Raw genomic sequence first — 84,752 nt, forward strand, 5'->3', positions numbered from 1 at the left:
CTTGAAAAAAAGCTGAATCCCTGAGAGCAGAGATTGAGACTCTCAGGGAAGGTGTCAATACAGGTGTACATACAAGTAATGACAGCAGTAATGACACGTATGTACAATGTAATGACAGGTGTAAACACCTAGAGAACTGGCTGGCTGAAACACTCCCCAAACTTAAACGGGAGAGGGGTTACACGTCCAACTCAGCAGGGAAGTTGATCAGGTCAATTGAAAACTTGACCCCCTAAAAAATAAACCCCTAACTGCACAACGGTTAGGGGTAAAACATATCAGAATCTCTATGCACTGAGAAGCGATCAGATAGAACTCAACTTTAGGTTAACAGTTGCGATCACAATTATTCCTCTGGGGATTCTTCATCTTTTTGTTGAGCCTCCTCTTTTTGGCGTTTCCGGATGAGAGATTTATAAACTTCAACCTTGTTAAGGTTTTCAATCTCTCGGTAAACACCATCTTTAATCCAGCCAGCACACATTCCAGATGTGCTTCTGCCTGTCTGTCTTCCTATTAGTCCAATCAACTCCCCAATGTCGTCTGGAACCACTATGGTTATTTGCATCTGTAGTTCATATAGCTTCTATTTAACTTTAATACACTTGCAATTGGAGAGACAATGTATTATCATTCGTAATTACCGGACGTCCAGGGACTGTTGACGCAGTAACCCCTAGACTCCCTCAACAACTGAACCGTTCTCAGGATGAGGTAACTATGACTTTATCAGAATTGAAAGCTCAAGCTCAAGCGCTTGGGCTATCTAAATATTTCATCTCCCAACATGGAGACTTGCGTAAGAAGTCAACATGGCAAGCAGCCGTTAACGCTTGTGAAGTTTCCGAGTCATTGGAAGAACAGGAAACTGAGGAAACCGTCTCAGACGACCTGTTTGAGCCGTTGGTTGAACCGGAAATTATCAACATCACCCCAGAGTCTCACCCGGAAACTTGGGAACTGTTACAACCGCCAATCGAACCCGGCAAGCTTATCAACAAGTCTGTTGACGGTGACTACTGGGTAGTGATTGGTGATTGGGTCAAACTGGATGAAGCCCACACCTGCCAGGTAACTCACGTTTTAGCTGAAAACGATGTTGAGATTCAGATTGAGGAAAGCGGGAAAATCCTCAACGTTACACCTGACAGAATCCGACACCTGACAGAAGCCGAACTGGATGAGGTAGAAGCACCGGAATTTATGATCGCAACTCAACCGGAAACCCCTACAACCTATCAGGTCATAACGGATAACCCAGAAATCCCCTCACGAGTCTTCACCCCCAAATCATTCCTTCACTACAAAAAACCTGAAGAAAGCCTGCATAAACGCACGCCCCCAAAGCTTCCATTGCAGGACTTTTTCGCTGCATTATTTTCGCCACCGAATCACTATCAAACCAGTCAATAGCGTTAAACAAAACACCCAGATTTGGACTGAGATTTCTCATCAATCTGCTAATACTGGGATTGTTCTGCGCTGGTTATATTGCGGGTATTGCCTTCACACCCGTAGAAATTCAGATACTTAGATTGGAATTTTCGGAGCGAAAATGAACGAACAGCAATTAGTTGATCAACTGTTGACTCAACCTTCAGACTTTCTGAGTGAGTTTTTCTTTTCAATCGTAGAGGAAACAGTCTCTCAAGACCCGTTAGTGCAAGCCGTTCAGCAGCTTGACCTCAACGCACAGATTCGGATTATTTCGGCAATCAACAACAGTTTCTAGTCAATTAAATCAGTGGGATTGGGCGGTTTTGTGGGTAGGTGTAACCCTCATCAATTGTCAAATTATCAAGGTAAAAACAATGTCATTATTGAACGCTTTAGGGTTTGTCGCAGAGTCCAGACTTGCACCCGTTGATGGTTCACATAACCTCGACCATGACCGGATTCATGGAGCCAGTAACGCACAGGCAATCACACCGGATAACGTACCCGATGAAGCTTGGGATACCATTCGTCCCTTCCCGGTTTGGGCAGGTCAACATTTGATGACAGAGGAAGAAAGCGGCGCGATTGTAGAGCATTGCAAGGAGTTTAAAAACAACGTCAAGGCAACGGAAAAGGCACTTGATGAAATGATTGACACCCTTGATAAGCCAGCCGCTTCTATTAATCAGAAAAAGCAAAAATACATCCGAGCTGAGGGACGGTTTGAACGTCGGACAGTCGGCTACAAACACACCACCGGGAAGTATTTGCAAGGTCAACGTCCCAGTTACGCCAAGCTCGGAACTGACTACAAAAACGCCGAACTTGCTGCTGATAATGCTATTGCAGCTTTAGCGGCTAGCCTGTAATTTTAATTAGTAAAAGAGGGGTTTGTAGCCCCTCTTGACCCTTACATTAAGTCAAGACAATGATACCAACATTCAGACTTTTTGGATTCTTCTCAATCGGCGTAGCAATCTCAGCAACTTTCAGCCATGCTGCTACACTTTCCTCAGACTTCCTTCCCATTGGAGTGATGTTTATTAGTATTGTTGCCATCTTTTCACTCGCAATCGGACTGGGTGCTTACTTCCTTAGAGAGCGTCTGGGACTGGAGCTGTACTTGGTCTATTTATTCATTGCAACCTGTGTTGCTGCATTAGTTTTGGGAGGTGGTTTGTTATGGTATTAAGCCTTGAGAGAACCTCAAAACTCGCACATTTATCTCATACTCTACTCACCATTGTAGGAAGCGGTGCAGTTGTTTGTTCAATCATAGGATTGACCATTCCAACAATGCACAGAGATAAAGACAATATCTGGCACGTAATGAAGAATTGGGGAGCCATCGGATTGATTGCCTCTAGCGGCTTAACAATGGTCTGGACTTCTAAGCAATTGGAATGGGTAAACCCAGAGGTTAACGCCATAGAAAAAGCACAAATAGCACAAGGTAAACACTCAATTGCCTCATGGTTATTTCAGGCAAATAAACTCAATTCAGACATCGCTCAAAGCTTAATTACTGATAACTCACCCGTACAGCAACGCCAACAAGCGGAAATGCTAGAACAGGCTTATCAAGCGGGGTTACAGGAAGGTTATCAGGAAGGGTTAGAAGTTTCGGATAACGGAAACTCGCAGGTTTCGGGTAACTCGGAAACCGCAATAACCCAGACTAACTCTGATAACTACAACTACATTTCTCAACTCTCACCCGAGTTAATAGAACTCATTCAAACCGAACTGATTGACGGCAAAAGTGAAACCACAATCATTAAAGACACGATGGGAATGAGGGGGAAAAACTACAAGAAAGGCCGTCAGATTTTAGATGAGATTAAGCGATTAATGAGGAGTGAAGATGAATAGACCCAGAGCTAAAACAATCTTTTACAGCGTGATGATAGGCGGTTGTACTATTTGGAGGTTGAATAATGATGACAGATATTAATCAAGCTTCACTCAATGCAGATTGGGATTACCACATCGTCAGTCAAAATGTAATCAGCCTTGTTGAACTAATGGGAGAGTTAAGTAAGATTTTGATTTCAGAGGAAGCCCGTCTGAAGAGTCAGAAAACCAATCAGCAAATACTTGATTATGTCGCCTACATCATAAACAACTGCGTAATCATCCAGAAAGAGTTGATTGAGAAGCCTGAACCGTCGTGTTTTGATGAGTTCTTTGATTATGATGAGGACTTTTACCTTCATCAAACCTTTGAGGAAAAGAAGGAGGAAATTAAACGTCTGCTTCTGCAACTGCCTTCAGATATGCGTGGCGACATTTTAAGGGAATTGCAATCTACCTAACAGAACTGAACAAGATATTGATTCAGGTTAAACGGTTAATGGAGGAAAACCAATGAAAATCAAAGAAATTGAATTCTCAGTAACAGTAAAACTAAGAAATAATGAGTCGTCTCAACTGTCTCTAAGAGCTGAGTTAGAAGACTGGGAAGACGTGGAAGAATCCCTTGCCTACTTGCAACAGAAGGTTGTCGAACTCTCCGGTTCTGAGGCATTTATTCTTGAGTATCTCCCGACTCGTGAGAACAACCAAAAGGTGGTCTATAAGCTTGACAAAACTCAACAGGTTTACCGAAACAATCGGAAGCGGTTAGATGAATTGATTGATGAAATCAAGACACTTGAAAACCGTGTGACTGTGGCTAAAGAGTTGGTTGAGAGACTAGATTCCTATGACTGTCAGAATACGACCATCAAAGAACTCTCAGAAATGATTGAAACGGTTAAAAATCTAAAGGGCTACCAAAACAGGCTCAGAGACCGGATTGACGATAAGGGCGGCTATGGCTCTGATGACTCCTCAATGTTCTAAACAACAATTCATGGACTGGATAGAAAACAATATTGCAGACGCTCTAGGCTATCCAGTCTTTTCTATCGGTCAAGAAGTTCTGTTCAACCGCTTTGGTCAAATTGTTTTAGCTGAGGTTGAATCCTACGTTATTGGCACACACTCAGACGGTGAACTGTACGTTCAATGCTGGCTTTGGATGAATAATGACCTTTGGGGCGACGCTCAGAGCCACAAAGAACTGCTCAAGCTCAATCCAATCGCAAACAACCTACCCCGTTCTAAGAGGCACTATGACCGCCAAAATCCGACTCACGGCAACTCAACAGGAATTAGACAACTGGAAAGCCTTCTTTAACCTCCTAGCCCGTGCTAACGTCATTCAATTGTTACAAGTCTCTGGCAATTACAGTAACCGGGGTAACAGTCAATATCAACGGGTTTACCTAGAAGCCCGTGAGAGGGTGAGAATCTCGCTAGAAAGGTTAACCTTCCTGGTAAAAATTGCACAAATTTGTACAAGCCTGCAAATCGTATTACAAGTTAGGTGAATCTTCTCTTACTGGGAACAGCAAAATTTGTCTATACAAATCCCAGAAATACTTTTGTGTAAGGGTTGCAGCTTACGGAGTGCGTAGTGTAAGGTAGATTCATTAACAGATTTACCTAACTTATTGACAATACTCCACGAAGACAGAAGCAGCCCAAGTTTTGACTTTTGGCGAACGAGCGATTACTATATTCGGCTAAGTAGGAGTGTCGAATCACTTTGCACCAATCACACCTTCTGACAAATGCTTAAGTTCCCTGCTTCACCCCCTAAAGTTTTCAATTTTGCTCACTCCTACTAACAACTAAGAGCTTAGATTGTAATTTTAAATTGACTAGTAACTCAAACTCACGGGGGAGTGAACAGAGGTACAGCATAGGCGGATAGTGTCTTGATGCAGTGTTTCGGCACTCCTATTTTGCACTTCTAGAGGGATTTTTAAAAACAAAAAAAAGCTTGAATCCTTCAATCCCTCATAGAGATTCTGAAAAACCCAAACCAAAAATAACCATATATATTGTGATGTTGACATCCTATACAGGATCTAGTCAACTGCACCGAGGGTCAGAGTCTCTAAAAAGTTAAAGGGTTCAGGTCACAACACGTAAACCCAAACCCCAATCATATCTAGGTATGAATCATAACTCAGAACTATTCCAAAGTAAACATTATTCTAGAATTATTCAATTATGAATCATAACTCAGAACCATTCCAAAGTAAACATTATTCTAGAATTAAAGGAGGTGATCGCTAATGGTAATGATTGCCTCCGAACAGCTTAAGCACGCCACAAAAGACAATCCCTGCCCTCACTGTGGTAAAACCGATTGGTGCTACAGTTTGGGAGATTTGACGGTCTGTAAACGAGGGTTTGACCCCGCTACTGGATGGATAAGAACCTCTAAGACTGATAAAGAAGGTGATCACTTCTACGCCATTGAACGTCCAGACTCATCCTTCACTCGCAACGGTTACTCATCACGTCCCAGTTCACCACCAAAACCACCAACTATTGAACTGGCAAGGCTACCCCAACAACCAAAACCCCTCCAATCCGAAGCAAAAGGGAGTAAAGTCATCACCACTTACCCTTACGGCCCAGAGCATCAGATTAAACGGGTTGAGGCATTTGAGGGAGGTCAGCGAACCGGAAAACAAATCTACCAGTACCATCTGGAAGACGACAAGATGGTACCAGGCAAGGGCGATCTGCCCTGGAATGCCTACCGGATTGATGAGGCTATCCGTTACGGCAAGGGTAAAGGGGTGTTAATCGTAGAGGGTGAGAAATGCGTTGAGGCAGCCCGTCAAAATCAAATAGCTGCTATCACCTGGCAGGGTTCAAACTGGACGGTTGATCAAATGACAGCCGACTTGCTGAAGCTCAAGATAGCGGGAGTTTCATTTGTCGCTCACGAATATGATCACGATGATGCCGGGACTAAGAAAGCAGAAAAAATTGTTGAAGCGGGAAAACGGGCAGACTTTCCAATTTATCTAATTGACCCGGTTGAACTGTGGTCAGAAATGCCAGAAAAGGGTGATATTGCTGACTGGGTTGAACAAGTTGAACTGACACCTGATCAACGAGTTAAACAGTTACAGAAGACAGCTAAACTCCAAACTCCTCAACAGCCAGAGACTCAACCCGTATCGCCGCAAGTAAAACGAGCAAAAGACAATAAAGCAATCAAAATAGAAATGGAACGCGACCGAGCCAGACAAATAATTGGCAACCAATTGCGGTTCAACGAACGCAGTAAAGAACTTGAGCTATTCATTGAAGATTTGGGCGTTCAAGGAGAGCGCTTTGAATTGGACTTTTTGGAAAGCAATCTCTCCAAACACTTCGGAATAACAATTGATACAAAAGACAAAACAGCTGAAGGAATTGTCAGAGGAATAGCCGAAGAAAATGGTTATGACCCCGTAAGGGATTACTTAGAACAATGCGCTCAACAGCACAGCGATACAAGTATTTTGGATAACCTGGCAGAGGTTCTATTTGGGGCTTCCGAACCCATTGCCCAAGCCATGCTTAAAAAGACCCTGATTGCAGGCGTAGCAAGAACTTATGACCCAGGTTGCAAGTGTGACACAGCCACAGTTTTATACAGTCCCAAGCAGGGGATTGGAAAGTCAACGACATGGAAAACCCTGTTTGGTGAAGAACATTACTGCGAGGATGTGGGCGACATTTCCAATAAAGATGAAGTTACAAAAATGAGGAGAGGATGGGGTTGTGAGTTAAGTGAAATTGCCAGAATCACCCGCAAAAAAGACGCTGACAAGGTTAAGCAGTTCTTATCAACCTCAATTGACTGGATGCGTGACCCATACGGACGGAGTTTGCAGAAAAACAAGCGTAGAGGCATCATTGTCGGGACAACAAACTCTGATGATTTTCTACAAGATAGAACCGGGAACCGACGCTTTGAGGTGATAGAAGTTCAAAAACCCGTTGATATTAAATGGCTAGCAAAACACCGCGATCAGATTTGGGCTGCTGCTGTTCATCTCTACAAGCAAGGTAAGACATGGTGGCTCACCCGAGAGGAAGAAGGACAATCAAGAGACATCAATCAAGGTTTCATGGATGCCTTGCCGTTTGAAGATGAGATTTTAGAAATAGTCTCCGGCAAGGACAAGGCTGCAACTCAACAGATTGTAGACAGTCTTGTTCAAAGACATGGAATCAAGGCTGACACTTCCAGAGACCGCAAAGACCTAGAGTTAACCATCAAGAAGGTATTGCAACAGAACGGATGGATAAAGCCCAAGAGTGGCCGGGTAACAATAGACGGGAAACAATACCGGGGTTACGAACGATTAGACAGCCCTCAAGACAACTCTAAAGACAAAAGACAGGAGCCGTCTAGGGGGGTTGTCTACGCTGAAACCACCATCAGTAAAGAGTCTCAGTCATCACTAGACGGCCAGACGGTAAAAACCGACATTTCTCAAGCAAATAAAATCCCAGACACACAACCATCATCCGAACCGATCACCAAGCAGATTAAGGATGACCTCAGAGACTCCCTAACGTTCAGCAAGCGTGTCAGTGAGAAAGAATTTTTCAGTCGCTTTCCCGATCACCCAGATGAAGTAGAAGCAGTAATTAAACAAATTGAGAATCTGGGACGGATTTATCGCAAAGCTGGATACATCTATAGCTTGAGTCCCCGCAAGTTCAAACCTGGCGATGAAGTTTTTGTCACTGAAGGCGATCACAAAAGCTATTGGGGAGTAATTGAGAGACACAACGGATTGAGTCCAGATCAAATGCACTCTTACATCGTTGAGCTTGACATCGGAATCAGCAAAGAGCCTCGGATTTACTACGAAAACCAGTTGAGAAAAGCCTAACAACAGAAAATAAATGAGCAATCAATCCGAGCGCCGCAAAGGTCGGGTTGGAGTTTCGTCCTGCAAGGGAGTTTTGAGGTTATCACTTCCCCGTTTTCTATTTGAGGGTAAACGGAAACATCTCTATTTGGGATTGCAAGACAACCCAGACAACCGAAAACTTGCAGAAGCAAAAGCCCGACAGATTGAAGCGGATATTATCTACGAGCGTTTTGACCCAACCCTAGAACGGTATCGCCCTCAAAATACTGTGGCAATTGAACAGCCAAAGACATCAGAGACACTGGTGCAACTCTACCAACAGTACATAGAAGCCAGACGCTCAAGCGTTCGGCCAGGAACATGGAGAGGTAACTACTTAGTAGCGCTCAACCATATCCGGCGATCTCCTTTTGCAAACGTTGACCCAGACCTAGAGAACACTGGCTACGCTCAAAAGATGCTGGATTGGGCAAGTCAAACCCTCAAACCCGACGCTTGCAGACGGTTAATGGTTCAACTGAACGCCTGCCTGAAGTGGGCTATAGAATCCAAACGAATTAAACTCACCCGTTCACCATTTGAAAGCATGGCAGGGAAAGCCAAAAAGCGGATCAAGAAATCTGAGGATGAGGAGACAGACATCAACCCGTTCACCAAATCCGAGCGAGATGCCATCATAGAAGCTTTTAAAACCCGCTCTCAACACCGTCACTATTACCATTACGTCGCCTTCTGCTTTTATGTGGGCTGTCGTCCGAGTGAAGCGATCGGCCTGACCTGGAATGACATCTCAGACGACTTGAGCAAAATCACATTCAGAAATGCAATAGTAGCGGCTGTTGGAGGAAAAGAAAAATGCAAAGGACTCAAAACCCAGAGCAAACGGATGTTTCCCTGTAATAACCAAGTTCAAGAACTGCTCAGAGAAATCCAGTCAACCCGTCAATCGAGCAACGGCTTGGTGTTGACCTCAACCAAAGGCAAAGTATTTAGTACCAGCTACTTCCGTAAAGTTTGGATTAAGGTACTTGACGAATTGGGGATTGAATACAGAAAGCCCTATCAGACCAGACACACATTTATCACCCTATGCCTTGATGTGGGGAGAGATGCAAAGGATGTCGCCAAGTGGGTAGGTAATAGCGCTGAGATAATCTACAAAAACTACGCGGGTTACAGAACGGAACTATCCGTCCCAGAAATCTGAGCATCTTGGTGTTATATTGCCGTTTTTGGAGTGAATTTGGAGCGAATTCTACCTCTGTGCAGAGGGTGTCAACCTCTAAAGGCAGCGACTAATAAGAACCTCAGAGCAGAGACAGTAACCGACTTGTAATCGGAAGGTTGTGGGTTCAAATCCGACCGCCAGCTTCCTGCCTAAAGGCACAAATGATGACGATTTCATCACAAACCCCAGTCTACAATTAGTACCATTTCCCTGGGATTTCCCACAGATGAGACGATTCTAGCAAGATAGTGAGGGACAAATCCTGTGGAAGATTGGAAAGTTCATGATTAACGGATTAACTCTAAGCACAATTGACGAAAATGATCGCCTCGATGTTCAAAGCTTTCATATTGATCAAAACTCGCACAAGCAGGTGACAATAACACGACTTTTGCCGAGAAATGCCTCGCTAATTCTGCGGCTTTAGGAATGGCTTTTTCCATCGTTTCTACAATTTCTACCGTTTGATAATTGACTTGTTTGAGTCTTTGAAAAAAATGTTCGGCTGCATCCCCAATTAACAAGACTGCTGCGGCTTTTTCTTGAATCGTTTGCAACCATTGAGTATCATCTCCGGCTTTGGCTTCACCTCCAGCAATTAAAATAACCGGGGCTTCTACCGCAGCTAAACCAACTTGTGCGGCATCATAATTTGTTGCTTTACTATCATTAATCCAATTAATGTCTTGCCAACTTCCCACAGCTTCTAAACGGTGAGGAACACCTGGAAAGTTAGAAATAGCCTGTTCAATCGCTGGAGGTTCTATCCCCGCTAAACGGGCGGTTGCTACTGCCATTAATAGGTTTTGGAGGTTATGTTTTCCCACCATTTTTAAGGTTTTCAAGGGAATTATTTTCTGCTGGTTTTGGACTATATAATCATTTTCAATATAAACCCCTAAATCGGGATTGCCCATTAATTCAGCTTTTCCTTGAACACTTGTCCAACAAGCATTATTCCACTGTTGAGCAGCATTTTTCCGCAAGAAAGGATCATCCCCATTAATAACTTGTATTTCCGAGTTGTTGAGTAGTTTGGCTTTAATATTATAGTAATTTTCTAAGGTATAGTGACGGTTTAAATGATCGGGTGTAAAAGTTGTCCAAACTCCAATTTTAGGGGCAAGCGTTGAGGAAGATTCGATTTGATAACTACTCACTTCCGCAATTACCCAATCTACCGATTTACCGATTTTTAAAGCTCTAATTTCTTGCTGTTCTAGGGCTAATTCACAAGCTGCATTTCCAATATTACCACAGGCGGGTGCATTCAAACCTGCGGCTTTAAAAATAGCTGCAATTAAAGCGGTGGTTGTGGTTTTTCCATTCGTTCCTGTAATTCCCACCCAAGGTACGGCGTTAAGATTTCGCCATGCGAGTTCCATTTCTCCTACAATTTCTATTCCTCGATCACGGGCAATTTCTAAAGGAGGAATATCCCACGGTACCCCCGGACTAACAACAACTAAATTCGGGGAAGTCTCAGGATCAAAATTTTCACCTAAATTAACGTTAATTCCTTCTTTGATTAATTCCTCTTGTTGCTGATGCAATTTGGGTGAGGTATTGCCATCAGTAACGGTGACTTGCCAGCCTTGAGATTTCAAGAGTCGGGCGGCTGCATTTCCAGACTTTCCTAAGCCGATAATATGAGCGTTTGGCATAGACAAAATGATAGTTTCCCTGGAAGATTAATCCCTATTTTACCGTGTTTGTTGGAGGTTCGGGATAAATGTATGAGTTGGAGTTTGTCTAGACAACGCCCTCCTCGTCTTATACTTTTGACTTGATTTAACTCTTAACAATTGCCCCAAAATCCGCTAAAACTCTAGCATGATTTCGCAACAGTCCTAACAAATTTAAACGATTGCGTTGAATCTCTGGATTTTCATCCATCACTAATACACTTTCTGGCCCATCAAAAAAGGTACTAACAGTGGGGGCGATTTCCGCTAAAGCATCAACTAACTGTCGGTAATTTCGAGTTGTTTGGGCGGCTTCTGTTTTTGGAACTAACGCAATCAAGGCTTGATAAAATGCTTCTTCTGAAGGTTTTTCAAACCGTTTAGGATTAACAAGTTTTTTGGGTTGTAATTGAACCGTCTCTAAATCACCCTGTTTGGCTAAACGAGTCGAACGGTTGACGGTTTCATAGATTTGATCTAAACTACCATCTTGGCGAATTGTCTTTAAGAAAGTAGCCCGATCACGCACATCCAACAAATCTTTTAACGCTCGTTCTGTATATTCGGGATCATCTTCTCCTAAAACGGCATTGACCAAATCATAATCGATACCTTTCTCATCTTGCAAGAGTGTTCTAATTCTTTGTAAGAAAAATTCATAAAGTTGCGACAACAAATCAGGAATGGCTTTGTCATAGTTTTGAGTAAAATCAGCCGCCAACTGTTCGATAAGTTGATGTAAATTAATCGTTAGATTGGCTTCCCAACTAATATTAACCACTGCATTTGCTGCCCGACGCAACGCAAAGGGATCAGAAGAACCAGACGGAATCATACCCAAGCCAAAAATACTGACTAAAGTATCCAATCTATCAGCTAAACCCACCACTTGACCGACCAAAGTTTGAGGTAAACTATCCGTTGCCCCACGCGGTAAATAATGTTCAAAAATTGCCGTAGCCACAGCTTCCGGTTCTCCTCCTTCACGGGCATATTTTTCACCCATAATCCCTTGTAATTCCGGGAATTCATAGACCATTTGCGTAACTAAATCTGCCTTACAAAGTAACGCCGCCCGTTGAATTTGAGTCTGTTCGGTTTCGCTAACTTCTAGCTGTTGGCTAATCAAATCAGCCGCTTGACAAATGCGGTTAACTTTATCTCGGACTGACCCTAATTTTTCCTGGAATGTTACCGTTTCTAAGTCGGGTAAATAAGCTTCTAAGGGTTGCTTTAAATCGGATTTATAGAAAAACTGACCATCTGCCAATCTCGCCCGAATGACTCGTTCATTTCCCGCTGCAATAATATTAGATTTAGCTGGATCTCCATTGGATATTGTGATAAAATAAGACTTGAGCGGAGATTGAGCAGATTGAGCCGTTTCTAACACGGGGAAATAGCGTTGGTGAGTGACCATTACGGTTTTAATTACTTCTGGCGGTAAATTCAAAAATTCATCTTCAAATTTTCCCACAACTGCCGTCGGCCATTCGACTAGATTAACCACTTCTGCTAACAATTCGTCAGGAATTTCTGCATCTCCACCGATGCTTTTTGCCGCCGTTTTAATTTCGGCTTCAATTGTTGTTTTACGCTGTTCGGGGTCAACTTCAATAAACCCTTGACGTAGAGAGTTTAAATAATCAGTTGCAGTCGAGATTTCTATCGGTTCAGGATGCAAAACTCGATGTCCTTGAGAAATGCGATTACTTTCAACTTTGTCTGAACCACTAACCAAAGTAACGGGTAAAACTTGGTCATCCAACAACACCACTAACCAACGAATCGGGCGAGGAAATCTCAAATCCCCATCTCCCCACCGCATGAACCGTTTTCCTTCTAATTTAGTAATCCATTCGGGGATTAATTCTGTTAAAATATCAGCCGTTGGACGACCTACAATTTTCTTTTGAACAAAAACAAAATCCCCTTTTTCTGTAGGGCGAATTTCCAGGTCATTGAGTTCAACCCCTTGTTTTTTTGCAAACCCAACTGCTGCTTTTGTAGGCTGATCATTCTTAAATGCAGCCGATGCGGGTGGCCCTTTGATTTCTTCCTCACGGTCAGGTTGCTGCTGCGGGAGTCCCTCTATCAATACCGCCAACCGTCGCGGAGTCCCGTAAATCTCGATAGACTCCGACTCAAGAAATTGTTCCTCTAACGTGCTGGGAATGAGGCGTCGCCACTGTTGCAGGGCTTGTTCGACAAAGGGGGCGGGAAGTTCTTCAGTACCGACTTCAAGTAAAAAGCTTGGCATAGGAGCGATCGCAGAGTGGGCAGATTACTAATTTTAGATGACTTAGGTCTACGTTACCACCTTTAGCGGTTATTTATTCAAGCTTTATAGCATAATTAAATCAAAAGATACAAATTCAACCCATGAGTCCAACGATTTATGTTCTAAAATAGATGATCATTTTTACCCAATACTTACAACAAAACACTAACCCAAATATTTATTTTTCCATCCCGTTAACTGCCGAACAACGTTATCGCAGTCGTCAAAAAATTGAGTTGTCATCGAGTCAAACAGTCTATTTACATTTACCGCGAGGAACCGTGTTAAAAGACGGGGATTTATTGCAGTCTGAAACTCTAGATATTGCTAAAATTATCGCTCAACCTGAACCTGTGATTACCGTTAAAGCTAATACAGAACTTGATTTAATTCGAGCGGCTTATCATCTTGGAAATCGTCATGTTCCTTTAGAAATTACCTCAACATATTTAAGATTATCACCGGATTCTGTGTTAGAGTCAATGTTAGTAAAATTGGGCTTAGAAATTCTGGCAGAAGTTGCGCCCTTTTATCCCGAAAAAGGAGCCTATGGACATCATCATTCGCTTTGATTTAGGAGAATAACACCTTGATTCTCAATCTTTTACAACTGGCGAGTCCTGCTTTACCTTTGGGTGCTTATAGTTATTCAGAAGGTTTAGAAACTTTAATTGATCATGAAATAATTACCGATGAAAACAGTTTAGAATCTTGGCTAATTCAAGAGATAAAATATGGATCAATTAGAATAGAAGCTGCTATCATGTTAAGGGCATATCGTTATTTTGTTGTAGATGAATTTATGGGGTTAACTGATTGGAATCAATGGTTAAGTGCTGTCCGAGAAAGTTCTGAATTGCGAAAACAAAGTTGGCAAATGGGTAATAGTTTAATTAAGTTGTTACTAGAGTTGGAAGGCATTCAAAAACCGTCTTCAACTCAATCCGATATTTTTAAACTTGAAACCTGTGCAGCAATTATTGGTAAACCTTGTAATTATGCAATTGCTTTTGGTTTAGGGGCAGGCTATTGGCAAATTGAACAAAAAAATGCGTTAATTGGATATCTGCATAGTTGGGTAACAAATCTGATTAGTGCCGGAGTTAAACTCATTCCGATAGGTCAAACTCATGGACAAAAACTCCTTCTTAAACTTCATCCAGAAATTACTAAAGCCAGCGAAGAAATTTTCATGTTAGAAGATGATGATTTGGTCAGTTGTAGTTGGGGTTTAGGACTAGCAAGTATGCAGCATGAAACTCAATATACTCGTTTGTTTCGTAGCTAGTACAATCAAGATCAATTCTCTAGATAAAACTTAGGAAAACAAACCATGACAGCCTTTAGAATTGGTATAGCAGGGCCGGTAGGTTCGGGGAAAACTGCCCTTCTTGATGCGTTGTGTAAGTCAATGCGAGATCATTATCAAATTGCTGTTGTTACCAACGATATTTACACCCAAGAAGATGCCCAGTTTTTAGTCCGTTCCCAAGCCTTAGAAACCGACCGAATATTAGGCGTAGAAACAGGCGGTTGTCCTCACACCGCTATTCGAGAAGATGCCTCAATTAATTTAGCTGCGATAGAAGATTTAGAATTGAAATTTGAAAATCTTGATCTTGTCTTTCTCGAAAGTGGCGGTGATAATTTAGCCGCAACCTTTAGCCCTGAATTAGTAGATTTAGCGATTTATGTAATTGATGTTGCCGCAGGAGATAAAATTCCCCGAAAAGGTGGCCCAGGAATTACTAAGTCAGATTTATTAGTGATTAATAAAATAGACCTTGCACCGTTTGTTGGGGCAGATTTAAACATTATGGAACGAGACGCTAAAAAAATGCGAGGCGAGAAACCCTTTGTATTTACGAATTTAAAAACTCAGCAAGGTTTAGAAGATGTGCAGGAATTTATTCAAAATAATTTGATTTAATTTTAATTTATATTTTGATTACTCTGTCGGGTTCATTAAACCCTAAAACTTCAGTATTTTCACTGAGGAAATCGTTTAAAAAAGTTCCGTATTTCCACTGTGGCTTTTACAGTTGGCTTCAGCTTAAGCTGGAATCAAATCTACTCAGGCTGAAGAACGCCAAGGACAAACACTCATGTTGAAGCGACTCATTGTAGGGTTAATTAGCGTCACACTTCTGTTTCAGAGTTTAGTATTCAGCAGTCCAGTTTATGCGAGTCCAGTCATTACTACTGAAAACTCTCAAGCAGTCTATGAAATTCCCTTCTCAGATACAATACTCTTTTATAAGAAGCTCAATCAAGCTTTGAATTCAAACGAAGCGATTGTAATTCAAACTGATTTTAAGAGTTATGAAGAGTTTCCACAAAAGTTGAAAAAGATTGTTAAAATTGATGACCCAAGTGATTCTATGGATACAGTTGCTTCTACTCCAGGAGGGACAGCAACTACTCTCTTAATTGGGGGTGCTGCTGTATTCGGAGCTGCTACTGGTTTAATTTTACCTCTTATTGGAGTAACTGGTGCTGCTAGCTTAATTGCATCTGGAGAAGTTGATAACCATGCACTAAACTTTATGATCTCCACAGCTACAGGAGCAGTAGTGGGAGGTGCAATAGGCGCACTTCCAGGCGGTATTCTTGCTCTCCCGGCTGCTGGGGTAGGTGCTGGTGCTGGTGCTATGTTCTCATTAGTATCTCAAGCATTCAGCGACTCTACTCGTCAATTTTTTCTAATAGATGGAGTTGATAGAAAAATCCAAATTGTTATTGCGTAAGCAGACTTTGCTTGCTAAACTTCAATAAATTAGAAATAATATTCTAGAGGTAGGTTAAAGCTTTAATCTACTTTATTTATTTTGGGGTTAAATTTTCAAAACTTATCCAACTTCATCTATAATAACTGGGTCGAACCAGAGTTAAACATTCTAATGACCCCTGAAAAATTAACGGGATGGCAAGGAATTCTGCGGTTAAAATACGCCAAAGATAACAATTCAACAAAACTAATAGAAACCTATAGCCAAACTCCCCTAAAAATTCAACGTTCATTTTATCCCGAAGGAAAAGAGATTTGTCATAACGTAATCTTACATACAGGCGGAGGAATAGTTGGAGGCGATCGCCTGTTACAAGAAATTCATTTACAACCCCAAACCCAAGCCGTCATTACCACTGCATCCGCTAGTAAAATCTATCGCAGTAGCGGAAAACAAGCCAAACAAACGATTAACATTCAAGTAAATTCAGACGCTTTTTGTGAATATTTACCCCGAGAAACTATTGTTTTTAATGGGGCAATTTATCGCCAAGATTTATACGTTGAACTCAGTGAAAATGCGACGTGGTTAGGATGGGAAATAACCCGGTTTGGACGCACCGCCAGAGGCGAACAATTCACCGAAGGAGAATGGCGATCTTGTACCGAAATTTGGCAAAATGAAAAGCCATTATGGATAGATCGTCAGTGGCTACCTGCGAATGCAGAAATTCTCACCAGTCCTCACGGTTTGGCGGGACAAGCGGTGGTTGGAAGTTTGGCTTGGGTTGGACATTCTGTTTCTGAAGAAATGCTAAAAGAAATTCGACAATTGTGGAATCCACAGGACACTTTAGGAGAAGCCGGAGTCACTCAACTTTTATCAGGTTTGTTGTGTCGTTATCGCGGAAATACCACCCAAGAGGTGATAAACTGGTTTACGAATGTTTGGCAATATATCCGCCAAAACCATCAGGGACGAGTCATCACTCAGCCCCGAGTTTGGAAGATTTAACTCAAAATAAGGTGTGCAGAAATTATGCAATTAACGCCTCAAGAAAAAGACAAACTATTGATTTTTACAGCCGGATTACTTGCTGAAAGACGTAAAGATAAAGGCTTGAAACTTAACTATCCCGAAGCCGTTGCCTATCTGTCTGCGGCGATTTTAGAAGGGGCGAGAGAAGGGCGAACTGTTGCCGAATTAATGAGTTATGGTAAAACCTTATTAACCCGTGATGAGGTGATGGAGGGTATACCGGAAATGGTCGAAGAAGTGCAAGTCGAAGCCACTTTTCCAGATGGCACAAAGTTAGTAACCATTCACAATCCGATCATTTAAAATAGTAAGATTATCCCTATATTTTTAGAGAAAAATAGTTATGATTCCAGGTGAAATTTTTGTAAAAGAAGGCGAAATTGAACTGAATTCGGGTCGGACTACCCGAAGAATAAAAGTGTCGAATACAGGAGATCGTCCTATTCAAGTCGGTTCTCATTTTCATTTCTACGAGGTGAACACCGCCCTAGAATTTGAACGAGAACAAACCAAAGGAATGCGATTGAATATTCCGGCTGGAACAGCGGTTCGGTTTGAACCCGGAGATGAACGAGAAATTGAATTAGTTTCTCTGGCTGGAAGTCGTCAGGTCTATGGATTGAATGGGAAAATAAACGGTCAACTTTGAGGTAAAGTTACAACCCAGAAAACTATGTTATTTCGAGAATTACAAAGTCTCAATATAGATTTTTTTCAGACTGCAAAAGGATTCATTAACCTTCTTCGAGATCCGGGTCAGACCGAATCAGTGCATGATATTGAAGATGGTTTGCGTCAAGCCAAATATACTCAAGTTGCGATAGAATATATCCAGTCTCAACCGGGAGTTAAACCCTTAGTTGAAGAACGCTATTTAGCCCCACCTCCCAACTTAGACTCCTTGTTAGAATTACCCTCAAATTCTCTCGGATATACTTATGCTTCCTACCTCACCAAAGAAGGATTTGACCCGAACTTTTATCGCACGCTAAACATCGAAGATGATACAACTTATATCATGTTGAGACTGCGCCAAACTCATGATATTTGGCATCTAATTACTGGATTTAGTACCGATGTTGTGGGAGAATTAGGATTACAAGCTTTTATCCTCGCCCAAACTCGCAGACCGATGGCGATCGTGTTGTTAGCAGGAGGACTGTTAAGGGCGTTAATTAAATCTCCCGAAGAAATGGAAAAATTATTAGATCGGATCGCCGTTGGGTATAGAATGGGAGCAAAAGCTAAACCCTTCCTCGCTCAAAAATGGGAAGAAAATTGGGAAAAACCGATCTCCCAATGGAGAAGGGAATTAGGAGTCGAACTGGCTGAAGTTTATACTCCGTAAACCGCAATTAATTAGGGGAATTCGTGATGAGTTATCGAATGGATCGTCGCGCCTACGCAGAAACTTTTGGCCCAACTGTTGGCGATCGCATTCGCCTCGCCGATACCGAATTAATCATCGAAGTCGAAGAAGATTACACCACCTACGGGGATGAAGTCAAATTTGGGGGCGGAAAAGTCATCCGAGATGGGATGGGACAGTCTCCCATTTCTCGCGAAGAAGGCGCTGTTGATCTCGTCATCACGAATGCCTTAATTTTAGATTATTGGGGCATTATTAAAGCTGATATTGGCATCAAAGACGGCAAAATTTTTAAAATAGGAAAAGCGGGAAATCCCTATATTCAAGACAACGTTAATATTATTATCGGTCCGGCTACCGAAGCCATTGCCGGGGAAGGAATGATCCTCACCGCCGGCGGAATTGATAGCCATATTCACTTTATTTGCCCTCAACAAATCGAAACCGCAATTGCATCAGGAATTACCACGATGATCGGGGGAGGAACTGGCCCCGCGACCGGAACAAATGCCACCACTTGTACACCCGGATCTTGGAATATTTATCGAATGTTACAAGCGGCAGATGCTTTCCCAATCAATTTAGGGTTTTTAGGAAAGGGAAATAGTGCCAAACCGGAAGGATTAATTGAACAAATTGTTGCGGGTGCTTTAGGCTTAAAATTACATGAAGATTGGGGAACAACACCTGCCGCAATTGATACTTGTTTAAATGTTGCCGATGAATATGATGTTCAAGTTGCCATTCATACCGATACTTTAAATGAAGCGGGATTTGTGGAAACGACTATTTCCGCTTTTAAAAATCGAGTTATTCATACTTATCATACCGAAGGCGCTGGGGGAGGACACGCCCCCGATATTATCAAAGTTTGTGGTCAACAAAATGTCTTACCCTCCTCAACAAACCCGACTCGCCCTTATACGGTTAACACCTTAGAAGAACATCTCGATATGTTGATGGTTTGTCATCATTTAGATCGAAATATTCCCGAAGATGTTGCCTTTGCAGAGTCAAGAATTCGCCGTGAAACTATCGCCGCAGAGGATATTTTACACGATTTGGGTGCTTTTAGTATGATTGCCTCTGACTCCCAAGCAATGGGACGAGTGGGAGAAACAATTATTAGAACTTGGCAAACTGCCCATAAAATGAAAGTACAAAGAGGGCTACTTTGTTCGCCTGAAAATACTCAAGAAACCCACGATAATTTTAGGGCTAAACGTTATATTGCTAAGTATACCATTAACCCCGCAATTACTCATGGAATTTCTGATTATGTGGGTTCAGTTGAAGAAGGAAAATTAGCGGATTTATGTTTGTGGAAACCCGCTTTTTTTGGCGTTAAACCGGAGATTGTTATCAAAGGCGGATTCATTGCTTGGTCACAAATGGGCGATGCAAATGCTAGTATTCCCACGCCTCAACCTGTTCATATGCGCCCCATGTTTGGCAGTTTTGGCGGGGCGATGACTGCCACTTCTTTGACCTTTGTTTCTCAGGCGGCTGTAGAAGCTGGAATCAAGGAAAAAATTGGTTTACAAAAACCCACGGTTGCCGTCAAAAATACCCGAAATTTAACTAAAGCAGATATGAAACTTAATAATGCGTTACCCCAAATGGAAGTCGATCCCGAAACCTACGAAGTTCGCGCCGATGGTGAACTTTTAGTCTGTGAACCTGCGGAAAGTTTACCAATGGCACAACGTTATTTTTTATTCTAATCACAAAGTTTAATTACACTCTATCTTTAAGCTTTGACAATAAGCCTGTCGTTGACTCTCACGACCCAGTTCATCGGTCTTCTTTTCCCAACTTGATTCAATTTGCAAGATCGCTTCTGATAACGAAATTTCATTATTTAAGACATCCATTAAAATCGGATGTAAAATTTTCTGTTGATAAACCTCATACTGAGGAATGTATAAATCTAAGACAATATTCGGATTATTTAAAGATAGATAAATCGCATTCAGGTATTGACTCGCAAGCTGCTTGTTCATACCTGCTTCTATCCAGGATTGACGGTCAGTTAACTGAGAGATTCTGTAGGGATTAAAGCCTGTTGATGAAGTGATCACATCCAGATTAGATTGTTCAGGCTGACTCATATAGGACAGAAAAGCATAAGCCGCTGAAAGTGTTTTTGCTGGTAAATCATTATTCACCGTCCCGACCCAACCCCCCAAAGCGGCATAGGGTGCATAATTAATCCCTTCTTCGCTATAGGGACAAATCGACTGATTACAGGTAACAAACTGACCTGTTTCTCGGTCTAAAACTTTAGGACTTCCGGGTAAAATAGCTGTTCCAAATTGGTTTTTTATCGGGGAGTCAGACTTCATTGCTAAAGTCCCTAAATTTCCCCAGTCAATCGTCAAAGCACAACGACCTGAGAGAAAGAGTGACCGTATTTCCATCACCGAAAGCGTTTCATCTTCGGGTTTTTTTGGCCCATAAGTAGCGGTTTCTTTATAAATGGCTAAAGCCTCTATAAAAGCAGGGTTATTAACGAGAGGTTTCATCGTATCCGAATCAAAAAAAGCCCCTTGTTGAGTTCCCTGAGTTTGTAAAAACGAACTCGCCACCGCCCACAACATCCGAGAGTTAGCCTGGGGAGTTCTCGCTAGACAAGAACCGTAGTCTGCTTCTCCATCATTATTGAGATCCTGGCCGTCCATCTTTCGGGCTAAGTCTAAATATTGATCCCAAGTTTGCGGAGGAATAATGCCCTGCTGTTCTAAAATATCACTACGATAGTATAAGCTGAGTACCTCTCCATCGAGGGGAATCGCGTAAACTTCACCCTCGTAAGTGGCATGATATTCTCGAAAAAAGACAGCAATATCTTCCCACTGAATGGCTGAATCGGTTTTAACCCGTTTAGTTAAGTCTTGCAAATACCCATACCGAACGTAGTCTGCTTTCCACTGGGGAGGAATAATCACCACATCATAATTGTGAATACCTCTCCGGAAATCATTCAAAATTTCTTGATACAGTAGGTCAAACGGTGCCGTGATAATTTTAATCTCGACCTCTGTGAGGGCTTCAAATTGAGCCGCGTGATCGATAATGGGTTCTGTGATTCCGTTACCTGGTGTCAGACTCAATACCGTCAGGGTGACTCCCTTCAAATTGGGATGTGGTGTTGTTTTTTTGAGATCCGAAGACGAATCACTCCGGCTTTCATTTGCGGAAATTCCGTGACAAGCAGCGATCGCTAAACTTAAACCAACAGGGAGCCATCGAGTCAATAATTGAGCGATTAGAAATTGTCTAACACTGAGTAGACAATCACTGATCAGCATCATAAACTTTAGTCCTTCTATCTATAATTGAGAACACTGAATTAAGCACCCTTGATTCAGTCTGACTCTAACAAACCATAGTCTTGTCAATTGGTCAATTAGAATCTTCCCAGATTGAAACAAATTTGGCTAATCGAACAGTTTTTATAAATTTGTAAAAACTCTACTTGTAGAATAGCATTTTTATTCAGTTTAGTGTATAAACTCAATATTTTAATTATAGAACCAACCCCAGGATATGGATCATCCATTGAGTCATAATAAATGTGATTTTTTGATAATATTTATTTTTTTATGGGCAACAGGGGTTTCACAGTCTATGACTTCTCCTCTTATGGCTGCATCACCTCTACTAACTCAAAATTCTTATCCTCAACCCGTCCCTCCTGATCCGCCAATTCCTGAACCTCAATTCCCTCCTGCCCTCCCCCCTCCCGAGGAACTTATGCCCTCTCCAACCCCCGATTCTCCCCCCACAGAACCCAATGTAGAACAATCACAAACCCGGGTCATTAAACAATTTATTTTTCAAGGCAATACCGCCTTTTCTAATCAAGAATTAGCCGCAGTCACTCAATCTTTTCTCAATCGTCCGATTACATTTGCTGAACTTTTGCAAGCCCGTTCGGCAGTCACAGATTTATATGTGAGCAACGGTTATATTACTTCTGGAGCATTAATTCCTCCCCAAACCTTAGAAGCAGGAGTTGTCAAAATTCAAATTGTTGAAGGCGAAATTGCAGAATTAAATATTACCGGAACTGGACGCTTAAACTCTAATTATGTTCGCTCTCGACTCGAAAAAGCAATCTCAAAACCACTCAATCAAAATCATCTTTTAGAAGCTCTACAACTGCTGCAATTAAACCCAGTAATTTCCACCATTTCGGCTGAACTATCGGCAGGAATTCGTCCCGGTGAAAGCATTCTCAATGTTGAATTTCAAACCGCCGATACATTTACAGTTAAAGCATTTAGTGATAATAGTCGCCCCCCCAGTGTCGGTACGTTTCGGCGAGGAATAGAAGTGATCGAAGGGAATGTATTCGGGCAAGGAGATCGCTTTAATGTAGTTTATAGTAATACCGACGGCAGTGATATTGTTGATCTTACTTATGATTTTCCGATTAATTCTCGTAATGGAACGCTCGGAGTTTACTTCAACTATACCGATAGTCAAGTCATTGAACAGCCCTTTGAAGATCTCAATATTGAAGCCAATAGTTACACCTATGAATTTCGCTACCGCCAACCGATTATTCAAACCCCTCAACAAGAACTTACTTTAGGTTTAGCCCTAACTCGTCGAGAAACAGATACCTCTATTTTGGGAGTCGGTTTTCCCCTATCACGCGGGGCAGAAAATAACGGAGAAACTCGTTTATCAATCATACGATTTTATCAAGAATATGTTCATCGAGGGGCAAAACAGGTGTTAGCAGCGCGATCGCAATTTAGTTTAGGAGTCGGGGCATTAAATGCCACCATTAATAACAATGACGAACCCGATAGTCGATATTTAGCCTGGCGAGGACAGGCGCAGTGGTTGCGATTATTGGCACCCGATACAGTATTATTAGTCCGATCAGATATTCAACTCTCCAATGAAGAATTAATTCCCCTCGAACAGATCGGGCTAGGGGGATTTGAAACCGTACGAGGATATCGTCAGGATTTTTTACTGCGGGATAATGCCGCATTTGCTTCAGTGGAGTTACGCTACCCTTTGCTGCGAACTTCCAATGGTGAAGGAGTGTTACAATTAACTCCCTTTGTCGATCTGGGTCGGGCTTGGAATGCCAACTCAGACTTAGAGATCGACTCTAGAACATTATTTTCGGTTGGTTTGGGTTTGCGTTGGCAATACAGCGATCGCCTGACCTTAAAGCTTGACTGGGGAATTCCGCTCACCGATATTGATTCAGGGGAACGAACTTTACAAGAAAATGGGATCTACTTTTCTATCGATTGGAATCTATTGTAAACTCCCCCATATCGCTATCCCACCCAACTATTCTAATATTCTGTCGAGCGTCGATCATCATTCGTTTGAGACTGTTCATCTGTTGAACGAGATGAAGATTCTTCTGGGTCAGCTTCAGACTCTTGCAATTCCCAGTCTTCTTCTTCTTCCTCCTGGTCTTGAATTTCCGTTGCCGGAGGTGGAGGCGTAATAATACGATAATCAGCATCATAAACCGATTCCGATTTTCCAACCCCTGTATCTTCTCCTTCGCGATACCCGTAAGAATACACTGAACCTGACCAAGATTGCTGTTTGGGTTTTTGTTCAACTTCGTAGTGATCTCGGCGAGAATATTCAGAGTCTAGGTCATTTGAGGATCTTTGCTCAGAAGCTTCAGAAGTCGGTTCGCTATCATCCAAATCAGAAGACCCTTCCTGCTCTTTCCAGGCAGTTTGAGAAGGTGTAGAATGAATAGATTCTTCTTCATCTAGTCCCCAATCTTCCTCATCCCAAGATTGACGAATGGGTCTGACCTCTGTTTCCCAATCATCAGTAGCCGAAGTTGTTGAACGGGGAGGGGGTGGAGAATAACCCGTAGAAGTTTTGGTTGTATTGGGAGGATTTTGACCCGCAGAATAAGAGGATGTGGGTTCAGGTGTAAAACCTGTTGGGGGTTGAACCGGAGGTTTAGGAGAACGAGACGGCGAACTTCTCGCAACCGTAGAACCCGAACCCGACAACTGAAATAAACCCCAGATCAGCAGCGATAATATTACCCCAACGGAGATCGCCATGACAATCCAAAAAGACAAAGGAAATGCAGGCGACTGAGTACCCAAAAAAACCAGGGATACAGACGGAGAAAGATTCTGCGCGACCAGCAAAGCCAGTCCTGCCACAGCAATCAAAAAGATAACTAAATTCGCGACAGACATGGGTATGATGGGTCAGTTGCTAGGTGTACAGGGTTGGGGCAATTAGGCTTTACTCAGCCGAAAGCGAATCAAATTTCGTCAAATTCAGTCCTCTTTCCAGCGCTTGATCGGTACACAGTCGATCTCTAGTTGATCGAGAGTACGCGCTACCACAAAGTCTACTAAATCTTCGATGGTTTGAGGTTGATGATACCAAGCCGGAATCGCCGGAACGATGCGAACCCCTGATTCAGCCAGAGTAGTCAAATTTCGTAAGTGAATCAAACTAAAGGGAGTTTCTCGCGGCACCACAACCAATTTACGCCCTTCTTTAAGTTGTACATCCGCTGCTCGTTCGAGCAAATCTGAGCTTAATCCATTGGCAAGTTTACTCACGGTACTCATACTACAGGGAATCACAACCATTCCCAACGTGCGGAAAGAACCACTGGCGATATTGGCGCCGACATCTTGCCAAGGATGACAACGCAATTGACCTAACTTCGGGACTCCGGCCTGTTCTCGCCAAAATTCTGTTTGCCCAGACGGATCAGGAGGCATCCGAACATTTTGTTCACTTTGCCAAACAATATAAGCCGATTTGGAAGCGACTAACTCAATGGGCAAGTCAGCCTCTAGTAGATATTTTAACGTTCGGACAGCATAAATCAGTCCAGAGGCGCCGCAGACACCAAGAATTAGGGGTTTTTGATCGCTCATAAGTTCGTTTTGAATTTTGAATTGGAGTCGTAATCAGGCGTTACCTCAAACGACTCCAAACCCATGTTTTAGTAATTGTTGTAGGGATCGTCGTTGTCATCAACAGCTTCACTCCCTCCGCCCACCGCGACCAAATCAATTTGTTGGCGATAGTAGTCTACACTCTTGACTTGTACTTCCACGTTATCACCCAAACGATATTGATTACGGTTTTTGCGACCCACAAGCGTTTGTTGACGGGAGCGGTATTCATACCAATCATCCTTGAGAGAAGACACATGAACTAACCCCTCTACCCGCAGTAGGGAACCGCCAGGAGATTCGACTTCAATTTCCACAAAGAACCCATAAGACTGTACACCCGTAATCAATCCCACAAAGGTTTGACCTGTGCGGGCCTTCATAAATCCAGTTTTCTTCAACCCTTCTAAATCTTCTTCGGCATCAACACCGACACTTTCTCGTTCACTCAAATGCACCACCAATTGAGCAAACTGAGACTCTAATTCAGCTTGTAAATCTGGGGGAAGAACGTTCCAGGCAATTTTACCGTGACAAGAGGAATGACCCAAATTCACCCGATCTTTAGACCGAGTAGAACGTCGATCTCGTCCTTCTTCAAAAATCGCCTTCAGGACTCGGGAAATTTGAATATCAGTATATCGCGATAACGGTGCGGTGCAATGGGTATAACAGTCTAGAGCCAGTCCAAAATGAGGTTTAGGGGTGATGCTATAGACGGCAGGTTTGAGGCTATCTTCGAGCAAATAAGTTAACACTCGTTCTGCTTTTGAACCCGCCAAAGCTTCCACAAAAGACTGAAAATCCGTTGGCTGAACTTCTTCTTCACTTTCGAGTTCTAATTCACAGCCCAAATGGGTGGAGAGTTTGGCCAATTCACTGACATCAGTTGGATCAGGCGCAGGTTGAACCCGATAGATCGCAGGTAAACTCAGGGCTTGTAGATGATTGGCAACCACTTGATTGCCTAAAACATTGAGTTCTGATACCATAGCCTGAGCAATACACAAAGAAGCGACCACAATCGGCCCGAGTTCTCCCTCATCATCAAAATGACAGTGAGTATCGAGCAGGTTGAGTTCAAAGCCGCCCCGCGCCGATCGCATTTGTCGAACCGCTCGACTGACTTCTAAGAGATTTTCTAAAATTGAAAGCACTTCTGGAGAACCCGCTTCGACTCCATCGAGAATAGCCTGAGCCATTTTGTAGTCTACTTGATGATCGACTTGGATCACACTGGGCTGAATTTCAAACTCGATTAGTCTTCCGGTCGGATCAAGTTTAATTAAGATTGAAAGGGTGAGACGTTCTTGTTCCGGTAAAAGGGCGAGGCGATCGCAACTGAGTTCTTTGGGGAGGATGGAGATATATTTATCGGCTAAATAGATCGCCGTTCCGCGTTTACGGGCTTCGCGATCTAGGGCGGTATCAGGGGCGACGTAGTGGCCAACATCGGCAATATGAATTCCTAAGTGCCAATTGCCCGAATCAGTTTTTTCTAAGGTAAAAGCCCGATCAACACAATATTGGGCGGACTCTTTTTCTTCTTCATCTAAAACGGAAAATTCGGAATTCCCTAAATCCGGGTGGAAACTAATCGTGAACAGTTTGCGTAAATCCGCCCGGTTTTTATAGTCAGATTTTTTGATTTGCGTGGGTAAAGATTCAGCTTCTTGTAAGGCGTAGGGGGAAAAAGCCCGAGGTAAATCATGTTTACAACAGACAATATCCAAATCATCTGCAACTTCGGCATCTGATCCCAAAATTTGCACCACCTGACCGACGGGGCGATGTATTCCCAACGGATAACGAACCACCTCAACATGAACTAAATGGTCAATCGCTTCTTGAAGTTCTGGAGATTGATCAATCAAATCTAATTCAAACAGAAGCCGATCATCGAGAGGAACCGCCCGAAAGGTTTTGGGAGTGCGTTTGACTCGTGCCAGTACCGAAGGGTTAGCTCGTTCGAGAATCAGATACACTTCTCCTTCAGGAGAACGACGCCGACTCCCTTCTTTGATAATTTTGACCAGGACGCGATCGCCATTCCAGGCATTACTCAGATGACTTTCACGAATGTAAACATCTTCTGCGCCTTCTGCGTCTTGAATGGCAAAACAGAATCCCTTACTCGAACAGCGAAGTTTGGCTTCAACAACGCTTTCTTGTTCGATTCGGCGATAGCGGCCTTTATCTTTTTCGAGGACTCCAATTCGCTCTAACGCATCTAAGGCGATTTGAAATTTTCGTAAACTGTCGTCATCGGGAGCCAGTTTTTTCTCTAATGCTTTCGGGGCGACCAGTTTATCTTCGGAAAAGTTAGCCAAAAGTGTAGCGATTGAAAATTCCATGTAGCGGTCTTTCCTTGTTATCTCTGCGATCAGTTGACTTGTCTTGACACTTCCTCATCTGTTTGGGTAACGGAGACGCGATTCTCTCAATAATGGAGATACAACGCGAATCATGCAACGAATCTGAAAGAAAACAGCCGCCATTGGAAGAAGGTTCGGCGCGGGATGCAAGGAGATTGCCTAAACCGAGTGGGTGGGGACGCTGATTTTTCCGCGCCTATTCCCTCAAGCATACAGTGATACAATTGAGGGCAACTGCTCCTCTCGGGCTGAGAAGAAGCCCAACAGATTGAGGACTGTCTTCACAATTAATTACCCTAGCTACGGCATAATTTCATCTAAATGAAGTCCACCTGAAAGTAGATTGATTCATCTAGACGGTAGCATGATTGAGTGCTGCGTCAATGACAAATGCTTAAGTTAGTATACCTTAAATTAGGATATCCGATATGTTTGCTCAATTTCGATCTCGCTACCCGACAGGGGGTTTAATCTCTGAGTTACTGGCGATTGATCATGGTCAGTATGTGGTTCGTGTCTTGGTGGAAGTCGATAGTGTGATTATTTCTTCGGGGCTAGCGGCAGCGGAGACGGTTGAACTTGCAGAAGATCAGGCTCGGAAGCGATCGCTTCAAGTTCTCGGGATTGAAACCTCTACGGCTTTACCTAATTTCTCCACAACTCGTTCTTTGGCGGGGACGGAAAATTCGACTCCATTTGAACTCAATTCGGCCCCTGAACCGGCTCAACTTCCGGAAGCTTCTGTACCAGAGTCTAGGGTTGAAACGTCCTCAAGCCCTTCAGAATTGGAAGATTGGTCTTCTGGGGGAACGTCTTCTGATGATTGGCTCTCTGCAACTTATCTTAATCCCAGTTCTTCCTCTCCCTCCCCAACAACAGAAGCCAGTTCGACTTCACCGACGAAGGGACGAAGCGCTTCATTACCCCCTTTACCGGATACGCCTTCAGAGGAGAGTCATGAAGTTCCATCCCCCTCTGAAGATCATTCTCCTCAGTCTTCTACGTCTAAAACCTCAAAAAAGAAAAAGCCACAAGCAACCATTGAGTCTACGGATTTTTCTTCGGAAATTGCGAGAACGGATCTCGAACTCAAACGCTTGGGTTGGACAACTGAACAAGGGGTAGAACATCTTCAAAAAACCTATGGAAAGCGCTCTCGTCATCAGCTCACTGAAGATGAATTGCTGGACTTTCTACACTATCTCGAATCTCTCCCGACTCCCGCACCTCACGCCGACAATTAAATCAGGAAACAGGGAATAGGATTTAGGACTGAGGATTTAGGGGTTTAACCTGCTCATCACCCTATTGCCCTATCTCCCTATCACCTGTTACCTCAATGATCAGCCGCCATTATTAGCAGCAGCACTAGCAGCCATTGCTTTACGATCATAGACCTGATCAATTAAGCCATAATCAACAGCTTCTTGAGCAGACATAAAGAAATCTCGTTCGGTATCTTCTTCAATTCGGGACAGGGGTTGTCCGGTATGATCGGCGAGACTTTGATTGAGGCGTTTCTTCAAGTAAAGGATTTCTTTGGCTTGAATTTCGATATCAGTAGCTTGTCCTTGAGCGCCTCCTAACGGTTGGTGAATCATAATCCGAGAATGGGGTAGACTCATCCGTTTTCCTTTGGCCCCTGCACTCAGCAAGAAGGCGCCCATACTCGCCGCTAACCCAATACAAATGGTACTCACATCGGGGCGAATATGGTTCATGGTGTCGTAAATCCCCAATCCTGCGGACACTGAACCCCCTGGAGAGTTGATGTACAGGTAAATATCTTTTTCGGGATCATCTGCATCGAGAAACAGCATTTGAGCCACGATCAGGTTAGCTAAATCTGCGGTGACTTGTTGTCCCAGAAAAATAATGCGATCGCGTAGCAGTCGGGAATATATATCAAAGGCGCGTTCACCTCGACCCGATTGTTCAATAACGGTTGGAATCATACTAACCCACCAATCAAGTTCACATTCATTGATTGTAGCGACTGTTGTCAGGGTAGGAGTCACGCAATAGGGAAATCACTACCGAGTTTGAGGGAATCAAGATCAGGTCTTTGCCAACTTCTAACCACTCATGCCCATTAAGGGGTTGTCCATTGACTATAGCAATTTATTTCCTCAGCAGACCCATCCAGTTTAAAGTTATCTTCTGCTGGATTGATCAACTTCATCTAATTAATCCGTTTGATTTGTGAAGATTAACTGATTTCTACTGATTACAGATTGAATCGATTTCTCAAATTTTAATAAACCAACGTTTCTGATACATTCCATACAATACTATCCACCAAATTAAAATGTTGGCGATCGCAAAGGCTAGAGATCCATTCATCTCACCCGCCCAAGACACAAACCCATTTTCATAAATCCAAGTTTTTAAACTAATTGATTCGCCATTTTGAGGGATTTTAGTGTAGATTAATACTCGGGCAACAAAACCCGAAGCCACAAACAGAAAAATTGGGTTAAGTCCCATCACTTCCAAAATAAATCCCCATTTTCGGTGGTGACGAACTTCGATGATTTCATAACAAATTGCGAGTAATATTAACGCCCAACCTGCGGTAACGAGAACGTAGGAACTTGTCCATAAAGCTTTATTAATCGGAAATATTAATCCCCAGAAATGACCGATAATAATATTACATAAACCGATAATGACTAAATTTAAACTGGTTTGGTGGGTTATGGGTTGTTTTTTTAGCCAGTCTCCGGTTAAATAGCCAATGAAAACGGTTACAGTAGCCGGAAGTGTACTTAAGAGTCCTTCTGGATCATATTTTCCACCGCTTAATAAATGATGTTCTCCCAAAATTAACCGATCAATATAAGCGGCGAAGTTTCCTTCTGGCGTTAAGTTTCCCACACCATAACCCGGAACAGGAATCAGTTGCATTACCACTGCATATCCGATTAATAGACCAATTGATAAACCCCAAATTTGTTTGCGGGAAAGGTGTAAAATAGTTATTGCAGAGAGTCCATAAGCGAGGCTAATTCGCTGTAAGACTCCCATAATTCTAATATTAGCTAAGTCATAATTTGGATAACCATTAAGAAGGAGTCCGAGTAGAAACAATATCACACAACGACGCAGAATTCGGAGATAAATTTGGGGGGAAATATTGTCCTTTGTGTTCCCGTTTTCTCGGGTATATTTTGAGAGGGAAAAAGCCATCGCCACACCAACAATAAATAGGAAACTGGGAAAAACCAAGTCTGTGGGCGTATAGCCATGCCATTCGGCGTGTTTTAAAATGGGATAAACATGATTCCAACTGCCGGGATTATTAACGAGAATCATGCTAGCGATCGCCATACCTCGGAAGACATCAAGTGAAGTTAAACGCATTGAGTTAAGAGAGTTGAATTCATTTTTTTATTGTAATCTGAATTACGAGCATATTTTCGTGATTATCGCAACTGTTGTCACACAGATAAGTTTTAGTAAATTGGTCACATCTGTTGATATTTTAAAGAGTCATTATTCACTCTCACTCGACTTGCAACTCAAACTCCTCATTAAAAGCAAAAACAAAAAATAAAATCGAGATTTAGCTTCTACTATAATTATCGTTGAACATATATCATTCTCTTAACGTTTTTAAGATTCTATCAGAAAGATACCGGAATCATGGCTGCTATTTATAATTATGAACTTTCTTTGAGTCAAAATTAGTTGGCGTTCGCAAAGTATCCCCGCAGGAGAATCGCTAAGTACCTCTGCAAAATTATTTACACATTGCCATCCTTGCCAGATAGGGATTTCAGCCCTTTGTGATGGGTAATTTATTATGCCTACCTACTTACTTTTGCAAGAGGTCTATTTTAATTTCTGTAACTGTGTACTCGCAATTTTAGAAAAAAGTGCTTAAATTGTAACAGGGACTACCAAAACTTGACCATTAAAGTCTGTATATCCCGTTTCAGGCTTAATTCCCTGGCATTCATCTCAGTTTGAATGACAAAGCACCGCAAAGATTCGACCTGTTAGACAAACCGTTCCCACTTCGCTCTTTTTATAGGTTTATAGAATTTTTTGGTTGACCATGAATAAACTTACATCAACGCTAGAACCCTTGACAGCAGAAGATATCACTCGCTTAACCGGAATTGATACCCCTGTAGTCGAAAAAATGTTTAATGCAATTGCTGACTTTACAACAGGTGAGTATCACAAAATTCGACGCGCTGAACAAGCAGGAGTAAAAGATGAGAAGATTGAACTTCTTAACACTTTTATGAATAAAATGTCAGGCTATCAGGGAGAGATTTATCGAGGACTCTCTTTTGGTGAGAAGTCGATTCAAGCCTTTATTGAAAATCTCAAACAGCCGGAAGGGTATACTTTAGAAGCGATGGCTAGCTTTAGCTATAGTCTAAATGTGGCTGAAAATTATTCCGGTTCTTGCTATTCAGTTGTACTCCGAGTTAAAGGAAATCGTTCAGGTGTGGCTATTTGTGATTTTTCTGCGATGTATGCTGAATGTGAAGTTTTAGTTCCGAAAGGAACTCGATATAAAGTTGTTAATCTCCCAGATAAAATAGAACGAGGAAAAATCAATTATATTGATCTGCAAGAGATTTAAAATTATCAACTCGGTGTTTTGGCATCTACTTAATTTAAAACAATCAACAGAAACAGAAAAAATATCAGAACATAAACGGTAGAAACGAAAAGGTTTAGGAATAGCCGCACCAAACCCGTTGTATGTAATTGGAATTGATGCCGGACGAAATCAAGTGATTGTTGGCGATCGCGAAAATGCAACTCAAACCGAGTGTACCATTAAACGGGTAAATTGGGTATCAATTCCCCGCCCAAATTCTCCGGTTCGCGCCGAAGTGCAAATTCGGTATCGCAGCAAACCCCAACCTGTGACTGTTGTACCGTTAAATTCTTCAGAAGATGATCAAGTTAAACTTATTTTTGATGAACCTATCTTCGGAATTACACCCGGTCAAGCAGCCGTGTGGTACGACGGAGAAATCGTGTTAGGTGGCGGAATTATTTGCGGTTAAAACTATAAAAATACCGCAACTTTAGCCTCTTAAAAATTCCCCAGAAATACCCCCATTTTTCGCCCCCTCGCCCCCAATTCTGGGGGAAATATTCTTAAAATTCCCCCTTTTTTTCCTCCCTAGCCCTCCTTAGAAAGGGGGGTTTCGGATTAATTTTTTGGGATAAAAATTTTAAGCGGGATAACGAGAAATCAATCATCTGCATTAATTAAATTCATCGCTTGATTTAAAATTTTGACTCGATTAACTTTTTGTTCCAATTCGCGAGAATCATAACGTCCTTCTTCAACTTCCAGGGAAGCTTTGTTAACGGCTTGTGGATAGGCTTTCTCCAGAATACCCCGTAATTCTTCAGAATTCAAATAAACCCCTTTTGATTTGGGGCGTTCGTTTAAGTCTTGAATTTCTAAAACCGAGTTCCGAATGGAAACATCCCAGGAACGAGTTGTCCGATTTTCAGCTTGTTGTTTAATTAAATGTAGGAGTAAAATGACCGCATAACTGCGAATATTGTTAATAATATCTTTTCGACCCATTTCTTCTAACTCGTCAACCAGGGTTAACGATCCTTTGATATCACCTTTGAGTAGCAATTCTTTTAACTCTAGAATTTCTTCCATAATCGGAATCTTAATCAAGGATAATTTTATTTTACCATTTCAAGCTCTCCCTAAATACCTCTTTTACGAGATGAGGGACTTTTAAAAACCTCTCTCTAAATCCCTCTCCGACAAGGCGAAGGACTTGGAAACCTAGCGATCGCATTTTAAAGATTTTCAGCAATAGTCAGTTCATAGTAAAGTTTGCCGAACATTCATAATGTCGATGCCACTAATAATGATTGATATAAATATTTTGTTTTATTCCTGTTCAAGCTGAGAAACTAAAGACTGAATGAATTCATCATCACTCAATTCATCGGTTTTATTTTCTTGGATGACTTTGATTAAAAATCCGATTAAGTTTTCCCAAACTGTTTGAGTATTAGAGTGGTTTTCACCTACAGTTTTTACCAACATCAACAAGGCTTGCTGATACAGGGGTTCGGCTTCGCTGTTGCGTCCTTGGGACTTGTAAAGGTAGGCGAGGTTGTTCAGGCTGGATGCAACAGCGTTATGTTCATCTCCGAAACGGGTTTTTGCCATCTCCAAAGCTTTCTTCCGCCAAGGTTCAGCTTCTGAATATAATGTCTTACCTTGATAGAACCAAGCTAAACGAGTAAATGGTGTAAGTAAATCTTCATCAGACAACAACTCAGCAAAAGAGTTAGCAAACTCTTCAATATGTTTAATAGCGGGTTCTATCTGTTGGACTTGTTCGGTTGTGATCTGTAGACGAATTTGACCAACAATTGAAACCATTGTCGTAACAAAAGCTTGTTTTATTGCAGTTGTGTCTTCCCGTTTCTCTAATTTTTTGCGGAAAAACTCTCGCAGAAGTCGATGGAGATAATAGGTTTGCTGTTCGGTTTGTTGGAGAAGATTAAGTTCTACTAACTTGCATCTACCATCCTTAATATTTTCGAGATCAAATTCGTCTCCTTGCCAATCTTGATAAACCTTTTCAACTAAGTTCCAGGAAATTTCATCGGGAGAAAACAGAGACAACAAACAAGCTAACTGTTGAGTTTCTGGCTGTTGTTTCAACTGTTCCCAACTCAATTCAAATGCTGCTACATTGGGTTCTGTTATTGGTGATAAATCTGAATAGTTATCAAGTTCTTGGTTAATTTGTTGGGCGAGGGTTTGAACCTGCTGGCTAAATTCTGGATCTTTACTCATCGCCGTTTCCAGAAATGCAGCAACGGGTTTAACGTCTGACTCTGACTCCGAACCCTGTTCAACTTGTTTGAGGGCGTTTTCTACCTGGGGTTGTCCTCGTACCTTCTGCCAAATCAGTTTACGCAAATCATTGAGTTTCTGTAATCCCCCTTCCGTCAGCTTATCGGTTGCTTTTTCAATGAACTTGTTGGATAGGAGGGTAATAATAGCAGCAGTAGTCAGAGGTTCCATCGGTTGTTATATAAAAAGGTTGATAGATGGTTTTTATTATAGTAGGGTGGGTGAGAATCTGGGCGAAAATGCAGCGATAATAGTTAAAAAAACTCACCCACCCTACCCATGTCAAATTATCGCAGATTGCGCCAACCTGGAGGAACCTATTTTTTTACTCAAGTTACCTACAAAAGAATTCCTTGGCTTTGCAAAGAAAAAGCCCGATTGACGATCCGAAATGGGATTAATCATGTAATGAAATTATATCCTTTTACCTTGGATGCTATTGTTCTTTTGCCCGATCATATTCACTGTATTTGGACTCTGCCAGAAGGGGATGATAATTATTCAATTCGGTGGCGATTAATAAAAACTTATGTTAGCAAGCGTTATGCAAGCTTCTTAAAGATTCCGTTTGAACTCACTGAATCTCGAATCAAAAAACAAGAAACTCACCTCTGGCAAAAGCGATTTTGGGAACATTTAATTAGAAACGAACAGGACTATGAAAATCACTGTAATTATATCCATTATAATCCCGTAAAACATGGTTGATGTCAGTCCCCCGCCGATTGGGAATTTTCGAGTTTTCATCGATTTGTTGCCCGGGGGATTTATCCAACCGATTGGAGTGCAAATACCACTCCTCAAATTCCCAACAATATTGGAAACGAGTAGGGTGGATGAGTTATTTAAAGATTATTGTTGAATTGTTGCCCAAATTCTCACCCACCCTACATTTAATGTCCGTTAAACGATACGTCCTTCAGCAAAACCAAACTGAACATAATGTTGGGTCGCGGCATCTAAATCATTGCCAAAGAAAGCCTGCAAATCAGCATTATTATTGAGATAACTAACCGGATTAAAAGAAGTTGTTGAACGACCTTCTGCTGCACCAAAACGAACAAAATGTTCCGTTGCAAACTCAGGATTAAAACCAAATACCCCAATCAAATCCTGATTAGATGCCAAATATCTCACCTCATCAAATGTATCTACAGGTCGATTTTCATTAATCCCAAACTGTAAATAATGTTGATTCGCCGCAGCCAAATCAAACCCAAATACACCCGCTAAATCCAGATTAGATGCCAAATATTGAGCGGGGTCAAATACAAAATCCCCTGTTAACGGGTCTACAACCGCAAGACCTTGTAAATTTAAGTTAGCATCATCACCAATCATTCCTACGTTTGTTGCAGTACCTGTTGCCAAATCAACGGTGTACAGCATAGAATTAGAAGCAGCAAAAGCGGTATTACTTCCATTCGGAGAAGAAGCAATATCAAATCCACCCAGAGTATCAAAATCAAGCCCTAATTCCCCCACTGTGACTAAAATGCCGTCGTTGGGTGGATTTTGCAAAACGAGGGTATTCAGCAGCGTATCGATGTTATAAAGCTGTGTAGAAGTCGTCCCCGCAAAGGAATTGGTATAAGCAGAAGCGGTCACATTGGGATTAATACCCGCATTCACATCACCGGGGGCAAATGCTAGAGTCCCATCAACGATAACCGCACCCGTATCCACATTTATCCGAAAATCTTGATCATTGTCTCCAACCAACCGCAAACGGTCCGCGGCCGGGTTGAAGTCAAAACCAGAAATAGTACCGCCTTCAAAGGGTTGAGATAGGGTACTCGCCAAGGTAGCAACTCCATCAGAAGTTGTCAGAGAACGAATAATCGGCCCATTTTGACCTGCTACTCCATTATGAATGTGAATGGCGCTACGAGAATTCCCTTCTGCATCTGCGGCCGGGCCTACAGGAAACAACGAGCTAGTCAGATTGTCAAAAGTTCCAGAAATAGTTAAACGATTGGTGGCATCATCGTAGTTGACATCAAAGGAACCTGTCGCTGGACTATCGGGAGGAACAACATTACCGACTTCTTGAGACTCTTGGATAGGAAGTCCCGTAACTGCAATGTTACCGCCTGTCGGAACGTTAATCTGTCCTCGGAGTTCACCCCCGTTGAAGTTTTGCGTGTGCAGGTTAACGTAAAGGTTATTATTCCGCAAGAGTGCTTCTTCTTCGTCGGTGAGGGTAAAGGTGCCTGTAAACGTACCATCATCAAAACTGCTAGGGTCAATGGTGTAAAGATTGTTAGCGGTTGTCAAACCGTAGAGTAAACCGTTGGCGGGTCGGGTATCAACACCCAGTAATGTCCCCTCAATTCCTGTAACAGCTATTGGTGTTGTCTGTCCAGGGTTACTAGAGTCAAAGGACACTAGCCTGTTATCATCCGTTAAAGCAACTAAAACTGTCATTGTTATCCTCTATCTAAAATTTTCATAAATGGTCAAGTTTCAAAGCACCACATTTTTAGGCTTGAGGATTTATACTCACGACTATCCTCTACACATCACCCAAATATTGTTTGAAATAAATGTTCCCAGACGTTTAATTTTGTCGTTGAGACTCAAGTCATAACCCACACAAAAATAGCTCAAAAGCTGATAAAGGCTCGTGAACAAAGGCTTTGCGTCTCGGGACAATGATTGGTTTTTCTAAGTCTTGTATAGTTTAACTTCTTTTTTCATTTTGGGTAAAGGAAATTGTTCAAAAATGGGAAAAATGATCGAGGGCGACTGTAAAATAGACGGAAAAATGCCTTTCAGGAGTCAATCAATACGACTCAAACTCAAATCATTAATGATTTTACCGGGAAATAAGCTCATTATCGGTGATATTAGTTGCCAAGACTTTGAGCAAATTTTAGGAGATTTGGGCGAACATCGTGTCTCCAAACTTGCCTATCATTCTGGGATTTTAGAAATTAGGGTTATTTTACCCGAACATGAGAAAGCCAAGGTTTTTATTAGTAATTTTGTTTAAATTATTTTAGAATAACTTGATATTGAGTTTTGTCCGCTCGGTTCAACACCGTTTAAAATCAAGCAATAATTCAGCGTTTTGGGCTGGGGTAAGAGAACAAATTCAAGTCTTTAAGTCCTAAAAAAAATCCCCCTGTTTATAGGAGGGGGATTCTACAGAATATTCAGACTATTTCTGAGGAATATTCGGTGCTGTGAATGACAACAACTCTTGACTTTGTTGGGCAATCGGAGGATTATCTCCTAAAGTTGGCACCGACTGACGAATCAAAGCCGTTAATTGAGTTGTGGTTGAATCATAGATTTGCGTGACAATCTTCGGATACAACCCAATCCCAATAATGGGTATCAACAAACAAGTAATGACAAACACTTCGCGAGGTTCGGCATCGACCAATTTTTCGTGAGATGTTAACGCTTTGTTTTCAGGGCCATAGAGGAGTTCTCGCAACATTGAAAGTAGATAAATTGGCGTTAAAATCACCCCAACCGCAGCTAAGAACACGACTAATACTTTAAAAGTCGGGCTATAAGCATCACTGGTTGAAATCCCAATAAAGATCATTACTTCCGCCACAAATCCACTCATTCCCGGTAACGCCAACGACGCCATCGAACAAGTCGTCCACATCGCGAAGACTTTCTTCATCTTCGACCCAACACCGCCCATTTCATCTAACATCAATGTATGGGTACGGTCATAAGTACAACCGACGAGAAAGAATAAACTCGCCCCAATTAACCCATGAGAAATCATTTGCAGCATCGCACCACTTAACCCAATTTCGGTAAAGGATGCCATTCCAATTAAAACAAATCCCATGTGAGAAATTGAAGAATAGGCAATCTTCCGCTTGAGGTTTCGTTGGGCAAAAGAAGTTAAGGCGGCGTAGATAATATTAACAACCCCCAAAATAATTAAAATCGGGGCAAAAGTCGCGTGAGCATCCGGTAACATTCCCACGTTCATTCGCAGCAACGCATAACCGCCCATTTTCAGCAAAATACCCGCCAGTAACATATGCGCCGGGGCTGTCGCCTCTCCGTGGGCATCGGGTAGCCAAGTGTGAAGGGGAAAAATCGGCAGTTTCACGCCGTAAGCAATCAGAAAACCACCATACAATAAGAGTTCTAGTTTAATCGGAAAATCCTTCGCTGCGATCGCCGACATATCAAACGTCACTGTATCGCCGTAGAAGGCCATCGTTAAAGCACCAACCAAGATAAACAGCGAACCGCCTGCGGTATACAAAATAAACTTTGTCGCGGCGTACTGGCGCTTTTTACCGCCCCAAATGGCTAAAATCATGTAAACCGGAACCAGTTCTAGTTCCCAAGCCAGGAAGAACAGCAACATATCCTGAACTGCAAATACGGCAATTTGGCCACCGTACATCGCTAACATCAGGAAATAAAACAGCTTGGGTTTGAAAGTGACAGGCCAAGCTGCTAATATCGCTAGGGTGGTAATAAACCCGGTTAGCAGAATCAGAGGCATTGCCAAACCATCCGCCCCCACAGACCAGTTTAAATCCAGTTGCGGTATCCAGGCGTAGCTTTCAAATAGTTGTAAGCCGGGTTTGTTGAAGTCGTACTGGGTACAGAAAGCGTAGACAATAATAGCAAAGTCTATCAGCCCAATGACCAAAGCATACCAGCGTACTGTGCGACCGTCTTTGTCGGGAATAAACGGCAGCAACAACGCGGCGACAATGGGAAATAGAATTGTGGTGGTTAACCAGGGAAAATGTTCGAGATTCATTTCTAGTGATAGAATCAGTGCTTAGTTATTATAGATCCGCAAAATTTGAGTAATACCGCCTATACTTTACCTTTTCTTCAGACTTTAAACCGATTTTGTCCAAAGTCGAGGGATGGGATCTTGTTTGAATACTGATACTCCAGGATGCTGTTTTTCAATAAACGGCCATAACTGCACAATTTCTGTAAATTCTGGATCTTTTAGACACAACATTTCAACTCCCAATAACTTCTGGATTTTAGTTCTTTCTAATACAAATACTAATCCATCGAAAGGTGCAACATCTATGGTGATACCATTGCAACGTGTTTCCCAAAAATTAAATTTAGAGCGAGTGTCATATTTTTTCCACCTTAAGCAAGTTGCTCTATTATCCGATTTGAAAATACTGCTAACTGTTCCTGACAACCCTCGACGACCTAAAACTGGATACTTGAGATAAACTGTTGGCTGAGAAGAATTGTCAGGTGAAGCTATTCCTAAGATGATTACATTGAGTTTAGACAGTTTGATGAGAGTTTTCTGTAAAGCGATTTCTGATGGGATAATTTTTTTCGCTGGGACAGGTGTTTTATTGAGTAGAGGTTGGTACAACTCTATGAAATAACGTTCCGTTTGATCCAGTAACTCTTTATTGTTTTCGCAAACTAACCAAGCTATTTTAATATTACTTTTTCGGTTCAGTTTTTTGAGTTGTTCAAACCGATGATGATCTTTCCATCTCGCACACAAGTTCCTTGCTTTTCCCACATACAAAACTCGATTTTCGCAGTCTAATAGGAAGTAAATAGCCGAACAATGTGGAAGTTGATCTTTGTTTAAAAGAGAGAGAGAAGGGAGAGAAGATAGATTAATTTCAGGATACATTGTGAACTTGTAAGAAGGAATGAAATCCGGTAGGGTGGGTGAGAATCAGGGCAAAAATTTAACGATAAAAGTTAAAAACCTCACCCACCCTACTTTGAAGTTGTTAGCCTAACTCACTCCTGAGAACACCACAAATCCCAATACCGCCCCAAACACAATTAAGGCATAAAATTGGGCGCGACCACTCTCAAAATATTTCAACCCTTCACCGGATAAAAGCGTCATTAAACCCGTAAGGTTAACAGCACCATCAACCACACGGAAATCAACTTCCATCACCTGACGGGCGAGACGACGTAGACCTTGCACAAACAAGAAATCATTCAAGTTGTCAAGATACCATTTATTGAGAGAAAACAGATACAATGGCTTGATTTTCTCAGCGATCGCAGCGGGATCAATTTTATGGCTAAGATACATCAAAGAAGCGAGTGTAATCCCAATTAAAGCAATACCCACCGAATTTCCCGCCATAATCAGAAATTCAGTTAAATCAAATTCTGCCGCTTTTTCGAGAATTTGGGCTTCGGTTTCACTGGGGGCGTGAATAAACTCCTCAAAATAGTTGGCAAAAGGAGTCCCCAACAACCCAATTAACATCGACGGTATCGCCAGCGTCATCAACGGAATCGTCATCGCCCAGGGCGACTCGTGGGGGGAATCACTATGATGACCGTGACCGTGATCCTCGTGGCCATGTTCCTCGGTTTCGGCTACCAACTCTTGAGGATTCATCGCACCAGGGCCAAAAGCGTAATTGGGGCCGTTGGCTTCGGCTAACAGTTGTTGTTTGATGGTGGCGTCATTGCCTCGGAAACCGCCTTCAAAGGTGCTGAAGTACATCCGGAACATATAAAACGCCGTCATCCCCGCAGTTAACCAACCAACAAGCCACAACGCCGGATTTGCCTCAAACGCATTTCCTAAGATTTCGTCTTTGGACCAAAATCCTGCAAAGGGTGGAATTCCACAAATTGCCAGGGTACCAATTAAAAAACAAGCGGACGTAATCGGCATATATTTCCGCAGTCCACCCATTAACCGCATATCCTGGGCTAAAACGGGGTCATGTCCGACGACGACTTCCATGCCGTGAATAACCGAACCCGAACACAGGAACAACATCGCTTTAAAATAAGCGTGAGTCATCAGGTGGAACATTCCAGCGCTGTAGGCACCGACGCCCATCGCCATTACCATATAACCGAGTTGGGAAATGGTGGAATAGGCAAGACCTTTTTTGATGTCGTTTTGGGTTAAAGCAATCGTAGCACCCAGAAACGCCGTAAAACAGCCCGTCCAGGCGATCACATTCATTACAATGGGCAAACCTTCAAACACCGGATACATCCGGGCGATCAGGAATACCCCCGCCGCAACCATGGTCGCCGCGTGAATTAAAGCCGAAATCGGCGTCGGGCCTTCCATGGCGTCGGGTAGCCAGACGTGTAGGGGGAATTGGGCGGATTTGGCAACCGGGCCTAAAAACACCAAAATTGCAAATAGACTGGCTAAGGCAACGCTCAAACCGCCGGTTTCGACGAGGGTTTCTAGGCGTTCACCCATCAACTCAAAATCAAAGGTGTTGGTTGCCCAAAATAACCCTAACATCCCCAGTAACAAGCCAAAGTCACCGACCCGGTTGGTTACAAAGGCTTTTTGGCAAGCATCTGCTGCGGGTTTGCGATCGTACCAAAATCCGATCAGCAGGTAGGAACACATCCCCACCAGTTCCCAGAAAATGTAAACTTGTACCAAGTTCGGGCAGATGACGAGGCCTAGCATTGAGGAGCTAAATAGGCTCAAGTACGCATAAAAACGCACATATCCCGGATCGTGAGCCATGTAACCATCGGTGTAGACCATCACCAAAAAGGCTACAGTGGTCACAATCGCTAACATGACCGAGGCGAGATGGTCAATGGTGTAACCCATACGCAGGGTAAAATCTCCTGCGGCTGCCCATTCGATCATGTGGGTATAGGGTTCGTGGCCGTTGATTTGACTCCAGAGTATGGCAAAGGACAGCACCATTGCGCCTCCGAGTAGGGAGACGATGAACACTGCGCTTGCTTTTCTGAGGCTGTTGGTGGCTCGACTAAATGAAATCAAGCCGATTCCAACAAACATCGCCCCGAGTAAGGGCAATACTGGAATCAACCAGGCGTATTGATAAAGCAGTTCCATAATATCTAGGGACTTAATCGTTCTTCACGAAGTTGTCAAAACTGTTGACAATTTTGACATAGACTTGGGGGTTTGAGGACAAATGATCAACCTTTTTACAGACTTTTTACAGACTGATCGCAACGATTGGGTCAATTTATCGGTGTTTTGAAGTCCCCGTCAACTTTGGCAGCCTCTATGCTACCTGACAATAGATCTGACCAATTTTTTAAGTAGAAAAGGATCTTCTGAGTATTCTGCTGCGATGAAATTTTCAGGAATTCTCAACCCCTCAATTTCTACAAAAATATAAGATTAGCTTGAGTCAAAAGTAGCAATTTCCTCAAGATTTTTCCGAAATTATCAATTTAATAAATAAATTTTTATTTAAACTAAAAAGGGGGGTCAGATGTCTGGACCTTTAAACAGTCCAGATGTAGAGAAAATCTTGAGGGTTGAATTACTACGGTTAAGCGATCGCGAACTTAAAAATCTGAACAGTGGTGAAAAGCACGTTTTTTCAAACTGTTGTAAGATCGGAGAATCTCAGAATAAAGTTAACCGGAGAAACCTTCAATGAAGAAAGAGATTAATCTTGATGTTGAAACCATCGATCGCATTGTCGAAATGGCTTGGGAAGATCGAACTCCCTTTGATGCGATTGAAATCCAATTTGGTTTGCTAGAAAAAGATGTAATTGCGTTAATGCGACGAGAAATGAAACCATCCAGTTTTAGGATGTGGCGAAAACGAGTCAGTGGACGCAGCACTAAACATCGACAAAAACGTGACTTTGAGAAAGGTCGGTTTAAATCATCCAATCAAAAAACATAATAACCGAGAGTTGGGAGTCGGGAGTCGGGAGTTGGGGAAAAACTGATAACTGTAAAAAAAAGCACCCAGAAAGATTTGGGTGCAATGTTAATATTGGAATTAAAATTCAAGCACGCTTAGGCTTCTAGAGAGAGATATTCATGGGTAGACAGGGAAACAGAAGAAGATCGATTTTGGTGATTTTGCATAAACTCATCAAGAGTCCGTCGCAGATCTTCCCGTCCATGAAAATGTTCAAGTCGATGTAATTCTTGACCGTTATCGAATAAGATCAGCGTGGGTAAAGTCTGGAGACGGTAGGTGCTTGCGAGTTTAAGACTTTGATCCGCATTCACCCCAAGCACTTTGACCTGATCTTGCCAGTTGTCTTGAAATTGGTGTAACTGAGGAACAATGATCCGACACAACCCACACCAGGGCGCCCAGAAATGAACAAGGACTGGAGTAGAGGCACCCAAGACCTCTTTTGTAAAATTTTGCTCACGAATTGAAAGCAGCATCATCTTGGAAATTTTTTATTAATGAACGTTTAATATCACTGGGATCATGCTACCAGGCTACGTTACTTGTGGCACCTATCAAAAATGGATGAGCTTGCCACAAGAGAATAATGAAAATAGCAACACCCAGATAAGACCAGCGGACAAACTCCTGCCACTGCAAAGTTTGACGACCCTGAAGTATTGCCAAAAAGGGTATCACAGAAGTGCGATCCCGAACTGCATCAAATGCTTCACCATAACGCGCTCTCATGCGCCTGTCGCCGTGCCAAACCGCAAATAGGTGATGAGCAACCAAACCGATCGAAGTCACCAATGTGAAGCTTGTACCGAGCCAAAGCGTGTGAGCGATGCACCAAATCACTTGTCCCACCATCTGAGGATGACGAGTAATCCGAATGATCCCAGTTTCGTAGAGATGAACTTGCGGTTTTTCAATTGCCGCGATTTCCAGCAGGTTAAACGTTGCCGGATAGAGAAACACAAACGAGACAGCCGATAATCCCCAGACTAGGGGTATAACAAAAGGATACTGTTTAACTTGCCAAAGTTGTACTCCATCATAACGGTGATTGAAAAAGTAAATAATCAACACCACCGCTAACGGTAAACTCACCAGCGCAAATAAAATCCGATAAAGTCGAGGGCCGATAAGTTGTTCCCCCCAAGGGCGCAATGCTGCTAAACCACTATGAGCGATCGCAAAGCCAAACAGCAACCCCAACATCACAATATGGCTCGATGTTAGCCATTGATCCACGATTGTCACCTCTTCAGTCGATAATAAAGTTAACTTCAATACAAATCCGAACCGCAGTATGCTGAAAGAACTTGATCCCTTCTTATTTTCCCTTAAAGCTTCTCTGGCTTGTTGAGGTGAAGTCTTATGTCTGACCTGCCATTCACACTAGACCAATTACGCATTCTCAAAGCGATCGCGGCCGAAGGAAGCTTCAAGCGGGCGGCTGATAGCTTATTTGTCTCACAACCTGCGATCAGTCTTCAAGTCCAAAATTTAGAACGACAGCTAGATGTACCGTTGTTTGACCGGGCCGGACGTCGCGCCCAACTGACCGAAGCGGGCCATCTGCTCCTCAGTTACGGAGAGAAAGTCCTGTCGCTGTGTCAGGAAACCCGCCTCGCCATCGAAGATTTACAAAATCTGAAAGGGGGTACACTCGTTGTCGGGGCATCTCAAACCACGGGGACTTATCTACTCCCGAGAATGATTGGATTATTTCGGCAAAAATACCCCAACGTTGCAGTACAGTTAAACGTTCATTCCACTCGCCGCACTGCTTGGAGTGTGGTCAATGGACAAATTGATTTAGCCATTGTGGGTGGAGAAATTTCTGTCGAACTTGCACAATCTCTGGAAATTGTGCCTTATGCTCGCGATGAATTGGCATTAATTGTCCCCATTTCTCATCCTTTTGCTCAACAGGAGATCATTGCCCAAGAAGATTTATATCACCTTCAATTCATCAGTTTGGATACTCAGTCTACAATTCGTCGCGTTATTGATCAAGTTCTGACTCGTGCGGGTATTGATACGACTCGTCTAAAAATTGAGATGGAGTTAAGTTCTATTGAAGCGATCAAAAATGCCGTTCAGTCGGGTTTGGGTGTCGCATTTGTCTCCACCTCAGCAATTGAAAAGGAATTAAGTATGGGGGTGTTGCAAACCCTCAAGGTTGATCGGGTAATCATTACTCGCATTCTCTCGGCGATCTCTAATCCCCATCGCTATCAATCAAAAGCAGCTGAAGCTTTTGTCAAAGAGATTTTACCTCAGTTTTCTACACCCGGTTTGGGTAAATACGACCTAGATTATCAATCCTCTGAAGCGGTGGAGGTATTATCCGATTCCTCTCGGGTGCAGTCGGAGTTGAGTGAAAAAAAAGTCTAGGTTTCCAACAGTCCGAATTATTGATTCGATCTACAACAGTTAACAAGTGGTTGACATGAAAGGAGAAAAAATTTCATTCTAAATCTAAACTCACCAGGTGCGTGTTTCCTGTTGTGTCGGATCTGTAATTTGGGTATTGTTGAATATTAAACCATTAGCTAGAAAAAGTTATGTCAGATGTTCCGTTCACCTTAGACCAATTACGCATTCTCAAAGCGATCGCGGCTGAGGGAAGCTTTAAGCGGGCGGCTGATAGTTTGTATGTCTCACAACCTGCTATCAGTTTACAAGTTCAAAACCTAGAACGACAGCTTAATGTACCTCTATTTGATCGCGGAGGGCGTCGGGCAAAATTGACAGAAGCCGGACATCTCCTGTTGAGTTATGGTGAAAAAATCCTCAGTTTGTGTCAAGAAACTTGTCGCGCGATTGAGGATCTCCAAAACTTACAAGGGGGAACGCTGATTGTCGGCGCCTCTCAAACGACTGGAACTTACCTCCTTCCCCGCATGATCGGACTGTTTCGCAAGCAATATCCTGATGTTGCGGTACAGTTACACGTTCATTCCACTCGACGCACGGCTTGGAGTGTTGCCAATGGTCAAATTGATTTGGCAATTATTGGGGGTGAAGTCCCTCCAGAACTCCATGAATCAATTACCATTCAGCCTTATATTGAAGATGAATTGGCTTTGATTTTACCTGTTTTTCATCGCTTTGCTAAACAAGAAAGTATTCAAAAAGAAGATCTTTATAAGTTGCAGTTTATCGCCCTCGACTCTCAATCTACCATTCGCAAAGTGATTGATCAAGTTCTTACTCGCTCTAATATTGATCCTCGTCGTCTGCAAATTGAGATGGAACTCAACTCCATTGAAGCGATTAAAAATACAGTTCAAGCCGGCTTAGGAGCCGCGTTTGTCTCGACTTCTGCCATTGAAAAGGAATTGCAAATGGGCGTGCTTCATCAAATGAAAATAGAAGGGGTCACAGTTCAACGAATGCTCTCTGTGATTGTCAATCCTAACCGCTATCAATCAAAAGCCGCTGAAGCCTTTAGTCGAGATGTCTTACCTCGATTTTCAACTCAAAAACTGAACTTAACTCGTGAAGAACCTGTTTCAACTGAGTAAGTCTCCATTCATCCCCCTCAAATTTTTGAGAACATAAATAAAGTTAAATTTTTGTTAAAATGGCTGAGAAATTAACCCGGAAAAGTAGCCGAAAATTCAAGAGTTTAAATCTACAGTTGCCCTTTTTTGGCTCTGATCGACATAAAATGTAGATGTTAGGGTGAGATAATAATAAGAACCAAATGACAAGGAGTGACGCTTGACTAGCCACTGATTATCTCTATGAAAATTCATTGTACTCGTCCAGGGTGTCCCCGTCCCGAAAATCTGTTTGCTGACCTCGATGACAAGACCACTCTCAAAACAGTACAGCAAAAGTATTGTACAACTTGTGGGATGCCTCTAATTTTAGATGGTCGTTATCTACCCTCACGCTTACTCGGTCAAGGTGGGTTTGGAGCCGCTTTTTTGGCTTGCGATCGCCGTTCTCCAACGTTGCGAAAATGTGTGGTGAAACTGTTTCAACCTTCTAGTGATCTCAGTCCTTCTCAGCTAGAAACTGCACAAAAACTGTTTGAAAAAGAAGCGGTGGTTTTGGATGAATTGGGAAATCAACACCCGCAAATTCCCAATCTTCTTGCCTATTTTCCCCTAGAATCTTCCGGCTGGCAATCTTCACAAACTCAGCAATTTTTCTATATCGTTCAAGACTATATTGACGGTCAAGATTTAGAAGCCGAACTCGCTATGGAAGGTCAATTTTCTGAAGAAAAAGTGCGAGAAGTTTTAGAAGAAATTCTCAAGGTTTTGCAATTTGTTCACGATCAAGATGTGATTCATCGGGATATTAAACCATCTAATATTATGCGCGATCGCCAGGGTCGTCTTTATTTACTCGATTTTGGTGCGGTTAAACAGGTGACTCAACAGGCGAATAATTTGGGGAAATCGACCGGAATTTTTTCGATGGGGTACGCTCCCCCTGAACAAATGCGAGGTCATGATGTTTTCCCTTCGACGGACTTATATGCTTTAGCTGTAACTTGTATTGTGCTGTTAACGGGAAAAGACCCTAAAGAACTTTATGATAGTCATAATGGTCGCTGGAATTGGAAAGATAAAACCCAAGTTTCCGATTCTCTCGCTGATATTTTAGACAAAATGCTTCAGTCTACACCGAGCGATCGCTTTGGTTCAGCCGAACAAGTTCTTAAGCTGTTAAATGCTCCTTCTCCCTCTCCTACTCCTTTACCAACACCGATAGCCAATCCTATTTCACCTGTTTTTATTCACCCTCAAACTCAAATTCAGTCTTCACCTTCTTCGGTTTCTTTTTCGACAATAAATCTGTTAAAAGGAGCAGCATTTACGGGTTTTGAAATTGCTTTATTACGAATTGCAGTAAATGGTTTGTTGGGAGGTTCACTTCCGCTTCTGGCTTTAATTATTGGCGGTACATTCGGAGGATTAATTTTTGCTCAATATCGCCGTTGGATCGAAACAAAAGAGCAAGTTATTTTACCGTTAATTTCCCTAGCCGTAGTCATCTTTATTCCCCTATTCGGACAAGGTATTCCGTTATCTGGTGTGATCATTTTTCCCATTTTAGGTGCTTTGGGTTGTGTTGCTATGACTACTTTATTTCGTTTAATTTATTTAATTCTCTATCGTTTTTTGTAAACCGGATTTTGAAAAACTCTATTTTGGTTTTAATTTTATGTCTCATAAAATTGAACAGGCGGGATTTACTCGCATCAGATAGTTAAATTTTTCGTTATACTTTTCGGTCAATATTGCCATAAAAAAGACCCACTCTAGTCCGAACATTATTAATTGCCGGGAGTTGACTCGCAGTTAGATAGTTGTAGCACACTCGTTCTCGATAAACTTTGGTCAATAGAAATTTTTTTGCAACTGTTGTGAAGGATTAATTTGATTCTCCATTTAAACATATAGTTCGCGACGGCATAAGCTTATGCAAGTTGACTTTTAATTTAACAAAAACAGGATTTAATTGAAAAAATAGGATATACTCGAATTAGAACGTTAAAATTTGTCGTTATAGTTTTCAGCCGATGTCGAAAATCTCCAATCAAAAAGAACTAACGACTCTGGCTTTAGCCTTGTTAATTACAGGAAGTTTACTCGGAGTTGGATATTGGTTTTTTACTCGTTCAAACAATATTAATACTTCTCCAACTGCTGTTGAAGGTTCATCTTCCTCTCAAACTTCCAGATCTATTCCCTCAGTTGAGAATGTAATCAGTCAGGGAGAAAAGAGTTTAATTCCTAAGTCTATCCCTCCGGAAAAACAAGCCGGGTTAACTGCTTTAGCGTCTGGAAAATATCAAGAAGCCGTTAGGAATTTAGAAGCTTCACTCCAAAAAAAACCGAACGATCCCGAAGCGTTAGTTTATTTAAACAATGCTCGTATTGGAAAGCAAAAAGCCTATACAATTGCTGTCGCCGTTCCGATAGGAGACCCCAACTCTATGGGAACGGCGGAAGCAGTTTTACGGGGAGTAGCGCAAGCCCAAAATGAAATTAATCAAGCGGGTGGAATTGTGGGGATTCCTCTAAAAGTTGTGATTGCAGACGATAAAAATAACGCAGAACTTGCTCAAACAGTCGCCGAAACTTTAGTAAATAATAATGAGATTTTAGGCGTGGTGGGTCACTATTCCAGCGGTGTTTCTTTGGCGGCTGCACCGATTTATGAAGAGGGAAATTTAGTGGCAATTTCCCCGATCAGTACCTCGGTTAAACTCTCAACTGCGGGAGATTATATATTTCGTACCGTACCGAGCGATCGCTTTGCCGCCAATCAACTCGTAAAATATATGATAGGGGAACTCAACCAACAAAAAGCGGTTATTTTTTATAATAGCCAGAGTGCCTACAGTCAGTCGCTCAAAGATGAATTTATAACGGCTCTTTATGGCGATGGCGGAGAAGTTGTGGATGTGTTTGATCTATCTTATTCTGACTTTAATGCGTTCAAAAGTCTGGATACAGCTTTCCAGCAGGGAGTAGAAGTTATTGTACTCTTTCCCGATTCTTCTACGGTGGAAAAAGCGTTACAAGTCGTGCGAGTCAACCGTAAACAACTGCCAATTTTAGCGGGAGATGATTTTTATGCAGTTGACACCTTGAAAGTTGGGGGCGACAGTACAGGGGTTGTAGTAGCGGTTCCTTGGCATATTCTCGCTGATCCCTATTCTCGATTTACACAAGAAGCAAATCAACTTTGGAGAGGGGATGTCAATTGGCGGACTGTGATGGCTTATGATGCCACCCAAGCGTTAATTACGGGTATCCAAGAACAACCGTCACGCACCGGGGTTCAACAGGCGCTTTCTGCGTCTAATTTTTCGGCTGAGGGAGCGACGAGTGTGATTAAATTTTTACCGTCTGGCGATCGCAATCAAGCCGTACAATTGGTTGAGATTCAACCGGGAAATCGTTCGGGGGTTGGCTATGACTTCGTACCTCTGCCTTAAGGAGTTGGTGAAATTATTCTTTAAGAGGGTTGACAAAACTAAAAAATCGCCCGATAATATAATCTTGTGCAATTAAGTACAGAAAGCGGAACTGGCGGAATTGGTAGACGCGCTAGATTCAGGTTCTAGTGTTCGCAAGGACTTCCGGGTTCAAGTCCCGGGTTCCGCATTGTGCCTAGCGGCAAGAATGGTAAGGGTTTTACTTTCACCCCATTACTACGTTGTTAATCTTTTGTTTCGTATTTCGCTGAGAGGATACTATTCTAATAAGAAAGTTATTGGTTTTATGGAATGATTCAAAATAGGGTCTTAGGGACAGTTATTCTCAGGTTTCCCCTGTTTTAACTAATTCCACAAGACCCCTTTTTTCCCTTTCCCACTAGCTGTTTGCTCCGGTTAATCTACCCTCTAAAAAGTGTTTTGGATAGTGTTGAGAGAGTAGTTGCCAAGGTTTTAAATCCTAAAAGTGTTTCCTAGCCAGAGATACAGACGATATTGTGGGTAGAGGGTTAATGGATCAAAAACTGGGTATCGTGCGGACTGTTTTGTTGAAGTTAATTAAATTTTGACCTCTGAGGCAAAACTTCCCCAACGGACAAACTCAAAGGGTCCGGCGACTGACCCCCAAACGTGTTCATCGGTTTCAGGATGTCGTCCTCGGTCATGGCTAATCATACCATTTTCATGAACTTCAAACCAACTATCGAGATAGGTAAGTTGACCTTTGCGTTCGACCATACATCCTTTTCCGGGTTCAACTTCGCCTTTAAAACTATGACCTGTCCAACGGGTAATAAAGCTACAACAGGGGAGTTTTCGCAGTTGTTCAATTTTCAGGTCTTTAAGCCGTTCCGGTTGACGAGAGGCACCGTAAAACTGTTCTGGGTTCTCTAAGGCGTAGTTTTCGATCTCGATATAATCTTCGCGAGGAATGAATTTGAGAATTCGCACGCGATAGGGTTGATTAATCATGTAATCATAGGCTTGTTCGAGGTAAAGACTAACTCCCTCTAAGAATTCTATCGGTAACGGACGCATACAAACCCGAATGTGGGCGAAAAAGGGGGGATTTTCAAACGCCTGGGGTTGGTTGCTAAAGTCGGAAGCCATCCAGCGGGCTAACGTTTCAATGTCGGTTGAATGAGTCATTTTCTTGTAATTCGTAAATTTTTGATCAGGATAACAGATTCAACTTTGCTTGAGGCTAAAGAGTAAAAATTGGGGGGTTTTGTTGTCATCTTCACTCATTAACACTAAACTTTGACCTCCTGAAGCTAAACGTGGCCCTAATGTCATACTGGTGAGAGAATTGACGGATATATTGAGTGGGTTAAACTCGAATAATAGTTTTTTTCGCATCGGTTGCACTTTCCGCAATTCTCCGCGTAAACTGGCAATTCTGGAGGTATCGGTGGAGTCGCCTGTAAACACTTGATAAATTTGACCTGAGTTTGATGATCGCTCTAAACTAAGAAAGTAGCCACCTTGATTGAGGGCAACAATATCGACTAACTGAGGAGGTGAGGTTTCGTCGGCTTCTAAAGGATAAAGATTTTCAGACACCAGAAAAGAAGAGCGATCGGCGATAACATAGTGTAAGATTCGTAGTTTTGTCGCTCCATCTGTATCAGTATCTTGAACTAATGAGGTTTCAGTTGAGGTAAATAAACGAAAGGGATCTTTTCCACCCGGACTAAAGCCATCGGGTGCAATCGTCATTGATTTAAACCCAGAGTTTGCAGAGATACCCAGTTGTTGTTTTCCGTCTTCAATGGTGGGAATATAATTCGGCGGAATGGGAATGGTATTGCGAAGTTTTCCAGTTTCGAGGTCAAATTCTCCAATCAACGGTAAACTCTGATCCTCGACTCTATTTTCGGTAGCGATAAACAGGGAATTTCGCGGTGAAAAGGTGAGACTTTTGGGATGAGTTGTCGTTAAAGAGAGAGGTTGACCGGATTGATCTTTGAGTTGGGTTTCGTTTTCGATTGTGATCTGATTTAAGGAGGTTTGAGCGGCTGAGGTTAAATCAAATTTGAGGGTATAAAATCGAGCTAAGTTTTCTTTTTGATCATCGGCTAAAGCGTAGAAATAAATTCCTTCTGCTGTACTCTTATTGTAGCCGGGAAGTGCGTAAGTAATGCCGGATAGATGACCGATAGAATAATTGTTAAATTGGGTGGGTTGGGTGAGTGAATATTCTCCTAAAAAGTCGAGAGAAAAGTCGAGAAAGATTCGATCTTCTGCGGAGACTTGAGGTAAGCTACAGGATGTCAGTAGCGTTAACAATATTAAGAGCGATACCACCGACTGAAAAAAGCGTTGATACCCTTTTCGCAGTCTAACTTGACCGGATAGCGAACTTGGTTTGATGGTGTTGTGTTCGTTCACGATGCTTTCCCCAAACTTCTGTGGATTATTATCTCACGCTTTTGCTGGGGAGAGAGAGTTTTTTTGAGGTGAAAAATGGCTTTCTTTAATAGAAACCCTCTCTCGTCACCTCACCCCATCACATTTTAGTCCGACGAACCCTTGCAACCCTAAGCGTTGAGAGAGTTTCTCTCATGCGATCGCATTGAGGATTTTTTGTGGCATTTCCACCTTGTGCTAAGTTCCCGTTTGTGTCAGAATCTATTGCACGCTAGGCGGTTTGGCTTCTGCAATCAGTCGTGAACAAATTTTCCTTCGTCGCCGTCTTAAAATAGGTTAGAGTATGCCCAAACTTTACCATAATGATAGTATAAACCATCAAGTTCCTTTTTTTTGTTAAATTTAAAACAATTTTTAGGCTATCAATCTATTATTTGATGCAATGCTATGACGGATAAATTAACGCGAGTTTTTAGAATTGGATTTGTAACTTTAGTGAGTGTAATTTTAGGGGTAAGTTATGGAAACTTAACTGCTTTTTCTCAAAATGAAAACAATCCCCAAGCCGAAGAAAATCCTCAAGTTCTCGATCAATTTTCACCCAATCCCTTAGAAAGTACCGAACCCGATCCCTTATTACCCAATCCTCCAGTTGTTGGAGATTTACTCAATGAAACACAACAGGAACAACTAGCACCTGAATTAGATAAACTCAACGAAGAAGCATTACTCTTACTCGAACAAAATGATCCATTTGGTGCATTTAATTTATGGACTCGGGAGTTAAGATTACGGCGTTATTTTGGATTATTACCCGAAATTACTGCTTTACAACGAGTTGGTTTAATTGCCTGGAATAATAGTCAACGTCTCTATCTTCAGTTTCTTGTCGAACGTTTAGATGAGATTTTACAACAGATCAAATTAGAAGAAACACTTGATCTGGAAGTTTTAGAAGCATTAGGAACAGCATTTAAAGAAACCCGAGAAAAAGAATTAGCAATTGAAACCTATCAAACTTTGCTTGATTACGCCCGTCAACAAGAAAATCTCATCCAAGAAGAACAGGCGTTGAGTGAAATGGGTCAAGTTTATCTAAGTTGGTTAGATTATCAAGCCGCAGCGCAAGTTTATGAGGAATTATTAGAGACACAACAACAGATTAAATTGTTACGAACTGAGGGAATTTTACCCCCTCCTCCTCCTCCTCAAGTTAACGCAGAAGGTGAGACGATTAATCAACCCAGTGAAGTTAAATCTCTGCAAGATTTATCGTTTATTTATGGACAGTTAGAACAACCCTTAAAGTCTATTGCTGCGAAAGAAAGATTAGTGGGTTATTATTCACAATTACAAAATTTCCAACCCCTTCCCGATTTAAAGTTATCCATTGGTTTAGACTATGAAAAGCTAGGTCAATTACAACAAGCCAGTCAAAACTACCAAGAGGCTTATACGGTTGCGACCACAATTCAACAGCTAGCAAATGCCAGTGATGCTTTAGGAAGATTAGCACGATTATATCGTTCTCAAAATCAAACCCAAACTGCGATTGAATTATATCAAGCTCAGTTATTAATCGAGCAACAATCCTACAATTTTTATGGTATGATGAATGTATATGATAATATGGGTCAAGTTTATTTTGATCAAAAAGCATATCAACGTGCTTTAGCCGCCTATCAGCAAGGGTTACAAGTTGCTCAACAGTTAAAATTTCGAGAAGATCACTTTGTTAAACGGATTGAAATTGTTAATCGACAAATTGCTCCATAAACGTGTCGCTATCGAGATCAAATTGATCGACTCCTAATTGATGTTTGAGAAGATTCGGTAATCCTGAACAATATTCAAACGTGACTCCTTCTAGATTGGCTTGGTTTAAGTGACTTCCAAATAAGTTCGCACCTGTTAAATTTGCATTAGAAAGATTGGCTTGATTTAACTCTGCATGACGAATAGAAGTATAGCTCAAATTTGTATTTGAGAGATTTGCATAAATTAAATTAGCCCGAGTTAAATCAGCATGAGATAAGTTAGCATCACTCAAATTAGCTTGTGTAAAGTTGGTATGACGCAGATAGGTTGAACTCAAGTTTGCCTCTTGTAATTCTGAACTACTGAGGTTCACGCCACTGAGATTAACTTTGATCAAATTTGTTTGTTTGAGACTACTACGACTGATATTCGCACGGTAGAGATTTGCACCTCTGAGGTAGGCACTATCGAGGTTGACTTGAGAAAGATTTACCCGTCTGAGATCAGCATAAGACAAATTGGCACCCCTTAAGTTAACACCACTTAAATTGGCGCCTCGCAAGTTGGCATAACTGAGATTTGCACCCGTTAAATTAGCCCCTTTGAGGTTAGCGCATTCTAAATTAGCATGAGATAAATTGGCATCACTTAAATTCGCTGAATTTAAACTAGCTGCCATCAAGTTAGCGGTACTTAAATTGGCATTTTTTAGGTTAGCATGACCTAATTTTGCACTGGTTAAACTGGCGTGAGTCAGGTTAGCAGATTGAAGATCAGCCCGCCGCAGATCTGTTTTCACTAAGCTTGCATCGCTTAAATCTGTATGGTTTAAATTAGCAATTAAAAGTTTAGCTTCGTTTAACGTAGCACCACTGAGATTGGCACTGCTGAGGTTAGCTAACCGTAAATCGACTTGAATCAAATCCATTCCCTGTAAGTCGGTTTCTCGGAGATTAGCCCCTTTAAGATCGGCATTACTTAAGTTTAGAGATCTCAGATTTGCATGGCGAAGATCAGGGCCTTTAAATTGACAAAATAAACGATAGGTGTCTAACTCTGTGCTAGATTCTTCATTGGATAGATTGTTCTCTAAATTGACTAAGTGATATTGAACGTTGGTGGTAAATAGGGTAAAAACCAGATTGAAAACTTCCAGAAACTTGATAAAGTGCTGACATTCTTTTTCCTCATAGTTTTCATAGTATTGAATGAGATTCGCAATACAGCATTCTAAATAGATTTGAGCAGATTTAGAAATTAAAACTATTTTTAATAAGAGAAAAACTAGAGTGAGGTAGTTTCCCCGTTCAACTAAGAGGAAAAATGGGGTAGAGGGTGATTTGGTGTTTTCAGTTGTCAGGAGTCTGATTAATTGTTTGCAGGTTTTAGAAATATAGGATTTTGTAACGGTTTTGTAATTATGTTGAGAATCAAATTTTTCGAGTTTATTTTGAAGTTTCTCTCGAATTTGATTCGCTGGATATTGAGAGGAGACATGAAGCATTAAGTAGTTGAGAAAACCTTCTTTAAACTCCCGATAATTATAGTTTTGGGTTTGTTCTAAAAAGATATCGGCTTGATGAGCATAACTGAAAACGCGCTCAGTTGAGATGGTTTTTTTGATTAAGTTAATCGCTTCGTCTCCCAACTGAGTTGGGTTACTGAGAGTTTGGAGTTGGGTTCCTGGAGATTGGGAACGAGCCACATACATCGCGAGATCAAAATTATATTTGTCTTTAATTTGTTTGGCTAAGTTAATCGTAACTTGATGTTGTGCTTGAGACTGACTGCGATTAATTTGGGTTGATAGAAGATAGGATTGATAACGGTTTATCCATTGAGATTGCGACTGCAACGCATAGTGACAAATATCTTGATAATCTTGACTTTGCAAAAAGTTATATGTCCATTTTCTCAGGAGATTAACACTCGGAGAAATTCGTTGTTCTTGATAGTTTGCAGAGTCAATTCGTTTAAATAGAGCTTCAACATATTCTTGCTTTTTATTAATTGTCCAGTTATTGATTAAAATATAGAAGGATTGTTTGAGTGTTGCAGAAAAGATAGACTGACTTTGATCAATCAGAATACGATTTAAGGCTTGATTAATAGTTGGATTTTCGGTACAATTCAAATAAACAAAAATTTGTTCAAACTCATCCAGGACTTTCTCGGGAGACCATTGATTAACAATTTGAATCAAAAATTGACAAATTTCAACTTGTCGCTTCTCGAGTTTAGAATGAAAGTCGCAATTGTGTAAATCCGAGTCTGTCGGAGAAGAAAAGCTTTCCGTTTTTACTTGATTAATCATAGTAGAGACACCCTGGTAGATTGAATATTGATAGATTATTAGTCACCCTAACTCATTCTTTGATAATCAGTATAAGCCAAGTTTAGCTTTATCCTCTCAAATTTTTTTAATCTTTAAGTTTATTTACTTCAATTCATAATTTAACCGACTCAAATTTAACAATACTTGTACGGTTAGCAAACTGTTTCTACAATTGTAGAGGAAGTCAACTGTTATCGTAGGCTCATTATGAACATTTGTCTAAGTCGTCTAAAAGAACTTATACTTACTGATATCTATCGCTAAGTGATTCGAGCTTATGCAGGTTAAGCTTCAGACTTTTTCGAGAGAAGACTCCTCAATTGACTAACTTCAAGCTGACAGTTGTCTAAACTTTAGCCCTAAAATCACATCATTCCACTCTGTTCCCAGGTAACTAATCGTATGGGTAATCCTATTAATACAGTAAAAACCATCAAGTTCCCAATAGCTATCTGCTAATATTTTTAACTCATATTCAGTTGCTAGTTGAACATTTAGTTTCAGTTCCCAGTTGATCTCATCAGGATAAACATAAACATCGTCACCTGATTTTTCGATCAGCAATACCCCTTTGACTTTGCGAATTGCAATATCGGGGGGAATACGGCGTGGATTGTATCCTTGAACAATATTCATAGAAGCTTCCTCCTTCTCCAAATGAGGTTAGCCAAAGCTCGTTATTAGAGGTTTACATCTTTGTACGAGTGTTACCTCGTAATTTCCGCAAGTATCATCCCCATTCCTGATTTTGTTGATCAGAAGCTAAAAGCCTCCAGAACAAAAACAGCCTATAACTCAACAGCAGTTAGCGATCAAGCTAGGGGGGTTAAAGGTTAACCTATAGTTTAATGCTTTTGGAAATTGAAAACACTAAACATGATTACACATTAATAAACATGATTTGAGGTATAATCATTGATTAAGAACTCAGTTCACAAGGGTTATCGGAAATCAAAAGCTTTAACGCAAATAGAATAGCACAACTTTAGGTCTTGTCACCAAGCTGAATGACCAACAATCACAACAGCCGTTGTAGGGTAAACCCGAAGGGCAGAGTACCGACGACTTCTATTTCTGTGCTTAAACTATTTTAACAAAACTTTTTATCCATGATCAAACACTTTTCTGGATTTATTTGTCAAGATAGAAAATCTGTAAATTTAACTTTAACCCTCACTCTCTCGATCAACTCTCAGTGACTCAATCGTCTACTGGTATACAGAAATCTGAGAGAACTTTTAGACTGTTATTATTTCTCCTGAGATAAAAATTAGTATCGCTTCAACTGTGATAACAATCATCTGATCATTTCCCGGAAATTAGGCAACAGAGTGACAATAGTATTCAATCGCTAAAAATACTTTCTGTGTTGTCAAAGAAACAATATCGTTTACTTTAATCTACAATCTAATCAAAAATTCTGCGATTCCCCAATTTTATTTTAGCTCTAATCAGGTCAAACTCTACTGGGAAATCGCCCCACGTTTTTGAATTAATCCCCTATCTTTCTAACATTTTCAAAGCTTGAAAAGCCAGAAAGAAAAACCCAACCGATCCCAAAATCGTGAGAACGGGTTCAACGAGACGTGGTGTAAACAGTTCACCCATGTGATTATTTATCCTCAAATGATTATTTTTCAGAAAGGATACAGAATTCCCCCTATCAATAAAATCAAAGGAGTTCTCAACCTAGATTATCCGTCTAAAGGCGGTTATCAGTGTTAATCCTCTCTATTCAATTATTTACGGTAATTCTGGCTTTCGTCAAGCTAGAGGTTCGCCAGGAACTCTCAGACGAGAAGTTAGAGAAAAGATATAAATTTTCTAACAACCACTCCAAAGGTGCTAAAACGAGGTAGAAGTATTCAGAGAAAAAAAATAGATATGAGGTTTGAGACTCTTAAACAAGAAGCTTGCTATGAAAAAGTTGAACGCTGGATGCGGGAACTTTACGGTAAGTTTCCCTGTCCGAAAAATGAAGTTCCGGGACTGACTTTATTTATGGGTTCTGCTCAAGTAGAAGTTTTAGTTTCTCCTTGGGGGAAAGATGATTCTATCATCACCACTCGCTCTTACGTGGTGACAGGCGCAGAACTTACACCCGATTTAATGCGGTTTCTATTACGAGAAAATCACAATATGCGCTTTGGGGCTTTTGGAGTTGATGAACAGGGCGATATCGTATTTGAGCATACCATTGTGGGTTCAACTTGTGATAAACCTGAACTCGAAGCTTCTGTCAATGCAGTGTTAGAAATTGCGGATGATTACGATGATAAAATTGCTGAACGATGGGGAGGAAAACGAGCATTAGATCGCTTAGGTTAGTGACTATTATGGATCAATAATTTAACGGTTTGTATCAATTAACTCCTGAATTGTTGCTAAAGATAATCCGGTGACTTGCATGACTTGTTCTTGAGTCATTCCCTGTTGTAACAGAGTACGAGCAGCTTGATTGAGTTGAGACTCGACTTGTTCTGCTCGTTGGAATTCCTGTTCTGCTCTTTGATGTGCTTGTTCTGCTCTTTGGAATTCTTGTTCTGCAATTTCTTGAGGAAGCAGAAATAACTCTCCGTCTAAATCAGCCCATCGTAACCAAGTCGCTTCAATCCCTTGATATTCACCAAACCAACGAACTAAACTCAATCCTAAAGCTTGACTAACGAGTTGATTTTGGGGATTGAAGTCAATCGGTTGAAAAACGCCTTGTTGTAGAGAAAAACCTGCTAGATCTTCTGGGTTAAATGGATCAAACCAAAAATATTCAGAAACCCGTAAACGATCTTGATAAATGTATTTTTTTTCAGTTTTATCGAGTTCTGCGGTACTCTCAGAAAGTAACTCAATCACAACATCTGGGGCTTTTCCTTCCTCCCACACCACCCAACTCCGACGTTCTTTTTTAGGAACACCTAACACGGCAAAAAAATCAGGCCCGCGAAAGTCTTTATTTCGGACTTGTTCTAAGCTATAATAAACAAACATATTCCCCCCAACAAACCCATCGGAACGCGAAGCCATCCAAGGTTGCAAGGTATTGATCAGGATTTCCATTTGAAATTGATGACGTTGGCTTTCCATCGGTTCTCCATCATCGTAGGGGAGTTCTTCCTGAGTTGGAGGAAGGCTTGTTAGATAGGGAGTTATGGGAGTCGTTTCAGACATAGGAATTTAATTCAGAGTCAGTTTCAACATGATCCTTTGAAAACAACTTAACATCAAAAAAGCGATCACCTAACTCAATTATAATTGATAGCGATCGCGATCAGATCTAGATAAGTTTGATAGTCTAAGGAATGCTAAAATTAGCCATAAGAGGATAGTGATCCGAAAATCCCTCTTTTTCTTTTTGACAAACCTGATTTTGAACGAACAAAATATCAGATTCACAGGGCCACTTCTTTGCCATCTGAGAGACAAAAACATAATCTAAAATACTGGCATATTTAGGATCGCATTGAGTTCCCGTGAGCGGACAAGAATTCGTTTTTAAACAATTCGGCTTAATCCAAGTCATCACATCTTTTCTTACGAAAAGATCAAAAGCCTTATTTCCCTTTTTTTTATCCAAATCAAAATCAAAGTTATAATCTCCAACTGCAATCACAGGCAAAGATTGTGCGGCTGCCCAGTCTCGTAAATTTTCCGCTTGTTGGTTGCGTTTACTCTCACTTCCTCGGTTAAAATGATTAACCGTAAATAAAAACTCTTGACCCGTCGGTAAAAACTTAAAATGAGCCACTAATGGCGATCGCGAACCGCCAATATTATCGAGTTCTTCACGCTCAAGAAGATCAAGTTTATTTTGATTGTAGATAATCTGCAACTTATCGAGGCTTCCTGTCGTTCCAAAGATCGACTTAAAATCCGATCCCGGAACAGCAACCGCCTCCGTAAAAATATCCGCTGCTGCTTGATCAGCAACTTCCGATAGTCCCCACAAATCAGCCCCCACAATTTCACGAATATCCTCAGCCACTAAATGAGGATCAGTATCGTCAAGATCATCAGATTCGACATTATAGCTGATAATAGATAGAGGTTCAGCACTCGCGGGGAAAGCCGGAGCGATCGCCACAAACATGACCAGTAAAATCAGACCGAAGCCCCAGAAAATGGACTGAATTCTAGATTTCATCACAATACCTGTAAATTAGATCAAGTTCTGTCAGCTTGGCAATACTGACACCAATATACGCAATATCGCCGCCCAAGGAGTGACTCATGCCTGTTGAAATCGTACCCGAAACTGACTTCAAATATTATCTCATTGCCTTTGATGAAGAAGGTCGAGAACGCCAGGATGATCCGGATGGACAGATGAGCCAACGAGTCCTTGAAGTGTTGAAAACAGAGCCAATCACTGATGTTTTTCTGATTAGTCATGGATGGCGCAGTGATGTTCCGGCGGCTCGACGTCAGTATAGTCGTTGGATCAAAGTCATGCTCGAACAAGAGGCTGACCTGGATTATATTCGAGAGATTCGACCCGGGTTTTCTCCGTTATTAGTCGGGTTACATTGGCCGAGTTTACCTTGGGGAAATTATGACTTAGCCAATTCTTCGGCGATTTCCTATCACGGTTTGAGTGCGTCTTCTACCGTCACTCCCATGAGTCAGTTAGTTAATGAGTACGCTACCCGTTTGAGTGAGACTTCCGCCGCGCGACAAGCCCTACAAACGATTTTGCTGTCCGCCCAACAAAATATTGCTCCTGAAGAATTACCACCCGAAGTCGGCCAAGCTTATCGGATTTTGAACTATGAAACGACTTTAAGTAGTCAAGGTTTAGGGTCTTCGCCCGCCACTGATAGAGAACCCTTTGATCCCGAGAGTACCTTTCTCGTTGCTCGTCAGGAGGCGTTGAGTTATGGCGGGTTTAGTTGGGGTGGTGTTTTAGCCCCCTTGCGAACCTTGTCTTTTTGGAAAATGAAGGATCGGGCGCGTCAGTTTGGTGAAGCCGCAGGACATGAATTTCTCAAAGACTTACAACGGGTGAAGGAGGAAGTGCGATTTCATTTAGTTGGTCATAGTTTTGGTTGTATTGTGTTGTCGGGAATGTTGGCCGGACAGAAAAATTGGGGTGTGTTGGAACGTCCAGTCAACTCTTTATTTTTGATCCAGGGGGCTTTTTCTCATTGGTCTTATTGTGGGGATATTCCGGTAACACCTGGAGTTGCGGGGTATTTTCACCCGTTGATCACAGAGGGTAAAGTCTCTGGCTCGATTATTACGACTTATTCTAAATTTGATACGGCAGTTTGCAAGTGGTATCCCTTAGCGGCGAGTGCTTCGAGTCTGTTTACGCGATCGGTCAGTTTCTTTGAATTTAATCAATTTCCTATGTATGGCGCTTTGGGGGCTTTTGGAGCCAGGGGAGGAGATGATTTTCAGGCCGTGGAAATGGATATGTTGGATAAAGATTCACCTTATCCTTTTTATCCGGGCCAAATTTATAATCTTGACAGTCAGGAGTTTATTCAAGAAGGTTCCGGCCCAGAAGGCGCTCATAACGACATTGCCCGTCGGGAAGTTGCTCATGCGGTTTGGCAAGCAGCGATCGCCAGTTAAGAAGGAATGGGGAGGTGGGGAGGTTGGGAGGTTGGGAGATTGGGAGGTTGGGAGGTCGGGAGATTGGGAGATTGGGAGATTGGGAGATTGGGAGATCGGGAGATTGGGAGATTGGGAGGTTGGGAGATTGGGAGGTTGGGAGGTTGGGAGGATTTTTATGAATAAAAAGCTATTTTTCATCGGAAAAAAATCTTCTCCCCGTCACCCCCGTCACCCCACCTCCCCGTCACCCCCATCACCTCCGGCAATTTTTAACTCGGGAAGCGAGTCATCCGCACGCACCGTCTTTTCGAGGCAGTGAACGGATGACTGAGAACGAAACAGCCCTGCCCCTGCACCCCACCTCCCCATCTCCCTATCTCTCTTATCCCCCCCCTGGGGATATTAATTTTGTGCTATCATATAGATGCCCCCCAGGGGGATATTTATGAAATCTTCACTTGATATCTTAAATAAGATAAACTTAAGTAACGATTTTTTAAGAAAACCTATTTAAAGTTAGAACGACCTATAGGAGCGAACCTTGACTACTACCCAACCCACTCAACCCCCTGATCAACTTCATATTTATTTAAGAAAAGTTAAACTCTCTCAGAAATGGATGCTGTTTGGAGCGGCTATATTTCTGGTGTGTGTCCCGGTGTTTTTTCAAGCGCCCCTGGTGAGAACCTGGCCAGTCTTGAGCCTATTGATGACAATCGGGTGGTTAGCCCTGAGTCTATTCTTAATGCGATCGCGGACAACGTGGGTTTGGGGAGACTTACTGATTGGGTTTACCTTAAGTTGGTTAACCGGATCGATCTATTGGGGTTGGTTACGAGGAGAACCCCTTCTCCATCTTCCCATTGAAGCTTTAGGTATTCCCTTTGCGGTGTGGTGTTTGCACCAGGGATGGGGAAAAATCGGAAATTGGTTTTATTTAGGCTCTTTGTTCGGAACTGCGGTAACAGATGGATATTTTTACATAACGGGTTTAATTCCCAGTTGGCGACAATTGATGACTGTAGACCCTTCTTTTGCCGTTTCCATCCTGCGAGATGCACTCTCGCTCGTCAGTACCCCTTGGGGGATTAGTTGGGCAATCGTCTTAGTGCTGCTGCTGTTAGGGGTGGGTTTATTACCCTTAAAATCGAAACAATTGCATAAATGGGTGTTCAGTGGAGCAGTTTTGAGTACAATCTTAGTAGACAGCTTGTTCTTGGTAGCAGCCTGTGCCGCCTAAGGACGGACATGGGTGGCATTTGGAGGTTTGAAGTGCATCTAACACTGAAAAAGTGGCAGAACAAAGTTTAGACCACCGCTTAAATCTCAAACTAGAAAGAAAAAAATAGATCTTTCAAGATTTAGAGACTAGAATAGAATCGATCGGGGCGACGCTGAATAATCTCCCAAGTTTAGGTTGGGTGTTATAAACTTTTGTTGGGTGAGATCATAGATCTGGCTCCCACTTTCCAAAAACCCAGTGTCCTTTCTCAATCTGTTGTGAAATTGCAACACACCCCTCATTTATTGATTATCGGTGACGGTGGCAAAAACTATTTGCCACTGGTTGGTAAAAACTATTGGACATTGGGCCGCAGCGACGACAATAATTTTGTGATCCGCGATCGATGGATTTCCCGTAATCATGCGATTTTACAACGTATGGAAAGCGGAGAGTTTTATTTAATTGACCTCGGAAGTCGCAATGGTTCCTTTGTCAATGGTCGTCGGGCGACAATTCCAATCACCTTGGAAAATGGCGATCAAATTATCTTTGGTCAAACCGAAATGGAGTTTCATAGTCCATCGAACCGACCCGAAGTGGACGAACCGGAACCCGAGTCTGAAGATTTCACGGCAACGCTGACTGTGCGCCGTTTAATCTCTGTGATGGTCGTAGACATCCGAGACTTCACGGTATTAACGCGACAGCTAGATGAACGCTTACTCTCAGAAGTGATGGGACGGTGGTTTCGTGAGGCTGGAGAAATTGTCCGCGAACATGGCACCTGGGTCGATAAATATATCGGTGATGCCATTATGGTTGTTTGGTTTCATGGGGCGCAAGGAGTCAGTTCCAAGGAGATGCTGCAAATTTGTAGTGCTTTGAGAGCCTTACACCGGACAACAGAAGCCTTGAGTAATGCCTATCCTTTGCCTTTTCCGTTGCGAGTCGGTGCCGGACTCAATACGGGATATGCGATGGTCGGAAATACAGGAGGTAGCGGGAATTCAGACTATACTGCCTTGGGAGATACCGTGAATGCGGCTTTTCGACTCGAATCTTCAACCAAGCAACTCGGGATGGATATTGCTTTGGGTGAAACCACTTACAAATATCTTTCTCAACTTCATCGAGAGAATAACTTCGAGCAGCATACTGTTGATCTCAAAGGTTATGATACGCCAACAATCACCTATGCCTCGACCTTCGCAGGTCTGAATACATTTCTAGAAACGGTAGAAGGCTTACAACCTGAGTAATATTAATCAAAAATTAAGTTTAAGATCACCCATCGCTCCAAACGCTGACAAAATCGACTGCTACAATATTTAGACAAACACTCAGATCCGATTATTAGGCTATCTAGTTTTGCACAGAAGCTGAAAAAACTTAATGCTAAATCACGCCAAAGCAGAATACTATGCTCATCCTACGGCTCAGGAGCTAGATCTTGACGAAGAACGGACTCGCCAAACCGTTCGGCTAGTTGCTCAAGCCGCTGAAGACCGAAAAGCCGAAGATATTACGGTGCTGAAGGTCTCAGAAGTCTCCTATCTGGCTGACTACTTTATCATCGTGACCGGTTTTTCTCATGTCCAAGTTCGAGCCATTTATCAAGCGATCAGCAAACAGGTCGAACAAGATGCACAACGAGTTCCAATCAGTATTGCCGGACAGCGAGAAGGCTCCTGGATCTTAATCGATTATGGAGATGTCGTCGTCCATATTATGCTTCCTGAAGATCGAGAATTCTACAGTTTAGAAGCCTTTTGGGGTCATGCAGAACGAGTCAATTGGTCAACGCTATAGTCAATTCCCGCTCGATACAAACTGAAAGCGGGTAAAGACAAAGCTTAATCCCTTTTGAGTAGAGATGTTGCTGATCGCGTCTCTACCTATTTTTTATTGAAAGCAACGAAACTGTTGTAGAACACTCCGATTCGATCAATTCGTTATGATTAATTATGATTAATTTTAGATTTTAAAATCCTAGATTGACAACAGTAGTTATGAGAGATGTGTCAGCTTCAGTCTGCCCTGTTCCCCCTGAACAGCGTCCAATCAATGAATATCAAGAATTGCAGGAGTCTTGGTTTTTTAGCTGGGTCACTCTTGAATGGCATCAATATCTGAGAAAATTGGCTTGGGTATGGGCTTGGAGTTGGTTAGTCTTTGGGCCGGTTGCGGCGGCGAGTTTCCCCCCCCAAACAGCAATTGTCCCGTTTTTTGTGAGTGGGGCGGCCGGAGCCAGTCTGATTTTGACCCTTGTTGTGATTCGACTGTACTTAGGATGGTTTTATGTCCGCTCCCGTCTGATCCGTGCCAGTATTTGCTATGAGGAGTCAGGCTGGTATGATGGACAAACTTGGGAAAAAACCCCAGAATTTTTAGCGCAAGATCAGCTCATCCTATCCTATCAGGTGCAACCCCTACTGAAGCGTCTACGACGCACCTTTTATGGTCTAGCATTGTTAGTGGCAGTGGATGGACTGACCTGGATCTGTTTGTGATCGTCGGAAAATTTGCCATTGGCAACCTGCAACCCTAATTCTCAATTTCTTAATTCTCACACTTACTTCAAAACTCACTCTCATATGACAAGGGCAAAACGAACACAGTCGGCGGAACTCGAAGTCAGACTCCTACGGTCTGGGATCTGTGAGTCTATCCACCGGGTTCAAGCTACAGTTTGCGATACTCGCGGACGGGCGCTATCAATAGCTGGAAGTGCAGACCTGGGAACATTCGTGCGTTCGGCTCTCAAACCGTTTCAAGCTTTGGCGACAACCAACACAGGTACACTTGAACGTTATGATTTGACGGATGTTGATCTGGCTATTATTTGCAGTTCTCATCAAGGGACGATTGAACAGGCCCGACGAGCTTTTAATATTCTCTGGCATTGTAATGTTGATCCGGCTTATCTTCAATGTCCGACTCCCAACGGAAAACGCAGTCCGCTACAGCATGGATGTTCGGGGAAACACGCTGGAATGTTGGCGGTTTGTCGGCAACGTCACTGGCCGCTAGAAACCTATTTACAGCCTAAGCATCCGGTACAACAACTGATTCTCTCTAAAGTCGCTGAGATGCTGAAAATGCCCCCTGATGAATTGATTGTCGCCAGAGATGACTGCGGCGCACCGACTTATTATATGGAACTCGGTCAAATTGCGACTCTCTATGCTCAGTTGGCTTCTGGGGATAATCTGGATATGGAACGTATTGTCCGAGCCATGACTCATCACCCGGAAATGGTGGCGGGAGAGGGGCATTTGGATACTGAATTGATGCGGATGACTGAGGGGGAATTAGTCAGTAAATCGGGTGCTGAAGGGATTCAGTGTATTGGTCGAATTGGTGAGGGGATGGGTTTAGCGATTAAAGTGATTGATGGGGCTAAACGCGCTAAATATGCTGTGGCAATTCAGTTATTGAAGCAAATGGGCTGGATCACACCCACACAGTCTGAAACTTTGTCTGATCAATTTCTGACTTTGGATGAATACAGACGTTTAGAAGTGGTTGGGGAATTGTCTCTGGTTTAGTTCTCTAGAATTGGCGATCGCAATCTAGAATGGAAAAGTATGTCGATCTTCGGGATATTCGACGAATTTTAAGCCCTAAAAAACCCGTTCTAATTGTCTAAAATCTCGTTCAACTTCTGTCCAAAGGGCGCGATTATGAGGGTCGGTTTTGAGTGCTTTTTTGAGATAACTCCTGGCTTTTTCCAACTTTTTCTCTTTAATTAAAGCTCGTCCAAAACGTTGATAGGTAATCGCTTGCCATTGACGAACTTCGATATCTTGCGGAATTCGCTGTGCTAAACCTTCAATCAGAGCAATAGCTCTTGGAAAGCGTTTGTATTTCAACAGTTGTTGCAATTCCAAATAAGAATTATGCTTTATTTTCTGCTCAGTTTCTGATAGGTTATTATTGTTTTTAACCGCAGTTTCTTTGCAAGTCACCTTTACTCTTAAAGGTTGAAAAGGAGGTGGAGAAACAACCGTTTGCTGAGATTCAGACTGACTGAAAATTTCAGCTTCGGGTCTAGCAACATCTAGCAAAAACTTGTAAGCTTCTGTGACGGCTATAAATTTTTCTCGGGCTAAGTGATCGGGATTAACATCAGGATGATAAAGTCGAGCCAGTTGTCGATAGGAAGCTTTCACTGCTTCTAAACTTGCACCGGATCGTAATCCCAATCGTCGATAATAATCTGCCGTATCCATTCAGTTTAGATCAACTCCGTTAACCCTAACTCTCTAGTTAACAGTAATAGATTATCCACTGTCAACTGTCTGTATAGTCGTGTAGAGGCGGGTAAGGCCGCAAAGTCGATTAATTAACACGCATTGCTTGAGATCGTTAACCCCACCCGCCAACACTTCAGTGATCAGTCATTAATTTCACCTGATACCTGAACGATAACTGACTATTGATTTAAACAACACGTTCTTCAATCACCTGATCGACCAAACCATATTCTCTGGCTTCTTCAGCAGACAAGAAATAATCGCGATCAGTATCTTTCTCTATTTTTTCGATAGATTGATTGGCGCGTTCAGCGAGGATACTATTTAACAAACTCCGAATTCGTAAAATTTCTCGGGCTTCAATTTCGATATCACTCGCTTGACCCCGAGTTCCACCCATCGGTTGGTGAATCATAATTCGGGCGTGGGGTAGGGCGAGTCGCTTTCCAGGGGTTCCCGAAGCTAGCAGAAAAGCCCCCATAGAAGCTGCTAAACCGACACAAATCGTCACAACATCAGATTTGATGTATTGCATGGTATCGTATATCGCCATACCAGCTGTGACTGAACCTCCGGGAGAATTGATGTAGAGATAGATCGGCTTATTGGGATCATCAGAGTCCAAATAAAGCATTGAGGCAACGATCCGATTGGCCAACCCATCTGTCACTTCTTGACCCAGGAAAATAATTCGTTCTTGGTTGAGACGGGTATAGATATCAACCCACCTCTCATATTGACTACCGGGAAGGCGGTAAGGAACACTGGGAACACCAATAGGCATGACTATGATCTCGCTCTTGCTAATAAAGTTAACTTAAATTAAACGGTGACAGCAGGTTTGGGCAACTCTTTACGACTTTGCAGAACCCGATCAATTAAACCGTATTCTTTCGCGGCTTCAGGGGTCAAATAGAACATCCGATCCGTATCTTTAGCGATTCTCTCTGTCGATTGACCTGTATTCTTAGCCATAATTTCCAAAAATGTTTGTTTATTGGCTAAGACTTCTTTGGCGCGAATTTGAATATCAGTCGCCTGACCCCGGGCGCCAGATTTGGCTTGATTGAGAATCAGGGTTGCATGAGGTAAACTCGCCCGGTATCCTTTGGTTCCGGCTGACAAGATCATTGCCGCAGTCCCCATAGCTTGACCGATACAGATGGTATGAACAGGGGGTTTAATGTAACTGATCGTATCGCAAATGGCAAAGGCTTCGGTTTCAAACCCAATCGCATCTCCTCCATACCAGGAAGTCCCGGTTGAGTTAATGTAAAAGTAGATCGGTTTATCGGGATCGTCAAACTGTAAGTACAGCAGTTGAGCAATAATCAGTTCGGTGACATCAATTCCGACTTGGCGTTTAATGTCATCAGATGAATACAAGGGCAATCCCAAGTAAACAATCCGCTCTTTTAACAAGAGAGATTCCAAATCTGGGGGCGGTGTCCGAACGGGGCTATCGTTGTAGTATGGGCTTTGCACGGTTTATGTTGTATGAACTCTTCAAAAATTGTAGCTTGAACCCAGAAAGCGATTCTGATAAACAAATACTAACGTAAGTTCAGCACAGTCTGTAGAGGGTTAGTTTACACCATTTTTTAGTGATCCTTCGCTACGCGCGATTTCATCGGAACCAGCGACTAACACTCCTTTTCTGCAAGGGTTTTCGTTGATTATAGGATTTTTAATTCTGATGTTAAACGGTTCGGTGATGACGCTGAGGTGTGGATTTCCGATCTCAAAAGTGATTAGGGAAATTTCATCGGACAGCGGATCAGTACCCTTAAACCTGTGAAAACCCCGCTTTAAGAATTAAAAATCAGGTAAAGTAAGCGAGTTTTTGAACAGAAGACTGACTTAGCTTAGGTGATTTTCTAAATATCAGGAACTCCCTACAGAGTTAATGTAGAATTAAACCAATGAGTCTGAGTTCCTCAAAGGCTATTCTGCTCTAAATATACTAGCGCAAGTCCAATTCACTCCTATGAACGTTAGTTTAGAACCTTTTCTCAACGATCAATATCTTGATATCACTCAAGGAAGCAGCCAACGTCAGCTTTCTATATCGGTTTCGGCGATTCCTAATTCTGTTGATCGCCATGTTCCCCTTAACCTCTGTCTGATTTTAGACCACAGTGGTTCGATGAGTGGAAGTCCGTTAGAAACGGTTAAAAAAGCCGCAGGTGAACTGATTGATCGTTTAAACCCTGGCGATCGCATTTCGGTTGTGGTGTTTGATCATCGGGCTAAGGTGTTAATTCCCAATCAAGATATTACTGATCCTGAAAGTATTAAAAAACAAATTAATCGGTTAAGAACTTCGGGGGGAACCTCAATTGATGAGGGGTTAAAGTTGGGGATTGAGGAGTTGGGGAAAGGTAAAGTTGAGCGGATTTCTCAAGCTTTTCTCCTGACTGATGGTGAAAATGAACATGGAGATAATAATCGGTGTTTGAAGTTGGCAAAGCTGGCAACTGATTATAACCTAACTTTAAATTCTTTGGGTTTTGGAGATGATTGGAATCAAGATATTTTAGAAAAAATCGCGGATGAAGGTGGCGGAACACTTGCTTATATTGAATATCCAGAACAGGCAATTGATGAGTTTAGCCGTCTATTTAATCGAATGCAATCTGTAGGGTTAACCAATTCTTATTTACTCTTTTCTCTGATGCCGGCAGTCAGATTTGCAGAGTTAAAACCGATTGCCCAAGTTTCCCCAGATACGATTGAATTACCCTTACAAAAAGAAGGCGATCAATTTGTTGTCCGGTTGGGGGATTTAATGAAAGACATGGAACGAATTGTTCTGGCTAATCTTTATATCGGAAAATTACCGCCAGGAAGACAAAAAATCGCTCAATTACAAGTTCGTTATGATGATCCAGCTTTAGGAAATCAAGGATTATATTCTGAACCCATTTTGGTAGAAGCAGATGTAATTGAAGGGTTTAAACCGACTCCAAACCCTCAAGTTCAAAAACACATTTTAGCTTTAGCGAAATACCGACAAACCCAAATTGCAGAAACAAAACTCCAACAAGGCGATCGCGTGGGGGCGGCGACAATGTTACAAACGGCGGCAAAAACAGCGTTACAAATGGGGGATAATGGTGCCGCTACCGTTTTACAAACTAGCGCAACTCGTTTACAATCGGGTGAAGAACTTTCGGAAGCCGATCGCAAGAAAACCCGTATTGTTTCTAAAACAGTATTGAGAAGTGAATAGTAATGTAGGGGCGAGTTCCAGGAAAATATATGTTTTCCTCTGATCTAAACCCGCCCTTAATTTAAGAATTTATGGGTCACTTTTCAAGGCTTGATTTTGGGCTTCTAATAACTGTTTAATCCCAATTTCTGCATAATCTATAATTTGGTTCAATTGCTGACGAGTAAAACTTTCAGCCTCTGCTGTTCCTTGTAACTCAATCATTCCTAATTGATCATTCATGACAATATTACAATCAACATCGGCGGCAACATCTTCTTCGTAGTTTAAATCTAAATAGGGTTCTCCCTCTAATAATCCTACAGAAATTGCTGCGATTTGATGAGAAATGGGTGATTTTTCTAACTCTCCTTTGTCTACTAACTGATTAAACGCATTGGCTAACGCTACAAACCCACCTGTGATCGAAGCCGTGCGAGTTCCAGCATCAGCTTGAAGCACATCCGCATCAATAATAACCGTTTTTTCACCTAATACTTTTAAGTCTACCGCTGCCCGTAAACTGCGACCAATTAAACGTTGAATTTCTTGAGTTCGTCCCGATAATTTCATCAATTCCCGAGAGTGACGTTGTTGAGTCGCCCCCGGTAACATTCGGTATTCTGCGGTTAGCCAACCCTGTCCACTATCTTGTAAAAATTTAGGAACTCCGGGTTGAATAGTCACGTTACACAACACTTGAGTATTTCCACATTTTGTTAATACAGAAGCCGCTGAATACCGAGTATAATTGAGTTCAAAATGAACGGGGCGAAGTTGATCGGGTTGTCTATTATCCAGACGTTGCCAAGCCATAGTTAAGTTACCTAGATGAGTATTGATAGACGAGTAAACCTTTAAGAATTGGAAGCAGAAGAAGTCGCAGAATCTCTCAACTGACTGATAATTTCTTGTTGCACTTGTTCGGGCGGTTGGTTGCCATTAATATCGAGTAAGCGATCGCGTAGACTGTAGTATTCTAATATGGGAATAGTACGTTGATAAAAGAGTTCGATTCGACGTCGGATAATCAGAGGTTTGTCATCTGATCGCGATCGGTGTATCGTCCGATTAGCTAACACATCTTTGGGTACATTCAAATAAATTGCCCAGTTTAATTGTTGTCCTAAATTTTCTAATAAAAAATCCAATTCTTCGGCTTGAAATGCAGTGCGAGGATAGCCATCGAGTAACCATCCCTGAGTGACATCAGCTTGAAGTAACCGTTGATGAATGAATTTGATCATGATTTCGTCGGGTACCAGTTCCCCTTTTTCCACGTAAGGACGTGCTTTTTGGCCCAGGTTCGTTTGATTGGCGATCGCATTTCGTAAAACTTCACCCGTTGATATTGAGGGGATATCGAGATGCTGAGATATCCCTTCGGCTTGTGTTCCTTTTCCGGCGCCTGGCCCTCCGAGAATCACCAATCTCACTCCATCTCACTCCCTGAATATTGTGTTCAAATTAATTCACCTTTATTGTCTCATGGGTTTAATCATCAGGAAACTGCCAACAGGCGATATGTTCAACGTCTTTACTCCCACAAGTGCGACAGGGTGCATCCTCAAAGGAATCTACCCATTCTGCATCACACTGACGACAATGACAGAAAATATTATTATCGTTGGCTTGTCTGAGGTGAAATTGCCATTGATCGGGTTCGGTTTGGGAGTTTGTAGAGTTGGGGTCTAACATTTTAAACCTGGGGAATGGAAGTCGGTTTTAATAAGAAATTAGCGGCTTTTTGAGTAATAGCTTCGGACAGATGAATTTGTTTGAGTTTAACTAAATCTTCACTCACAAATAAATCTCGAACCATCGCTTTTTCACCTTTGTTAAAAGTCGTTTCATAATAAACCTCTTTGATTCCAGCAGAAATAACCAATTTCAAGCAAGAAACACAGGGTTCTAAGGTTACATAAATACTCGATCCCGCACAGCTAATTCCGTGTTTGGCGGCTTGGGCGATCGCATTGGCTTCAGCGTGAACCGCCCGTGAGGGTAAGGATGAACTGGCGTCACAGCTACTCAAGCCCGGATAGCAATATCCTTGTGTGGTGCAGTGTACTGAACCTGATGGAGAACCATTGTAACCTGTCGCGACGATTTGGCGATCTTTGACAATTACGGCACCAACCGGAAACGCCAAGCAGGTAGATCGAGTGGCGGCGAGTTTGGCTAACATCAGAAAATATTCGTCCCAAGAAGGTCGCAGTGGGGGTTGGTCGTTTTGAATTTCCATCCTGTAAAATTTTTAAAGAGGGAGTATTTTCCCTCTCCATACCTATTTAGAAATTTAGCAGTTCTAACTGCTATGCCTTAGCACTAAGGGTTCGGCTTCACGCTGGCGAATCGCCTGGGCGTAGGGTTATAGGGTATTTTGCAGGTTCCCTAGAAACTTCCCTAACCTGTTATCGTGATATTAGCATAAATCTGGTGTTTTGTTGTCTGGATTTTTTGTTTTTATTTCATCGCTTCGATTGAATTCTAATTAGAGATTGAACTTTTCTATTATGGCAGTGAAAGTTTTTGAATTCAAAATTTATCCCCACAAGGATTTTCAAGAACAGTTTAACCGTTGGGCTTATGGATTGAAAAAATTTTATAACTTTTGTTTGCAACAATTTGAACTTCTAGACGAATACACCTACTGGGATAAACTCAGCAAAACCCGTGTCCCTTGTTGTCCTGTCCCCTGGAGTCTAAAGCTAATTGAAACACTTGATCCTAACCCCTACTTACCGGAATTAAAAAACAAGCATTATGTGAGTTATAGCAATCTGATCGCCCCTCAAGATATTCCTGTAATTCGTAACGCCCCAGAAGCCAGACAATATACTCTCAAGAAAGGTGAAACGGCTAAAGATGTTTTTAAGCGGGTAAAAAATCCCGATCAAATTGTTGTAACAACGGCAAAACCCGAATCAAGCGGACTGGATAAATGGCCGAGAGGTTGGTTGGGTGGTGTTGGGTATTCTCAACCTCCCAAACAAGATTATCAACCTTCTTTGATTAAGAATTTTCCCAACAGTGAAAAAACTAAAGATGCGGGAATTTTAGTAAAAAAGGAAACTCTAGAAAACTCCAACTTACCCGATGAGATTAAAAAAGTGATTTTAGATGTTCCCTACAAATTTCGTTCGGGTACGCTTGCTATGCTTTGTACCAGTTGGCAAGAATATCTGAAATCTCGCTCAGGTCAGAAGGATTTAAAACGGGGTAAACCTAAGTATAAACGATATCGCGATCGCATTGAAACCATTATTCACCCTAACCCAAATGCGGGTTCTAGCAAGCCTGCAAGTAAAGATGCTTGTCGGTTAGAGGGAGATAATATTTTAGTTTTACCCTCATTTGGAAAGGTCAAAATCAAAGGCTTAGACAAACGGTTTCGAGATAATGACGGCAGTATTCCGAGAGTCAAGGTTGTCAAAGTTCTGAAACGTCCGAGCGGTTGGTACATTCAGTTAACGGCTGATATTAACCGCAGTAATAAGTTATTTAAAAAGCCATTGGGAGCGATTGGAATTGATACGGGATTAAAAGAGGATAACTGGATTACTACAGATAGATTTGCTGTTACTAAACCTCGTTGGTATCGAGAGTCAGAAGAAAAATTGGCTCGTTTGCAAAAAGAATTGGATGCAAAAAAATTACAACGTGTTATCCTTTGGCTAAATCATCCTGACAATTCAATAGAACGAATCAAGACGATCTTTCCTTCTATTGCTAAAGAAGCTTTAGAAAAAGTGAAAGCCTGTAAGCGTCCCCAATATTTGCACGAATTAGTCAAAAATAACGAACTGAGTACATCGGGATTAAATCAGCTTAAGCATTTTAATTTTAGAGATTGTGAAAAGGTTGAAAGTTGTTATTTATTTGACAAACTTCTCTCGGCTTCCAATAAAGAGATTGAACTTGCACAGCGTATTCGTAAATTACACGAAAAGCTAAAACGGCGCCGACGTTCACATAACCAAAAACAAAGCACTTGGTTAACGCGAAAATATAGTATAATTCGGATTGAGGATGGTTTACAGAAAAATGTCGGGAAGTCCAAAGCTAAAGTATCTGAAGACAATCGCTCCTTTGAACGCAATGCCCAAAACTCTAGAACAGGAATGAATAAGTCTGTTTTAGATGCGGCTATTGGTGGGTTTATTTCGTTGGTTGAGTCTAAGTCAAAAGAATGGGGACGGGATTTTAAACGCATGAAACCCGGTAAAGGGAAAGCCTACAGCCAGCGTTGTCCGGTCTGTCATCACGAGAATAAAGAACAGAAAGACATTACCAACCATCAAGATTATAATTGCTCAAACTGTGGGTTTACTCATCGCAGTCGGGACGTGATTCCGGGAATTAATATGATTCTTGATGAGTTTGAAGAACAACAACAAAAGAACCTATTAGGGATTGAAACTGAGGAACAGAAAATTATTTGGGATGATTTGAGCAAAGAATGTCGTCAAGCTTGGCGTCTACGGGAGAAGTGGCTTTCTGAAAATGCGCCAGGGGGTGGGTGTCAAGACGAAGTGAATTCGGATAAGCCCTCAAACACCCGTAAATCAAGGCGTAGAAAAAAATGAGCTTGACAATAGGAGGCGCACCTTATATCATGGGGCTTACAGAGATTTTGACGCGCTTGAGCCTCTGTGTTTTGATCAAAATCTGTAAGTCTCGCGCACTGCACCTGGAAAACTCAACGCTATCAATCCTTTCAGAGTCCCGCTCTAGAAATTACCATTAATACCTATTAGGGATTGAAACGCGAAGTTCAACATCATACAGACAAATCGAAAGCTAGAAATTACCATTAATACCTATTAGGGATTGAAACATCACAAATCTCTATGAGCCGATGGGTGAATTTTCTAGAAATTACCATTAATACCTATTAGGGATTGAAACACTTCCGAGAAAAATTTTAAGGCTTCTAGGCTTCTAGAAATTACCATTAATACCTATTAGGGATTGAAACACTTGATGCTTAAACAGCACCATTCGACATAAGGCTAAACTAGAAATTACCATTAATACCTATTAGGGATTGAAACTTAATTAGATCAGGTTTTGGAACTATACCAACACCCTAGAAATTACCATTAATACCTATTAGGGATTGAAACCAGAGGAAAGAGTCGCTTAAATCAAGAAACGCACCTAGAAATTACCATTAATACCTATTAGGGATTGAAACAACGGGGTTTGAACAGGTTACTCTATCGGCTCAATATCTAGAAATTACCATTAATACCTATTAGGGATTGAAACTAAATAAAATCTATCCGTCAATGGTTTTAAAACTAGAAATTACCATTAATACCTATTAGGGATTGAAACTTGACTAATTTTCTTGAGAAACGGGAGATTCTCTCTAGAAATTACCATTAATACCTATTAGGGATTGAAACTCCATCCACCAGGGTTTACAGCGCAATGAATTTCTCCGATACTAGAAATTACCATTAATACCTATTAGGGATTGAAACCAAAGTGACTCTCTAAAGTATATTGCTGAGAAAACTAGAAATTACCATTAATACCTATTAGGGATTGAAACGAGTGGGGAGAAGATGGAGGAGGGGTAAGTCTCTAGAAATTACCATTAATACCTATTAGGGATTGAAACAAGCCAACGATAACTATAGATGAAGCTATCGGAACTAGAAATTACCATTAATACCTATTAGGGATTGAAACTTTGGTTGGTGAGCATTTTGAAAAAGTGGCAAATTCTAGAAATTACCATTAATACCTATTAGGGATTGAAACTATAGCGTTTCACGTACCAGGAGATTGTGGTTGTTATTCTAGAAATTACCATTAATACCTATTAGGGATTGAAACAAGCGAGAGGTTGTTAAACCCTCTCAACCTAGCCTAGACTAGAAATTACCATTAATACCTATTAGGGATTGAAACTGCTAGATGCAGTATAAGCCCCGGTGGAAGGGGCTACTTCCGATGGGTCTAGAAATTACCATTAATACCTATTAGGGATTGAAACTCAGCCTGACTAATTTCCGGGTTAAGATTGCCACTAGAAATTACCATTAATACCTATTAGGGATTGAAACGAAGCAAACGTTAGAGGAAGCAGAACATGAGTATCTACACCACTAGAAATTACCATTAATACCTATTAGGGATTGAAACTCCCCATTGTTCTATAGAAGTTCCCAGCTTGTTGTTACCCTAGAAATTACCATTAATACCTATTAGGGATTGAAACTCGACTGTTTGCCGTACTGTCGAGCGCAATGTTGCTAGAAATTACCATTAATACCTATTAGGGATTGAAACACCGGAACAGATTGATGAATTGCTACAAGGTGACTCTAGAAATTACCATTAATACCTATTAGGGATTGAAACTAACGTACATAATACACAATAATTAAGTTCAAATTCCACTAGAAATTACCATTAATACCTATTAGGGATTGAAACAGTTTTACGTGATGATTATAAATCCCTACGCAAGACGGCTAGAAATTACCATTAATACCTATTAGGGATTGAAACTGAATCATCGGCTTCTTCACCTTCTATTCTCACTATGATTTCAACTAGAAATTACCATTAATACCTATTAGGGATTGAAACATTATCTCCAGGAGATGAGGCAACGAACGAGCTACTAGAAATTACCATTAATACCTATTAGGGATTGAAACTCTTTACGGCCCCGAACGGAGCTAGTGAAACTAACTAGAAATTACCATTAATACCTATTAGGGATTGAAACAGTTGCTTTTCATCTACTCCAACAACTGCTGCTACTGCCATCTAGAAATTACCATTAATACCTATTAGGGATTGAAACTTTGTTAATCTCTTGAATAAGTCTCTCAGAACTAAGTCTGAGTCTAGAAATTACCATTAATACCTATTAGGGATTGAAACTGGGAAAGTTGCAAAAGGATTTTTCTCTAAACTACTAGAAATTACCATTAATACCTATTAGGGATTGAAACCGAAAAACCGGACACCGTTCGGAATTCTGAACACCTAGAAATTACCATTAATACCTATTAGGGATTGAAACATTGATTCGTCTCGTCTCCCAGTTTTTATCAAAGCTTTTAGCCGAAACTAGAAATTACCATTAATACCTATTAGGGATTGAAACTAAAATTAGTATTCTGAAATCATGTAGGGCGCTGCTGTTGCGCCCCAAGGATATTTTTCTCTATGAAACTAGGCAATCAAAAACTGACTAACGCTTAATTGCGGTGCGCCTGCGAGTATTGCCAATTGAACACTCGGTTGAGCGCCTGCACCATCAACGTCAAAGCTCAACTCTCCCGATAAAGTATTGTAGAGGAAGTTAGCATTGTTACCCATAGGAGTCGGTGCGCCACTTGCCACAAGAGTCCCGGTTGGAGAAGCCGTAATACTTAAAGAAGTTCCTGCAACTAAACCTCCCCCAAAATTGGCGACTGCGATACCGATAGCATCACCTTGAGTTGCATCAAAATCAGAAATAATATCAACTCCACTATCGGGTGTACCGTAGGAAAATAAATCTGCACCACCGCCACCCGTGATCACATCATTACCTAAACGACCTTCAATAGTATTATTCGTAGAACTTCCCACCAACACATCATTAAAATCGGTTCCTGTCGCATTATTAGCATCGCTTAGAGGTTCTGCGCTACCGAGTCGTCCGAGAAGTTCATTAAACCAAAACTGAGCAATTTTATCGTACCCTTGAACCGTTGGGTGAAGACCACTATCGTCAGGTGGAGCGGTAATATCGTCTGGGGTCAACCCATTGGGGCCGCTGAACATATCTACAAAAGTAACGGTTTTCCCCTGTTGAACATAGTTATTCACAAGGGTTGGAATCTGAGCGTTATAAGGTGCTACATTGGGAACCCGGTCTTCAAACCGACCATCAGAGCGAATGGGGGGAATAGTCGAAACCAGCAATTCTCCCGTAAAACCATTTTGATTGAGAATTCTGTCGAGTAAAGTATCTAAATCCTCAATCATCCGGTCTGGAGTGCTGCCAGAGTTATTGGTACCGGCCATCAATAAAATGACTTCGGGATTCGCCGCCGGTAGCCATTGATCAACACCAGGTTCATCTCCTTGACCGCGAGCAAGTCCTCTACTGGTAAATCCTGGATGTCCTTCATGATCTTTGTCGAAAAGGTTTTCACTCCCGCTTGATTGACTCCCGACAAAATCGACGGATAAGCCAAAATCAGTCAACCGATTGAACAGTCCCAGGCGATACCCTTCTTCAACTTCCTCGGGTACAGTTCTACTCACTTGACCTCGGGTAATTGAGTCACCGAGGGGCATAATGCGGACGGTTGAATCAAATTTGGGGTCGTAGAGAAATTGTTGGTCAAGTCGGACAATGACACCACTATCGCGAGCAATCGGATCACTTCCGCCATCATTTCCACCATCATTACCCCCGTCGTTACCCCCATCTCCGCCCACAAAATCAGCGAGTGTAATGGCAGATGGCGCAATATCATCAAGAACGGCAATTTCTTCTCCTGCAAATGCAATTACGGTTTCATTGCTACTGCGCGGTAATATTTGTAAATCGTTGAAGGTTATTCCGGTCGGCAGTTGGATTAAATCGATACCATCTTCAAAATCAGAGAAGAAATCTACATCTACTCCTCGACGAGCGAGTACGAATATATCGATGCCTTCACCACCTGTGACGACATCAATCCCTAAGCCACCATCGAGGATATCATTTCCCGCGTCTCCGAATAAGATATCGTTGTTATCTGCGCCGCCAAAGAGTTGATCGTCACCTTTTCCGCCTCGAAGCAAATCGGCGCCTGAGTCACCGAGTAAAAAGTCGTTATCAGCTTGTCCGTCTAAAAGATCATTTTCAGTTCCACCAAGCAGTGTATCACTTCCAACTCCTCCAGAAAGTTGATCGGCTCCCTGACTACCACTAATCAGTTCGTTATCCGTGGCTCCGATGACCGTATCATTACCTCCAAGAGCGATAACGCCCAGAGGAAAACCTGTGAGTTGCCCTGGTGTGAGTGCTATCAACTCAGCAGAATCATCTCCAACTAAAGCACCTAACACGGGGTTCGGTGTTAATGCCATTTTTGTTTTCTCCGTCTCCAAATACTATCTTCAGAGGTGTTCATTTGAAATGTCCCTGAAATCAAAAATAAAGTTTTTCCTTGTATAGAGTTTAACATTGTGACTCAAGCAACTGTCACTATTTTGGGGTTATTGATCTTCATTGATCTCCGCTACCTCTAACCCCTGATTCCAGATTTACTGGCTCTACTCAGTTCTTTTTTGAGGGGTGCATTGAAAATAGTTCTCAGCTTGTCTTTGCCCCAGTTATAGATTCTTCTGGAGATTTGTTAAAATATTTTCAGTTCTATAATCTGGGTGAAAGTTTAAAGTTTAAATCTTAAATAAGGAGGATTAAGTCGATGAATGATCCGAAGCTTGGAAATAGAGAGAAGATTGATATAAAAGTTGCTCTTGATGAGTTTGCAGTGTACAATCAGAACGAGGGTAAGCCACACAGGTAACGGTGTATCCGGCTTCGATCTCAGACGAACTCAAGAAGTTTTGTTCACTTTGATCGACTTGGCCGACAAGCAACTTAGCAACACAAACTGAACAGTTTCCGATTTTACATCCTGAAGGTAAACGAATACCGAGATCCTCTGCCATATCGAGGATGTATTCGTCATCGGGTACTGCGATTGTCTGATCAAGACTTTGAGTTTGATTAATGAATCGGACTTGATCAACTGCCATACTAATAATAATTGTTAAGCTGAAAAGTGTGTTCAGAGAAAGTCAAGCTTTAATTATAGAAAACTCCAAACTTTCTGAAAACTCCGAGTATAGTTGTAGATATCAACCGATGCTGTGTCCACATAAAGACTGAACACTGTGATCTCGAATTTCCCGTTTAGACCCACGATCAAGCGGTTGTATTTGGAAATCAGACGTATCCGGAAAAAATTTGCAGGTGTTTATGGTGTTAAAAATTTTACCCTTATGGTTCTCCGTACAATCGAGTCTCTGTACCGTTTGTTACATATTTTTGCAATATTTTCATTAAAAATTCCAACAAATTACGAAATATATATAGACTAATCAAAGTATTAAATTCTACAATAGGGGGTAATACCCCTCAAGCAGAGGGGGCGTTTGCCCATGACAAACATTCCGAAAACACTATAAATCACCCTGTAATCGATCATGTATCCCTCGATCACTCCCCATTCTCACTGGAAATATCCAATCATTTCAGACATGAGGCCTCCACCCATGACCCCAAAAAACAAGGCAAACCCCACTAACCACGATTCCCCAATCTCACAGTCCTCTCTTGAACCCTCATCCTCCCAACAAAGCAATTATGGTAAATTCATAGAATATATGCCCACAGCTGTCGCCATGTTAGATCGGCAGATGCGATATGTTGTCGTGTCTAAACAGTGGCAAACCCATTTTGGTCAAGAGGGTATCAATTTAGTCGGATACTGTGACGATGAACTCTTTTCCCATTTACCGGATATCTGGAACAAAAATGTTCAGAATTGTTTAGCCGGAAACCTCAAACAGTGGGAAATAGAATGTTTGATCTCATTACCAGAACAAGCCAGTCGATGGGTAAAATTTAATGTTCAATCTTGGCTAACCGATCAGGGAAATATTGGCGGTTTGATTGTTCATCTCGAAGATCTGAGCAAACACAAACAAATAGAACGGGAACAACAACAAGCTCAACTGGCTATTCATCAAGCGGGTGATGCCATTTATTGTCTGACCTCCGAGGGTCAAGTTTGTTATGCAAATCCGGCAACTTGTGATTTACTAGGTTACTCTGAAGCCGAACTTTTACAACTCAACATACACGAGATTGATCCCGATCTCTCCGCAGTCGTCTGGCAAGAATACTACAATAAAATTCAGAAAAAAGGAAATATACGTTTCCAGTCTTGTCATCAGAAAACAAACGGCAACATCATCTCTGTAGAAGTGAGTGCTAGTTATTTAGACACTCAATCTTCGGCAGAAAATAGTCATCTTAAAAATTTAGAAAATTTACCCTTAATTTGTTGGTTAGTTCGTGATATTGGCAATCATAAAGCCGCTCATTCAGCCATTACTGCTTCGCGAGATCAACTGGAAGCTGTTTTAAATGCCGTCCCGGGATTAGTCTCTTGGATTAGTTCAGATTTACGTTACTTAGGGGTGAATAAACATCTCGCTCAAGCTTATAATTTTCCGGCAGAAGAATTTATTGGTCGAGAAGTGGGTTTTTTACAAACAAGCCCCGAATTCAATCAATTTGTTTATCAATTCTTTGCGAATCACAAATGGGTTGATTCTAAAGAAATCACCGCCAATGTTCAAGATTTACCCCGAACTTATCTGATTGTTGCTCAAAAGTATCAACGGGGAAAAGCGGCTGTTTTTGTCGGGTTAGATATTACCCAACGTCAGCAAATGGAGGTAGCACTACGCCAAAGTGAGGAACGAGAAGCCCGTCGCCGAGTTGAGTTAGAAGAAGCATTAGCACAGTTACAGCGAACTCAAGCTCAACTGGTTCAAACGGAGAAAATGTTATCTTTGAGTCAGTTAGTGGCGGGAGTTGCCCATGAGGTGAATAATCCGGTTAACTTTATTTTTGGGAATTTGTCTCATGCTCAGAACTATCTACAAGAAGTGATGGGTTTATTGGAACTTTATCAACAAAATTATCCGCAGCCTACAGCAGAGATTGAAGAAATTTTAGAGGAGATGGATCTGAGCTTTATTAAGCAAGATTTACCTCAGTTGTTGGAATCAATGAAATTAGGGGCAGAACGCATTCGAGATGTGGTGCGATCGCTGCGTTTATTTACTCATGTCAATGAAGCACAAGTGAAAACTGTTGATCTCCATGAAGGACTCAACAGTGCTTTAATGATTTTACAAAATCGCCTACAAGCCAAAGGCGGACGTTCGAGTATTGAATTGGTTAAAGAGTATGGTGATTTACCCCGAGTTCAGTGTTATGCGAGTCAGTTGAATCAAGTCTTTCTAAATTTAATTACCTTTGGTATTGAACGGATAGAAACGGCTATACTTCGAGGACAGGTGATCAAACGTCCCCTGATTCGAGTTCGTACTCAATGCTTAGAAGATGATCTGATTTCAATTTCGATTTCTGATAATAGTCCGGGGATGACAACTGAAGAATGTCGCCAGGTTTTTCAACCGTTATTGAATGTTAAAAATGACCAAGAAACTCGTTTAGGTTTATCGATTGCTTATCATTTAGTGGTTGAGCAACATGGAGGTCAGTTGGAGTGTTTTTCTGATATAGACCGAGGTACTGAATTTATCATTAGAATTCCTTATGTGCTGGTTAAAAGTGATTGATAGGGTGACGGGGGAGATGGGAAGACAGGGAGCGGGATCTCTTGACTTCTGACTTCTGATGACTTCTGATCACTTCTGTAGCGTATTTTTTCGATTTCATATTAAAATAATAAGTTGCTGTGTTTGTCTGAGGGTATGGCTGGACATAGTAAGTGGGCGAATATCAAACGCCAAAAAGCCCGAGTTGATGCGGTAAAAGGTAAAGTTTTTACGAAAGTCTCACGGGAGATCATTGTTGCGGCTCGCACAGGTGGCGCTGATCCGGGGGCTAATTTTCAACTGAGAACTGCGATCGAGAAGGCGAAAGCGGCCGGAATTCCTAACGACAATATTGATCGGGCGATCGCGAAGGGGACAGGTACTTTTGAAGCGGATGGTTCCGAATGGGAGGCTATTCGCTACGAAGGCTATGGAACTGGAGGTGTGGCGATTTTAATTGAAGGACTTACCGATAACCGCAATCGTACCGCCGCTGATCTGCGGACTGCTTTTAATAAAAATGGGGGGAACTTGGGGGAAACGGGTTGTGTGAGTTGGATGTTTGAGCAAAAGGGCGTTGTCACTTTAGCCGGGCCAATTGATGAAGAAAAATTACTCGAAGCCTCCGTTGAGGGAGAAGCAGAATTTTATGAGTTAACCCCAGTTGATGATACAGATGGGGCGGAGGTGTTTACAGACACGAAAAATTTAGAAACTCTCAATCAAGTTTTACAGGAGAAAGGATTTAACATTGTTCAGGCTGAGTTACGCTGGATTCCGAATAACACGATTGAAATTAATGATCAAGATCAAGCAGAATCGTTGATCAAATTAATGGATGCTTTAGATGATCTCGATGATATTCAGAATGTGACTGCAAATTTTGAGATGTCTGATGAATGTTATCAATCTCTTTATTCAGAGCAAACTTAATTGGCTGGAAGTCGAAAAATTAACCCTTTCAATTTCAGTTGAGAACTTTTTCGACTTTATTCCCCCAGGTGATTGTTAGGTTTTGTTAATTAAGCGATTAATATCATCATTGGAGCCGAGTACCACAATTACGGTTTCTTTTTTTAAGCGTCGATTGGGAAGGGGATTTATTTCTAATTTATCTTTATCATCCCGAATCACAAGCAAGGTTAAACCATATTTACTTCGTAATTCTAACTCAGCAATTGTTTTCCCATCAAATTCTTTAGGAACAACCATTTCCACAATACTATACTTTGAATCGAGTTCAAACTGGTCTAAAATTCGGGGTTTTGTTAATAGCCGCGCGAGTTCACATCCCATTTCTCGTTCAGGAAAAACGACATGATCGGCTCCCACTTTTTTGAGGATTTTCATGTGAGTTTCTGAGGACGCTTTAGCGACGACAAAATCGATCC

General features: G+C 41.8%; 74 protein-coding genes, 1 tRNA gene, 1 pseudogene and 1 CRISPR repeat array. Of the genes and pseudogenes, 43 read left to right on the forward strand and 33 right to left on the reverse strand.

Features of this window, described 5'->3' with window-relative positions; genetic code table 11:
* Positions 1 to 346: 346 nt before the first annotated feature.
* Complete coding sequence (locus M595_RS12050) at positions 347 to 568, reverse strand: hypothetical protein (protein ID WP_040484011.1); 222 nt, start codon at positions 566 to 568, stop codon at positions 347 to 349.
* A gap of 152 nt (positions 569 to 720) precedes the next feature.
* Here M595_RS12050 and M595_RS12055 point away from each other — a divergent pair, with 152 nt between their 5' ends.
* From M595_RS12055 to M595_RS12090, 10 genes are all read left to right on the forward strand, one after another.
* Complete coding sequence (locus M595_RS12055) at positions 721 to 1,413, forward strand: hypothetical protein (RefSeq protein ID WP_023066541.1); 693 nt, start codon at positions 721 to 723, stop codon at positions 1,411 to 1,413.
* A 142-nt stretch (positions 1,414 to 1,555) separates the two neighbouring features.
* A complete protein-coding gene (locus M595_RS31160) occupies positions 1,556 to 1,732 on the forward strand; it encodes a hypothetical protein (protein ID WP_023066587.1) in 177 nt (58 codons plus the stop codon).
* 79 nt (positions 1,733 to 1,811) lie between these two features.
* Entirely contained in the window at positions 1,812 to 2,306 is a 495-nt protein-coding gene (locus M595_RS12060) for a hypothetical protein (RefSeq protein ID WP_023066548.1), read from the forward strand.
* 59 nt (positions 2,307 to 2,365) lie between these two features.
* Positions 2,366 to 2,629: a hypothetical protein gene (locus tag M595_RS30635; RefSeq protein WP_152983568.1), complete on the forward strand. Its 264-nt coding sequence runs from the start codon at positions 2,366 to 2,368 to the stop codon at positions 2,627 to 2,629.
* Positions 2,620 to 3,309 carry a FliH/SctL family protein gene (locus tag M595_RS12065; RefSeq protein ID WP_023066570.1) on the forward strand — a complete coding sequence of 230 codons (690 nt, stop codon included), beginning with the start codon at positions 2,620 to 2,622 and terminating at the stop codon, positions 3,307 to 3,309. The genes M595_RS30635 and M595_RS12065 overlap by 10 nt, the downstream gene beginning before the upstream one ends.
* A gap of 65 nt (positions 3,310 to 3,374) precedes the next feature.
* A complete protein-coding gene (locus tag M595_RS12070; RefSeq protein ID WP_023066598.1) occupies positions 3,375 to 3,752 on the forward strand; it encodes a hypothetical protein in 378 nt (125 codons plus the stop codon).
* Between the two features lie 52 nt (positions 3,753 to 3,804).
* Positions 3,805 to 4,281, forward strand: coding sequence for a hypothetical protein (locus tag M595_RS12075; RefSeq protein WP_023066549.1), 477 nt, complete (start codon positions 3,805 to 3,807; stop codon positions 4,279 to 4,281).
* The gene (locus M595_RS12080) at positions 4,253 to 4,618 is read left to right on the forward strand and encodes a hypothetical protein (protein ID WP_152983569.1); all 366 of its coding nucleotides are present in this window, start codon (positions 4,253 to 4,255) and stop codon (positions 4,616 to 4,618) included. Before M595_RS12075 ends, M595_RS12080 begins: the two co-directional genes overlap by 29 nt.
* A gap of 946 nt (positions 4,619 to 5,564) precedes the next feature.
* Positions 5,565 to 8,177, forward strand: coding sequence for a virulence-associated E family protein (locus tag M595_RS12085; protein ID WP_023066534.1), 2,613 nt, complete (start codon positions 5,565 to 5,567; stop codon positions 8,175 to 8,177).
* A 13-nt stretch (positions 8,178 to 8,190) separates the two neighbouring features.
* On the forward strand, positions 8,191 to 9,366 hold the full coding sequence (locus M595_RS12090) for a site-specific integrase (RefSeq protein WP_023066584.1): 1,176 nt from the start codon (positions 8,191 to 8,193) through the stop codon (positions 9,364 to 9,366).
* 308 nt (positions 9,367 to 9,674) lie between these two features.
* Here M595_RS12090 and murD read toward each other — a convergent pair whose 3' ends face one another.
* Together murD and glyS are read right to left on the reverse strand one after the other, a co-directional pair.
* Complete coding sequence (gene murD / locus M595_RS12095) at positions 9,675 to 11,051, reverse strand: UDP-N-acetylmuramoyl-L-alanine--D-glutamate ligase (RefSeq protein WP_023066604.1); 1,377 nt, start codon at positions 11,049 to 11,051, stop codon at positions 9,675 to 9,677.
* 127 nt (positions 11,052 to 11,178) lie between these two features.
* Entirely contained in the window at positions 11,179 to 13,332 is a 2,154-nt protein-coding gene (glyS, locus tag M595_RS12100) for a glycine--tRNA ligase subunit beta (RefSeq protein ID WP_023066554.1), read from the reverse strand.
* A 152-nt stretch (positions 13,333 to 13,484) separates the two neighbouring features.
* On the opposite strand from glyS, the gene ureE reads away from it, so the two are divergent.
* The 9 genes from ureE (at position 13,485) to ureC (ending at position 20,213) form a co-directional block, all read left to right on the forward strand.
* Complete coding sequence (ureE, locus tag M595_RS12105) at positions 13,485 to 13,925, forward strand: urease accessory protein UreE (protein WP_023066527.1); 441 nt, start codon at positions 13,485 to 13,487, stop codon at positions 13,923 to 13,925.
* A gap of 17 nt (positions 13,926 to 13,942) precedes the next feature.
* The gene (locus M595_RS12110) at positions 13,943 to 14,641 is read left to right on the forward strand and encodes an urease accessory protein UreF (RefSeq protein WP_023066596.1); all 699 of its coding nucleotides are present in this window, start codon (positions 13,943 to 13,945) and stop codon (positions 14,639 to 14,641) included.
* A 45-nt stretch (positions 14,642 to 14,686) separates the two neighbouring features.
* A complete protein-coding gene (gene ureG, locus M595_RS12115) occupies positions 14,687 to 15,283 on the forward strand; it encodes an urease accessory protein UreG (RefSeq protein ID WP_023066592.1) in 597 nt (198 codons plus the stop codon).
* A gap of 175 nt (positions 15,284 to 15,458) precedes the next feature.
* Positions 15,459 to 16,100, forward strand: a complete 642-nt coding sequence (locus tag M595_RS12120; RefSeq protein WP_023066525.1) for a hypothetical protein — start codon at positions 15,459 to 15,461, stop codon at positions 16,098 to 16,100.
* Between the two features lie 153 nt (positions 16,101 to 16,253).
* Positions 16,254 to 17,096, forward strand: coding sequence for an urease accessory protein UreD (locus tag M595_RS12125; protein ID WP_023066544.1), 843 nt, complete (start codon positions 16,254 to 16,256; stop codon positions 17,094 to 17,096).
* A 24-nt stretch (positions 17,097 to 17,120) separates the two neighbouring features.
* Complete coding sequence (ureA, locus tag M595_RS12130) at positions 17,121 to 17,423, forward strand: urease subunit gamma (RefSeq protein ID WP_023066563.1); 303 nt, start codon at positions 17,121 to 17,123, stop codon at positions 17,421 to 17,423.
* Between the two features lie 40 nt (positions 17,424 to 17,463).
* Positions 17,464 to 17,769 (forward strand): urease subunit beta, encoded by a 306-nt coding sequence (locus M595_RS12135; RefSeq protein WP_023066547.1) that lies wholly within the window; start codon positions 17,464 to 17,466, stop codon positions 17,767 to 17,769.
* Between the two features lie 24 nt (positions 17,770 to 17,793).
* Positions 17,794 to 18,468 (forward strand): Coq4 family protein, encoded by a 675-nt coding sequence (locus tag M595_RS12140; RefSeq protein WP_023066562.1) that lies wholly within the window; start codon positions 17,794 to 17,796, stop codon positions 18,466 to 18,468.
* 26 nt (positions 18,469 to 18,494) lie between these two features.
* Positions 18,495 to 20,213, forward strand: coding sequence for an urease subunit alpha (gene ureC / locus M595_RS12145; RefSeq protein ID WP_040484014.1), 1,719 nt, complete (start codon positions 18,495 to 18,497; stop codon positions 20,211 to 20,213).
* A gap of 9 nt (positions 20,214 to 20,222) precedes the next feature.
* Here the strand turns inward: ureC and M595_RS12150 are convergent, their stop codons facing one another.
* Entirely contained in the window at positions 20,223 to 21,803 is a 1,581-nt protein-coding gene (locus M595_RS12150) for an ABC transporter substrate-binding protein (protein WP_023066591.1), read from the reverse strand.
* Positions 21,804 to 22,119: 316 nt separating this feature from the next.
* On the opposite strand from M595_RS12150, the gene M595_RS12155 reads away from it, so the two are divergent.
* Entirely contained in the window at positions 22,120 to 23,784 is a 1,665-nt protein-coding gene (locus tag M595_RS12155) for a ShlB/FhaC/HecB family hemolysin secretion/activation protein (RefSeq protein WP_203419071.1), read from the forward strand.
* 32 nt (positions 23,785 to 23,816) lie between these two features.
* Here M595_RS12155 and M595_RS12160 read toward each other — a convergent pair whose 3' ends face one another.
* From M595_RS12160 to M595_RS12170, 3 genes are all read right to left on the reverse strand, one after another.
* Complete coding sequence (locus M595_RS12160) at positions 23,817 to 24,701, reverse strand: hypothetical protein (RefSeq protein ID WP_023066551.1); 885 nt, start codon at positions 24,699 to 24,701, stop codon at positions 23,817 to 23,819.
* Between the two features lie 84 nt (positions 24,702 to 24,785).
* Positions 24,786 to 25,400: a flavin prenyltransferase UbiX gene (locus M595_RS12165; RefSeq protein ID WP_023066601.1), complete on the reverse strand. Its 615-nt coding sequence runs from the start codon at positions 25,398 to 25,400 to the stop codon at positions 24,786 to 24,788.
* Positions 25,401 to 25,468: 68 nt separating this feature from the next.
* Positions 25,469 to 27,775: a ribonuclease R family protein gene (locus tag M595_RS12170; RefSeq protein ID WP_023066589.1), complete on the reverse strand. Its 2,307-nt coding sequence runs from the start codon at positions 27,773 to 27,775 to the stop codon at positions 25,469 to 25,471.
* A gap of 449 nt (positions 27,776 to 28,224) precedes the next feature.
* Between M595_RS12170 and M595_RS12175 the strand changes: the two genes are divergently transcribed.
* Positions 28,225 to 29,040: a slr1353 family protein gene (locus tag M595_RS12175; RefSeq protein WP_023066577.1), complete on the forward strand. Its 816-nt coding sequence runs from the start codon at positions 28,225 to 28,227 to the stop codon at positions 29,038 to 29,040.
* Positions 29,041 to 29,139: 99 nt separating this feature from the next.
* On the opposite strand, the gene clpP is transcribed toward M595_RS12175, so the two are convergent.
* Entirely contained in the window at positions 29,140 to 29,751 is a 612-nt protein-coding gene (gene clpP, locus M595_RS12180) for an ATP-dependent Clp endopeptidase proteolytic subunit ClpP (RefSeq protein ID WP_023066543.1), read from the reverse strand.
* Between the two features lie 292 nt (positions 29,752 to 30,043).
* On the reverse strand, positions 30,044 to 31,159 hold the full coding sequence (locus tag M595_RS12185; RefSeq protein WP_023066567.1) for an acyltransferase family protein: 1,116 nt from the start codon (positions 31,157 to 31,159) through the stop codon (positions 30,044 to 30,046).
* 697 nt (positions 31,160 to 31,856) lie between these two features.
* Here M595_RS12185 and M595_RS12190 point away from each other — a divergent pair.
* Together M595_RS12190 and M595_RS12195 are read left to right on the forward strand one after the other, a co-directional pair.
* Positions 31,857 to 32,396, forward strand: coding sequence for an ADP-ribosyltransferase (locus M595_RS12190; protein WP_023066535.1), 540 nt, complete (start codon positions 31,857 to 31,859; stop codon positions 32,394 to 32,396).
* An 82-nt stretch (positions 32,397 to 32,478) separates the two neighbouring features.
* A pseudogene (locus M595_RS12195) lies at positions 32,479 to 32,829 on the forward strand (aminomethyltransferase beta-barrel domain-containing protein); the annotation flags it as partial.
* Positions 32,830 to 33,020: 191 nt separating this feature from the next.
* On the opposite strand, the gene M595_RS12200 reads toward M595_RS12195, so the two are convergent.
* Both M595_RS12200 and M595_RS12205 read right to left on the reverse strand, forming a co-directional pair.
* Positions 33,021 to 33,449, reverse strand: coding sequence for a DUF29 family protein (locus tag M595_RS12200; protein ID WP_023066531.1), 429 nt, complete (start codon positions 33,447 to 33,449; stop codon positions 33,021 to 33,023).
* A 240-nt stretch (positions 33,450 to 33,689) separates the two neighbouring features.
* On the reverse strand, positions 33,690 to 34,841 hold the full coding sequence (locus tag M595_RS12205) for a tetratricopeptide repeat protein (RefSeq protein WP_023066588.1): 1,152 nt from the start codon (positions 34,839 to 34,841) through the stop codon (positions 33,690 to 33,692).
* A gap of 108 nt (positions 34,842 to 34,949) precedes the next feature.
* On the opposite strand from M595_RS12205, the gene M595_RS12210 reads away from it, so the two are divergent.
* A complete protein-coding gene (locus M595_RS12210; RefSeq protein ID WP_238987070.1) occupies positions 34,950 to 35,378 on the forward strand; it encodes an REP-associated tyrosine transposase in 429 nt (142 codons plus the stop codon).
* Between the two features lie 195 nt (positions 35,379 to 35,573).
* On the opposite strand, the gene M595_RS12215 is transcribed toward M595_RS12210, so the two are convergent.
* Positions 35,574 to 37,097 carry a DUF4394 domain-containing protein gene (locus tag M595_RS12215; protein WP_023066590.1) on the reverse strand — a complete coding sequence of 508 codons (1,524 nt, stop codon included), beginning with the start codon at positions 37,095 to 37,097 and terminating at the stop codon, positions 35,574 to 35,576.
* A 298-nt stretch (positions 37,098 to 37,395) separates the two neighbouring features.
* Between M595_RS12215 and M595_RS12220 the strand changes: the two genes are divergently transcribed.
* A complete protein-coding gene (locus tag M595_RS12220; RefSeq protein ID WP_052001762.1) occupies positions 37,396 to 37,665 on the forward strand; it encodes a hypothetical protein in 270 nt (89 codons plus the stop codon).
* Between the two features lie 168 nt (positions 37,666 to 37,833).
* Here the strand turns inward: M595_RS12220 and M595_RS12225 are convergent, their stop codons facing one another.
* From M595_RS12225 to M595_RS12235, 3 genes are all read right to left on the reverse strand, one after another.
* Complete coding sequence (locus M595_RS12225; protein ID WP_023066573.1) at positions 37,834 to 39,426, reverse strand: NAD(P)H-quinone oxidoreductase subunit 4; 1,593 nt, start codon at positions 39,424 to 39,426, stop codon at positions 37,834 to 37,836.
* An 84-nt stretch (positions 39,427 to 39,510) separates the two neighbouring features.
* Positions 39,511 to 40,293, reverse strand: a complete 783-nt coding sequence (locus tag M595_RS12230) for a GIY-YIG nuclease family protein (RefSeq protein ID WP_023066564.1) — start codon at positions 40,291 to 40,293, stop codon at positions 39,511 to 39,513.
* A gap of 108 nt (positions 40,294 to 40,401) precedes the next feature.
* On the reverse strand, positions 40,402 to 42,480 hold the full coding sequence (locus M595_RS12235) for an NAD(P)H-quinone oxidoreductase subunit 5 (protein WP_023066529.1): 2,079 nt from the start codon (positions 42,478 to 42,480) through the stop codon (positions 40,402 to 40,404).
* 555 nt (positions 42,481 to 43,035) lie between these two features.
* Here M595_RS12235 and M595_RS12240 point away from each other — a divergent pair.
* Positions 43,036 to 43,293: a TIGR03643 family protein gene (locus tag M595_RS12240; protein WP_023066565.1), complete on the forward strand. Its 258-nt coding sequence runs from the start codon at positions 43,036 to 43,038 to the stop codon at positions 43,291 to 43,293.
* 116 nt (positions 43,294 to 43,409) lie between these two features.
* Here M595_RS12240 and M595_RS12245 read toward each other — a convergent pair whose 3' ends face one another.
* Together M595_RS12245 and M595_RS12250 are read right to left on the reverse strand one after the other, a co-directional pair.
* Positions 43,410 to 43,793 (reverse strand): thioredoxin family protein, encoded by a 384-nt coding sequence (locus M595_RS12245; protein WP_023066557.1) that lies wholly within the window; start codon positions 43,791 to 43,793, stop codon positions 43,410 to 43,412.
* Positions 43,794 to 43,842: 49 nt separating this feature from the next.
* Entirely contained in the window at positions 43,843 to 44,556 is a 714-nt protein-coding gene (locus M595_RS12250) for an NnrU family protein (protein WP_203419073.1), read from the reverse strand.
* A 123-nt stretch (positions 44,557 to 44,679) separates the two neighbouring features.
* Between M595_RS12250 and M595_RS12255 the strand changes: the two genes are divergently transcribed.
* The 5 genes from M595_RS12255 to M595_RS12275 all read left to right on the forward strand — a co-directional run bounded on the left by M595_RS12255 (position 44,680) and on the right by M595_RS12275 (position 50,444).
* Positions 44,680 to 45,702, forward strand: coding sequence for a LysR family transcriptional regulator (locus tag M595_RS12255; RefSeq protein ID WP_023066523.1), 1,023 nt, complete (start codon positions 44,680 to 44,682; stop codon positions 45,700 to 45,702).
* A 170-nt stretch (positions 45,703 to 45,872) separates the two neighbouring features.
* Positions 45,873 to 46,835 carry a LysR family transcriptional regulator gene (locus M595_RS12260; RefSeq protein ID WP_023066536.1) on the forward strand — a complete coding sequence of 321 codons (963 nt, stop codon included), beginning with the start codon at positions 45,873 to 45,875 and terminating at the stop codon, positions 46,833 to 46,835.
* 222 nt (positions 46,836 to 47,057) lie between these two features.
* Complete coding sequence (locus tag M595_RS12265) at positions 47,058 to 48,455, forward strand: serine/threonine-protein kinase (protein WP_023066578.1); 1,398 nt, start codon at positions 47,058 to 47,060, stop codon at positions 48,453 to 48,455.
* A 395-nt stretch (positions 48,456 to 48,850) separates the two neighbouring features.
* Positions 48,851 to 50,275, forward strand: a complete 1,425-nt coding sequence (locus M595_RS12270; protein ID WP_023066580.1) for an ABC transporter substrate-binding protein — start codon at positions 48,851 to 48,853, stop codon at positions 50,273 to 50,275.
* Between the two features lie 85 nt (positions 50,276 to 50,360).
* Positions 50,361 to 50,444, forward strand: a tRNA-Leu gene (locus M595_RS12275).
* A gap of 389 nt (positions 50,445 to 50,833) precedes the next feature.
* Here M595_RS12275 and M595_RS12280 read toward each other — a convergent pair.
* Both M595_RS12280 and M595_RS12285 read right to left on the reverse strand, forming a co-directional pair.
* Positions 50,834 to 51,424 (reverse strand): chromophore lyase CpcT/CpeT, encoded by a 591-nt coding sequence (locus tag M595_RS12280; protein WP_023066528.1) that lies wholly within the window; start codon positions 51,422 to 51,424, stop codon positions 50,834 to 50,836.
* A gap of 39 nt (positions 51,425 to 51,463) precedes the next feature.
* On the reverse strand, positions 51,464 to 52,666 hold the full coding sequence (locus tag M595_RS12285) for an esterase-like activity of phytase family protein (protein ID WP_023066526.1): 1,203 nt from the start codon (positions 52,664 to 52,666) through the stop codon (positions 51,464 to 51,466).
* Between the two features lie 426 nt (positions 52,667 to 53,092).
* Here M595_RS12285 and M595_RS12290 point away from each other — a divergent pair, with 426 nt between their 5' ends.
* Positions 53,093 to 54,421, forward strand: coding sequence for a tetratricopeptide repeat protein (locus M595_RS12290; protein ID WP_023066585.1), 1,329 nt, complete (start codon positions 53,093 to 53,095; stop codon positions 54,419 to 54,421).
* Here the strand turns inward: M595_RS12290 and M595_RS12295 are convergent.
* Positions 54,399 to 56,717 carry a pentapeptide repeat-containing protein gene (locus M595_RS12295; RefSeq protein WP_023066542.1) on the reverse strand — a complete coding sequence of 773 codons (2,319 nt, stop codon included), beginning with the start codon at positions 56,715 to 56,717 and terminating at the stop codon, positions 54,399 to 54,401. The two genes, M595_RS12290 and M595_RS12295, sit on opposite strands and share 23 nt — an antisense overlap.
* Positions 56,718 to 57,068: 351 nt before the next feature.
* Complete coding sequence (locus tag M595_RS12300; RefSeq protein ID WP_023066605.1) at positions 57,069 to 57,374, reverse strand: hypothetical protein; 306 nt, start codon at positions 57,372 to 57,374, stop codon at positions 57,069 to 57,071.
* A 1,248-nt stretch (positions 57,375 to 58,622) separates the two neighbouring features.
* Between M595_RS12300 and M595_RS12305 the strand changes: the two genes are divergently transcribed.
* Positions 58,623 to 59,066: a T3SS (YopN, CesT) and YbjN peptide-binding chaperone 1 gene (locus M595_RS12305; RefSeq protein WP_023066558.1), complete on the forward strand. Its 444-nt coding sequence runs from the start codon at positions 58,623 to 58,625 to the stop codon at positions 59,064 to 59,066.
* A gap of 21 nt (positions 59,067 to 59,087) precedes the next feature.
* On the opposite strand, the gene M595_RS12310 is transcribed toward M595_RS12305, so the two are convergent.
* Both M595_RS12310 and M595_RS12315 read right to left on the reverse strand, forming a co-directional pair.
* A complete protein-coding gene (locus M595_RS12310) occupies positions 59,088 to 59,906 on the reverse strand; it encodes a Uma2 family endonuclease (RefSeq protein WP_023066556.1) in 819 nt (272 codons plus the stop codon).
* 124 nt (positions 59,907 to 60,030) lie between these two features.
* The gene (locus tag M595_RS12315) at positions 60,031 to 60,879 is read right to left on the reverse strand and encodes an endonuclease/exonuclease/phosphatase family protein (RefSeq protein WP_023066599.1); all 849 of its coding nucleotides are present in this window, start codon (positions 60,877 to 60,879) and stop codon (positions 60,031 to 60,033) included.
* Positions 60,880 to 60,965: 86 nt separating this feature from the next.
* On the opposite strand from M595_RS12315, the gene M595_RS12320 reads away from it, so the two are divergent.
* The 6 genes from M595_RS12320 (at position 60,966) to M595_RS12345 (ending at position 67,067) form a co-directional block, all read left to right on the forward strand.
* The gene (locus tag M595_RS12320) at positions 60,966 to 62,312 is read left to right on the forward strand and encodes a hypothetical protein (RefSeq protein WP_023066606.1); all 1,347 of its coding nucleotides are present in this window, start codon (positions 60,966 to 60,968) and stop codon (positions 62,310 to 62,312) included.
* Between the two features lie 523 nt (positions 62,313 to 62,835).
* Positions 62,836 to 63,534: a DUF3120 domain-containing protein gene (locus tag M595_RS12325; RefSeq protein ID WP_023066586.1), complete on the forward strand. Its 699-nt coding sequence runs from the start codon at positions 62,836 to 62,838 to the stop codon at positions 63,532 to 63,534.
* 260 nt (positions 63,535 to 63,794) lie between these two features.
* The gene (locus tag M595_RS12330; protein ID WP_040484028.1) at positions 63,795 to 64,778 is read left to right on the forward strand and encodes an adenylate/guanylate cyclase domain-containing protein; all 984 of its coding nucleotides are present in this window, start codon (positions 63,795 to 63,797) and stop codon (positions 64,776 to 64,778) included.
* Positions 64,779 to 64,911: 133 nt separating this feature from the next.
* Complete coding sequence (rsfS, locus tag M595_RS12335) at positions 64,912 to 65,328, forward strand: ribosome silencing factor (RefSeq protein WP_023066571.1); 417 nt, start codon at positions 64,912 to 64,914, stop codon at positions 65,326 to 65,328.
* Positions 65,329 to 65,528: 200 nt separating this feature from the next.
* Positions 65,529 to 66,029 carry a CGLD27 family protein gene (locus tag M595_RS12340; RefSeq protein WP_040484016.1) on the forward strand — a complete coding sequence of 167 codons (501 nt, stop codon included), beginning with the start codon at positions 65,529 to 65,531 and terminating at the stop codon, positions 66,027 to 66,029.
* Positions 66,030 to 66,113: 84 nt separating this feature from the next.
* On the forward strand, positions 66,114 to 67,067 hold the full coding sequence (locus M595_RS12345; protein ID WP_023066560.1) for an asparaginase: 954 nt from the start codon (positions 66,114 to 66,116) through the stop codon (positions 67,065 to 67,067).
* A 75-nt stretch (positions 67,068 to 67,142) separates the two neighbouring features.
* Here M595_RS12345 and M595_RS12350 read toward each other — a convergent pair whose 3' ends face one another.
* The 3 genes from M595_RS12350 to M595_RS12360 form a co-directional block, all read right to left on the reverse strand.
* Entirely contained in the window at positions 67,143 to 67,751 is a 609-nt protein-coding gene (locus M595_RS12350; protein WP_023066533.1) for a J domain-containing protein, read from the reverse strand.
* 211 nt (positions 67,752 to 67,962) lie between these two features.
* On the reverse strand, positions 67,963 to 68,559 hold the full coding sequence (locus tag M595_RS12355; RefSeq protein WP_023066572.1) for an ATP-dependent Clp protease proteolytic subunit: 597 nt from the start codon (positions 68,557 to 68,559) through the stop codon (positions 67,963 to 67,965).
* A gap of 38 nt (positions 68,560 to 68,597) precedes the next feature.
* The gene (locus M595_RS12360) at positions 68,598 to 69,260 is read right to left on the reverse strand and encodes an ATP-dependent Clp protease proteolytic subunit (protein WP_040484017.1); all 663 of its coding nucleotides are present in this window, start codon (positions 69,258 to 69,260) and stop codon (positions 68,598 to 68,600) included.
* Positions 69,261 to 69,762: 502 nt separating this feature from the next.
* Here M595_RS12360 and M595_RS12365 point away from each other — a divergent pair.
* Positions 69,763 to 71,007 carry a vWA domain-containing protein gene (locus M595_RS12365; protein ID WP_023066559.1) on the forward strand — a complete coding sequence of 415 codons (1,245 nt, stop codon included), beginning with the start codon at positions 69,763 to 69,765 and terminating at the stop codon, positions 71,005 to 71,007.
* A 69-nt stretch (positions 71,008 to 71,076) separates the two neighbouring features.
* Here M595_RS12365 and rph read toward each other — a convergent pair whose 3' ends face one another.
* The 4 genes from rph to M595_RS12385 are packed head-to-tail and all read right to left on the reverse strand — an operon-like array spanning position 71,077 to position 73,231.
* Positions 71,077 to 71,802, reverse strand: a complete 726-nt coding sequence (rph, locus tag M595_RS12370) for a ribonuclease PH (protein WP_023066568.1) — start codon at positions 71,800 to 71,802, stop codon at positions 71,077 to 71,079.
* A gap of 41 nt (positions 71,803 to 71,843) precedes the next feature.
* Positions 71,844 to 72,422 carry an adenylate kinase gene (locus M595_RS12375; protein ID WP_052001763.1) on the reverse strand — a complete coding sequence of 193 codons (579 nt, stop codon included), beginning with the start codon at positions 72,420 to 72,422 and terminating at the stop codon, positions 71,844 to 71,846.
* A gap of 58 nt (positions 72,423 to 72,480) precedes the next feature.
* Positions 72,481 to 72,684: a hypothetical protein gene (locus M595_RS12380; RefSeq protein ID WP_023066603.1), complete on the reverse strand. Its 204-nt coding sequence runs from the start codon at positions 72,682 to 72,684 to the stop codon at positions 72,481 to 72,483.
* Position 72,685: 1 nt separating this feature from the next.
* A complete protein-coding gene (locus M595_RS12385; RefSeq protein ID WP_023066537.1) occupies positions 72,686 to 73,231 on the reverse strand; it encodes a deoxycytidylate deaminase in 546 nt (181 codons plus the stop codon).
* A 271-nt stretch (positions 73,232 to 73,502) separates the two neighbouring features.
* Between M595_RS12385 and c2c8 the strand changes: the two genes are divergently transcribed.
* Positions 73,503 to 75,575, forward strand: a complete 2,073-nt coding sequence (gene c2c8 / locus M595_RS12390; protein WP_023066538.1) for a type V CRISPR-associated protein C2c8 — start codon at positions 73,503 to 73,505, stop codon at positions 75,573 to 75,575.
* Positions 75,576 to 75,719: 144 nt separating this feature from the next.
* A CRISPR array of direct repeats spans positions 75,720 to 78,121; the repeat unit is 37 nt; unit sequence CTAGAAATTACCATTAATACCTATTAGGGATTGAAAC.
* Between the two features lie 68 nt (positions 78,122 to 78,189).
* Here c2c8 and M595_RS12395 read toward each other — a convergent pair.
* Positions 78,190 to 80,085: a GDSL-type esterase/lipase family protein gene (locus M595_RS12395; protein ID WP_052001764.1), complete on the reverse strand. Its 1,896-nt coding sequence runs from the start codon at positions 80,083 to 80,085 to the stop codon at positions 78,190 to 78,192.
* 333 nt (positions 80,086 to 80,418) lie between these two features.
* Positions 80,419 to 80,760: a 2Fe-2S iron-sulfur cluster-binding protein gene (locus tag M595_RS12400; protein ID WP_023066593.1), complete on the reverse strand. Its 342-nt coding sequence runs from the start codon at positions 80,758 to 80,760 to the stop codon at positions 80,419 to 80,421.
* 519 nt (positions 80,761 to 81,279) lie between these two features.
* On the opposite strand from M595_RS12400, the gene M595_RS12405 reads away from it, so the two are divergent.
* Positions 81,280 to 83,382, forward strand: coding sequence for a PAS domain S-box protein (locus M595_RS12405; protein WP_238987071.1), 2,103 nt, complete (start codon positions 81,280 to 81,282; stop codon positions 83,380 to 83,382).
* Positions 83,383 to 83,517: 135 nt separating this feature from the next.
* Entirely contained in the window at positions 83,518 to 84,294 is a 777-nt protein-coding gene (locus M595_RS12410; RefSeq protein WP_023066539.1) for a YebC/PmpR family DNA-binding transcriptional regulator, read from the forward strand.
* A gap of 75 nt (positions 84,295 to 84,369) precedes the next feature.
* Here M595_RS12410 and M595_RS12415 read toward each other — a convergent pair.
* The coding region (locus tag M595_RS12415) for a potassium channel family protein (RefSeq protein ID WP_040484031.1) at positions 84,370 to 84,752 on the reverse strand (383 nt) is incomplete at its 5' end.

Origin of the sequence: Lyngbya aestuarii BL J, from assembly GCF_000478195.2 — a bacterium.
GTDB lineage: Bacteria > Cyanobacteriota > Cyanobacteriia > Cyanobacteriales > Microcoleaceae > Capilliphycus > Capilliphycus aestuarii.

Coding starts and splice junctions, on each gene's coding strand:
- M595_RS31160 (WP_023066587.1), top strand. CDS start 1,556: ATGAACGAACAGCAATTAGTTGATCAACTGTTGACTCAACCTTCAGAC.
- M595_RS12055 (WP_023066541.1), top strand. CDS start 721: ATGACTTTATCAGAATTGAAAGCTCAAGCTCAAGCGCTTGGGCTATCT.
- M595_RS12310 (WP_023066556.1), bottom strand. CDS start 59,906: ATGTCTGAAACGACTCCCATAACTCCCTATCTAACAAGCCTTCCTCCA.
- M595_RS12225 (WP_023066573.1), bottom strand. CDS start 39,426: ATGAATCTCGAACATTTTCCCTGGTTAACCACCACAATTCTATTTCCC.
- rph (WP_023066568.1), bottom strand. CDS start 71,802: ATGGCTTGGCAACGTCTGGATAATAGACAACCCGATCAACTTCGCCCC.
- M595_RS12270 (WP_023066580.1), top strand. CDS start 48,851: ATGTCGAAAATCTCCAATCAAAAAGAACTAACGACTCTGGCTTTAGCC.
- M595_RS30635 (WP_152983568.1), top strand. CDS start 2,366: ATGATACCAACATTCAGACTTTTTGGATTCTTCTCAATCGGCGTAGCA.
- M595_RS12210 (WP_238987070.1), top strand. CDS start 34,950: ATGTCAAATTATCGCAGATTGCGCCAACCTGGAGGAACCTATTTTTTT.
- M595_RS12215 (WP_023066590.1), bottom strand. CDS start 37,097: ATGACAGTTTTAGTTGCTTTAACGGATGATAACAGGCTAGTGTCCTTT.
- M595_RS12135 (WP_023066547.1), top strand. CDS start 17,464: ATGATTCCAGGTGAAATTTTTGTAAAAGAAGGCGAAATTGAACTGAAT.
- M595_RS12395 (WP_052001764.1), bottom strand. CDS start 80,085: ATGGCATTAACACCGAACCCCGTGTTAGGTGCTTTAGTTGGAGATGAT.
- M595_RS12050 (WP_040484011.1), bottom strand. CDS start 568: ATGCAAATAACCATAGTGGTTCCAGACGACATTGGGGAGTTGATTGGA.
- M595_RS12355 (WP_023066572.1), bottom strand. CDS start 68,559: ATGCCTATTGGTGTTCCCAGTGTTCCTTACCGCCTTCCCGGTAGTCAA.
- M595_RS12260 (WP_023066536.1), top strand. CDS start 45,873: ATGTCAGATGTTCCGTTCACCTTAGACCAATTACGCATTCTCAAAGCG.
- M595_RS12340 (WP_040484016.1), top strand. CDS start 65,529: ATGAGAGATGTGTCAGCTTCAGTCTGCCCTGTTCCCCCTGAACAGCGT.
- M595_RS12190 (WP_023066535.1), top strand. CDS start 31,857: ATGAATAAACTTACATCAACGCTAGAACCCTTGACAGCAGAAGATATC.
- M595_RS12405 (WP_238987071.1), top strand. CDS start 81,280: ATGACCCCAAAAAACAAGGCAAACCCCACTAACCACGATTCCCCAATC.
- ureG (WP_023066592.1), top strand. CDS start 14,687: ATGACAGCCTTTAGAATTGGTATAGCAGGGCCGGTAGGTTCGGGGAAA.
- M595_RS12305 (WP_023066558.1), top strand. CDS start 58,623: ATGAGGTTTGAGACTCTTAAACAAGAAGCTTGCTATGAAAAAGTTGAA.
- M595_RS12200 (WP_023066531.1), bottom strand. CDS start 33,449: ATGGAAGAAATTCTAGAGTTAAAAGAATTGCTACTCAAAGGTGATATC.
- ureE (WP_023066527.1), top strand. CDS start 13,485: ATGATCATTTTTACCCAATACTTACAACAAAACACTAACCCAAATATT.
- M595_RS12300 (WP_023066605.1), bottom strand. CDS start 57,374: ATGAATATTGTTCAAGGATACAATCCACGCCGTATTCCCCCCGATATT.
- M595_RS12170 (WP_023066589.1), bottom strand. CDS start 27,775: ATGGAATTTTCAATCGCTACACTTTTGGCTAACTTTTCCGAAGATAAA.
- ureA (WP_023066563.1), top strand. CDS start 17,121: ATGCAATTAACGCCTCAAGAAAAAGACAAACTATTGATTTTTACAGCC.
- M595_RS12155 (WP_203419071.1), top strand. CDS start 22,120: ATGACTTCTCCTCTTATGGCTGCATCACCTCTACTAACTCAAAATTCT.
- clpP (WP_023066543.1), bottom strand. CDS start 29,751: ATGATTCCAACCGTTATTGAACAATCGGGTCGAGGTGAACGCGCCTTT.
- M595_RS12280 (WP_023066528.1), bottom strand. CDS start 51,424: ATGACTCATTCAACCGACATTGAAACGTTAGCCCGCTGGATGGCTTCC.
- M595_RS12075 (WP_023066549.1), top strand. CDS start 3,805: ATGAAAATCAAAGAAATTGAATTCTCAGTAACAGTAAAACTAAGAAAT.
- M595_RS12160 (WP_023066551.1), bottom strand. CDS start 24,701: ATGTCTGTCGCGAATTTAGTTATCTTTTTGATTGCTGTGGCAGGACTG.
- M595_RS12235 (WP_023066529.1), bottom strand. CDS start 42,480: ATGGAACTGCTTTATCAATACGCCTGGTTGATTCCAGTATTGCCCTTA.
- M595_RS12410 (WP_023066539.1), top strand. CDS start 83,518: ATGGCTGGACATAGTAAGTGGGCGAATATCAAACGCCAAAAAGCCCGA.
- M595_RS12140 (WP_023066562.1), top strand. CDS start 17,794: ATGTTATTTCGAGAATTACAAAGTCTCAATATAGATTTTTTTCAGACT.
- M595_RS12385 (WP_023066537.1), bottom strand. CDS start 73,231: ATGGAAATTCAAAACGACCAACCCCCACTGCGACCTTCTTGGGACGAA.
- M595_RS12400 (WP_023066593.1), bottom strand. CDS start 80,760: ATGGCAGTTGATCAAGTCCGATTCATTAATCAAACTCAAAGTCTTGAT.
- M595_RS12255 (WP_023066523.1), top strand. CDS start 44,680: ATGTCTGACCTGCCATTCACACTAGACCAATTACGCATTCTCAAAGCG.
- M595_RS12120 (WP_023066525.1), top strand. CDS start 15,459: ATGTTGAAGCGACTCATTGTAGGGTTAATTAGCGTCACACTTCTGTTT.
- M595_RS12070 (WP_023066598.1), top strand. CDS start 3,375: ATGATGACAGATATTAATCAAGCTTCACTCAATGCAGATTGGGATTAC.
- M595_RS12165 (WP_023066601.1), bottom strand. CDS start 25,400: ATGAGCGATCAAAAACCCCTAATTCTTGGTGTCTGCGGCGCCTCTGGA.
- c2c8 (WP_023066538.1), top strand. CDS start 73,503: ATGGCAGTGAAAGTTTTTGAATTCAAAATTTATCCCCACAAGGATTTT.
- M595_RS12230 (WP_023066564.1), bottom strand. CDS start 40,293: ATGTATCCTGAAATTAATCTATCTTCTCTCCCTTCTCTCTCTCTTTTA.
- M595_RS12080 (WP_152983569.1), top strand. CDS start 4,253: ATGGCTCTGATGACTCCTCAATGTTCTAAACAACAATTCATGGACTGG.
- M595_RS12315 (WP_023066599.1), bottom strand. CDS start 60,879: ATGAAATCTAGAATTCAGTCCATTTTCTGGGGCTTCGGTCTGATTTTA.
- M595_RS12240 (WP_023066565.1), top strand. CDS start 43,036: ATGAAGAAAGAGATTAATCTTGATGTTGAAACCATCGATCGCATTGTC.
- M595_RS12125 (WP_023066544.1), top strand. CDS start 16,254: ATGACCCCTGAAAAATTAACGGGATGGCAAGGAATTCTGCGGTTAAAA.
- glyS (WP_023066554.1), bottom strand. CDS start 13,332: ATGCCAAGCTTTTTACTTGAAGTCGGTACTGAAGAACTTCCCGCCCCC.
- M595_RS12090 (WP_023066584.1), top strand. CDS start 8,191: ATGAGCAATCAATCCGAGCGCCGCAAAGGTCGGGTTGGAGTTTCGTCC.
- M595_RS12345 (WP_023066560.1), top strand. CDS start 66,114: ATGACAAGGGCAAAACGAACACAGTCGGCGGAACTCGAAGTCAGACTC.
- M595_RS12065 (WP_023066570.1), top strand. CDS start 2,620: ATGGTATTAAGCCTTGAGAGAACCTCAAAACTCGCACATTTATCTCAT.
- M595_RS12380 (WP_023066603.1), bottom strand. CDS start 72,684: ATGTTAGACCCCAACTCTACAAACTCCCAAACCGAACCCGATCAATGG.
- murD (WP_023066604.1), bottom strand. CDS start 11,051: ATGCCAAACGCTCATATTATCGGCTTAGGAAAGTCTGGAAATGCAGCC.
- M595_RS12205 (WP_023066588.1), bottom strand. CDS start 34,841: ATGGAACCTCTGACTACTGCTGCTATTATTACCCTCCTATCCAACAAG.
- M595_RS12150 (WP_023066591.1), bottom strand. CDS start 21,803: ATGATGCTGATCAGTGATTGTCTACTCAGTGTTAGACAATTTCTAATC.
- M595_RS12350 (WP_023066533.1), bottom strand. CDS start 67,751: ATGGATACGGCAGATTATTATCGACGATTGGGATTACGATCCGGTGCA.
- rsfS (WP_023066571.1), top strand. CDS start 64,912: ATGCTAAATCACGCCAAAGCAGAATACTATGCTCATCCTACGGCTCAG.
- M595_RS12175 (WP_023066577.1), top strand. CDS start 28,225: ATGTTTGCTCAATTTCGATCTCGCTACCCGACAGGGGGTTTAATCTCT.
- ureC (WP_040484014.1), top strand. CDS start 18,495: ATGAGTTATCGAATGGATCGTCGCGCCTACGCAGAAACTTTTGGCCCA.
- M595_RS12295 (WP_023066542.1), bottom strand. CDS start 56,717: ATGATTAATCAAGTAAAAACGGAAAGCTTTTCTTCTCCGACAGACTCG.
- M595_RS12245 (WP_023066557.1), bottom strand. CDS start 43,793: ATGCTGCTTTCAATTCGTGAGCAAAATTTTACAAAAGAGGTCTTGGGT.
- M595_RS12060 (WP_023066548.1), top strand. CDS start 1,812: ATGTCATTATTGAACGCTTTAGGGTTTGTCGCAGAGTCCAGACTTGCA.
- M595_RS12265 (WP_023066578.1), top strand. CDS start 47,058: ATGAAAATTCATTGTACTCGTCCAGGGTGTCCCCGTCCCGAAAATCTG.
- M595_RS12365 (WP_023066559.1), top strand. CDS start 69,763: ATGAACGTTAGTTTAGAACCTTTTCTCAACGATCAATATCTTGATATC.
- M595_RS12185 (WP_023066567.1), bottom strand. CDS start 31,159: ATGCGTTTAACTTCACTTGATGTCTTCCGAGGTATGGCGATCGCTAGC.
- M595_RS12290 (WP_023066585.1), top strand. CDS start 53,093: ATGACGGATAAATTAACGCGAGTTTTTAGAATTGGATTTGTAACTTTA.
- M595_RS12320 (WP_023066606.1), top strand. CDS start 60,966: ATGCCTGTTGAAATCGTACCCGAAACTGACTTCAAATATTATCTCATT.
- M595_RS12220 (WP_052001762.1), top strand. CDS start 37,396: ATGGGAAAAATGATCGAGGGCGACTGTAAAATAGACGGAAAAATGCCT.
- M595_RS12085 (WP_023066534.1), top strand. CDS start 5,565: ATGGTAATGATTGCCTCCGAACAGCTTAAGCACGCCACAAAAGACAAT.